Source organism: Nocardia higoensis NBRC 100133 (assembly GCF_000308595.1).
In the GTDB taxonomy this organism is placed as follows: domain Bacteria; phylum Actinomycetota; class Actinomycetes; order Mycobacteriales; family Mycobacteriaceae; genus Nocardia; species Nocardia higoensis.
The window spans coordinates 1-115,343 of the sequence record NZ_BAGA01000102.1; the positions used below are offsets into that span (position 1 = coordinate 1).

The window sequence follows — 115,343 nt, forward strand, 5'->3', positions numbered from 1 at the left end:
TTTGGCGATCGTGATCGACTGGTTGGGCACGTACTCCGACAGCACGAACGGCCCGGAGCCGATCACGCCGTCGCTGCATCGCTGCTGGGGCGTCTTCGCGGTGTCGGCCCGTGAGACGAGGCCGAGCGCCGCCGTCGAAGTCGCCTGCAGGAACTGGGCGTTCGGCTGATCGAAGGTGACCTTCGCGGTCAGGTCGTCGAGCACCTCGGTGCCGACGTAGCCGTTGACGTACCCCTTGGCGAGGATGGCCAGCGTACCGAGCTTCGGGATGGCGTCGAAGTTGTCCTTGACCACCTGGGCGTCGACCGGGCTGCCGTCGCTGAAGGTCGCGCCGGGCCGCAGCCGGAAGGTGAACGATTTCGCGTCGGGGCCGACCTCCCAGCTCTGCGCCAGCCACGGCACGATCTCGCCGGTCTCGGGATTCTGATCGGTCAGCGAATCGACGGTCTCGCGCAGCGAGTAGAGGGTGTCACTGCTGCCGACCTGCTGCGGATCGATGCATCCGGCATCGGAGCCGACCGCGAAGGTCAGCGTGCCACCGGATTTCGGCGGGCCCGCGTCGCCGGAGCCACCCGGGCCGCCGCCCGCCCCGCAGGCAGTGGTGAACAGGGTGACCACCCCCGCCAGTGCCAGCGCACAGCGAGCCGAGGTCGAACGAGCTGCAGTGTTCACGTGGGATTCCCTCTGTCTTCTGCCATGAATCGCGCGGGCTTGCGCCCAGTGAGTCGCCGAGTACTGTGCGGCATTCGTATCGGCCGACGGCACAAAGGAAAGGTTTCACAGCTGGAAATTGCCGGTCAACAATTCGAATCAGCGTGCTCGCAAACGATCCGCATCCGCGCCGCGGCATTCCGATCGACATCGCCGAACAGTCGGCAGATACTGTGTCGGAGGCTCCATTCATGCGCCACCGAACAATGTGCCGTGCGACGGGGTCGTCGCCGGCGGAGAAAGGATCGACGTGACGGAATCACCCGCGGATCTGCTGGCGACCCTCGAAGCCGAGCGAGCGATCTTCCGAACCTTCCACAACTTCTTCCGTATCGCCGACACCCAGGAGAACGAGCGCTTCCCCGAGTGCTTCACGCCCGACGCGCTCATCGAGTACCGGATCATGCCCGGCCCGGTGGTCCGCTTCCACGGGCGCGACGAGTTCACCGCGTACATGACCCGCGCGCCCAGGTCCCAGCGCGGCCGGGTGGCGCATGTCATCGGGCAGGCGAGCATCGACTGGTCGGGCGAACGTCCGCTGCTCACGGCCTATGCCACGGTCTGGCACTGGTACACCAGCATCACCGCACCCGACGACAACCGCCCCGCCGACTGGACCACCGTGGGCCTGGTCAACGACGAGTTCGAGAAGTACGACGGCGAGTGGCTGATCGCGCGCCGCGACGTGCGCCCGGTGGCGGGCCGGGTCGCGGCCGGGCGCGGCCCGCTCTGAGCGAGAAGCGCCTTCGCGCACGGGCCGGGCGCACCGCGGCGGGCGGCCCGCCTCGTGCGCCCGGCGCGGCTTTCCCGAGCGCGGAGTCGATTCTTCCATCATATTCTCCGAAAATGTTCGAGTACCTCGGTGACACATTGTTCCGGCAACACCGGTGACACTTTCCGTAGTACGACGAGACGGCCGCCGATAAAAATGTTCACCCGGCAGCCCACTTTTTTCCCGACGACTCGGCACACGCCGATCGCATTCGCGCAGAAATGTCACCGAGGTGCCCGCAACAGCGGGACGACTTTTTCTCCCGGCCCGCCCGAGGGCGACGACCACGCAAAACCTACGGGTCCACCGTAGGTTTCTCCGGCGGACCTTGTGACCCCCGAACTCACCGTGCGATGGTGATCGAGCCCGGCGCATCAGGATGCGGCCGTGGTTGTCCGGAGCTCCCCGATCGGTCCCATCGCACCGCGGGGAAGTCTGCTCCAGCGTCGTGAACGCAAACGAAAGGTATCGCGGCATGTCGGAAGTCCTGGAGCTGGTCGAGCAGGTCAAGCAGCTCACCGAACGTATCGAGACCCTGGAGACGATCCGCGAACTGAACACGTTGCGCCACAACCTGCCTCGCTACATCAACGAGGGCAGATGGGATCGCGTCGGCGAGTTGTTCAGCGAGACGGCCCTGCTCGACTACGGCCACCTCGGGCGTGCGGAGGGCCGCCGCGCCATCCAGCAGTACTTCGCCGGCCTGCCCCAGCTGATCGAGGACAGCAGCCCGGCCGGGCAGGTCCTGGTCAAGCAGTTCCTGCACGGGCACGAGGTGGAGATCCTCGGCGAACGCGCGAGCGGGGTGTCGTTCTTCGAGGAGAAGGTCGTCTTCGACACCGAGAGTTCCATCGTGGCAGGCAAATTCACCGACAGCTACGTCCGCCAGGACGGACGCTGGCTGTTCTCGCGCATCGAGCTGGACCTGTACTGGGTCATCCCGTACACGCGCGGCTGGCAGCAATGAGACCCCGTCACCCCACCGATTCACCCACAGGAGAGACCGGCCATGCTCCAGAAGAACACGACCAAGCGCATCGGCTACTGGTTGCTGCAACTACACCTCGGCTTCGACGCCGCCACCGGTGAACTGCTGCGCGACCAGAACCTGACCCGCCGCGACTGGCAGATCCTGCACGCCCTGCACATCGGACTGGACAGCGTCGCCGCACTCGACGAGGCGTTCGAGCCGTTCCTCCGCGTCGACCGCGCCGAGTCCTACCGGCCGATCATCGACGATTTCGCCGGGCGCGGCTGGGTCGAGATCTCCGGCGAGACCGTGCGGCTCACCGATGCGGGCGCCGCCGCCCACGAACGCGCCGAGGCACTGGTGAACGCCCATGCGGCCGAATCGCTGCGCGGCATCAGCGAGGACGAATTCCTCGGCGCGAACGCCGTGCTGGCGAAGATCGCCGACAACATCGGCGCCGAGTGAAGCTACCGGGGAGTGCATCATGAGTTCCGTCGACGACCGGCCCTTCCGCTTCGGCGTCTGCGTCTTCAGCCCGTCCAGCCGAGCCGAATGGGTGGACAAGGTACGCAGGGCCGAGGAACTCGGCTACGACGTCGTCTCGGTGTCGGACCACCTCGGCATGCCCGCGCCCGTACCGACACTGCTGCTGGCCGCCGAGGCGACCGAGCGCATCCGGATCGGCACGTTGGTGTTCAACACGACCTTCTACAACCCGACCGTGCTGGCGCGCGACATCGCCACGGTCGACCGGTATTCGGGCGGCCGGGTCGAACTCGGCCTCGGCGCGGGCTACGACAAGGCCCAGTTCGACGCGGCCGGGCTGCCGTGGCTCGACGCGGGCGCACGGGTATCGCATCTGGAGCGCACTGTCGCCGAATTCCGCAAGCCCGCAGCCGAACTCGAGGGTTATGCCCGGTTCGAGCAGCCCTCCGGTCCGCCGATCCTGATCGCCGGTCGCGGTGAACGCGTACTGCGCCTGGCCGCGCGCCATGCCGACATCATCGCCTTCACCGGCACCACCAAGGTGCGCGACGGCGACGGCCTGGTCCTCGCGGGCCTGTCCGAATTCCTCGATCGGCTGGAGTTGGCGCGCCGGCTGCTCGGCGACCGGATCGACGAAGTGGAGCTGAACATCCCCATCCATCGTGTGCTGCCCGCCGGCGCCGTCGACGGCATCACCGACGTCTGGCAGAACCCGCTCGGCTACGACCCCGAGGAACTCGCCGAGCTGCCCTCGTTGCTCTTCGGCACCCCCGAGGAGTGCGCGAAAACGCTCCGCCATCGGCGCAAGACCTACGGCCTCACCTACTACACCGTGCTCGAACCCGAGATGGAAGCGTTCGCCCCGATCATCGCCGCGCTGCGCTGACGTCCGCCATTCCCACCACGGAGGAGATCGACATGTCCGAACCGTCCGCTGTCGACACCGGGACCGGATACGGCCGCACGGCGCCGACCTACGATGCCCGGCTGACCGAGGTGGGGCCGGGAACGCCGATGGGCGAGGCGCTGCGGCGCTACTGGCATCCGATCGCCACCTCGGCGACGCTGACCTCCGAACAGCCGCACCGTACCCGCGTTCTCGGCGAGGATCTGATCGTCTTCCGCGACGGCACCGGACGCGCCGGGGTGGTGTTCGAACGCTGTGCGCACCGGGGCGCCAGCCTGTTCTTCGGACGCGTCGAGGACGACGGTCTGCGATGCGGGTACCACGGCTGGAAGTTCGACGTGCGTGGCCGCTGCGTGGAGCAGGCCTGCGAACCCGATCGGGGCCGCCGCCGCGACGCCGCGCGCCAGCCCTGGTATCCGGTGGAGGAACGCTACGGACTGGTGTTCGTCTACATGGGCCCGCCCGAGCGTAAGCCCGTCCTCCCCCGCTACGACTGCCTGGAAAACCTCGCCGACGGCGAGCGGTACTACGCCGAGTGGCCGTTCCCCGGCGTGAACGTGACCGGCGCCGAACAGGATTTCCACTGGCTGCTGATCTACGAGAACACCATCGACCCCGCGCACATCAACTGGCTGCACTCGCAGCACAGCGGCCACCAGTTCGCCGGCACCGGGACCACCGGATTTCCCGAGGACTTCTTCGACCCCTACACCCTGCCCGGCCGGATCTCCTACGAACGCACCGAATACGGCGCCAAGTACGGCGTCCGCTTCCTCGACAAGGAAGAGGACGGCATCAGGCCCGAACGGGTGTGGGGCGCGGAGCTGCACCTGCCCAACGCCACCGTACTGCCGGACTGGGTGCGACTGGACCCCGACTCCCCCGCCGATATGGTGATCTGGGCGGTCCCGATCGACGACCACCGCCACCGTGCCTTCTTCTCCATCCGCTCCGCCGATCCCGAGCGGGTACGCCGGTTCCTGTTCGGCATCACCCAGAACGGCAAGGACGCCTGGGAACTGACCGAGGAGGAACGCAGGCGTTTCCCCGGCGACGGCGAGATCATGACCTCCCAGGGCCCGGTCGCATTGCACTCCGAGGAAACCCTGGCGACCACCGACCGCGGAGTCGTGCTGCTGCGCAGGCTGTTGCGCGCCATGATCGACGATGTGGAGGCGGGCCGCGATCCGCAGGGGGTGAGCCTGGTGGAGGTGGCGCCCCGACGCACCCAGGCCGGGCTGTTCACCACGGTGACAGCGGAGGCGGCGCCCGCGGCGGTGCCCACGGCCGGTGGCTGAGGGATTCACGGTGCCGTGGAGGGAGGCGACGGTCGTCGCCCGCTCGCTAGCGACCCCGGACATCGCCGTGATCGATCTCGTTCCGGCCGCGGGCGAGCAGTTGCCCGCCTACCCGGCCGGTGCGCACATCGATGTGCTGCTCGGCTCCGGACTGGTCCGCCAGTACTCGCTGTGCGGACCACCCGTGCCGGACCGCTACCGCCTGGCCGTGCTGCGCACCCCCGCCTCGCGTGGCGGGTCCCGCGCGATGCACACACTGGACGTGGGCGACACCGTGCGGATCTCCGTCCCCCGCAACCACTTTCCCCTCGCCGAGGCGCGGCGGCACCTGTTGTTCGCCGGCGGCATCGGAATCACCCCGCTGCTCGCGATGGCGCGGCACCTCGAGCGCGCGGGCGGTGACTTCACCCTGCACTACTGCACCCGTTCGCGCTCGCACACCGCATTCCTCGACGAGCTCACCGGAAACCCGAGGGTCCGCTTCCATTTCGACGACGGCGACCCCGGCCAGCTGCTGGACGCCGCGGTCGAGCTGGGGCAGCCGGACTCCGCCACCGCGATCTACGTCTGCGGCCCGGACGGTTTCATGGACTACGTCCAGGGAAAGGCCGCAGCGCTCGGCTGGCCCGCGGAGGCCGTGCACACCGAGCGATTCGGCACCGGAGCGGGCGGCGGACAACTCGGCGAAAGGCCGCCGGCCGCCCGGGACGGCTTCACGGTCCGGCTGGCCTCCACCGGCGCCGAATTCCACGTCCCCGAGACCGGCAGTGTGCTCGATGTGCTGCTGGACAACGGCATCGACGCGCCCTACTCGTGCCGGCAGGGCATCTGCGGGGAATGCGTCGTGCGGGTGCTGGCCGGCGAACCCGACCACCGCGACGACGTCCTCACCGACGCCGAGCGCTCGGACGGCCTGTTCACCACATGCTCCTCGCGATCCCACTCGGCGGAACTCGAACTCGATCTGTGAGCGCTCCGCGAACGCCCTGCCGAGGGGCGGTCCCGTGCGGGATACCCTCCGTGCCGGGCGGTCGGGGGCGAGGACGACACGACGAAGCCGTCGACGGTCGCGGTGGCCGGTCCGCTCTCGCGGTGGTGGTCACCGCCGGCCGGATAACCGGTCGGCGGTGACTACGGTGCGGAGACCGCCGAGCACGCGACGCCCGGGGCGATGCGCCGGGAGAATCCGGTGAGGACCTTGCCCGGCCCGAGCTCGACCAGCTCGTCGTAGCCGTCCTCGACCGCGCGGCGGATGGTGTCCACCCAGCGCACCGGGGCGAGGAGCTGGCCGCGCATGACCTCGCCGATCTCGGCGGGGTCGGTGAGGTAGGTCGCCGTCACCGCACTCAACACCGGGATCTGCGGCGGATGCAACGGGTATCGGTCGAATTCGGCGGCGAACTCGGCGGCGATGTCGGACATGAGCGGAGAGTGGAAGGCCCCGCCGACCGCGAGTCGGACCGTCTTCGTCGCGCCCGCCGCGCGGGCCGCTTCCTCGACGGCGGCGACAGCGTCGGCATCGCCCGACACCACGGTCTGGGTGGGCTGGTTGTAATTGGCCGCCACGACCGCGCCGGTCCGGATCTCGGCACACAGGGCATCGACCCGATCGGCGTCGAGGCCGATGACGGCGGCCATCGCGCCACCGTTGCGCCGCGACACCCCTGCCATGAGTTCACCGCGCCTGCGCACCAGCAGCAGTGCGGAGTCCTCGTCCAGCACACCCGCGACCGCCAGGGCGGTGAACTCGCCGAGACTGTGGCCGGCGACCGCGGCGGGCAGTCGGCCACGCTCCCGCAGCACCGCGGCCAACGCCAGGCTCGTGGCGACCACGGCGGGTTGGGTGACATCGGTGGCGCGCAGGTCCTCGGCGGTGCCCTCGACGCACAGCTCGGTCAGCGGCAGATCGAGCAGTTCGTCGGCGCGGCGGAAGACCTCCTTCGCGACCGGGTACTGCTCGATCCAGGCCGCCATGCCGGGACGCTGGGAGCCCTGACCGGGGAACAGGCCCAGCGTCCGTGGCGCGGTCGCGGGGCCGTCGAGAACGGAGATGTCGTCGGACATGGCTAGGACCTCCTGGGTGTGGTGATCTCGTCGAGACGGGACGGGTTCTGCGCTCCCCCGGCCGACGGTGGTGCCGACGAGCGGAATTCGAAGCCCGCCGCGAGCACCGCCACAAACCCCGCCGCCGCGAGGACGAACGCGCCCGCCCGTGCGGTGCCGGACCAGGCGAGCACGCCGACTGCGAGAGGTAGCGACAGTGCGGCCCCGGCCTGGACGCCGGTTTGGTACAGCGGCACGGCGACGGCGCGCAGCCGGTCCGGCACCGTGGCGGTCGACTGCATGTTCAGCGCCGCGAACGACAGGACGAATCCGGCTTCGATCAGCAGTAGCACCGGGAGCACATCGGTCGCGTAGTTCCCGGCTCCGGGTCGGCCGAGGAACAACAACTGCCCCGCCAGTGTCGCGACCGCGCCGGCGAGGACGAGTCGGGCGGTGCCGAACCGTTCGATGGCGCGCGCGGCGAACGGCACCGACAGCGCCAGCGGCAGACTCGCCGGTAGCAGGCCGAGCGCGGTCTGCCACGGCGACCAGCCGAGCGTGTCGTGCAATCGTGCCGCGAACAGCACGAGCAGGGCGATGTAGCCGCCGTTCATCGCGGCGGCGCCGAGCGCCGAGCGAAGCAGAGAACCATTGCGCAACAATGGCTTCGACAGTCGAGGCCGGACGGGGGTAGCCGTGTCGGGGACGACCCGCCATGCCGCGATCAGCAGCGCCAGCGCGACAGGAGCGGGGAACAGGAACAGCAGGTGCCGGTCCAGCGCCGCGAGCACGCCCGACAGCAGCAGGCCGACGGTGAAGCCGGCCGCGCCGAATCCCGCGTAGATCGAGATCGCCCGGCGCTGCTGCGCGCCCGCGGGGAACACCGCCGCGATCACCGCCAGTCCGGCGGGCGCGGTCAGTGCCGCGGCGGCGCCCTTGACCACCCTGGTCGCGACAAGGACGGTCATGCTGTCGGTGAGTCCGCCGATCACCGAGGCGAGCGCGAACAGCGCCATCGCCGCGAGGTAGACGGTGCGCAGTCCGAACCGGGCGGCCAGCACAGGACCGGCCAGAAGCAGTGCGGCGAAACCGGCGGCGAACCCACTGAGCAGCCACTGCGCCTGCCACAGCGAGCGATCCAGCTCACCGGCCAGCGAGGCGAGGGCGGGCACCAGGATGGATCCCTCGACGGCATCGAGGATCATATTGCCCGACAGCACGATCAGCAGCAGCCATCGCGCCCGATCCCAGGCCTGCGCCGACTCCACCGGCTGCGCCGCCGCGCCGGGTTCAGCCACGGTCCGCGCCCGTGTCGTCGAGCCGGAACCGCTTGTCCAGCAACGGCGGAAGCTGCTCGCTCACCAGCTCGATGTGCCGCAGCACCAGGTCGTCGGGCATCCCGGCGATGCTGGCCCAGAAGATCAGGTGCCGCAGCGGCAGCCCGGCGGCGCGTTCGTGGATGCGCTCGGCGGCCTGATCGGGAGTGAGGATCTCGAGCAGGCCCCACGATCCGTCGTCGGGACGCCGACGCAGGTCGCCGAGTTCGAGGGCAGGCGGCACCGGCGCGTCGGTGCCTTCGACCGACAGCCTGCGATAGGAGTTCATCTGGTGGGCGAGGTGCGGGGCCACCCGTTCCCAGGCGGCCTCCGGGTCGTCGGCCAGCAGGATGGGCAGCAGGTCCGACACCCGCGCGGTCTCCGGATCGTGCCCGCCCTCGACGAGTCCCTCCCGGTAGATCGGGAACAAGGTGGGCGAGATGTGCAGGAAGCCGATGCCGAGCCTGCCCGCCAGCCGCGCGCCGCGCGGCCCGTAGAAGCCGCCCCACAGGGGAACCGGGTCCTGGATCGGCCCCGGGGTGACGCCGCCGGTCGCCCACAGCCGCTGGAGTTCGGCGATGACCTCGCCGGTGCGGGCGAAGCGGCGCGTGAATTCGGCGTCGAAGAGCCGGTATTCGGGCACCCGGTACCCCGCGCCGAGCCCGAGTTCGAGCCTGCCGCCGCTGATCAGGTCGACCAGCGCCGCCTCCTCGGCGAGTTGGGCGGGCTTGCGCAGTGCGGGCAGCACCACCGCGGTACCGATGCGCACGTGCTCGGTCCTGGCAGCGGCCGCGGCGGCGAAGGTCAGCGGCTGCGGGAGATAGCCGTCTTCGAACAGGTGGTGTTCGGTGAACCAGATGCCGCCCGCGCCGCGCCGGTCGGCCTCCTCACAGAATTCGAGGGTACGGGCGTAGTGGTCGGCCCACGGCCGGTGCCATTGCTCCGGGTTGCGCAGGTCGAAGAGCAGTCCGACGTCCATGAGGGCTCCGTTCGTCAGGGTGGCGTCAGCGGGTGGTGGTGGTCCACGCGCGGGGATCGGCGAAGGCGGGGCGACGCCCCGGGCGCCGCCGGGCGACCACCCGGTCGGGGGTGGGCGGTGCCAGGGCGGCGAGATGTCGCGCGTAGAGCAGGACGGTGAGCGCGCCGAGTTCCTCGGCGTCGGCGCTGCCCTTCTCCACGCGCAGGAAGAAGGTGCTCATTGCGGCGGGTTCCCGTGCTTGCGGTGCGGCAGATCGGTGTCCTTGCCCGCCAGCATCGCGAACGCGCGGATCAGCACGTTGCGGGTGTCGCGCGGGTCGATGACGTCGTCGACGAGTCCCCGCTCGGCGGCGTAGTAGGGGTGCACCAGTTCGCTGCGGTATTCGGCGATCTTGCGGTCCCTGGTGGCCGTGCTGTCCTCGGCGGCGGCGATCTCGCGGCGGAACACCACATCGGCGGCGGCCTCCGCGCCCATCACCGCGATCTCGTTGGTCGGCCAGGCCAGCGCCAGGTCGGTGCCGATGGACAGCGAGTCCATGACGATGTAGGCCCCGCCGTAGGACTTGCGCAGCACCAGCGAGATCCGCGGCACCGTGGCGTTGCAGTAGGCGTAGAGGAGTTTGGCGCCGCGCCGGATGATGCCCGCGTGCTCCTGGCCCACGCCGGGCAGGAACCCTGGCACGTCCACCAGGGTCAGCAGGGGGATGTTGAAGGCATCGCAGAACTGGACGAAGCGCGCGCCCTTCTCGCTGGCGTCGATGTCGAGGACCCCGGCCAGGCTCATCGGCTGGCTGGCCACCACGCCAACCACGTGACCGTCGAGCCGCGCCAGCGCGCACACCAGATTCGTCGCCCAGGTGGCCTGAACTTCGAAATAGTCTCCGTCGTCGACGATTTCGGCGAGCACATCACGAATGTCGTAGGGCCGGTTGCCGTCCAGGGGCACCAGGTCGGTGAGGCCGTCGGTGCGGCGGTCGGCGGGATCGGCGGTGAACGCGACCGGCGGCAGCTCCCGGTTGTTGGCCGGCAGCATCGACAGCAGTGCGCGGACATCGGACAGGCAGGACTCCTCGTCGTCGTAGACGAAGTGCGCCACCCCCGACACCGAGGCGTGCACATCGGCGCCGCCGAGCTCGTCATGGGTGACCTGCTCCCCGGTCACCGTGCGCACCACATCGGGTCCGGTGATGAACATCTGCGCGATGTCACGCACCACGAAGACGAAGTCGGTGAGCGCGGGCGAGTACGCCGCGCCGCCAGCGCACGGCCCGAGCATCACGCTGATCTGCGGAATGACGCCGGAAGCCCTGGTGTTGCGGCGGAAGATCCCGCCGTACCCGGCCAGCGCCGACACGCCCTCCTGGATGCGCGCGCCCGCGCCGTCGTTGAGCGATACCAGTGGCGCTCCTGCCGCCACCGCCATGTCCATGATCTTGTGGATCTTCTGCGCGTGCGCCTCGCCCAGCGCGCCGCCGAAGATCCGGAAGTCACTGGCGTAGACGAACACCGTGCGCGAGTCGACGGTGCCCCAGCCGGTCACCACACCGTCGGTATAGGGACGGCGGGCCTCCAGGCCGAAGCCGGTCGCGCGGTGCCTGCGCAACGGTTCGACCTCGACGAAGGAGCCGGGGTCGAGCAGCAGGTCGATGCGCTCGCGGGCGGTGAGTTTGCCTTTGGCGTGCTGGCGTTCGGTGGCGGCGGGGTCGGGGCCGAGCCGGGCCGCGCGTTTGATCGCGTCCAGCTCGTCGAGCCGTTCGAGATAGCCGGCGGGTTCGCGCACTGTGGTCATCGGATCTCCTGGGGTCGTCGGCCGTGTCAGCCGAGTAGCGTGCCGCCGGTCGCGTCGATGAACGCGCCGGTGATCCAGCGGGCCTCATCGGTGGCGAGGAAGGTGACGACATCGGCGACGTCGACCGCCTTGCCGACGCGTTTGAACGCCGAGAGCTGCGCCATCTGCTCGACCGCCTCCGGGATGTCGAAGACCGGACCGCCGTTGTCGGTGATGCCGGGCGCGACGCTGTTGACGGTGATGCCGCGCGGCGCGAGGTAGCGGGCGAAGTGCAGGGTGATCTGCTCGACCGCGCCCTTGGTCATCGAGTACGCCACCTGCTCCGGATTGGCGAACCGGGTCAGGCCGGAGGAGATGTTGACGATGCGGCCGCCGTCGGAGAGGTTGCCCAGCGCGCGCTGCACGATGAAGAACGGCGCCTTGGCGTTGACCGCGAACAGGTGGTCGAAGTCCTCGGGCGTCACGTCCTCGGGGCTGACGCCCGCCGGGGTGGTCGCGCCCGCGTTGTTGACGAGAATGTCGAGGGTCGTGGTGCCGGTCCGTTCCTTCAAGCCCTGTTCCAGGCCGAGGAACAGCTCGTGGACACCGCCGTTCGCGCTCAGCTCGGCGCGCACGGGAAAGGCTCGGCCGCCGTCGTTCTCGATGAGTTCGACGGTCTCGCGGGCGGCGGCCTCGTTGCCCGCGTAGTGCACGGCGACCAGCGCGCCCTTGGCCGCGAGTTGCCTGGCGGTCGCGCGGCCGATGCCGCGGCTGGAGCCGGTGACGAGGGCGGTCTTGCCGGTGAGGCTCATGGGTTGCTCCTTCGTGGTGTCTGTCGCGTGATCAGCGCCCGGTCCCGGCAGGCCGCTGATCATGCGGGCCAGGTGGGCGCGGACGTCGTGGCAGCCGAGCAGTTCGGCGAACAGCTGCCTGGCCGGTTCGACCTCGGGTCCGCCGAGCAGCAGCAGGGTCTGTGCCCGGATGTTGGTCAGGGTGCGGGCGCCGACGGGGTGCCTGGCACGGTGGTAGTCGTCGAGGTGGGTGTCCCGGTGATCTCGGGTGAGGTGTGCGATCAGCCGCGCCGACAGGTCGGCGGCGTCCTGGAGGCCGAGGTTGAGCGCCTGTCCGCCGACCGGCATCTGGCGGTGCGCCGCGTCGCCCGCGAGCAGCACCCGGCCGCGCCGGTACCGGGTCACCTGCTCGCTGGTGTCGTCGAACGCATTGCGCCACAAGGGCGTTCCGTGGGCGATCGACTCACCCGTCACCCGCTGCCAGGCGGCGGCGATCTCGGCGAAGCGCGGCGGGTCCGCCGATCGGCGGGGCGCGGCGCCGTAGACGTGCACCATCACCCTGGTGCTGCCGTCCGGCCAGCGGGACGACACAGCGAGCCCGTGCGGGAACCGCTCGAACCGGCGGGCCGGGATCTCGATCCCGGCCACATCGGCCCGCAGCATCTCCCGGCCCGCGGCCCGGCCCGCGGACTCGAATCCGGCGAGATCGCGGACGGTGCTGCGCTCGCCGTCCGCGCCGACGAGGTAGGCGGCGGTGAAATCCCGCCGCTCGCCCTCCCCGGTGACCGTGGTGACCAGTACCCGTTCCCGGCCCGCGGTCAGCGCGGTGACCCGGTGCCCGCGCCGCAGCACAGCTCCGGCCTCGAGCGCCCGTTGCGCGAGCACCGCCTCCAACCGGATCTGCGGACATTTCCACTGCCCCGCGAACCGGTGGCCGGGATCGGCGGCCGTCAGATCCAGGCGCAGGCCGCCGAAGTGCCCCGGTCCCCCGTCGGGCAGCGGCCCGAGCCGGTCCAGCACGTCGCGCTCGGCCAGCACCTCCATGGTGCGGGCGTGCAGTGTCGACGCCCGTGACTCGGTGGTGGGTTCGGTGAGCTGTTCCACCACCGTGACGCGGACTCCGGCCAGGGCCAAGTCGCCCGCCAGCAGCAGCCCGACCGGGCCCGCGCCGACGATCAGGACGTCGGCGTCGTCTCCTCCGTCACGCGGAGCGGCGGCGCGCTTCGGCATGGTTCTTGGCGTGGTTCAGCGTGGCCCGGCTGTTGCCGCCGAGCGCCTCGCGCAGGAACGCGCGCGCCTCGGGTACCCCGGCGTCGGGACCGAGGATCTCGGTGATCCGTTCCGCCTTGATGATCACCGTGTGTTGCGAAGACGCCGTCGTGACGCCCTCGGCGTTCTCCTCGAATTCCCAATAGCCGGTGTGCAGATCGAGCAGGGCGGGCAGCGTCGTCTGCTTGTAGGCGATGCGGCGTCGCGGGAAGCAGACCCGCACCGACTCGGTGGTGTGGGTGGACCCGTCCTTGGTCCGGGTCTCCAGCCGCAGGGTCTGCACGCCCGGCGTGGTCTCGGTCAGCTCGACCGCGGCCACGTGCGGCAGCCGCTCACTCCAGCGGTCCGCCTGGTCGACGAAGTCGTAGACATCATCGGCCGCGCCGTCGATCTCGACCGAATCGACGAACGACAGCGTGAGCTCGGTGGTGCGCACCGCGGATTCCACCGCGGCCTCGAGGCCGGGCAGTTCGGCCTTGCTGTTGTCGTCGACCGCCTTCTCGATCCAGGCCAGCCCCTCGGGGTCGTCGTCGATCGCACTGTAGGAGTGCAGCAATCGCAGATGGGTGCCCTCGCCGTGGGGTTCGATGATCCAGGTGCCGCTCATGTGCGCCACCGGCGGCGCGGACACCTCCTGCCAGAAGGTGATCCGCAGCGCTTCCGGATCCAGAACGCGCCGGGAGATCCAGGTCTTCACCTCACCGTTGGCCGTCGCCCAGATCTGGATGCGTTCCTCGTTCCCCTCGAACTCCAGCCGAGTCACGTACACCGACGGCGGGAACAGGCGCGGCCAGTTCTCCACCTCGGCCAGCAGGCGGTACACCTCGCTCGGCGGCGCGGCCACGGTGATGGCGTGCTCGACCTCGCGCGTGGTCTGTGTGGTCATGTCGTCTCCTGATGCTGGTCGATGCGGATTCAGAAATTGCCGAGTCCGCCGCAGACGTTGAGTGCCTGCGCGGTGATGGAGGCGGCGAGGTCGGAGGCCAGGTAGCCGACAAGTCCGGCCACCTCCTCCGGAGTCGAGTACCGGCCGAGCGGGATCTTGGCCTGGAACTTGGTGAGGATCGCGTCCTCGGTGGTGTCGTAGGCCTCGGCGTAGCCCGAGCGAACCCGTTGGGCCATGGGGGTTTCCACGTAGCCGGGGCACACCGCGTTGACCGTGATCCCGGTGGGGGCCAGCTCGTTTCCGAGCGCCTTGGTGAAGCCGACGACGCCGTGCTTGGACGCCGAGTACGGCGCGCCGAGCACCACGCCCTGCTTGCCGGCGGTGGAGGCGATGTTGATGATGCGACCGCGCTGCTTGTCCCGCATGCCTCCGGTGGTGAGCACCTCACGGGTCACCAGGAACACGCTGTCGAGATTGGTCGCGATCACGTCGGACCACAGTTCGTCGGTGAGCTCGGCGGTGACGCCGCCGCCGGAGCGGCCCGCGTTGTTGACCAGCACGTCGACCGTGCCGTACCGGTCGACCGCGGCCCTGACGAACGCCGAGATGTCCTCGACGGAACGGACATCGGCGGCGGTGCCGTCCACGTCGTGGCCCTCCCCACGCAGTTGCGCGACGGTGTCGGCCACGGCGTCCTTGCTGCGCGCGCACAGGAACACACGGTGCCCCTGACTCGCCAGCTGTCGCGCCGAGGCGAGACCGATTCCGCTGGTGGCTCCGGTGACCAGGGCCACCCGGTGGTCGTTGCTCATGCTGTTCTCCTCGTCCGGAATGCGATGCGGCTCAGCTGGACCGGGCCGCGTCGAGCAGGTGTTCGTTGACCAGGTCGACCAGCGCGCTCGGCGTGGTCACCGAGACCACGGTGTCGTCGTCGAGGACGACTCCGAATTCGCGGGCGATCCGGCTCGTGGTCTCCAGCAGCGCCAGGGACTCGTATCCGAGATCCTCGAAAGCGATCTCGGCGAAGTCGCCGTCGAGACCGGGGCTGTCGCCACTGCCTTCGCGCAGGATGCGGCGAAGATCGTCGAGGGTGAACTGTTTCGACACGGGAATTTCCTTTCCTCAGGCCTGGAATCGATCGGGACCGCGCACGACCATGGCGGAGTTGAAGCCGCCCGCGCCGCGCGCGACGACGAGCGCGGTGCGCACCGCCGCCTGCCTGGTCTCGGTGACCAGGTCGATGCGGTATTCCGCCGAGAGACTGGTGCCGACGGTCGGCGGCACGACACCGTCGCGAATGGACAGGAAAGCGGCGGCGAGATCGAGCGGTGCGGCGCCCGAATACAGTCGTCCGGTCATGGTTTTCGGCGCGGTCACCGGGACACCGTGTGGGCCGAACACGGCGATCAGCGCGTCCGCCTCCACCCGGTCGAGTTCGGCGATGCCCGCCGCGTCGGCGAAGACCACGTCGATCTCCTCCGGCGTGACCCGCGCGTCGCGCAGGGCGAGCTCGATCGCCCTGCGCAGGCCGGATTCGCCGCCGGCACCTGGCCTCGGGTCCACCGTGGCCGCGTGCCCGGCGATCTCGCCGTAGATCCGTGGCGCGCCCCGCTCGACGGCGTGATCGGCATCCTCGAGCACCAGCAGTGCGCCGCCCTCGCCGGGCACGTAGCCGCTCGCGGCGCCGTCGAACGGCAGATAGGCCCGTTCCGGATCGTCGACCGTGCTCAGCCCGCCGCCCGCCAGTTGCGCCACCCAGCCCCACGGGCAGATCGAGGCGTCGAGCGCGCCGGTCACCACCAGCGCTGTCCCGCGCCTGACCTGTCGGCGTGCCTGGGCGACCGCGTCCAGGCCGCCTGCCTGGTCGCTGACCAGTACGCTGCTCGGTCCGCGAAGCCCGTTGCGGATGGAGATCTGCCCGCTGTTGACCGCGTAGAACCAGGCGAAGGACTGGTAGGCGCTGACGTACTCGCCGCCCTTGCTCCACAGCGCGCGCAACTCGTTCTGGCCGAACTCGAATCCGCCCGAGCTGCTGGCGGTGATGACGCCGGCGGCGTAGTCGGGCAGCTCGTCCGGCCGCACCCCGGCATCGGCGAAAGCCCAGTCCGCGCTGACCAGCGCGAGGCGGGTCATCCGGTCGGTCTGCGGCAGCAGCCTGCTCGGCAGATGTTCCTCGGCGGTGAACCCGGTGATCTCCCCCGCCAGCCGGGACGGATACCCAGTGGGGTCGAAGCGGGTGACGCGGCCGATGCCGACGTCGCCCCGCAGCGTCGCGCTCCAGTACTTCTCGATGCCCAGTCCGGTCGGCGCGGCCACGCCGAGCCCGGTCACCACGGTCGTCGTCATCGCCCGCTCCGGAAGGGATCGGCGAGCACGACCGCGCTCTGGAATCCGCCGAAACCGCTGCCGACCGAGAGCACCACGTCGATCTCGTGGTCGCGGGCGGTCAGCGGTACGTAGTCCAGATCGCATTCGGGATCGGGGTTGTGCAGGTTCGCCGTCGGCGGCACCACATTGTTGGTGAGCGCGAGCACCGAGGCGGCGATCTCGATCGAGCCGATCGCGCCGAGCGAATGCCCGACCATCGACTTGATGGAGCTCACCGGGGTGCGGTAGGCGTGCTCACCGAGACTGCGCTTGAAGGCGGCGGTCTCGTGCCGGTCGTTCTGCTTGGTGCCGGAGCCGTGCGCGTTGATGTAGTCGATCTCGTCGCCGTCGATGCGGGCCTGATCCAGCGCCACGCGGATGGCCTCGGCCATCTCCTTGCCGTCCGGCCGCAACCCGGTCATGTGGAAGGCGTTGGAGCGGGTGGCGTGCCCGGCCAGTTCGGCGTAGATCGTCGCGCCGCGACGGCGCGCGCTCTCCAGTTCCTCGAGCACGAACATCGCGGCGCCCTCACCGAGGACGAACCCGTTGCGGCTGGCGTCGAACGGCCGGGAGGCGTGCTCGGGATCGTCGTTGCGCGGCGTCGTCGCCTTGATCGCGTCGAAGCAGGCCACGGTGATCGGGCTGATCGGCGCGTCGGTGGCGCCGGCCACCATCACGTCCGCCCCGCCTTCGCGCAACACCTCCGCCGCGTAGCCGACGGCGTCGAGACCGGAGGTGCATCCCGTCGACACGACGGTCGACGGTCCTTGCGCGCCCACCGCCCAGGCCACCTCGGTCGCGAACGAGCTCGGGACGAAGTAGTTGTACAGGTGCGGCACGGCGTAGGTGTGATCGACCAGTTCCAGCCGGCCGCCGTCGCTGACCGTGCGATATTCCTGGTCCAGCCCCATCGTCGCGCCGACCGCGCTGCCGATGGTGACGCCGGTCCGGAACGGGTCGATGTCGTCGAACTCGAGGCCGCTGTCGGCGACCGCCTCGCGGGCGGTCACCACCGCCAACTGCGCGGCGCGATCCATCCGCCGGATCTCCTGCGGCGTCAGCCCGTGCAACTCGGGATCGAAGTCGATCTCCGCGGCCACCTGCGACCGGAACGGCGTCGCGTCGAACAGGGTGATCCGTCCGGTCGCGGTGCGCCCGTTGGAGATCAGATCCCAGAAGTTCTTGGCGCCCACGCCGCCGGGCGCGCTCACCCCCACGCCGGTGATGACGACCCGGCGTTCCCCGGCGCTCATCGGGCGTCCCAGTCGTAGAAGCGCTCGGCCATGGCATCGGCGGGCGAACGCCAGGTCTTCGGGTCGTAGGCCTCGATGAACGGCTTCAGATCCTCGCTGATCCGGACGAACCGGGAATCGGTCTTGGCCTCCTCGATGCGTTCGCCGCCGTTGTCGGCGTCGAAGTCCTGGAGATGGAAGTACAGGCCGCGGTAGTGGAAGAGCTGGCGGCGGCGCGTGCCCATCCGGTGTGGCATCTCGGTGGTGTCGAATTCCCGGAAAAGCCCGGCGACTTCGCCCGCGGACGCGAGGTCCATGCGGGCCACGATCAGTGTGCTGAACAATGTCTTCCCCTTCTCTCGGGTGTTCATCTGGCGGGCCCGAACCAGCGGTCCAGGGCGGTCGGCAGGTCGTGATGGGTGCCCGGGGCGGCCCAGGCGACGTGACCGTCGGGGCGCACCAGCAGTGCGGTGGTGCGCGCGGCCGGATCGATCGGTTCGGCCGGTGTCGCGGTCACCACGTCGACGCGGTCGATCCACGGGCGCGCCCGCTGTCGCAGCACGGCGTTGTCGGCCAGATCGAGCAGCACGCCACGGCCGGATCGCAGCAGCGCGGCGGTGTCGGTGGCGCGCCCGTCCCGGCTCAGCGCGCGGCGCGGTAGCCGGGCGCCGAGCAGCGGATGGCTGCCACCGCCGACGTCGTAGCGGATGTCGAGTCCGGTGACCCTGGCGGCGAGATGCCGTTCCACCTCCGGGTAGGCGACGAGTTCGCTCAGTACCTCGCGCAGCGGTGCGACCTCCTCGCCGCCGAGGATGAACAGGCTCTGCGCCTTGGTGTTGGTCAGCAGCCGCTGCCCCACCTCGTACCGCTCGCTGTGATAGGTGTCGAGCAGCGACACCGGTGCGGTGCCGCGCACCACCGCCGCCAGCTTCCAGCCGAGGTTCACCGCGTCCTGGATGCCGGTGTTCATGCCCTGTCCGCCCGCGGGTAGATGGACGTGCGCGGCATCGCCCGCGAGCAGCACCCGGCCGCGCCGGTACTCGGTGACCAGGCGTGCCGCGTCGCCGAAAGCGCTCACCCAGATCGGTTCCGCGTGCGAGATGTCCACATCGGTCAACCGCTTCCACACGTCGGCCACTTCCGCGAAAGACGGTGGCCCGTCGCGTCGCTGGGGTGGTGCGCCGCGCTCGCCGACGATGATCCGGTACGCGCCGCCCGGCAGCGGGGCGCTCATCACCATGCCGCCCGCGACCTGCTGGCCGATCATCCGCGGCGCGATCTGCACGCCCCGCAGATCCGCGAGCAGCAGTTCGGTCGTCGCGGGGGTGCCGGGGAAATCGAAGCCGGCGGCCTTGCGGACGACGCTGCGCCCGCCGTCGCACCCGACCAGGTAACGCGCCCGCAGCGACTCCCGCCCCGCGAGGTGCACGGTGACACCCTCGTCGTCGCTGTCCAGACCGACCACCTCGTGCCCGCGCCTGATGTCGGCGCCCAGTTCCCGCGCCCAGCCGGCCAGCACCGCCTCGGTCGTCGACTGCGGCACGGTGCGGGCGGCCGCCAGCGGCGCGCCCAGCACCGAGAGGTCGAGCGGGATGCCGCCGAAGTGCCCTGCCGTGCCGGTCTCCACCGGGCCGAACCGCGGTAGCAGTCCGCGCTGGTCGAGCACCTCGGTGGTGCGCAAGGTCAGCCCGATGCCGCGTGACTCGCCGGTCGGGGCGGTCAGGCGGTCGAGGACGATCACGTCCACACCGGCCAGCCGCAGTTCCCCGGCGAGCGTCAGGCCGGTCGGACCGGCGCCCGCCACGATCACCGTAGTATCCATCTCTGCCTCCTGAATCCCGTTCACGCAGCGCGGCTTTCCGAGTCGTCGAGCCGGCACAGGGTGGCGCCCGAGCTCACGGACGCACCGACGGCCACGGTCAGTTCGCGCACGACGCCTGCCCGGTGCGCGGTGAGGGGCTGCTCCATCTTCATGGCCTCGACGACCACGACGAGATCGCCCTCGTCCACCCATTGCCCTTCCGCGACAGCGACTTTCACCACGGTGCCCTGCATCGGCGCGACCACCGCGTCGGCGGCGGCCGCCCGCCTCGTGCCGCCACCCCGCGCCACCCGGCCGGACCGGCGGGGCGTGGTCTGCCCCGGGGCGGACCGTGGCGTGGCGGGCAGCGACACCTCCAGGCGGCGGCCGCCGATCTCCACCACCACCGTCTCGCGCTCCGGGTGCGGCTCGGCGAGCGCGTCCGCGATGTCCTGCGCGGGGATCCGGTTGTCGAACCCGGTCTCGATCCAGCGTGTGTGCACCGCGAAAGGTTCAGCGGTGAAGGCCGGTTCCTCGACCACCGCGCGATGGAACGGCAGTGTCGTCGGCACGCCGGTCACGGTGAATTCCGCCAGCGCGCGACGCGCTCTGGCCAGCGCCTGATCACGGGTCGCCCCGGTGACGATCAGCTTGGCCAGCAGCGAATCCCACGCGGGGCCGATCACCGAGCCCGGCCCGACGCCGGTGTCGACGCGCACGCCGGGACCACTCGGCAGGACCGATGCCGTCACCGTGCCCGGCGCGGGCAGGAATCCCCGTCCCGGATCCTCGGCGTTGATCCGGAACTCCAGCGAATGCCCGCGCGCGGGCGGATCGTCGTAGCCGAGCGCTTCACCGCGCGCGATCCGGAACATCTCCCGCACCAGGTCGATGCCCGTCACCTCCTCGCTCACGGGGTGCTCGACCTGGAGTCGGGTGTTCACCTCGAGGAAGGTCAGGGTGCCGTCGCGGCCGATGAGGAATTCGCAGGTGCCCGCGCCTACGTAGCCGGCCCGCGACAGGATCGCCTTCGAGGCCCGGTACAGCTCCGCGCGCTGTGCGGCGCTCAGAAACGGCGCGGGCGCTTCCTCGACCAGCTTCTGATGCCTGCGCTGCACCGAGCAGTCCCTGGTCGAGATCACCACCACGGTCCCGAAAACATCTGCCAGGCACTGGGTTTCCACGTGCCGAGGCTCGTCGAGATAGCGTTCGACGAAGCATTCGCCCCGGCCGAAAGCGATGACCGCCTCGCGCACCGCGGCGTCGAACAGCTCCGGGATCTCCTCGCGTTGTCTGGCGACCCGCAGGCCCCGTCCGCCACCGCCGTAGGCCGCCTTGATCGCTATGGGCAGCCCGTGCAGGTCGGCGAACGCGACCGCATCGGCCGCGCCCCGGAGGGGTTCCGCCGTCCCCGCGACCAGAGGAGCGCCGACCTCGCGGGCGATCCCACGGGCCGACATCTTGTCGCCCAGCGCGCGGATCGCCGCGGGTGGTGGACCGATCCAGATCAGGCCCGCGTCGATCACCGCCTGCGCGAAATCGGCGTCCTCGGAGAGGAATCCGTATCCCGGATGGACGGCATCGGCTCCCGACGCGGCGGCGGCATCGAGGATCGCGCCCGCGTCGAGATAACTGCTCGCGGGGGTGGCACCACCGAGCGCGTACGCCTCGTCGGCCAGCCGCACGTGCAGGGCGTCCCGGTCGGGTTCGGCGTAGACCGCAACGCTGGTCAGGCCCTCGTCGCGGCAAGCCCGCACGACCCTGACGGCGATCTCGCCACGGTTGGCTATCAGTACTCGTCGCATATCCGGTTCCCCCTCGCCCGTCACAGGTAGGCCGAGTTGGGCGGCAGTCCGACCAGCGACCGGCCGTACAGTTCGATGTTCACCGCGGGCGTGATCATGGCGTGCAGCGATGCGGCGTGGACATCGCGCTGCAGCCGGCCGATGGCCACGTCCCGGTGGATCGACGAGCCACCCGAGGCCTGGGCGAGAATCTCCACCGCCTGCTTGGCCTGCCGGGCGACCCAGCCGATCTGGACCCTCGACCACACCCGTTCCTGCTCGGTCCACGGCTCGTTCGCCGCGGCCTTGTCATCGATCACCTGGGCGAACCGGCGCGCCCGCGCCTCCGCGTCCTCGATGAGCAGCGCCGCCTCACCGACCTGGAGGTGGGTGAGCGGGGCCGAACGCGCGTCGGGGTAGTCGGTGTAGGTGAGCGGACGTCCCGGCAGCCGCTCCAGGAAGCCCGCCAGAGCCGCGCGCGCCGCGCCGACCAGCTGACCGGTCTGGATCGCCGTCACCGGAACCAGCACCGGCGCTCCGTACCGCGGCTTGGCCGCGTTCACGACCGACTTCGACCTGTTCTGGTAGAAGTCCTCGGCCGTGATGACACGATGCTCGGGGACGAAGACGTTCTCCGCGATCGTCGAGACGCTGCCGGAACCCTCCAGACCGGAGGTGTGCCAGTCGTCGACGATCTGCAGGTCCGACACCGGTGTGAGCGCGAAGATCGGCACGGGCTCGGCGCCGGGTTCCGAGGCGAGCGCCACGGTGATCTTCCACTGTGCGTGCAGCACTCCGCTGTTGAATCCCCACCTGCCGTTGAACACCCAGCCGCCCTCGACCCTGGTGGCGGTGCCGGTGGCCGCGGTCGTGCCGGAGATCCGCACGTTCGGCGTCGCGAAGACCTCGTCGAGCGCGGCATCGGGCCACAGGGCCGACATCCAGGTGAGCGAACCGTAGATCGACAGGCAGAAGGCCACCGAGGTGTTGCCGCGAGCGATCTCGCCGAGCACCTCCACGAAATCGCCGACATTCGATTCGAAGCCGCCGTACTGGGCCGGAACCTGCATTTTCAGTAATTCCGATTCTTCGATCGCGGCGATGACGTCGTCGGGCAGCCGGCGGTTCTCATCGATCCATCTGGCGCGTGATCGCAGCAACGGCGCCAATTTCGTCGCGCGTTCGACGAGTTCCTCACGGGTGGGGGCGCTGACGGGCATGGTCGATTTCCTCTCGCCGAATGTCGCGAATGCAGGCCGAGGCCGGGGGAAAGTTCGAAAGTGACTCGGCAGCAACGCCGTTCATCGATCACATGCAATCTCGCACGGCCTTCACCTGCGGCTCAAGAGGAGTGGACGGACTCTACGGTCGCCCCGTAGGTTTTCCGCCCGGAATCACGGGGAGACCCGTGGGTGCGGACCCGTGGATCCACAGGTAGACGGCCTGAAGAATGGTGCGATCCCATTTCGTTCACCGCGAGCGCAGATCTCCCCGATCGCCGGCGAACATGCTCGTTCCGAGCGATCAGAACAATGATTTCACAGACAGTTCACCCGAACTCGGCACACGGCGAAATCGCCTGTTTCCGTGAGGTATCGGAGACAGGCTCGGGAAGCGGCGGCTCGAGCGTATTGCACCCGGAATGGATTGCGACCGGCGACAAAAGCCGGAAAGGCCCCCGCAGACACGCGGAACCGCGCGCCGTACGGCGGCCACGAACCGCCGAAGGCGCGCGGACTCCCGCACGCGCGAATTATCCGGTCACGCGGTTCTGCGCGCACCCATCACCCGGGGAAGCTGACGCCTTCCCGCTATTCCGAGCTTGCGGTACACATTCGACAGGTGGAATTCGACGGTGCGCACCGTCAGGAACATGGTCTCGGCGATGGATTTGTTGCTGTACCCCCGCGAGGCCAGATCGGCGATCTTGAGTTCCTGTTTGGTCAACTGCGCGGCGCGATTGCGATCGTCCAATGTCCCGAGCACCGAATTCGCCTGTTGGAGCACAGGCCCGCTGCCTGCCGCCACCGCGAGCTCGGTGGCGGTTTCGACGACGCTGCGCGAACGGCCGGCATCCCCCCAGACGGCGTACAACTGTCCCAGGTCGCACAGCGCCCCCATCAGCTCGTAGCGCAGGCCCGCCAGGTCGAGCAATTCGACAGCACGCTCCAGCGTGGCGATGGAACGGCTGTCCTGGCGCGCCATGCCGAGCGCGTGCAACGCGCGTCCCACCGCACCGGGCGAGCCCCACCGCCGCGCCGCGGCGAGCTCGTCCTCGGCCAGGGCGGCCGCGAGATCGCAGCGGCCGAGCCCTGCCGCCGCGTGCGCCGCCTTGGACCGCCACGGCACGATCGCGGGGTTGGCGACGTTCAGCGCGGTCAGGACCTTGCCCGAGGCCATATGGTCGGCGAGGCTCTGTTCGAGGTCACCCTCGACCCGGTACAACTCCCCGCGCGCGGCGAGCGCATGCGCCCGGTCGGGCAGCGCCTCGACCGACTGCATGCGCTCACAGGCCAGGCGTCGCGCGTTCCGCATATCGCCGACCTGGACGAGCGCCTCGAGCAGCCAGGCGAGCACCAAGCCGCGCAGTGCGGGCGACGCCCCGGTCAGCAGCGGCGACAACGCCTCGACAGCCGCCGCGGGACGACCGCCCAGGATGTCGATCCTGGCCTTGACCAAGATCAGGACCTCCACGGTCCGGCGCGGGAGATCGCGGCGCGCGGCCGCGAGGAGATGCTCGCAGTACGCCGCGGCCTGCGACCCCCGATCCGCGTAGACCAGCACGAGCAATGCCAGCCACAGGCAGCCCGCGTCGGGTTCACAGGACTCGAAATCCAGGATGCGTTCCGAGCGCCGGACGAGCGACTCTCGGTTCATCACCCCGCAGTGGGCGAACAGCATGCTCTGCACGCCGTCGCACAGCCTGTCCCCGTCGCCGAACCGGTCCCGCGCCTCGGCCGTGCCGATGCCGGTGAGGTAGTCGATGGTGACGGTCAGTCGTGGATCCCTGCGCTCACACCCCGATCGCGCCGTTCGCTCCGACTCGGCACACTCTCCGCAACCCGACGCGAATGTCGCCGTGAGGGGCGCGACGGACGCGGACCCCTGATGTTCCACCATGCCGTTCATGCGGACACCACGCGACGGTAGTTCGGTCTGCGCGGCCGGCACGAATGCGTGCCGTGATCGGAGGAAATTTCCAGGTACCGACTATCGATCATGTAATCACCCCTGGTGATGCAAACTCCGGGCGCCCACGACGTTGTCGGCCGCCCGTGCCGTCCCACCCCGTAAGTGAAACTACCAGTACCACAAGCGAATTGCAGTGATCGGCACCATACGCTTTACATGATCGTATCCCTTGCCGGTACCGGCGGGACTTTTCGGGTGACATTCAGGGCCCGTGGCCGATATCAGCACATACTCTCGGCCACAAGGTTTTCTGTCGGTGAACCTTCCGTTTTCGACAGTGGACAATCTTTCGGCGCATGTCGCGAAGAGCGGTCTCCTGATATCGAAATCACCGACCGAGGTGACATGGGAACTACTGTCCCGGCGCCGAGACGAGAGGGGGGAGTCGCACGAACCGACGGTCGCGCGACTCCCCCGAGAGGCCACAGCTTCGGGTCAGACCTCGACCGGCTCCTGTGCGGCGGACTCCTGCCGACCGGGAATGGCGAGGCTGATCGCGGCGGCGAGGACGAGCGCCGCGACGATGACCAGGCCCCCTGCCGTCAGGGCGGCCGAGTAGCCGTCGGAGTCGGCGACACCGAAGAAGACGGCGCTCAGCGATGCGACACCCACCGCCCCCGCGAACTGCTGATCGGTGGTCCAGATGCCCGAGGCCGAGCCCGCGTACCTGGGCGGCACGGTGGACAGGAACAGTGTCGTCAACGGGGGCTGGACCAGGTTGATGGCGACGCCGACCAAGAACAGGCCGGGGACGAGAAGCCATGCGGCGACGGCATTTTCGTCGATCGAGGCCACGCCGATCACCGCCAGCGTACCCACGGCACCGGTCAGCGCGCCCGCGGCCACGACGAGGCGGCCGTACCGCACCGTCAGCCGCCCGACGAATGGGGCGACGAGCAGACCGCCGACGGAGAACGCGATGGTCAGCGCGCCTGCCCCGAGCGCCGAGTACCCCTGGCCTTCCTGCAGCCACAGGACGAACACCAGCAGGAACCCGCTGAAGGCCGCGAAGCCCACCAACTGGACCACCAGCGCCACCGCGCTGGTGCGACCACGCAGCAGTTCCACCGGCAGCAGCGCGCCGGTGCGGCGTCCGGGGTCGCGATGCTCGCCGAAGGCGACCAGAGCCACCACGGCGATACCCGCCACCAGCAGCAGGAAGGTCCACGGCGCCCAGTCGTAGGTGCGCCCCTCGAGGAGTGGGTACACGATCGCCACCAATCCGGCGGTCAGGCCGATCGCGGGCACCCAGCGCGGCCGCAGCGCGTCCTCGGCCCGGTTCTCCGGAATCAGCCACGTGCCCAGCGCGAGCAGGATCAAGGCGGCGGGGACGCTGATCCAGAAGATCGCACGCCAGCCGAGACCGGCGACATCGGCGGTGACGAGAATGCCGCCGAGCAGCAGTCCGCCCGCCTGGGCGAGACCGGCGGCGACGCCGAAAACGCCGAGCACCGTGGCCCGTTCGGGTCCGCGGAACAGGACGAACAGACTGCTGAGCACCTGCGGTGCGAGCACCGCCGCGCCCACGCCCTGCGCGGCGCGCGCGAGGATCAGCTCGCCGGGGCCCTGGGCCAGCGCGGACCAGACGCCGGCGAGGGCGAACACGGCGAGTCCGATGAGGAACATCCGCTTGCGGCCGAACAGGTCACCGAGGCGGGCAGCGGTGATCAGCGTGGCCGCGAAGGCCAGCAGGTAGGCGGTCGCGATCCAGCCCACCTGGGACGGACTTCCGCCTAGATCGGCCTGGATCGCCGGCAGGCCCACGTTGACGATCGTGACATTGAGCAGGTCCAGCGTGAAGCCCAGCACGAGCACGATCATCGCGGCCCAACGACGGGGATACAGCGATTCGTTCGTCTCGTCCGGAACTGTGGTCGAAACCGTCATCTCGGTTCCCCTAAGCCTCGGATGGTCGGTGAGTGTCCGGTAGTACCGTTACGGAAGAAAGTCGGTCCGACAAGTTAGTCGGGAAAACGAGTATCTCGTTGATACGAGATAATAGGTGAGGTGGTCGCCGATGACAAGCACATCCACCGCGCGCTCGGAATCGGTGCGCGCGATCGAGTCCGCGATGCGTCGCTACGCCGCCGCATCGGCACGTATCGACCAGATCACCGCGGGCGCAGTGGGTTTGACGTTGAGCACTTGCGAGGCGAACTTCGTCAACCTGCTCCGGCTGCACGGTCCGCTCACGCCGGGACAGCTGGGCAAGCTCGCGAACTTCACCTCCTCCGGCACCACCACCGGAGTGATCGACCGCCTGGAGAGCGCGGGTTATGTGGTACGCGAACGCAGCACCACCGACCGCAGGAAAGTGATCGTCACCCTGAAGGAAGACCGGCTCGCCGCCGACGACGAGGCCCGCGCGCGGCGGCTGTCGCATGTGCTGGCCGAGTACACCGACGACCAGATCGGCACGATCGCCGATTTCCTCACCCGCCTCACCGGCGCCGAGGTATCCGCGGCATCGCCTCCGGAGGAAGCCGACGAGCCGCGTCGCTGAACGACCGGGCGATCAGCCGCGGGCGGCGCCGGTGGCGATCGGACGCGCGGGGTCGGTGATCCACTGCGACCAGGAGCCCGGGTAGAGCGCGGCGGCCACGCCGAGCGTGCTCAGCGCGAGCACGTCCAGGGTCGCGGCGACACCGCCACCGCAGTACGCGCCGATCGGCGCGCCGTCGAGATAGGGCGCGTAGCGCGAGCGTAGTGCGGCCTTGTCGGCGAAATGGCCTGCTCGCGGGTCCTCGTCGCCGGGCAGGCTGTGCGCGCCGGGGATGTGGCCGCCGATCGCGTCCGGTACCGAGCCGGCGTACCAGTCGGCACCCCGGGAATCGAGCAGGTGCCCGTTACGGGCGAGCGCGGCCGCGGTGCCGGCGTCCAGCGTCGGTAACGCCCCGAGCCGAAGCTCGGCGGCGCCACCGCCGGCGGGCGGACGCGACTGCGTCAACTCTCCACCGGCCGCGAGCCAGGCGTGCGCACCGCCGTCGAGGTAGCGCACATCGGCCAGTCCGGCCCAGCGCAGCACCCACCATGCGCGGGTCGCGCTCGACGCGAGATCATGGCTGTACACCACGATCAGGCTGTCGTCGCGAATTCCCGTGCGCTCCACGAGATCGCGCACCTGCGACAGCTCGGGCAACGGAGCGTCGCCCGAGGTTCCGGTGCGCGGACCGAGGAATTCGGCGAAGTCCACGACATGCGCGCCGGGGAGGTGTCCGGCGGGACGTTCGCCCAGACCGACGGCGAGCGGAGCGGGGATCGTGGCGCGATCACGCAGGATCTCCAGGACGACGACATGGGTTCCCGCGGTCGGCGCGGCCGCGAGTTCGGCGGCCGAGATGACGGAGGTGGGCGAGCTCATCGCGATCCCCTTACCGAGAAACGGTGCGTGACGCAGCCGAAACTAGTGCCACGTCCACGGGGAGAGAACGATTGGACTCACACAGATCATCAGGGTGGCCGGCTCGTCCGGCCACTAGAATCGCCAGGTGTCGCTGCTTCCTCTGATCTTCACCGCGGGCTGGGCGAGTGGGATCAATGCCTATGCGGTCGTGCTGCTGTTCGGATTGTTCGGCCTGACCGGCCTTTCCGACGATGTGCCCGAGGGCCTGCAACGCGCCGATGTGCTGATCGCGGCCGGAGTCCTGTTCGCGATCGAGCTGATCGCCGACAAGATTCCCTACCTCGACTCGTTCTGGGACTCGATCCACACGGTGATCCGGCCCGCTTCCGGCGCGGTGGTGGCCGCCCTCATCGCCGGTTCCGACGAATCCCTGACCACGCTGCTGGCCGCGGCGGTGGGTGGGACGACCGCGCTGGTCAGCCATCTGGTGAAGGCCGGGCTTCGAGCGGCGATCAACACCTCACCGGAACCGGCGAGCAATATCGCCGTCAGCGCCGCGGAGGATCTCAGCGTCGCGGGCGTCGTCACGCTGGCGATCTTCCACCCGGTCGCCGCGGCGATCATCGCCGCGCTGCTGTTGGTGATCGGCGTATCGCTGGTCTACCTGCTGGCCAGCCGCATCCGGCGGTATCGGCGACGCAGGCGCGAACGCAAGGCCGCCGGAAGCCGGGCGATACAGCCGGGTGAGCCCACGTACTGATCCGGCTCCGGGACCGCGGACGACATCGACGATCGCCCCCGAGCACACGAGCTATCGCGCGTGATCCGAGTGCGCCCGTTCCGGAATCAGGTCCCGGCTCTTGGCTCCCGGGCCGTACACCAGCCGTAGGTCGCGCCCCTGCACGCGCTCCCCACAGGCCGAGCACATCGGTTCGATGGTCGCGATGTGCCCGCATTCGGCGTGCACCGTCTCGATGGGCGGGCCGTCGGGCGCGGCCCAGCGATCGCCCCACTGCCGCATCGCGGCGACCACCGTCCACAGCGACCTGCCCTTGTCGGTGAGCAGGTAGTCGTAGCGCACCGGATTCTGCTGGTAGGGCTCTTTCACCAGGACGCCCTGCTCGACGAGGTGGTCCAGGCGCTGGTTCAGGACATTGCGCGCGATGCCGAGCCGGGAGCGGAACTCCTCGAAGCGGGTCACTCCGAACAGCGCGTCGCGCACGATCAGCAGCGTCCACCACTCGCCCACCACTTCCAGGCACTGGGCCAGCGAGCAGTTCATGTCTTCGAAGCTCGTCCTGCGCATGAACCCATCGTAGTCAGTTGCTTCACGAAACTCACCCATCTACTGTCAGTCTCATGATGCAACTCACTCGGTCGATCGCTGCGGCGTTCGACCTTTCCGAGCTCGGCCGACACCACTGGCAGGCACACATCGACGGCACCTGGCGAGGGTGGTCGGGACCACACGGCGGGGTGATCGCGGCGTTGACGGTCGAGGCGGCGCGCCGGACTGTCGGCGAGGAGTTCCCGGTGCGCGCCTGCGACCTGCACTTCCTCGGCAGGCCGGGTATCGGCGCACTCACCCTGCACGCCGAGCATCACCCGGTCGGGCGGTCCAGTCACGTCGTGGATGTCCGTGTGCACCAGGACGATCGGACCATCGCCGCGGCCACCATCACCCTCGGCCGCAACGGCGACACCACCGTCGCCGCACGCGCAGGCCGCCCCGTGCCCGCCGTGCCGCGCCCGGAGGCATGCGCCCGATTCCACCTGCCCGCCGAGATCGTTCCCGCCGGGGGCCATTTCGACATCCGGCCCGCCGCCGGACCGCTGCCGTTGACCGGCTCGGAGGAAGCCTGGATGACCGCCTGGATCGCGGTGACCCCGGTCGCCGACACCGCCCTGCCGATCGACGCTGCCACGCTGGCAGTCCTCGCCGACGCGCTGCCACCGGGGATCTTTCCCACACTCACCGTCCCGGTCCCGGTGCCGACGGTGACGCTGTCCATGCACCTGCACACCGACGAGTTCGACGCGGGTACGCGATTCGCGCTCGTGCGCGCTGCCAATGCAGGCACCGGCGGAGGCTGGTCGATCGACGAGACCGACATCTGGGACGAGCACGGACGGCTGCTCGCCACCGCCCGTCAGAGCCGCCGAGTCCTCGGCTGACAGGGAGAACGATCGTGAAAACCGCTGTCACCGAACGCGCCGAGCGCACCACCGACCACCGGGTCGTGCTCGGCATCGTCTCCATCGGGGTCCTGCTCACCAGCCTGGACCTGTTCATCGTCAATGTCGCACTGCCGCAGATGGCACGCGACTTCGCGGTCGCGGATCTGTCGACGCTGTCGTGGGTGCTCAACGCCTATGCCGTCGTCTTCGCGGCGCTGCTGGTGCCCGCCGGGCGGCTCGGCGATCGCAACGGCAATCGCACCGCGTTCCTGCTCGGGCTGATCGTGTTCGTCGTCGGATCCGCATTGTGCGGGGCCGCGTGGAATGTCGCCTCGCTGGTCGGATTCCGGCTGTTGCAGGCCGTCGGAGCAGCCGTGCTGACGCCGACCTCGCTGGCATTGATCCTGGCCGCGACCCCGGCCGACCGGCGCGCCGGGGCGGTGCGCTTGTGGGTCGCCTTCGCCGGCATCGGCGCGGCACTCGGGCCGGTGCTCGGCGGCCTGCTCGTCGCGGTCGACTGGCGGTGGATCTTCCTGGTCAATGTGCCGATCGGGCTCGTGGCGATCGCGGCCGGGGCGCGACTGCTGCCCGATCCGCGCGGTGCGGGCGGCCCGCTGCCGGATCTGGTCGGTGCCGCGCTGTTCACAGCGGCCGTCGCGGTGCTGATCCTCGCTCTCGTGAAGGGACCGGATTGGGGCTGGACGTCGGCGAATGTACTGATCTGCTTCGCCGTCGCGGCAGTCCTCGCGGTCGCCTTCGGATTGTCCTCGGCCCGCCACCACAGTCCGGTGCTCGATCCCGCGTTGTTGCGCGCCCCGAATTTCGCCCTCATGGCGGTGAACGCGGTGTTCTTCCAGGTCGCGTTCGCGGGCATGCTGCTGACGGTCGTGCTCCTGGCCCAGGACGTCTGGGGCTGGTCCGCGCTGCGCACCGGGCTCGCGATTGCACCGGGACCGCTGGTCGTGCCGGTCGTCGCGGTACTGGCCGGGCGGCTCATCGCGCGAATCGGGGCGGGTGCGGTGATCGCGGCGGGCGGCACGGCCTTCGCGGCAGGACTGCTGTGGTGGGCCGCGGCGGTGACGACGCAGCCCGACTATGTGGGCGGACTGCTCGGCGGCATGCTGATCACCGGACTCGGGGTCGGCCTGACCCTGCCCACCTCGTTCGCCGCGGGCACCGGCGCGCTCGCGCCGCAGCAGTTCGCCACGGGTTCGGCGGTGCTGAGCATGAGCAGGCAGATCGGCCTGGCGATCGGGGTCGCGGTGGTGGTCGCGGCGCTGGGCGCGCCGAGCGGTGCGGACGAGACACTGACGGGATTCCAGCGCAGCTGGTACGTCACCGCGGCGATCGCGGTGGTGGCCGGGCTGATCGGTCTCGGCGCGCGGACAACGGGCCGGGCGGAGGCGCCGACCGCGCCCGCCCGATAGGACGGCGCGAGTGCCCGGCGTTCGGCGGCTGCGGTGACAGCCGCCGGATGCCGGGAATCGGTCGTATCCGGCGATGCGAGCCGGCGGGGCAGCGAGAACGGCGCCGGATCCAGCGCCCCGGGACCGACACGGGCGTGCCGCGCCGTCCTGTGACGCGGCACGCCGGGCCGAGCGCCACGTTGCGCCCGCCGTCCCTGCGTCGGCGACGTGGCGGGGGCACTCGGACCCTGATCTGCGGCTATTGCCCGGGCAGGCGCCTGCGGCCACCGGCCACATCGGTGACCAGATCAGTGTATCCGTCGACCAGTTCGGCGAGGCGATACCAATATTTGTGGGTGAGGCCGCTGCGGGGGCCATCGCTGTCGATGGCCTGGTTGGCGTCGGCCCAGCTCCGGGCCATCCGATCCACGACCGCGCCGAGGGTCTCGGTGTGCAGGGCGGCGTCCGGACGGTGCGCGGGCACCTCGTGTGCGATCCACTCGTCGATGTCATCGACGAGTTCGGTTCTCCTGCAGTCGATTTCGGCCACAAGTCGGACGTCGGCCAGTTCGGCGCGGCGGGCGTGCAGTTCGGCGAGCGCGTGCGCGGACCGCAGCAGTTCGCGATCCTCGTAGCGGCGCCCCTGGAAGGCGCACAGCAGCTGCGGAGCTGTCGGCAAGGCCCCTACCGTCGGCGCGCTCATCCGATTCCCCCGGTAGCGGCTGTGAACGTTGCAAAAACCACCATGATCGGTTCTCGATTCGTTTGTTCCGTGCGCTCTGCGCCGAGGGGGTCCACCTCCCCGACAGCTGGATCATGCGCGTGCAAATGCAAGGACGCAACGCTGAACGCAATAGTGCGTTCTATCTAGTGCGCCTGCTGACGCGGCGCCAATTCCGAATAACCGGGCCACCCTGCGAAGACGTGTCACAGATCACGATTCGATACGGGAAGCCATGCGTAAGAGGGCTTTCCACATACTCGACGAAATCGGTCATCCGCGCTGCGCGGTGTGCCACCGCGCAGCGGCCACCGCGCGCCTGCCGTCTCCCCGGGCGAGCAGATCCAGGGCGTGCTCGTGGATCTCGATGTCGCCGGGCGCGCGCTCGCCGTACCGCAGGGCATGCTCGGGGTCCGGGCTCGACAGCACCGCCGTACGGACTCCCACGGCGAGGTGCTCCCGCCATTCGCCCACCCCGGGCGCCTGGGAACCGGGCAGCAGCGGCCCCTGGTACAGCCGTACGGCCGTATCGACATCACCGGACCGCAACGCCGCGAGCAACTCGACAGCATCGCAGGACAGCGGCGCGGCCAGCTGGTAGACGCGGCTGGTGATCGCCTCGCCGGTCACCCGGCGCAGATGCGAGACGTCGGCTTTCACCGTGGTCAGCGACGCCGGCCGGTCACCGTAGATGGCCCACTGCAGGCGTTCGGGGCTGAATCCGTCCGGTTCGAGCGCGAGCAGGGCGAGGATTTCCAGCTGCCGGGGCCGCAGGCGCACCGGGTGCCCCGCACGCACCAGCCGCCCGGTACCCAGGCAGGTCAGCCGCACCGCCGCCGGCGGGCTCGGGGCGGGCAGCCGGGCCTCCACGGCACTGACCAGCGTGCGCACCGTCGACGGGACGAGCGGATGTGCGCGGTCCCAGGTGGAGGACAGGTCGAGCACACCGAGCGTCCTGCCGTCCTGGCGACGGATCGGGGCGCTGTAACAGACCCAGCCGTGCAGGGCCGCCACCAGGTGCTCGGCGGAGAACACGGTGCTCGGGCGGCCGGTACGCAGCGACAACGACAACGCGTTGGTGCCCATGTGCCGCTCGTCCCAGCGGCCGCCGGGCGCGAAATTGACCCGCTCGGCGCGCCTGCGCATCACCGGGCCACCGCAGGACCAGAGGATGGTGCCGTCCTCGTCGGTGACCGCGGCGACGAAGCCCGCGTCGTGGGCGATGTCGTGCAATTGATCGGCGAGGCCGGTCAGCGGTCCGCGCAGCGGGGAGTCGCGCCAGCGGGCGGCGATGTCGGCGCCGCCATCGGGCGCGCTGTCCCGCGCGGGGTCGACGGTGGCCAGCGAGCGCCGCCAGGATTCGGCGACCTCGGCACGGACGGCTGGCGGCTCGGTGGCGGCGGGCACCCCGGGAACCCGGCGGGCCCACTCCTGTTCCAGCGCCGCCCTGCGCTGGGCGAGAGTGTCCGCCGGTGACGCCTCGCGCGCTGTCGTCTGCCCGGACCGTCTCACGTCCCCAGTCTTCCTCGTCACCCCCGGTGCGAATCCTCATCATGCCTCACCGTCGTGGCCCGCGGTTCGGTTCCGGCACCGGTCCTCCACCGGTTCCACTCCCGCAGCGGTGCCGACGGCAAACATCCCGCATCCCCGGCGCGACGCGGGGTTCTGCTCCGCCCGGCCCGAAGTCGCTGCCGGACAGGTAATCTGCCCCGGACACGCACCACCCGTGTATCGCCCGGCGGAGGCGACGGCCCGCGGCAGGGGGAACCACCGGGCGGTGCCGGTGAACGCAGGGGCGAAAGGAAATCCGTTTCATGGCTGGCAAGCGCACCGTGCTCACGGCAGGCCTGCGGCGGCTCGCGGCACTGTTGTTCGAGATGCGTGAGAACGTCGGGCTGAGCAAGGAAGAGGTGAGCAGCCGCACCGGCATCAACGTCACCACGCTCTACCGGATCGAAGCGGCCCAGGCTCGCCCGCAACGGCGCACCCTGATGGCACTGCTGGAGCTCTACGCGGTGGACGACGAGCGCCGCAGATACGCCCTCGACCTGCTCATCGACGCCCAGAAGCCGGGCATGTCCCGCCCGTGGGAGGCCAACCTCACCGAGGTCTACGCCGCCTACATCAACTTCGAGTCCGAGGCGCTCTCGGCCAGGCACTACCAGACCTCGTTCATCCCCGGCCTGCTGCAGACGCCGCAGTACGCGATGGCGGTGATCGACACCTCCATGCCGAAGGTAGAGGCGGCGGTGATGGAGTCGCGCGCCCAGGCCAGGATGAACCGGGCCGCGGTGCTGACCAAGCACGAACCGCTCGAACTGTGGGTGGTGATGGACGAGGCCGCGATCCGGCGGGTGGTCGGCGGGCCGGAGACCATGGGCGGTCAGCTGGAGAAGCTGCTCGAGATGAGCAAGCTCAAGAATGTGATCCTGCAGATCCTGCCGTTCGACGCGGGCGCGCATCCCGGCATGGCGGGCTCGTTCACGCTGCTGGATTTCCGGGATCCCAACGATCCGGAACTCGTGTACGTGGAGGGCATCGCGGGCGACGAGCTCGTGGAGGGGCATGCGGAGGTGCGTCGCTTCGGCATCATCTTCGATCAGTTGCGGGCGATGGCACTGAGTCCCCGCGATTCGATCGCCTTGATCGAAGCGGCTGCCGAGAGCATGCGCGTACGCCGGTGACCGGGCGGCGCGGATCCGTGGTCGGGCGCATCGGCCCGCACCCGGTCGCGTCGCGATAGCCACTGGTGAGGCGGTCGCCGCCGCCTGCGCGGGCGCGAAAACCCGCGTGGGCGAGCACATCACGACGGCCGCGGGACGGGCGGGGACGTGACGGCGTGCGGGCGCATCGGTAGAGTGGGCGCCGATGACCAGCATGGAAGCACGTCTCGGCGACGCGACCCGGACGGTGCCGTTGCCCGGTCCGTGGGATGTCAACGAGTACCTGGCCAGAGTGGCGGCACATCGTGGACGCTCGATCTCGCTCCGCCCGGTGCCCGCGGACATGCTCGTCGAGAACGGTTGCCGGGGCGCCGGTGTATGGGTCGCCCGCCGGTACGACGACATGATCGTCTTCGATTCCGAGGCCACCGGCCGCAATGCCGACCACATCATCCTGCACGAGGTCGGCCACATGCTGCTCGGGCACGGTCCCTCCGATGCCGAGATCGCGGACGGCCTGCTGCCCAGCCCGCTGCCGCCCGGCCTGGCCGCGCTGCTGCCCTCGGTGGCGGGTCAGCATGTGCTGGGGCGCACCGAGTTCGGTCCGGAACGGGAACAGGAGGCCCAGGTGTTCGCGGACATGATGATGGTCTACGCGACGCTGCCGCGCCGCAGGAGGCGTGGCATCAGACGCTTCGGCCGCGGTCGTTAGAACGACGCGGCAGCCGCCCCCGCGGAGGCGCTCATCCGGTGGGCGGCCTGCGGGTGCCTGTGCGCAGCTCGTCGAGCAGGGCTTGATAGCAATCGGCGATTACCACCATGCGCGGCGAGGACGGGTGGGCGGGATCGTCGGGCAGGTAGGCCAGCACCGTCTGATGCGCGAGCCGGTCCACCAGCTGCCCGATCGTCTCCTCGTCCGGGCGCGCCTGCTCCCCCGGCACCGGCGTGGCCAGGGTGACCCAGCGGTCGATCGCCCGCACCAGCTGGGTCCGGCGCCGATCCAGCGGACCGGTCCGGCCCGAGGGCGTGCGTTCACGGGTCGCGTGCAGGCGGGTGAGTTCACCGGCGGCGGCGAGCATCGGATGCCCGGCAGACGGACGCCCCCGGCATGCCGCCAGCAGCGACCCCTTGCCGGGCAGCATCCAGTCGTCGATCGTGTCGGTCATCCGCATCACCAGCCCTTCGCGCCCGATCATCTTCCATGCCGGCGGCAGGCAGGGGAAGTAGGCGGACGCGGACATCGGGACCGCCGCCTCCGCCGCCCGGCTCGCGCGCGTATCCTTTCCGCCGTGGTCGAACCTTCGCCGCCCGCCGACATCCATCCCGATATCGCCGCGCTCGCACCGCTGCTGGGCACCTGGCGCGGGCCCGGGCACGGCGAATATCCGACGATCGACTCGTTCGACTACCTCGAGGAGGTCCGGTTCGAGCACGTGGGCCGGCCGTTCCTCACCTACCGGCAGCGCACCCGCGCCGCCGACGGCAGCAGGCCGATGCACGCCGAAACCGGCTATCTGCGCTGCCCGCGGCCCGATCACGTCGAGCTGGTCCTGGCCCACCCGACCGGGATCACCGAGATCTGCGAGGGCGCGCTGAGTGTCGCCGACGGCGAACTGCGCATGGAACTCACCGCCACCGCCATCGGCCGGACGAGCACCGCGAAGCTGGTCACCGCCCTCGGCCGCTCGTTCCACCTGCACGGCGACACCATCGACTACACCCTGCGCATGGCCGCGGTCGGCGAACCGCTGACCCACCATCTGGCCGCGAGCCTGCACCGCGTCGCCGAGCCGCATTCCGCCTGAGCAGTCCCCGGAGGTCGAGCGCGCTCAGTACTCCGGCGGCAGCACCGCGAACATGTCGCGAGTGACGGCGACGGCGTTGTCGGAGCTACCCCCCTTGACGAGCAGCGTGGCGAAAGCGATGTCTCCGCGATAGCCGACGAACCAGGAATGCGAACCGCCCTCGACCTCCGCCTCACCGGTCTTGCCGTAGACCTCGCCCTGATCGACGATGCGGGTGGCCGTGCCGCCGGTGATCACCTTGCGCATCATCACCCGCAGGCCGTCGATCACCTCGGGGGCGATGGCCGGACGCTCACCCTCCACCGCGGTCTCGCGCCCCGCGATCAGCCACGGCACCGGCGGGCTGCCGTTGGCCACGGTGGCCGCCATCAACGCCATGCCGAACGGGCTGACGACCACCCGGCCCTGGCCGATGCCGTCCTCGGCGCGCTGCACCAGATCGTCGGCAGGCGGGACCGAGCCCGAAACGGTCGGGATCCCGGCCACGGTGTAATCCGGGCCGACCCCCAGACTCGCGGCGGACACGTGCAGGGCGTCGGCGGGCAACTCGCCGGCCAGCTTCGCGAACGAGGTGTTGCAGGAGCGCTCGTAGGCCGTGGCCATCGGCACGCTGCCCACGCTGAACATGTTGTAGTTGGGAATGGTGCGCTCCCCGACCACGATCTGGCTCGGACACGGCACGATGGTGTCGGGGGTGGCCACTCCCGCCCCCATGGCCGCCGCAGCCGTCACCGTCTTGAAGATCGAGCCGGGCGGATACTGGCCGATGGTGGCCATCGGACCGTCGCGATCGGTCGCCTCGTTCTGCGCCACCGCGAGGATGGCGCCCGTCGACGGGCGGATCACCACCATCATGGTCTGCTCTTTCGGCACGTTCACCGCCTGCTGCGCGGCGTTCTGCACGTAGCGGTCGATGCTGAGCGAGAACGACGGCGCGGGCTGGGCGGGCACTTCGGTGAGCACCCCGGTGTCGGCGCCGTTGGCGTTCATGGTGACCACGCTCCAGCCCGCCTTGCCGTCGACCTCGGCGATGACGGTCTGGCGGATCTGGGTCATCAGGTCGGGCGCGAAGGCGCGGTCGGCGGCCACCATGTCCCACTCCTGGTTGAACCCGAGCCCGGGCAGGCCGATCAACATGGCACCCACCTGCTCGTATTCGAGTTCGCTGAGCAGGATCACGGTGTACGGTCCTCCTGCGCCACGAGCCGCCTTCAGGATCGCCTCCGGGGTGAGGCGCTTGTCGAGACCGATCAATGCCGCCGACAGCGACCGGGCCACCCCGGCCGGATCGGAGGCGGCGGAGACGTCGAAGGTCACCCGGGTCACCTTGCCCGGAACGAGCACGTCGCTGCCGGACTGTTCGTTGACGCGGGCGCGCGGGGCGGGCGTGGCGCGCAGTGCCAGCGTCTGGGTGTCACCGAGCCGGGGATGGATGTTCGAGGAGGTCCAGCGCACCATCCAACGGCCGTCGGTGCGCCCCATCTGCAGTTGCCCGGTGTAGGACCAGACCCGTTCCTTCGGCAGCCGCCACTCGTAGCTGTAGTCGACGGTCGCGGTGTCGCCGGTGACCCTGGCCGCGCCCGCCTGCGCGGACAGTTCCTCGGCCTGCAGGTTCTCCCAGACGGAAGCCATTGCGGCGCTTGCCTTGTCAGGACGGCTGGTCAGCTCGGCGGCCCGGTCGAGTTCGCCGGCCGCGAAGGCCGCGAGGAAGGTCTCCGCCAACCCCACCGGTCCTTTGGGCTCCGACGAGCAGCCCGCTACGGCCGCCGCGACCAGGAGCGCGACGACCACCGGAATCAGCAGGCGTCTCATGGCTGCCGATGGTACTGGCCATCATTCGGCAAGCGCCGACGGCGCACCGGAAAATGCCCTCGGACAACCGATTCCGCCGGTACTCCGAGGCGACCGGGCGGCGGAACTCAGTCCAGCAGGACCGTGGCGAACGTGGCGACCTGCCGGAATCCGACGCGGCTGTAGGCGCGCCGGGCGGCGGCGTTGTAGTCGTTGACGTAGAGACTGGCGACGCGGCCGGTGGCCACCACCGCATCGGCGACCGCCGCCGTGCCAGCCGTTCCCAAGCCGCGGCCGCGCTGGTCGGGATGCACCCAGACGCCCTGGATCTGACCGGTGTGCTTGGACAGTGAACCGATCTCGGCCTTGTACACCACCCGGCCGTCCTCGAAACGCGCCCAGGCGCGGCCTGATTCGATGAGGCTGCTGATGCGCCGCCGGTAGGCGCGGCCACCGTCGCCCGCGCGCGGATCGACTCCGACTTCCTCGATGAACATGGCGATGGCCGCCTCGAGGTAGCGGTCGAGTTCGGCGGGCACGGCGCGACGCACCTCGGGGTCGGCCGCGACCGCGGACGCCTGGCTCAGCGCGAGCAGCGGCTGGCTGGCGCGCAACTCCCGCGGCGCGCCCCAGCGATCGCTGAGCATCTCCCACAGCGGCAGCGCGAGCTCTTGCCTGCCGACGATCGAGGAGCAGATCCGGGGCCAGCGCCCGGCCCGGTCGGCGAAGGCTCGCAGAGCATCCGGGCCGCCGAGCAGCGGTACGAGATTGGCGCCGGAAAAGCACAGCGACTCGGAAGGGCTCTCGTGAGTCCACATCTCGCCGAGGCCGTCGCGCGCGTCGAGGCCGAACTCCTGCACACGCGCGGCCACCATGCACGAGGCGATGGGATCGGCATCGAGTACCCGAAGCACCTGAGCCAGTTCCCGGTTCGCCAGCGGACGCGCGGCAACTACCTTCGCCCGACGCGTCGGCTCCCGCAGACTCCGCACATCCAACAGCCTGCCACGAACGGGGCCCATCCGGTACAAATCCCCGCGAAAGGCCAGGTCAGCCGACGGTGACCACCGGTTCGCCCGCAGCGGTGGCCTCCCCGCTCGCACCGATCTCCTCGGCGATGCGCATCGCCTCCTCGATCAGCGTCTCCACGATCAGATGTTCCGGGACGGTCTTGATGACTTCGCCCTTGACGAAGATCTGCCCCTTGCCGTTGCCGGAGGCCACACCGAGGTCGGCTTCCCTGGCCTCGCCCGGACCGTTCACCACACAGCCCATCACGGCGACCCGCAACGGCACCTCCATGCCCTCGAGGCCCGCGCTGACCTCGTTGGCGAGGGTGTACACATCGACCTGGGCACGACCGCAGGACGGGCAGGACACGATCTCGAGCTTGCGCGGCCGCAGGTTCAGCGACTGCAGGATCTGACCGCCGACCTTGACCTCCTCGGCGGGCGGCGCGGACAGCGACACGCGGATGGTGTCGCCGATGCCCTCGCTGAGCAACGCGCCGAAGGCCACCGCGGACTTGATGGTCCCCTGGAAGGCCGGACCGGCCTCGGTGACGCCCAAGTGCAGCGGGTAGTCGCATTGCGCGGCGAGCTGCCGGTAGGCCTCCACCATGATCACCGGGTCGTTGTGCTTGACCGAGATCTTGATATCGCCGAAGCCGTGCTCCTCGAACAGGCTCGCCTCCCACAGCGCCGATTCGACCAGCGCCTCCGGGGTGGCCTTGCCGTACTTCTCGAGCATCCGCTTGTCCAGCGAACCTGCGTTGACACCGATGCGGATCGGGATGCCCGCGGCGCCCGCCGCCTTGGCGACCTCCTTGACGCGGCCGTCGAACTCCTTGATGTTGCCCGGGTTCACGCGCACGGCCGCGCAGCCCGCGTCGATGGCGGCGAAGATGTAGCGCGGCTGGAAGTGGATGTCGGCGATGACCGGGATCTGACTCTTCCTGGCGATCGTCGCCAGCGCGTCGGCGTCCTCCTGGCGGGGGCACGCCACGCGCACGATGTCACAGCCCGAGGCGGTGAGCTCGGCGATCTGCTGCAGGGTCGCGTTGACGTCGTGGGTCTTGGTCGTGGTCATCGACTGCACGGAGATCGGGGAATCACTGCCCACGCCGACATTGCCCACCTTCAACTGGCGGGTCTTGCGGCGCGGAGCGAGCACAGCTGCCGGAGCCGCCGGCATCCCCAATCCGATGGTGCTGGTCACTGTCGCCTGCCTACTTTCGCTGCGTTCTGCGGGCCGTATCGTTTCCGAGCTTAGTCACCGCCGACGGCAGGGCTGCCTGCGTGAGGTCGATGACACACCGCACGGTACCCGGACCGGGCGCCCGAGGCGGAACAGGAGTGGCCGGTGGGCCCCATGTGGCGGAACGGCCCTTGCCGGGCTCAGGGGAACAGACGAATGGGGTTGATGATGTCGGCGGCCAGAGTCAGCACCATGTACGAGCCGCCGATCACCACCGCCACATAGGTCAGCGGCAGCAGCTTGAGGAAGTCCACGGGGCCGCCGGGGCTCAGACCGCGCCAGCCGCGCACCGTGTTGCGCACCTTCTCGTAGAGCACGACCGCGATGTGACCGCCGTCCAGCGGCAGCAGCGGCAGGACATTGAACGCGCCGAGGAAGAAGTTCAAGCTGGCCAGCATCAGCACGAAGACCTCCCACAGGCCGGCCTCCGCGCTCTCACCACCGATCCGGCTGGCTCCGTAGATGCTGACCGGGGTCTCGGGATCGCGTTCGCCCCCGGTGACCGCCTCCCACAGCGCGGCCACCTTGGCGGGCATGTCGGCCAGCGCCTCGAAGGTGCGCACAAAGAGGTCGCCGGTGAAGGACGCGGCGGCGGGAACGGCCTCGACCGGGGTGTACTCGGTGACCGCGGGGGGTGCGTCGAGGGTGATGCCGACGGCGCTCACCTGCTTGGTCGACCCGTCGGCGGCGTAACGCAGCACCTGCTGCGGCACGACCGTGACCTGCACGGACGCGCCGGCCCGGTCGACGGTGTAGGTGATCGGGCCGGTCGTCTCACGAGTCTTCTCGGTGAACTCCGCCCAGGTGGCGACCGCGGCGCCGTCGACCGCGGTGACCCGATCGCCCGGCAGCAGCCCGCCCTGCTCGGCGGGGCCGACGCCCGTGCACGGCTTCAGCGAGCCGTCCGGGTTGGCATCGGAGACACATGCCAGCGTGCCGACGACCGGAGCGGGCTCGTCGAGGTTGGGCAGGCCCCAGCCGATCGCGAGCACCACGATCAGCACGAAGCCGAGCAGGAAGTTCATCAGGATGCCGCCGACCATCACGACCAGTCGTTTCCAGGTCGCCTGCCGGTACATGGCCCGTTCGACTTCCTCGGGCGCCACGTCGTCGAGCGCGGTCATGCCGACGATGTCGCAGAACCCGCCCAACGGGACGGCCTTGAGGCCGTACTCGGTCTCCCCCCGCTGGAACGACCACAGCGTGGGCCCGAAACCGATGAAGTAGCGGCGAACCTTCATGCCGGTGGCCTGCGCGGCCCACATGTGCCCGCATTCGTGCAATGCGACCGAGATCAGGATGCCGAGCGCGAACAGCGCGAACCCGACGGCGAACACCATTAGCTCTCCAGCCCTCCTGCATTTGCGCAGTTCATCGTCATTCCGCGCACGCGCGCCCTGCCGGCGCGAGCACCCGACCACACTAACGGTCCGCTCGCCGGTCCTTCGTTCAGTCTGCCAGGGCCCGCCACCGCTCGCGTGGCGATCCGGGCGCGGTGGTTCAGGCGCCGACCAGTTCGGCGGCGTAGGCGCGCGCCCACCGGTCGGCCGCGAGCACATCCTCGACGGTCTCCGGTTCCGCGGTCCACCGGTCGGCGGCCTCGACCGCGCGGGCCACGGTGCGCACGATCTCCGGGAACCGGATGCGCCCGGCCAGGAAGCCGTCCACGGCGACTTCGTTGGCGGCGTTGTAGACCGCGGTCACGCTGCCGCCCGCCTGCCCGGCCTGCCGGGCCAGCTCGACAGCCGGGAAGACCTCGTTGTCCACCGGCTCGAAGGTCCAGGTCGAGGCGGTGCCGAAATCGCAGGACGCGGCCGCGCCGGGCACTCGGTCCGGCCACCCCAGCGCCAGTGCGATGGGCAGTTTCATGTCCGGCGGGGAGGCCTGGGCCAGGGTGGAGCCGTCCACGAAGGTGACCATCGAGTGCACGATCGACTGCGGGTGCACGGTCACATCGATGCGGTCGTAGCCGATGCCGAACAGTAGATGCGTCTCGATCAGCTCCAGGCCCTTGTTCACCAGGGAGGCCGAATTGAGGGTGTTCATCAAGCCCATGGACCAGGTGGGATGAGCCTTGGCCTGGGCGGGGTCGACCGACTCGAGCTGCTCGGCGGTCCAGCCGCGGAACGGGCCGCCCGAGGCGGTCAGGACGAGCCGGTCCACTTCCTCGGCCCGCCCGCCGCGCAGGCACTGCGCCAGCGCGGAGTGCTCGGAATCCACCGGGACGATCTGACCGGGCTTGGCGGCGCGGGTCACCAACGAGCCGCCCGCGACCAGGGACTCCTTGTTCGCCAGCGCCAGCCGCGTACCCGAGGCCAGAGTGGCCAGCGTCGGCTCCAGCCCCAGGGCACCGACGAGCGCGTTGAGCACCACATCGGCCTCGGTGCGGCGCACCAGTTCGGTGACCGCGTCCGGCCCGGCCAAGGCGATGTCCAGCGCCGCGCCCGCGGCGGGATCGGCGACGGCGACATTGCGGGTGCCGGTGGCGGCCATTTGTTCGGCCAGCAGCGCCGGATTGCCGCCACGCGCGGCCAGGCCGACGACCTCGAATTTGTCGGGGTTGGCGGCGATGACCTCGAGCGCCTGCGTACCAATGGATCCGGTGCTGCCGAGCAGCAGGACTCTCACAATGTCGGACACCCCGCCATTGTGGCGCATGGCCCGGCTTTCAACGACGCGGCGTCGTATGTCACGATATCGGTCAGCAAGCCGACTGCGTACCGTCCCTTCGGTACCCCACACAGCTGAGGAGCGATCGTGGCCGCCACGGAGATCGAACCCGCCAAGACCGAGCGCGCCGTCGTCACTCACGTCGACACCGCAGAGGTTCCCTCGGCCGCATGGGGCTGGAGCGGGGAATCGCCGCGCGCCTTCAGGACCGCCGCCGTCATCGTGGCCCTGATCCTGCTCGCCATGATCATCGGCAACCACCACGGCAACGTCGAGAACCTCTTCCTGATCGGTTTCGCGGCCGCGCTGTTCGGGCTCGTCGGCTACGACGTGTGGTACCGCCGCAAGCCGCGCTGACAGCGCGCCTGCGACGTCGACACTTCCCCGGCGCGCGCGTGGCTACCTCCCCCGGCGTTTGACGTTCTTTCCGCCGGAACGGCTGCCCGCGCGCGCCGAGGCATTCTTCGCCTGGCCACCCGGCGTTCCGGCTGCGCCGCCCCGCTTCGCCGATTTCGGTTGCGACGATTTCCGCTGCGCTGTTCTCCCGTGGGCCCCTTTCCCCTGAGCCGACTTCCCCTGGGCCGTTTTCCCTTGGGCCCCATCGGTATTCGGAGTGCCCTTGGCCGCCGAAGGCGATCGCGTGCTGCGTGCGGTCCGTCCGCGCACCACACCGATGAATTCCTCGACCAGTTCGCCCGCCGCGGCCAGCGGCCAGGCCAACGCGATCTCGGTGTCCGGGTGGTCGGTGACCGTCCGGTAGACCAGATCGCGCCGGGCGTGCAGGCGTGCGATCGAATGCGGTACCACCGCCGGTCCGACACCGGCGGCCACCATCTCGAACACGACGGCGGCCTGATCGAGGTCACTGGCGTCCTGCAGCCGTTCCTCGGTCAGATCAGTCGCGCTCACCTGGTCGAACAGCGAGATCTCGTGTTCCTTGGGCACCACCACCACCGGCAGTTCCCGGTAGAGCGGGATCACCCCGAGCCCTTCCCGGTCGATCGGCAGACGCACGAAGCACATGTCGACCCGGCCCTCGGCGAGCGCGGCCTGCTGATCGGCCGCGGCGAGCGCGATCGTCTCCAACGGCGTCTCCGGGAAGCGCTCGCGCCAGATCCGCTCCCACTTCGACACCGTGACCCCCGGTACGAAACCCACCCGGAGCCCGGCGGCTTCCTGCGCGCACGGCTCCGATTCCACCGGGCGGGCGAGGATTTCGTGTGCCGCGTGCAGCAGTCTCGTACCCGTGTCGGTGAGCTGGGTCGATTCGGCGCCCGGCACGAACAGCTTCTCCCCCAGTTCGGCTTCGAGGTCGATGACGGTGGCGCTGAGTCGCTGCCGGGAGATACCCAGCGACCGGGCAGCACGGGTGAAGTGCAGTTGCTCGGCCACCTCGGCGAACCAGCGCAGCCTGGTGGGGTCGATCGACTCGAACTGGCTCATTCCAGCAAGCGTATTGCACCGCCGACGACGATCGGGCCGAGCCCGCCCGCTAGGCTGTCGCGGTGAGTCCGGACAAGAAATCGCAGATGATGAAGCCACTGACGGCTGCCAACAAGCTCGGCATCTACCTGCCGGCCGCGCCCGCGCAGTTCCGCGACTCCCCGGTCTCCTTCGCCGACCTCGAGCGGTTGCGCGCCGATCCGCCGGAATGGCTCACCGAACTGCGCCGCACCGGACCGTTCCCACGTGACATCACCGCCCGCAAACTGGGCGTCTCCAACAGCGGCCTGGCCCGCGCCGAGGTCTCCGACGCGCTCACCGCCGACGAGATCGCCGCACTGCTGGCCGACCCGCCGGAGTGGCTCGTCCGCGAGCGCGAGAACTATGCCGAGGTACAGCGCGAGAACGAGCGCATCAAGACCAAGCGCGCCGAGCACCGGGCGGCGACCAATCGTCCGGCCAAGAACCGTTTCGGGACCGGCCGCGAGAGCTGACGCCCATGGGACGGCGCACGCGGACTTGACCTGAACCTTCCTCGAGGTTTCACGATGGGTGTGTCACACCACCCGACCCGAGGAGAATCATCGTGAAAGCCGTTCAGGCAACAGCATTCGGTGGACCGCAGGTGCTCGCCGTACGTGAGCTACCCGATCCGGAGCCCGCCGCCGGAGAGGTACTCGTCGATGTCGAGGCGGCCGACGTCATGTTCCTCGACACCCGCCTCCGCTCGGGATGGGGCCGCGAGTTCTTCACCGTCGATCCGCCATATGTGCCCGGCGGCGGCATCAGTGGCACGGTGCGCGCCGTCGGCGCCGAGGTGGACCCGGCCTGGATCGGCACGCGGGTGGTCGGCGCGACCGCCGCCAGCGGCATCTTCGGAGGCGTCCCCACCGGCGGGTACGCCGAGCGCGCGCTCGCCCGCGCCGACAGCCTGCACGTGCTCCCGGACCGGCTGAGCGCGGAGCAGGCCTGCGCGCTGATCCACGACGGACGCACCTCGGTCGCGTTGTTCGACCGTGCCGACGTGCGCCCGGGCGACCACGTACTGATCACCGCCGCCGCGGGCGGTCTCGGCACCCTGTTGATCCAGCTGGCCCGCCTGGCCGGGGCCACCGTGGTCGCCGCGGCACGCGGACAGCAGAAGCTCGCCCTCGCCCGTCGTCTCGGCGCCGAGACGGCGATCGACTACTCCGAACCGGGCTGGACGGACCGGGCGCGCGCCGCCACCGGGGGCGCCGGGTTCCGGGTGGTGCTCGACGGCGCGGGTGGCGCGCTCGGAGACGCCGCGCTGACCACCACCGCCGACGGCGGTCGGTTCCTCGGATACGGCTCGGCTGCGGGAAGTTTCGGCGGATCGGACTCCGCGGCCGCGGCCGCGCGCGGTGTCGAGGTCATCGGGCTGCTCGATCTCCGCTCGGCACAACAGGATTGGCGCGCATCCGCCGAGCGCGCGCTGGCACTGGCCGCCGACGGACAGTGGCAGGTGGTGATCGGGCAGACCTATCCGCTCGCCGAGGCCGAACACGCGCACGTCGCCATCGAGGCCCGGACAGCGCTCGGCCGCACGTTGCTGACCGTCTGATCCGCTGCGAGTGCCCGCTGCTCGGAAGTTCACCTTCCCCCGCGCCACAGCGTCTCGACAGCGCTACAGCGGAGCAGCGTGCGCCGCGGCGACCAGCGCGTCCAACTCGTTCTCCCCGCCGGTGCGCTCGAAAACCAGGACCCACCGCTCCCGACCCGGATCGTCGAAGGTCGAGACCACGATCGCGGAATCGGAGCCGGTTCCGTCCTCGGCGCCCGGTCATAGTCCAGCGCGGTGGCCGTCGTGTCGTTTCAGTTCTCCGCCGCCAGCTGACCACAGGCAGCGGCGATCTCCTGACCCCTGGTGTCACGGACGGTACACGGCACGCCCTGGGCATTCACCCGGCGGACGAACTCCTGCTCGACGGGCTTCGGACTGGCATCCCACTGGCTGCCCGGCGTCGGGTTCAGCGGGATGACGTTCACGTGCACCCGCGAGCCGAGCGCCTTGTGCAGTTTGGCGCCGAGCATGTCCGCTCGCCACGGCTGATCGTTGATGTCACGGATCAGGGCGTACTCCACCGAGACCCGGCGACCGGTCTTGTCGGCGTAGTAGCGCGCCGCGTCCAGCACCTCGGCGACCGGCCAGCGATTGTTCACCGGCACCAAGGTGTCGCGCAGCTCGTCGTCGGGGGTGTGCAGGGAGACCGCCAGCGTCACCGAGAGACCCTCGTCGGCGAGCTTGCGGATGGCCGGGGCCAGACCGACGGTGGAGACGACCACATTGCGCTGGGAGATGCCGAGCCCGTCCGGCGCGGGCGAGGTGATCCGGCGGACCGCCGCGACCACACGCTTGTAATTGGCCAGTGGCTCACCCATGCCCATGAACACGATGTTGGACAGCCGCCCGGCGCCGCCCGCCACCTCGCCGTCACGCAGCGCGGCGGCGGCCGCGCGCACCTGGTCGACGATCTCGGCGGTGGACAGGTTGCGGTTCAACCCGCCCTGGCCGGTCGCGCAGAACGGGCAGGCCATGCCGCAGCCCGCCTGACTGGAGATGCACAGCGTGTTGCGGTCGGTGTAGCGCATGAGGACGCTCTCCAGCAGGGTGCCGTCGCCGGCGCGCCAGAGCGTCTTGCGGGTGCTGCCGTCGTCGCAGGCGACGTGCTTGACCACGCTCAGCAGCGGCGGGAACAGCGCCTCCCCGACCTTCTCCCGCACCGGGGCGGGCAGATCGGTCATCTGCGCCGGATCGGCCTGCAGCCTGCCGTAGTACTGCCGGGCGATCTGGTCGGCCCGGAACTTCGGCAGCCCGAGTTCCTCGATCGCCGCTCGCCTGCCGTCCGCGTCGAGGTCGGCGAGATGGCGTGGCGGCATGCCGCGGCGCGGGGCATCGAAAACGAGGGGAAGGGAGACGGCCATAGTGGTTCCAGTGTCCCATCCGCTCGCGAACACCGCCGACCCAGGTCAGATGTCACTCGGCCGGACATCGCTCAGCGCTTGGCCACCCGCCGCAGCTGCAGGATGCGCACACCGCCCACCAGCGCCATCACCAGTGCGCCGCCGATGACCGACAGCAGCACCGCGACTCCGAGCGGCAGGTTGAACTCCCAGAAGAACAGGCGCACGCCCACGGAGGTCAGATTCTGCAGGATGAACACCAGCAGCAGGATCAGGATGAGCGCACCGGCGATCAGGCTCATCCAGGCGTAGCCGGCCTTGGACCTCAGACTCTTCGGCTCGCCCGTCACCTGGGGATCGATGAGGGTCGGGTCGAAATCGTCGTTCGCGGACATGCCTCGATCATGGCCGATGGTGACCGGACACGACGGGAAATTCGGTCCACGGCGCGCCGACCGGGCCGTCGGCGGGTCCGGCCACGCGTACCTCGGCGGTGCTCAGATCAGCGTGCTCAGCACCAGCCAGGAGACGAACGCCGAGGGCAGCATGGAGTCGAGCCGGTCCATGATGCCACCGTGTCCGGGCAGCAGCGTGCCCATGTCCTTGATGCCGAGCTCGCGCTTGATCTGCGATTCGATCAGGTCGCCGACGGTGGCCACGAGGACGAGGCCGACGCCGAGCACGACGCCGATCATCGAATTGGCGTCCAGCAGCAGGGTCACGGTGAGCAGGCCGCCGATCACGCTGAACACCAGCGAGCCGCAGAAGCCCTCCCAGGACTTCTTCGGGCTGATCGACGGCACCATCGGATGCTTGCCGAACAGCACGCCCGCCACATAGCCACCGACATCCGAGCAGACCACCAGAATCATGAAGGTCAGCACCCGCAGGTTGCCGTCGTCCTCGAGCAACAGCAGGGTGGCGAACGCGCCGAGCAGCGGCACCCAGGCCAGCGTGAACACGGTGATGGCGGTGTCGCGCAGGAAGTTGCGCGGGGCGGTCCGCATGCCGTGGTCGAACAGTCGCCACACCATGCAGGTCAGCGCGGTGAACGCGAACGCGGCCAGCACGCCCTCGGACCCGAACGGCCAGCCGAGCCAGAACACCGCCTGCCCGCCCACGATCAGCGGAATGCGCGGCACCAGCACATCGGCCTCGCGCAGCCGCTTGGCCACCTCCCAGGTCGCCACGCCGATACCGGCCCCCGCGAACGGGATGAACACCAGCGGCGCGAACAACAGGATCGCGATGAGGGAAAGCCCGAGGCCGAAGCCGACGGCGAGCGCTGCGGGCAGATTCCGGCCTGCCTTGGAGGTGGCAGGGGCCGCTGCCGTCGCCGCCGCGTGGATCGTTTCAGGTGTGCCGTTGGCCGGCATCGGCTCGTCGGCCGCACCTTCGGCGGCGGCTTTCTCGGCCACGATTGTCCCGTCGCTCACTCGTGTGTTCCGTTTCGTCCCCCGCTCGGGCGGGCCCTCGGGTCTTCCTCAGACCTCGAGAAGTTCGGCTTCCTTGTGCTTGACCAGTTCGTCGATCTGACCGACATATCGCGCGGTGGTCTTGTCGAGCTCTTTCTCCGCGCGGCCGACCTCGTCCTCGCCGGCTTCGCCATCCTTCTGGATCCGCCCGAGCTCTTCCATCGCTTTGCGGCGGACATTGCGGATGGCGACCTTCGCGTCCTCACCCTTGCCCTTGGCCTGCTTGACCATCTCGCGACGTCGCTCCTCGGTGAGCTGCGGAATGCTGATCCGCAGGATGTCACCGTTGTTGGTCGGGTTCACGCCCAGATCCGAGTTACGGATCGCGGTTTCGATGGGGCCGAGTTGGCTGGCTTCGTAGGGTTTGATCACCACCATGCGCGGCTCGGGCACGGTGATACTGGACATCTGGGTGATCGGCGTGGGCGATCCGTAGTAGTCGACGACCACCCGGGCGAACATGCCCGGATTCGCGCGACCGGTACGGATGGTGCCGAGATCGTCCTTCGCCACCGAGACGGCCTTCTCCATCTTCTCCTCGGCGTCGAAGAGCGCTTCTTCTATCACGGCCATTTCCTCCACAGCGTCGTCATCGTCATGATCCGCGGGCCGCGGACTCAGGACCGAACCAATGTGCCGATCTTCTCACCGGCGACCGCACGGGCGATATTGCCCTTCATCAACAGATTGAACACCAGGATGGGCATCTGGTTGTCCATACAGAGACTGAACGCCGTCGCATCGGCCACCTTCAAGCCACGCTCGATCACTTCCTTGTGCGTGATCTCGGTGAACATGCTGGCGGTCTCGACGACCCGGGGGTCGGCGTCGAACACACCGTCGACCGCCTTGGCCATCAGCACCACGTCGGCGCCGATCTCCAGAGCGCGCTGGGCCGCGGTGGTGTCGGTGGAGAAGTAGGGCATGCCCATACCGGCGCCGAAGATGACGACGCGTCCCTTCTCCAGGTGCCGCTTGGCGCGCAACGGCAGGTACGGCTCGGCGACCTGCCCCATCGTGATGGCGGTCTGCACGCGTGTGTCGACGCCCTGTTTCTGCAGGAAGTCCTGCAGCGCAAGGCTGTTCATCACGGTGCCGAGCATGCCCATGTAATCCGAGCGGGCCCGTTCCATGCCACGTTCTTCGAGTTCGGCGCCGCGGAAGAAGTTGCCGCCGCCGATCACCACAGCCACCTGCACGCCACCGGCGACGACCTCGGCGATCTGCTCGGCGACGGTCTCCACGACGTCCGGATCGAGTCCGACCTTTCCACCGCCGAACATCTCACCACCCAGTTTGAGCAGTACCCGGCGATATCCAGGACGCGCGGTACCCGGGTCGGTCATCGATGTATCTCTCCTTCGGCGATCGGGTCTGCTCACCCTGGGTGAGCCATCGGTCGGCGGGGTTCCGGCAGGGGGGATGGAACCGCCCGGCAAAGCTCTCTCATCCTGCCTTACCGGGGCCGCGGCGAGTTCTCAGCCCCCGGCAAACGGGATGCGACAGCGAACGGCCCCCCACGCGAGTGTGTTCCTCGCGCGAGGGGCCGTGTCGTGATGAGGTCAGGCCTGACCGACCTCGAAGCGGGCGAAGCGGGTGACGGTGGCACCGGCCTCTTCCAGCTGCTGCTTCACGGTCTTCTTGCTGTCGGTGACCGAAGCCTGCTCCAGCAGAACGACGTCCTTGAAGAAGCCGTTGACGCGGCCCTCGGTGATCTTCGGCAGCGCGGCCTCGGGCTTGCCCTCTTCGCGAGCGGTCTGCTCGGCGATGCGGCGCTCGTTCTCCACGACATCGGCCGGGACCTCGTCGCGGCTGACGTACTTGGCCTTGAGCGCGGCGACCTGCATGGCGGCGGCACGAGCGGCCTCGGCCGCGTTCTCGCCCTCGCCCTGGTACTCGACCAGCACGCCCACGGCGGGCGGCAGATCCGAGGCACGCTTGTGCAGGTAGGTGGCGACCGGGCCGTCCAGCGAGATCACACGGCGCAGCTCGAGCTTCTCGCCGATCTTGGCGGCCAGCTCCTGCAGGGCGGCGTCGGCGGTACGGCCGTCGCCCAGGTCCAGCGCCTTGAGGGCGTCCAGATCGGCAGGCTTGGCAGCGGCGGCCGCGCCGACGATCGCGTCGGCGATCGCCTGGAACTCGGCGTTCTTGGCGACGAAGTCGGTCTCGGAGTTGATCTCGACCATGACGCCGTCCTTGGCGACGACCAGGCCCTCGGCCGTGGTGCGCTCGGCGCGCTTGCCCACGTCCTTGGCGCCCTTGATACGCAGCAGCTCGACGGCCTTGTCGAAGTCGCCCTCGGTTTCGACCAGCGCGTTCTTACAATCCATCATTCCGGAGCCGGTGAGCTCGCGGAGCCGCTTCACATCGGCAGCGGTGTAGTTCGCCATGGGTGGCGAGCCTCCTCGTTATTTGTCGAGAGTGGGTCTGGTGGGAAAACCACCTTGCCGACCGCTCCTGAACGCAGAAGGGTCGGCAAGGTGAACTATCGGCGCCGAACGGCTCAGAAGTCGGCCGGGCTCTGCGCGGCCGGGGCCTCTTCGGCCGGAGCGGCCTCGGCCGGAGCGGCTTCGGCAGCGGTCTCGGTGGCCGGGCTCGCCTGGGCCAGCAGCTCCTGCTCCCACTCGGCCAGCGGCTCGCCCGCGCCCGCTTCGGGCTTGGCGTCGCCGGCGGCCAGACCCGCACGGGCCTGCACGCCCTCGGCCACCGCGGAGGCGACGACCTTGGTCAGCAGAGCGGCGGAACGGATGGCGTCGTCGTTACCCGGGATCGGGTAGTCGACCAGGTCGGGATCGCAGTTGGTGTCCAGGATCGCGATGACCGGGATGTTCAGCTTGCGCGCCTCGCCGACGGCGATGTGCTCCTTGTTGGTGTCGACGACCCAGATGGCCGAGGGCACCTTGGCCATATCGCGGATACCGCCGAGGGTGCGCTCGAGCTTGTTCATCTCACGCGTGAGCATGAGGATTTCCTTCTTGGTGCGACCCTCGAAGCCACCGGTCTGCTCCATCGCCTCGAGCTCCTTGAGGCGCTGCAGACGCTTGTGCACGGTGGAGAAGTTGGTGAGCATGCCGCCCAGCCAGCGCTGGTTCACGTAGGGCATGCCGACGCGGGTGGCCTCGGCCGCGATCGACTCCTGAGCCTGCTTCTTGGTGCCGACGAACAGGACGGTGCCGCCGTGGGCGACGGTCTCCTTGACGAACTCGTAGGCCTTGTCGATGTAGGTCAGCGTCTGCTGCAGGTCGATGATGTAGATGCCGTTGCGGTCGGTGAAGATGAACCGCTTCATCTTCGGGTTCCAGCGCCGGGTCTGGTGTCCGAAGTGCGCGCCGCTGTCGAGCAGCTGCTTCATTGTTACGACAGCCATGGCTCTCGTATCTCTCTTTCGTTGCCGGTTGTCGCAGGCGATCGGTGACCGTCTGCCCTGGCGCCGCCGAATCACCGTCCACCCGTTCGGACATCCGAGCGGGACCAGCCGGCGATACCCTGCTCGCGGGCGTCACGCGAAACGAGGACACAGTGTGTTGGCTCGGATTCACGAACGACGCCGGTGACGAACAAGCACGGGTGGCGCGCGAAGTCGGTTCATGCCGAGCACGAACCGCTCGATCAGTCTACGATCCTGATGGCCTCGGCAACGAATCGGGTCTGTCCACAGGCTCGGAATTGTCCACAATCGGCCGCTCGAGCACACTGCGCGGGCACTCTCGGCGGCAGGCTCGAAGCCATGTCACGACCCTCCGTCACGGTCACCCTGCTGGTGCCGCTGATCTTCGTCTCGTCGCTGGTGGCCGACTGTTTCGCCCTCCCGGTGAGCGCCTCCCCGCCCGGTGATCCCATCCGGGCCGCACCTGCCGTGGTCATCGAATTTCCCGATCTGCTCGAACGCTCCGTTCGCGGGTTGCTACGCCGGGCGCCGCTGCCCACGACCGGATCGGCGATCGCGCATTCCCGGGGCGCCGACGCGGCGGTCCCGTGGTGACCGATGGGCCGGTCCCCGGTCGGCGCAGGCCGATCCGCACGCCGTGCCCCGGATCGCGCCTCGGCGCCCGGCGCCGTCGTTCGCCTGCACAGGTCGGCACACTCGTCGTGGTCTTCGCGGCCGTCGCGTCGGTACTCGCCGCGCCGGGAAACGCCTCCGCCGCTCCGGCCGGAGACTTCGACTGGCCGCTGCGCCCGCGACCCACCGTCGAACGGCGTTTCGACAAGCCCGAGCAGGATTGGCTGCCCGGGCACCGTGGTGTCGATCTCGCGGGCGCGGCGGGCCGGACGGTCCTGGCGGCAGGCGACGGCATCGTCGTATTCGCGGGAACAGTGGCGGGAAGACCGGTGGTCTCCGTCGATCACGAGGGCGGGCTGCGCACCACCTATGAACCGGTGCACGCGACGGTATCGGCCGGGGACCGGGTCGCCCGCGGCGCCGTGCTGGGCACCCTCGAGGGCGGTCACGCGGGCTGCCCGGCAACGGCCTGCCTGCATTGGGGCCTGCGCAGGGACTCCGGCCGCCGTGGCCGCCCGGAGTATCTCGATCCACTCGGCCTGCTCCGCCTGGCACCGCTGCGCCTGCTGCCGCTCGAGTATCGGTGAGCCGCAACAGGTCATCGGCGGGCAGGTGAGTGCCCGGCATTCGCCCGTCGACTCGCTTCGCCCGTGGGTGCGACGATCAGGCCACAGGCTCCATCCCCGACAGGTGCCACCACGCCGTCCACTGCCGACCCGATGCCACCGACCGAATCCCCCTGCCACCCAGATCCCCGCCTCAGCCGACCAGCTCAGGAGAACGACATGGGAGCGTCAGCACCGCTGCTGGAAGTACTCGTGCGATCCGTCGACACCCTCACCGGCGATTTCGATGTCGTCGAACTCGCACAGCAACTGGTCGACTCCTGCGTCGCGCTCACCGGCGGGGCGGACGCGGGCCTGTTCGTCGGGAACCATCTCGGTGAGCTGCGCATGCTCGCCGCCACCGACGAGCGGGCCCGCTCGCTGGTCGAGGCCGTCGACGGCCCCGCCCGGCACACCTATGCCACCGGCGCACCTGCGTTGGTCGACGACATCGCCGCCGCGGCGGTCGTCTGGCCGGACTTCGCCATCCATGCGGCCAACCGGGGGTACCGCTCCGTATACGCACTGCCCCTGCGCTTGCGCAGCGATACCCTGGGCGCCCTCACGGTCCTCGGTGACGGCCCGAAAGCATTGCATCGGGCACCGCTACGCGCAGCGCAGACCCTCGCCGATCTCGCCGCGATCGGCGTCGCCCAGCACGTTCTGCGCCCCCGCGTCGAGCCGATCCGGGACCGCTTGCCGGTGGCACTCAACGATCGCGCCACCGTCGAACACGCCAAAGCCGTCCTCGCCGAACGCGGCGGCCTCGACCATGCCGAGGCCTTCGCCTGTCTGCGTGCACACGCGCTGCGCACCGGCCGCAGGCTCGCCGAGCTCGCAGGCGGGATCGTCTCCGGCACGATCGACGCGGGCACGGTTCTGTCGGTCCCGTCCCGTCACTGATCGGTTCGAGGCCGGGGAGATCCGTCGATCACGGAGTGACGATCGCGAAGTTCGGATCGGGGGTGTCGAGTACGGCGACCAGAGAGGCGAGCTTCGTGGGGTCACCGTCGATTGCGATTTCGCCCGCGCCGACGACAACTCCGAAATCCTCACCCGTCAGCAGGACCCGCACGAGCGCCGTGCGGGAGAGGGTGAAGGTGGCGTCCGCGTCGGGCATCGGCCGGCCGGCCGGATGCTCGTAGTGGGTGAGGACACCGTTGCGCAGTTCGACGCGATACACGCGATCGGTGTCGGTGATCTGCCAGTCGGTGACCATGTGCTGGTCCCAGGCCTTCGGGCCGTCGACCCGGAGCGCGACGGCGTCGAGGATCTGCTCGACGGTCATGGTGTGTGGCGCGAGCGGTAAGCCGTCGGGGGCCGGTGTGCCGAAGATGCCGTAGCGAAGTTCGTAGGCGCCGCTGAGATAGATGTTGCGGTGGGTGGCTTCCGCCGAGCCGTAGGCGAGTTGCTCGAAGGCGCTGGCCTGCAGGTGTCTGGCCTGTTCGTCGGCCGGGTCGGCGAAGACCACATATCCGACGACCTGGGCCACCCACCGATAGTCGCCGGCCGCATAGGACTCGCGTGCCTTGCGCAGCACTTCCTCGGCGCCGCCCATGAACTCGACATGCCTGCGCGCCGATTCCACCGGCGGGTGTTCCCACAGGCGCGCCGGATTGCCGTCGAACCAGCCGAGATAGTGCTGGTGGATCGCCTTGACGTGATGACCCAGCGCCCCGGTGCCGCCCCGCGCGGGTCCGAGTTGTTCGAGAGCGGGCGGCAGTTCGAGCCGTTCGGCGATCTCGGCGCCGGCATAGCCGAGATTAAGCAGACGCACGGTCTGATCGTGCAGGTACGCATACAGATCGCGGTGCATGGCCAGCGTTCCCGCAATGCGGCGGGCGTCCCAGGTCGGCCCGTGGTGTGCGGCGAGAAGCACGTCCGAGTCGGAGGCGAACCGGTTGATCGTCTCCGTGAGTCGGCGCGCCCGCTCCCGCGGGGCGTCGCTGTGCGCCCCGGACGGCGGCATATCCGTCAGGGGATGTTCGAGGCTCTCGGCCAGATAGAGCGCCCGGTGTCCGGGCAGGTGAATGTTCATCGCGGCGGGCCCGCTCGCACCCGAGACGACCTGGAAGACCAAGGCGACGCCGTCGATCACCGCCCGGTGGCCGGTGGTCGTGATCTCGGTGGTCGGCGGTACCAGGCCGACGGTGCCGAGCGAGGTGGTCTGGCCCAGTCCGGCGCCGACAGTGCCGAGAGGTCCGCGGGGCAGCACCGCGCCGTAGCCGTAAGCGGCGCGCCGGGCCGCGGCCGTGCCCGCGTCTGCGCTGACCGCGACCGCATGGGTGCGGAATCCCGCGGGCGCCAGCACCGGGCAGCGGCCAGCGATCACCTCGTCGTCGGTGACGACGCCCGGCGAGCCGCCGAAGTGGTCGATGCGTGAGTGCGTGTAGATCAGGCCGGTGACCGGACGGTCGCCTCGATATTCGCGGTAGAGCGCGAGCGCGGCGGCCGCGGTCTCCGCAGACATCAGTGCATCGATCACGACCACACCGTCGCGCCCTTCGACCAGCGTCATGTTCGACAGGTCGAGCCCCCGCACCTGGTAGATGCCGTCGGCGACCCGGAACAGTCCCTGTCGACTGCTGATGCCGGACTGCCGCCACAGCAACGGATGCACCGACGGCGGACACGGTTCCCGGAGGAACGCGAAGGAGTCGCTGTCCCACACGACGGTCCCGTCGGCCATCGTGACAACGCCGGGCTCACGGGCCGCGACGAACCCGCGGTCGGCATCGGCCCGGTCCCGGGGCTCGGGATCGACTCCGAGGTGGTCACCGAATTCGCCCGTGGCGGCGAATGCCGCGCGCCGGTTGGCCGCGACGACCGCCCGGCTGGGTTCGGCCGCTGTGCTCATGTCCATCGGTGACCTCCTGGCAACCATGACGGCACGCGGTGCCGACTCCGGATTTCGACGCCGGTCACAGCCACACACGAGCGTCGAGCGACAATGCCTGACCGATCGATGAATCTCTGAAAGCAAATCTTCCGCAACGCCAGGTTAGCGGCGGACGGGAGAGCCGTCCACGAGCCGCGCTGGCTCGGTCACGACTCCCGGCCGGGCCCGAACTGCCGGGCCACCCCGGGCCGGAGCGCAACGCCACACGATCGCCCGACCAGCCCGCGATCCCTCGATCGGGCTGCGGGACAGCACCTTTCGAGGCGGCTGTCCGACGCACAGCGTCAGACGACGACGGCATCCCCGAATGTCATCCCAGATTCTCCACCGACGAGGCGGAGATCGCCCGGCGTGGCAGCCCGAGCGAGGCCAGTTCGCCTGCCCACGGGTGGTCACCGAGAACCAGCTCGGCGCCGCCGAGCCGTGCCCGCATCCCGGCCGGAGCCATTTCCCAGCGCGTGCACCGGGTCACGCCCCCGATATGGGAGTAGGCATCGAACGACGCGCCGGCGCTGCGCCGCATCGGCGTCGGCAGACCCGGTCGCACGGTGAGATCGACGATCAGCGACCCGTTTCGACGCAGGCTGCCGCGCCGGATTCCCCGGTGGGTCACGTCGAAGTCCGCCAGCTCCTTCGGGAAGCCCCAGATTCCGCGTCCGGCGGCAAGGGTGAACTCTCCGTCGACCGGCAGGCGGTGGATGAACACGCCGGCGGTTCCGCCGAGCAGCGAACGCAGGTCGGCGAGGCCCGACCCCGTAGGCGCCGTGTGATGTCCGACCATGAACGAGACCCCGAATTCGTGATACGGGCCGAGATCACCGTCCACGTACTGCACGAAGACCAGCGTGCACACCGCCCGTCCGCCGGGCAGGCGCAGCGCCCGCAGTCCGGAATAGTCGATCAACCGCTGCGCCACCTCCGCGGGCACGAGGTAGGTCGCCATGAACGCGTGCGCGGTACGGATGCGCACCGGCATCGTGATCCGCGTGCCGAGCACCTCGTGCGTGCTCGCCGGCCCGGCTGCATCCGCCACCATGCGCCACCCTCCAGAACTGGAACCTGTTCCAACAATAGCCTCGACTCAGGCGCGCGGGTGGGCCTGATCGTGCACCTTCTTCAAACGCTCGATCGATACGTGTGTGTACAACTGCGTGGTCGCCAGGCTGCTGTGCCCGAGTAGCTCCTGCACGACCCTCAGGTCGGCGCCGCCTTCCAGCAGGTGGGTGGCCGCGCTGTGTCGCAAGCCGTGCGGCCCGAGATCGGGTGCGCCGGGGATGGCCGAGACCACCTCGTGCACGACGGCCCGCGCCTGCCGCGGGTCGAGCCGGCGCCCACGGCGCCCGATCAGCAGCGCGCGCCCCGACTCCGCTGTCACGAATGCCGGTCGCCCGCGCCGCAGCCACTGCTCCACCGCGAGGTCGGCGGGGGCGCCGAACGGGGCCGAGCGCTCTTTGCCGCCTTTGCCCAGTACCCGGACCACCCGTCGCTCCCGGTCCACGTCGTCGATGTCCAGACCGCACAATTCGCTCACCCGGATGCCGGTGGCGTAGAGCATCTCGACGATCAGCCGGTCGCGCAGCGCCATCGGGTCCTCCTGTCGCGCACCGGATTCCGCGGCCGCCATGGCAGCCACTGCCTGCTGCCTGCCCAGCACGGCGGGCAGTGTCCGATGTGCCTTCGGCGAGGCCAGCCGCAGCCCCGGATCGGCGGCCAGCCGCCCGGTCCTGGTGAGCCAGGCGGTGAACGTCCGCGCCGAGGACGCCCGCCGTGCCAGCGTGGTGCGCGCCGCTCCACCGGCCGACAATTCGCCCAGCCACGACCGCAGCAAGGCCAGATCCAGCTCGCCGAGCGCCGAATCCGCCGACCGCGTGTACAGATGCCCCAGCAGCGCCCGCGCATCCCCCACATACGCCCGGACGGTGTGCTCGGAACGATTGCGCCCGAGCCGCAGATGCCGCCCGTACTCCTCCAGCAACGCGGACAGATCCTCCGGCAAAGCCTCCATCCACCCACCGTCACCCGCCCTGCCCGCCGCCGCAAGTTCCCGCGCCGCGGACTCGTTCGCCGTTCGGGTCTGTGTCGAAGCCTCCTTTCGATCGATGTGCTGGTCGGACAGACGCCGGCGGGCTCCCCGGCCTCCCCTCCGGGCCGGGAACCCTGTGACGGCGGGCGACACCCGAGGGTCGGCGTCGCGAGCGACATCGCGGCCGGCGCCTGCCGGAGCTTCACCGCCGGCCGCGCCTGCGCCAGCCGGTGTCGTCGGCGGTGGCCAGACCCGACAACTCGAGAGCGACGAGCGAGGCCCGGACCGCTGAGATGGCCAGCCCGGTGCGGACCGTCAGTTCGGACGGCAGACAACTGCCCGATGTGGGCAGCACCGCGTACACCGCCGCCTCGTCCCCGACGAGCCGGTCCGCCGGGGCCGTTGATGCGCCCGGCGCACCCAGCGGCGCAGCGGCGGCGCCGGGGACCGACAACCGCAGAGGGCCCGCTTCCGCGAGCACCTCCTCGACGCCGGTGACGAGCAGTGCTTCCCCTTCCCGAATCATCTGGTGGCAGCCGGCCGACGCCGCCGAGGACACCGGTCCAGGAACGGCGAGAGCGGGGCGGCCGATCCGGCGGGCCCATTTGACGGTATTGCGTGCCCCGCTGCGCATCCCCGCTTCGATGACGAGCACCCCATCGGCCAGGGCAGCGACCAACCGGTTGCGAGCGAGGAAGCAGTGCTTGCGCGCGACCGCGCCCGGCGGGTACTCGCTGACCACCAGGCCGGTCTCGGCGATCTCCGCGAGCAAGCGGTCGTGTTGCGCCGGGTAGGGGCGATCCACCCCGCAGGCGAGTACCGCGATCGTGGGCCCGCCCACGGCCAGGGCCACGCGATGGGCCATCGCGTCGATCCCGAAGGCGGCGCCGGAGACGACGGTCCAGCCGCGCGCGGCGAGGCCGCCGACGATGTCGCCGGTCACGTGATCGCCGTAGCCGGTACTGCACCGCGCGCCGACCACGGCGAGCGCGCGCTCACTGGCGTCCAGCAGCGAGCGCGGGCCCCGGACCCACAACACCAGCGGCGCCGCGCCGTCCGGATCACGCCCCGCTTCCAGCCGGCTCAGCCCCAGCATCCGCCACGCGGGCCACTCCGCGTCGTCGGGCGTAACCACCCGGCCACCGAGCCGCCGGATGGTCTCCAGATCGGCTGCGGCACAGTCGATATCGCGTCGCTCACGGACGGCGCCCCGCAATGCGCGGGGCAGTTCGCGCTCGCGCACCGCCCGCGCCGCCTCCAGCACACCGACCGACTCGATCAGCGCCGACAACGGCGCACAAGGACCCTGGACAACGCGCGAGAGGTACACCCAGGCCAACCGCCGCCGCTCGTCGTCGGACACCGCCCCTGAATCGTGAATATCGCTGTCCGGCAGTAATATTCGATCAGATTCGCCTACCACGGCAAGGGAATCGGCTCGCGCATCGCGGTCGTTCGGCACGTCGGCGACGCTGTCCACCGAATCGCCAGTGCTCGAAACCGCTGCCGCCGGACGCCGGGCCGCGGGTACATCCGGGGCGCGGCCGGGATCGGGGTGGCCGGGCTCGACGTCTCCCTGCGCCGCCGAGCCGCGGCCGTATCCCGCTCCCGCATCGGAGACCGCGTTCAGGTCCACCGGCGCGGGAAAATCGGAAACCTCTTGTCCCACATTCGAATCACCGGCGGCGATCGGATCATCGACCGTGCTCGATCCGCGAATCACGCTCGGGCCTCGGACGACTCCAGCGCTCTCGGATCCGGTCTCGACGCCTCCCGCGACCTCGACGTCGCTGGGGTCGTGAACTCCGCGACCGTTGTGCGCCGCTCTCGTTCGACGTGCCGGTGATTTTCCGGGCAGAGGGGAGATTACCTCGGACACAATGGCTATCCCTTCGAAATCACCGACATTCACCGGGATTCCCGGCGTGTCATCTCCCGGCCGTGTCATTGCGCACTCCTGCGGCGGAAGTTCAACGCCAGCATCACGTCCCGCGCGGACGGCAGCGTGCCGCCGCGCAGATCACTGATCGTCCAGGCGACCCGGATCGCACGGTCGGCACCGCGCGCGGAGAGCCTGCCCAGCCGCACCGCGGCCTCCAGCGGGGCGACGGCGTCCGGGGGCAGCGGAAACCGGCGGCGCAGGATGTGGCCGGGCACCTCCGCGTTGACCCGCCAGCCGTCGGCTCGCCAGCGCTCGGCGGCCGTCACCCTGGCGAGGGCTACCCGCTCCCGCACCGCGGCACTGCTCTCGGCCGCTTCGGTCGTCAGCACCGGGCCGGTGTGGCCGTGCATCCGCACCCACAGGTCGATGCGATCCATCAGCGGTCCGGACAGCTTGCCGAGATACCGGCGGCGCACCATCGGCGGGCAGACGCAGTCGATATCGCGCGCGGGTGCGCACGGGCACGGATTGGCCGCCATCACCAGTTGGAACCGGGCCGGGTAGCGCGCCACCCCGTCGCGGCGGGCGATGCGCACCTCCCCTTCCTCCAACGGGGTGCGCATGGCTTCGAGCACCTTGGTGCCGATCTCGGCGCATTCGTCGAGGAACAACACACCGCGGTGGGCGCGACTGACCGCACCGGGCCGGGCCGTACCCGACCCGCCGCCGATCATGGCGGTGACCGAAGTGGAGTGATGGGGCGCGACGAACGGCGGCGCCGTCACCAGCGGGTGCTCGCCGGACAGTACGCCCGCCATCGAGTGGATGGCCGTCACCTCCAGCGACTCGGTGGGCGTGAGCGCGGGCAGCAGCCCTGGAAGGCGTTGGGCCAGCATGGTTTTGCCGATGCCCGGCGGGCCGGTGAGCAACAGGTGGTGACCGCCGGCGGCCGCGACCTCCAGCGCCCAGCGGGCCTCCTCCTGCCCGACCACTTCGCTCAGGTCGCCCGGTGGGACGGTCATATCCGGCATCAGCCCGTCCGGCTCGGACAGCTTGCCTTCCCCGCGTAGCCAGCTCACGAATTCGCGCAGACTGTCCGCGCCGAGCACCTCGATGCCCTGCACCAGCCCGGCCTCGGACAGCGCCTCGCGCGGCACCACCACCCTCGGGTACCCCGCGCTGCGCGCCGTCAGCACCGCCGGGAGGATGCCGCGCACCCGACGCACCCGGCCGTCGAGGGCGAGCTCACCCAGCAGCACGGTTTTGGCGAGTTCGGTGGCGGGCACGGCGTCGGCGGCGTCGAGCACCGACGCGGCCAGGGCGAGATCGTAAACGCTGCCCACTTTCGGCAGCGTGGCCGGGCTCAGCGCGAGGATGACCCGACCGTCGGGCCACTTCTCCCCCGAGTTCGCGACCGCCGAGCGCACCCGGTCCCTGGACTCGGACAGGGCCGTGTCGGGCAAACCGACGAGATGCACCGAGGGCAATCCTTGACCGATGTCGGCCTCTATCTCGACCAGCCGGCCGTCCACCCCGGCGACCGCGACCGAATGAGCACGCCCGAGCGCCATCAGAAGACCGCCTCGAGGTGTTCTATCCGCGGCCGCTGCCCAGGGGTCATCAACACCGACACCACATCGAAGCGGATGTGCTGCCACGGTCCGTCCTGCTCGGCGAGCCACAGCAACGCCAGCCGGCGAATGCGCTGCTGCTTGCCGAACGTGACGGCTTCGGCGGGCGTGCCGTAAGCCAGGCTCCTGCGGGTCTTCACCTCGACGAAGACGGTGGTCGCCGCGGCGCGCGCGATCAGGTCCAGCTCGCCGTAGCGGCATCGCCAGTTCCGCGCGACGATCTCCATGCCCGCGTCCCGCAGGAACCGGGCCGCCAGTTCTTCTCCTCGTGCGCCGAGCGCCTGTTTGTCTCCCACACGGCCTATCGTGGCCGTGCCCGGCCCCGGCACAGGGGGCGCGACCTGGGCTTTTCAGCCACCCTGTGGACAACGGGGTGGCTGTGGACAACTACCGCGGTTACTCGGGAAGCCGCAGGTCGGGCTTCTCCAGCTCCTCGATATTGACGTCCTTGAAGGTGATGACCCGGACGTGCTTGACGAAGCGGGCGGGCCGGTACATGTCCCAGACCCAGGCGTCGCTCATCCGCACTTCGAAGTACACCTCGCCGTCGGCGTTCTGCGGACGCAGCTCGACAGAATTGGCCAGGTAGAAGCGACGCTCGGTCTCCACCACGTACGAGAACTGGCCGACGATGTCCTTGTACTCGCGATACAGCGAGAGCTCCATCTCGGTTTCGTACTTCTCGAGGTCCTCGGCACTCATCGGGTGGGACGTCCTCCTTCTCGGCGCACTGCGTCGTATTCCGATATCATCCCGCATGCGCCGATTCGGCAGCCACCCGGCTGTCCTCGACGCCGTCGGCGAGCACCTCGACCGCCTGGTCGACGGCGTCGCCGGGCCGCCGCGATCCCAGTCCCGCACGCACATTTCGCCAGGATCGGCGGTGCTCGGGACAGGGACCGAGCCGCTTCAACGCCGCGATGTGCTCGGATGTGTTGTAGCCCTTGTGGGCCGCGAAACCATACCCCGGATGGCGGCGGTCCATGTCGACCATGATCCGGTCCCGGGTGACCTTGGCGAGAATGCTGGCGGCCGCGATGCAGGCCGCGGTGGCGTCGCCGCCGATCACCGGCAGCGAGGGCACCGCGAGGCCCGGCACCCGGAAACCGTCGGTGAGCACATACCCCGGTCGCTGCCGAAGGCCGGCGACCGCTCGGCGCATGCCCTCGATATTGGCCACGTGGATGCCGATCGCGTCGACCTCCCAGGCCGGGATCACCACCACCTCGTAAGCCAGCGCCAGCCTGGTGATCACCGGGAACAGCTGCTCACGCGTCGCCTCGGTGAGTTTCTTGGAGTCGTCGAGATCGGCCAGCCGGTCGTAGGCCTTGGGCGCGAGCAGGCAGGCCGCGACCACCAGCGGGCCGGCGCACGGGCCGCGGCCCGCCTCGTCCACTCCGGCCACCGGGCCGAGCCCACCGCGGATCAGCGCCGCTTCCAGCGTGCGCAGACCTCCCGCCTTGCGCATCACCATGCGCGGCGGCCACCCCGTTCGTACGGTCACTGTTGCGATTCTCCCCCGCGATCAGTTGGACTGCGGGTCCTCGGATCGAATCGGGCCGATCCGGCCGGGCGGCCAGATCTTGAACACCGCCTTGCCACGGACATTGTCGATCGGCACGGTGCCCTGCCACTCGTCTCCGACGTGGGCCCGCGAATCCGCGGACTGGTTGCGGTTGTCGCCCATCACCCACAGGTTCCCCTCGGGCACCACGACCGGGCCGAACACCCGGCCGGACGGGTAGGAAGCGTTCTGCTGCCCGGGAAGCCAGCGGAAATCGTTCTCGACGTACGGCTCGTCCAGCGCCTTGCCGTCGACCATCACCCGGCCCTCGGCGTCGCAGCACTGGACGGTCTGACCGCCGACCGCGATGACGCGCTTGACCAGATCGTTCTCATCGGGCGGCACCAGACCGAAGAAGGACAGGAAGTTCTGCAATCCGCGCACCACCGGGTTGTCCGAGCGGATGGACTGGTAGCGGGTGTTCCAGGATTCCGGGCCGACGAAGACCACCACATCACCGGGCTCGGGGTCGGTGCTGTAGTAGCTGAGCTTCTGCACGTAGATGCGGTCGCCGATCTGCAGCGTCTCCTCCATCGACTGGGAGGGGATCACATACGGCCGGCCGACGAAGGTGACCATCAACGCGGCGATGACCGCGGCGATCACGACGAGAATCGGTAGTTCCTGCCAGAACGGCCGCTGGCTCTTGGCTTTTCGCGTCGCCTTGCGTCGGCTGCGGCGCCTGCCGCCCGCGCCTTCGTCGTCCGAATCGGACACTCGCACCGACCCACTTTCGTCTGCCACGCCGAACAGACTAGCCCGGCACCGGAACGTACGTCCGATGCCGGGCCAGTCGAAGATCAGTTGTGCCCGTCGAAGGGCGAGCGCTCAGCGCTTCTCCTTGATCTTGGCAGCCTTGCCGCGCAGGTCGCGCAGGTAGTACAGCTTCGCGCGGCGGACATCACCGCGGGTCACGACGTCGATGTGGTCGATGTTGGGGCTGTGCACCGGGAAGGTGCGCTCGACGCCGACACCGAAGGACACCTTGCGCACGGTGAAGGTTTCGCGGATGCCACCACCCTGGCGACGGATCACGACGCCCTTGAAGACCTGGATGCGCTCCTTCGAGCCTTCGATGACCTTCACGTGCACGTTCAGGGTGTCGCCGGGACGGAAGTCCGGGACATCACTGCGCAGCGACTTTTCGTCGACGAAGTCAAGGGTGTTCATTTTCATCCTTCTGGAGTTCGCGCGAACAGAGGACCCTGGCGGCACACACGTGCGCGACCGGTTCATGCTCCGAATTAGGGGATGCTCCCGGGGTCGGAAAAGCGCCCAGGGCAACCCGAGCATTGTGCCAGATCAGCGGGGCAGGGCGAAAATCGCCCCATCTCCGGAGGCCCACGCCGGATTCGGCGCCCACGCACCCGCGTCCTTCCCGTGCTCACGGTGGCGCCGATCCGGCCCGATCCCCGGCCCGCACGCCGTCGCGCACGCCGTCACCGTCGCCCGCCTCGCCGTGCGGCCCGGCCTCATCGTTCGGCCCCACCCCGGGCCGGTCCGCGGTCCACGGGAAGTGGTGCCGGTGCGGCGAGGGCGGGGCGGGCACCACGGTGCGGCTGAGTTCGGCTTCGGCGGCCGTGCGCACGTGCTCGACGTCGGGCTTGCCCGCCACCAGATCCTGCACGAAGATCTTCGCCCGTATCACCGGCCTGCGGTAGCGGCGCTCCCGCACGATGGCGCGCGCCATCAGCCTGCGCCGATCGCCGTAGCGCCAGCGCGCCCACGGCGCGCCCGGCCTGCTCAGTCGCAGCGCCCCGACGAACAACAGCGGCGGGAAGAACATCCCGAACAAGCCGGTCCAGATCTTGCCCTTGGCGATGACGATCGCGGCCATCGCCAGGTTCGCGAATGCGAAGCAGACCGCGACCACATGCCCCCACGTGCCGAGCGACTCACGGAAATCATTGATCTCGAGCAGCGAGAGCGGATGGAAGCCGAGCAACAACAAGCCCGTCACGGCCAGCGCGACGAAGACGGCGTCCACCGAGGTGCGGCCCTGTTCCTCCCAGTAGACATCGCGCAGGTAGTAGATCAGCGCGAACTCGTCGAGCACGAGCGCCGCGCCCACCCCGAACCCGATGGACAGCGCCGCGGCCACCGGAGTGGTCGCGTCGGCGAGAACGGCGACCATGCCGAGACCGGAACCGAGCACCAGGACGACGCCGAACACCATGTGGTGGATGTGCACGTCACCGGCGCGCAGGTTGCCCGGCCACCAGCGCACCTTCGCCCGGATCATCCGCACGCTGAGCCGGATGAACAGGAAGCCGAGGATGAAGCCGAGCAGGAAGCACAGCAGGGGCAACCGGCCGGTCGCGATCACGTCCTCTTCGAGCCACCGTCGCATGACCGCCGATCCCTCCCCTCCGTAGCCGGGTTCCCGGCTACGGAGGTCAGCTTCCGAAGCCGGCGCGGCGCAGCGCGTCTGCCATCGAACCACTCGGCGCGGGCGCGGGACGCTTGCCCTGGCTGCCCTTCTGCTGCCGCCCCTGACCATTCTGCCGTTGTCCGGCGCCCGTGGGTTGCGAACCGCCGCGACGCGCGCCGTCGCGATTGCCGCCGCGCTCGTTCTTGGCCGCGCCCGGCTCGTCGTCCAGGCGCAGCGACAGCCCGATGCGCTGGCGCGCGACGTCGACCTCGAGCACCTTGACCTTGACGACATCGCCGGATTTGACGACCTCGCGCGGATCCTTGACGAACGAGTGCGACATCGCCGAGACATGTACCAGGCCGTCCTGGTGCACGCCGACATCGACGAAGGCGCCGAAGGCGGCCACATTGGTGACCACGCCCTCGAGCACCATGCCCGGCTTCAGGTCGGCGACCTTCTCCACGCCTGCGGCGAACTCGGCGGTCTTGAATTCCGGGCGCGGGTCGCGGCCGGGCTTCTCCAGCTCGCTGATGATGTCGGTGACCGTCGGCACGCCGAATTTCTCGTCGGTGTAATCCGCGGGGCGCAGGGCACGCAGGGCGGCGGTGTCGCCGATCAGCTCGGTGATGCCGCGGCCGGTCGATTCGAGGATGCGCCGCACCACCGGGTAGGCCTCGGGGTGCACCGCGGAGGTGTCGAGCGGGTCGTCGCCGCCGCGGATGCGCAGGAAGCCCGCGCACTGTTCGAAGGCCTTGGGGCCGAGGCGCGGCACCTTCAGCAGCGCGGTGCGCGAACGGAACGGCCCGTTGTCGTCGCGGTGCGCGACGATGCTCTCGGCCACCGAGGTCGCGATGCCCGAGACCCGCGACAGCAGCGGCACCGAGGCGGTGTTGACGTCGACGCCGACCGCGTTCACCGCGTCCTCGACGACCGCGCCGAGCGAGCGCGCGAGCAGCGTCTCGGACACATCGTGCTGATACTGGCCGACACCGATGGACTTCGGGTCGATCTTGACCAGTTCGGCCAGCGGGTCCTGCAGGCGGCGCGCGATGGAGACCGCGCCGCGCAGCGAGACGTCGAGGTCGGGCAGTTCCTGGGAGGCATAGGCCGAGGCCGAGTAGACCGACGCACCGGCCTCGGAGACCACGATCTTGGTCGGCTTCTTCGCGCCCTCGGTCGCGCCGATGCGCGCGATGAGTTCGGCGGCCAGGGCGTCGGTCTCGCGCGAAGCGGTCCCGTTGCCGATGGCGATCAGCTCGACGCCGAAGCGCGCCACCAGCGCACCGAGCACCGCCAGCGACTTCTCGGTCTGCCCCTGGGGCTTGTGCGGATAGATCACCTCGGTGGCGACGACCTTGCCGGTCGCGTCCACGACCGCGACCTTCACGCCGGTGCGGTAGCCGGGGTCCAGGCCCATCGTGGTCCTCGTCCCCGCGGGTGCGGCGAGCAACAGATCGCGCAGGTTCGCGGCGAAGACGTCGACGGCATCCTTCTCCGCGGCCTGGCGCAGCCGCATCCTCGTGTCGATGCCCAGGCTCACCTGGAGTTTGGTGCGCCAGGCCCAGCGCACGGTGTCCAGCAGCCAGGCGTCGGCCGGGCGGCCGCGGTCGGCGATGCCGAACTTCACCGCGATCCTGCCCTCGTAGATGCTGCGCTGCCCCGGCTCGAGTTCCTCGCTGTCGGGCTCGAGCTGCAGGCTCAGCACCTCCTCCTTCTCACCGCGGAACAGGGCGAGCACGCGATGGGAGGGCAGCGAGCTGAACGCCTCACTGAACTCGAAGTAGTCGGCGAACTTGGCGCCCGCCTCTTCCTTGCCCGGCCGCACCGACGAGGTGAGCTGACCGCGGTTCCACATCAGCTCGCGCAGTTCGCCGACCAGGTCGGCGTCCTCGGCGAACTTCTCGACCAGGATGGCGCGGGCGCCGTCGAGCTGCTCGGCGGTGTACTGCGCCGGATCCGTGCCGGGATCGCCCAGCAGCGCGTCGGCGACCGGTTCGTGGCCGGCTTCGCGCGCGATCTGGGCCTTGGTGCGACGCTTGGGCTTGTAGGGCAGGTAGATGTCCTCGAGCCGGGCCTTGGTCTCGGCCAGCAGCAGGCTGCGGTGCAGCTCGTCGTCGAGTTTGCCCTGCGCGCGAATGGATTCGATGACGGCGGCGCGGCGCTCGTCGAGTTCGCGCAGGTAGTGCAGGCGTTCATCGAGCTGACGCAGCTGGGCGTCGTCGAGACCGTCGGTCGCCTCTTTGCGGTAGCGGGCGATGAACGGCACGGTCGACCCCGCGTCGAGCAACTCGACCGCGGCACGGACCTGGCTCTCGCGGACGCCGAGTTCCTCGGCGATGCGTCTGCCGACGCTTGCCGGGGCCACGAGGGTTGCCGTCGGTGCGGCGGCGGTCGTATCGGTGCTGTTCGTCTCTGAACCGGCGATCTCGGGCGCTGTCGTCACGAGCCGCAACACTAGCGGCTCCCCCGCCGGGGAGATCGCTCCGCCTCGTGCGGGGCGTTTCCCGCCTGTTCGAGGCCGCGACCGACAGCGCGGCCGGACAGGCCTGCCGCGCCGAGGCGATCGATCCTCGGGCTCAACGGCTTTCGCGCTCGCGCAGGATGAAACGTTGCACCTTGCCGCTGGGCGTCTTGGGCAGGCTTTCCACGAAGTGCACGCGGCGCGGATAGGCGTGCGCGGCGAACTTCGTCTTCACCAGCCGCTGCAGTTCCTCGGCGAGTTCGGCGCTGCCCGCGGCTCCGCTGCGCAGCACGACGAACGCCTCGAGCACCTCGCCGCGCAGTTCGTCCGGCAGTCCGACCACCGCGGCCTCGACGACCTGCTCGTGCATCACCAGCACGCTCTCCACCTCGAACGGGCCGATGCGGTAGCCGGCCATGATGATGACGTCGTCGTCGCGAGAGGAGAAGTGGTAGAAGCCGTCGGCGTCGCGCGAACCCGCGTCACCGGTCAGATACCAGCGGCCGTCGGCGGTGAATCGTTGCGCGGTGCGTTCGGGCGCGTCGAGATAGCCGGCGAACCACATCAAGCGACTGTTTTCGGCGTCGATCGCCAGCCGTCCGACCACACCCGGCCCGACCTCGACATCGGAGTCGTCGGCGAGCACCGAGCAGACCCAGCCGGGCAGCGGCTTGCCCATCGAACCGATCGGCGCGACCGAGTTCAGCTGGTCGTGCCAGGCATTGCAGATCACCATGCCGTGCTCGGTCTGGCCGTAGTGGTCGCGTACCGGCACACCGAGGGCGCGCGCCGACCAGGCGACCACATCGGGGGTGAGCGGCTCGCCCGCCGAGGATGCGCGGCGCAGGGTGATCTCCGCGGGGGTCGCGCTGTCGCCGGAGCGCAGCGCGCGGTAGACGGTCGGCGCGGCGGCGAAGTTGGTGACGCCGAAACGCTCGAGCACCTGCATGGTCAGGGCGGGCGAGAAGGGGGCGTGCAGCAACAGGCTGCGGGTGCCCGAGGCCAGCGGCGCGAGGATCGCGTAGTACAGGCCGTAGGCCCAGCCCGGGTCGGCGGCGTTCCAGAACACGTCGTCGGGCCGGACGTCGAGGGCGAACTCCTGGTAGGCGTGGAAGGATGCCAGCGCCCGGACCGGGATCGGCACGCCCTTCGGCGTGCCGGTGGTGCCACTGGTGAACAGCTGGACGAGCAGCCCGTCGCCGCCGACGGCGACCGCCTTCCCACACGGGTCGTCGGCGGTGTAGGCGTCGAGCAGTTCCGCGAACGCCAGTGGCTCGCGGACCGCCAGGCTCGGCGCCGGCTGCCCGGCCACGATCAGCCGCCACGGCACCTGCGCCGGGATGTCCTCGCCGGGCAACAGTTTGACTGCCTGGTCGGCGTCGGAGACGACCACCGCGGCGCGCGAGGACTCCAGCCGCATCGCAATGGCCGGCGGCGCGAAGGCGGTGAACAGCGGCACGTGCACCGCGCCGCGACGCCAGAGGCCCAGCAGCGCGACCACCAGATCCGCGGACTTGCCCATGAGCGTGGCGACCCGGTCGCCCGGGCCGACGCCCAGGTTCGCCAGCGCCGCGGCGAATCGCGCGGAGCGCTCGCGCAGCATGCCGTAGGTGAGATCGGTCGACGACAGATCGGATTCGATCACCGTGAAGGCGACGGCGTGGGCGGGATGCCGGTCGCACAGCAACTCGGCCGCGCAGGCCCCGGGCCCGTCGTAGACCCGCAGGAACTCGCTCACACGCGCATCCATGTCCACCAGCGTGTTCACGTCGACGACCATCTCGGTCTCCTTCTCGGTAATGCCTCGGTAATGCGGAATCTGTGTCGAATAGGATGTGGGTCTGATCACGTCGGCAACTACCCCCGAAAAGGGGTGACAACTCTTGACAGCCATCCCCCTGCTCCGCCCACGCGACGGCGATGCTCTCCGCGCGGAGATCCGCTGGGTCGCCCGGGAGACGGCCGCACCGATCGTGTTCGGCGGCGAGGTACACGACGACACGCTGCTGCTCTCGGAGTTCGTCGGCACCAAGACCAACGGGCTGCGCGGGCTGCCGGTGCTGCGCAGTTCCGGATTGGGCGGCCGGGTGATGGACCTGCGACGCCCGGTTTCGCTGGCCGACTACCGCAACGCTCCCTCGATCACCCATCACTACGACGAACCCGTCACCGGCGAAGGCATCCGGTCGATGTTCGCGGTTCCGGTCATGGTCGGCGCGCATTCGCGCGCGGTGCTCTACGCGGCCACCCGGGGAGGGCCGCTGGGTGATCGCACCGCCGAGCTCATCGTGCGAGCGGGCAGGCGGCTGGCCACCGAGATCGCCGTGCGCGACGAGGTGGACCGCAGGCTGCGGATGCTGGACATCGTGTCCCCGGTGCACGCCACGCGCCCGGAGATGCTCGAGGAGTTGCGGGGCATCCACGCGGAGCTACGCGGACTGGCGGCGGCGGTCGGTGACGACCGGATCCGGGAACGCCTGCACGGGATGTCCGCGCGGCTGATCCGGGTGATCACCGGCGAGCGCGCGGCCGACTCGTCGAACCTGCCGCAGCTGTCGCGGCGTGAGCTGGACGTGCTCTCCGAGGTGGCCTTGGGGTGCACGAATATCGAAGTCGCGCAACGTCTTTCGTTGAAGCCCGAAACCGTCAAGAGCTATCTGCGCAATGCCATGACCAAGCTCGACGCCCATTCCCGGCACGAGGCCGTCGTCACTGCCCGCCGCTTGGGACTGCTGCTCTAGACGCCGCGCAGACGCGCCTGCGCGGCGTAGTCGTGCACAGGGCCCGAGTAGTCCACAGGCGCCGACCGGGGAGTTCGGCGACCCCGCCGACCGTGCGATGATCGGTCGCATCCGATTCCGGGAGGGGGAGTTTCGATCATGGGTGGGAACACGATTCGCAGCGCCGTCCGTGCTGTCGCCGCCGCGGCACTGGCCGCCACGCTGGCCGCCTGCGGGCTCGGGGCGGCGCACACGGAGGGCGGCCCGAGCGGCCCTCCGGACGCACCGATCCTCGATCTGGCGGCGATCGAGAAGATCGATGTCGGCGACCACCGCGACATCGGCGTCACCGAGAGCGGGATCTACACCGTCACCCAAGACGCGGTGGTCGGCTTCGACCCGGCCGGCGACCGGCAGTGGACGTTGCGCAAGGACGGCGACCGGCCCGATCCGGAACGCGTCGAACCGGTGCTCTTCGAGCCGGTATTGCTGGTCGGCTGGGAGAACACGCCGGGGCTGGTCGCCTACTCGACCGAGACCGGCGAAGAACTGTGGAGCACGCAGGCGCAGCAGTGGCTGCAGGGCGAGATCGTGGACGGACGGGTGAGCTTCGCCGACGCGTACAGCGGGAAGCAGCGCTGGTCGGTCGAACTGGCCTCGTTCGGATGCCCGCACTCCGACGATCCACTCACCCCGGTATGGATCCGCGACGCCGTGCTCGTCCGGTGCTTCACGAGCACCGGTGCGGATGGCAGAGGCGCCGACCAGTGGGCGGCGGCGCTGAACTCGATCGACGGCACGACGCTGTGGCAGCGCCAACTCTCCGGCGGCGAGCACGTCGCGGTGGAATCGAGGAACACGCTGGCGATCGCGCACGAGGGCGGGGACACCGAGGTCGTCGACATCACCACGGGCGCGTCGATCGCGCACCGGCCCGCGGCGCCCGGCTCCCGATACCGGCTACCGAGGCCGGACGGGGTCTCGCTGGTCATGGACAGCACATTCCTCGACGAGAACACCGAAATGCGGTTGGAGGAGGCCGACGGCCGGGTGCGCTGGACAGCACCCCTGGATGAGAGGGAAGAGGTTCTGCCACTCACCCCCGCGGTCACCGGCAATGTCCTCCTGGCGAAGATGCAACGCAAATCCGGCGACAAGTCCGTTTCGCTGCTGGCCTACGACATGACCACCGGCACCCGCACCCTCGTGGCGGGGCCCGGGCCGAGCGTGCGCGACGAACAGCCGATTCTGACGATGTCGGTGCGACGGCAGAAGGTGTGGCCACAAACCGCGCCCTGGGGCCTGCTGATACCCGGCGAGGACGGCAGCGTGGCGGTCGTGCCCGCTCGGTGACCGATCAGTCCGGCGGCAACAGATCCGGCCTGCGCTGCCTGGTCCGTTCCAGCGCCTGCTCGTGCCGCCAGGTCGCCACCTTGGCGTGATCGCCGGAGAGCAGGATCGGCGGCACCTCGAGGCCGCGCCAGCTGACCGGCCGGGTGTAGCTGGGGCCTTCCAGCAGACCGTCGGAGAACGAATCCTGTTCGTGGGACTGCTGATTGCCGAGCACACCGGGCAGCAGGCGCACCACGGCCTCGACCATGACCAGCACGGCGGCTTCACCCCCGATGAGCACGTAGTCGCCGATGCTGACCTCTTCGACGCGAACCCGGCGGGCCGCGTCGTCGAAGACGCGCTGGTCGATGCCCTCGTAGCGACCGCAGGCGAAGACCAGATGCTGTTCGCTCGCCCAGCGATGGGCGGTGGCCTGAGTGAACGGGACGCCGGCGGGAGTGGGCACGACCAGCAGGGCGTCGTCGGGACAGACCTCGTCGAGCGCGTCACCCCAGACGGTCGGCTTCATGACCATGCCGGGGCCGCCGCCGTAGGGCGAGTCGTCGACGGACTTGTGGACGTCGTGCGTCCATCGGCGCAGATCGTGCACATCGACCGAGATCAGGCCCTTGTCGATGGCCTTGCCGAGCAGCGCCGTACGCAGCGGCTCCAGGTACTCGGGGAAAATGGTGACTACGTCGAGTTTCATGCCCGACCCCGTTTCATGGCAGGGGTGCTCATTCGGGATCGAGCAGCCCCTCGGGCGGATCGATCACGACGAGTTGCTCGGCGATCGAGACCGTCGGCACGATGGCGGTGACAAACGGGACGAGGATCTGCCTGCCGTCGTCCTTGGCACGCACCGCGAGCAGTTCACCCGCGGCCGAGTGCAGGACCTCGGTGACCGTGCCGATCTCCGTGCCCGCGGTATCGCGCACCGTCAGGCCCTCGAGTTCGTGATCGTAGAACTCGTCGGGGTCGTCCGAGGGCGGCAGATCCGCGCTGTCCACCACGAAGAGCATGCCGCGCAGCGCGTCGGCGGCGGAGCGATCGCTCACGCCGTCCAGTGAGACCAGGAGTCGGCCCGAGTGCTCTCGGGCCGACTCCACGGTGAACTCACGGGTCTCGGTCGAGCGGGGCATCCGCCCGCGCAGCGACGTGCCCTCGGCGAAACGCGCGTCGGGATCGTCGGTGCGGACATCGACGACGAGTTCGCCGCGCACTCCGTGCGACTTGGCGACACGTCCCACGACGAGTTCCATCGGTGGGCGTCTCCCGACTACTGGTCGGTGTCGACGACGTCGACGCGGATTCCCCGGCCACCGATACCGGCGACGAGGGTGCGCAGCGCGGTCGCGGTGCGACCACCGCGACCGATCACCTTGCCGAGGTCGTCGGGGTGCACATGCACCTCGACGGTGCGCCCGCGCCTGCCGGTGATCAGCTCGACACGGACGTCATCGGGATTGGCGACGATGCCGCGTACCAGGTGTTCGACGGCATCGGCGACGACGGCGCTCATTACTCCGCAGCCTCGGCCTCGGTCGCCTCGGTGGCGGCCTCGTCCTTCTTGGCCTTCTTCTTCGGGGTGACGGCGTCGGCGACCGGCTCGTTGTCGGCGGCGGCCAGCGCGGCGTTGAACAGGTCCAGCTTCGACGGCTTGGCGGCCTTGACCTTCAGGGTGCCCTCGGTGCCCGGCAGGCCCTTGAACTTCTGCCAGTCACCGGTGATCTCCAGCAGGCGCTGCACCGGCTCGGTCGGCTGGGCGCCGACGCTCAGCCAGTACTGGACGCGCTCGGAGTCGATCTCGATCAGCGAAGGCTCTTCCTTCGGGTGGTACTTGCCGATGGACTCGATGGCACGGCCGTCACGACGGGTGCGGGCATCGGCCACGACGACGCGGTACTGGGGGTTGCGGATCTTGCCCAGACGGGTGAGCTTGATGCGAACAGCCATGCTGATCTGCCTCTTTCGGATAAGCGGCCGTCGTCTGCGAGAGATGACGGCCAGGATGGTCACCACGCGATTCAGCGACCCGCACGGTCTGCGAGCCCGGTTTCGCGCATGGAGTGTGTGACCGCCGCGCGGCACGTGACCGGAGACGGGCTGACACTGTCCTGAGTAGGACGGTGGTTCATTCTGCCAGACGGCTCGCCGGGCCCGGAAATCGGCTGCTGCTCGCCCGCCGTGGCGCCGCCGCGAGCCGGGCCGGGCCGATGCGATCGGGTGCCGCCTGCCTCGGGTGCCACGTATCGCGGGCCCGGAGGTCAGCGGTGCCCGGTGACAGGATCGGCCGCCGCGACCACCCGGCCGCGCAGCACCACCCAGGCCGGCTCGGCCAGCACAGCCGGGTGGATCCTGGGGTCCTCGCGGTAGACGACGAAATCGGCGGGCGCCCCGTGGGCGATACCGGGCCGGCCCAGCCATGCGCGAGCCGACCAGGAGGCCGCTCCGAGCGCGTCGTGAGCCGACAGACCGGCAGCGCCCAGTGCGGCGATCTCGTCGGCGATGCGCCCGTGCCTGATCGAACCGCCCGCATCGGTGCCCGCGTAGATGGGCACGCCCGCATCGTGGGCCTTGCCGACGGTGTCGCGGACGCGACGGTGCAGATCGCGCATGTGGGCGGCGTAGACGGGGAACTTCCCGGCACTGTCGGCGATATCGGGGAAGGTGTCGATATTGATCAGCGTCGGCACGAGCGCGGTGCCGTGTTCCACCATCATCGCGATGGTGTCGTCGGTGAGACCGGTGCCGTGTTCGATGCAGTCGATTCCGGCCGAGAGCAACCCGGGCAGGGCGTCCTCGCCGAAGACGTGCGCGGTGACCCTGGCGCCATTGGCGTGTGCGGCCGCGATGGCCTCGGCAACCACGGCGTCGCTCCACAGTGGCCGCAGATCGCCCACGGAGCGGTCGATCCAGTCGCCGACGATCTTGACCCAGCCGTCGCCGCGCCGCGCCTGCTCGGCGACGATCTCCGGCAGGTCGCGCTCATCGTCGAGCTCGATGCCGAGTTCGCGGATGTAGCGCTTGGGGCGGGCGATGTGGCGGCCCGCCCGGATGATGCGCGGCAGGTCCTCGTGGTCGTCGATGAAATGCGTGTCGATCGGCGAACCGGCGTCGCGCAGCAACAGCGCGCCCGCGTCACGCTCGACCTCGGCCTGCGCGATGGCACCGTCGTGATCCTCGTGACCGCCGCCGTAGCGGATGCCGACATGACAGTGCGCGTCGACCAGGCCGGGCACGATCCAGCCGGTGTCGCACAGCGTATCGGCGCCGGGCACCGGCTCGAAGGAGACCGTACCCTCGTGCACCCACAGGTCGCGGATGTCGTCGTCGGGCAACAGGATTCCACGAAGGTGCACGCGAACCTCCTCGGCGCGGGTCGGGTGAACTTCAACCTACCGCGCCGAGTCGCCGCGTGGTCCGGCGAGCGGAACTACTGCTTGGGGAACTTCAGCTTCGACAGATCGAAGCCCTCGAGGCCGGGCGGCAGCTGGTCGAGGCCAGGCGGCATATCGGAGAGATCGGGCATCCCCGCGGGGAGTCCCGGCATCCCGGCAGGCATGCCGGGGAAGCCACCGCGCATCTTCGGTGGGGTCGGACCACGTCCACCCTTCTTGCCCTTCTTGCCCTTCTTGTTGCCGCCGCGCCGCGAGCCGGGCATGCCCATCTGGCGGCCCATCATCGCCATCATCTTCTTGGCTTCGAAGAACCGGTCGACGAGCTGGTTCACCTCGGAGACCTGGACGCCGGAGCCGTTGGCGATACGCAGCCTCCGGGAGGCGTTGATGATCTTGGGGTTGGCCCGCTCGGCGGGGGTCATGCCGCGGATGATCGCCTGCACCCGATCGAGTTGCTTGTCGTCGACCGCGGCCAGCGCGTCCTTCATCTGACCCGCACCGGGCAGCATGCCCAGCAGGTTGCCGATGGGACCCATCTTGCGGATGGCCAGCATCTGCTCGAGGAAGTCCTCGAGGGTGAGCTCGCCGCTGCCGATCTTGCGGGCGGCCTCCTCGGCCTGCTGCGCGTCGTAGACCTGCTCGGCCTGCTCGATGAGGGTGAGCACGTCGCCCATGCCGAGGATGCGGCTGGCCATCCGGTCGGGATGGAAGACGTCGAAGTCCTCGAGCTTCTCACCGGTAGAGGCGAACATGATCGGCGCGCCGGTGACATTGCGCACCGACAGCGCCGCACCACCGCGGGCGTCGCCGTCGAGCTTGGTGAGCACCACGCCGGTGAAGCCGACGCCGTCGCGGAAGGCCTCGGCGGTGGCGACCGCGTCCTGACCGATCATCGCGTCGAGCACGAACAGGGTCTCGTCGGGCTGGACGGCATCGCGGATGCCCGCGGCCTGGCGCATCAGCACCTCGTCGATGCCGAGGCGACCCGCCGTGTCGACGATGACCACGTCGTACTGCTTGGCCCGCGCCTCGGCGACACCGCCGCGCGCGACCTCCACCGGATCGGCCGCGGAAATGCCCAGCGGATTCTCGCCACCGCCGATCGAGGTGCCGGCGTGCGGTGCGTACACAGGCACGCCCGCACGTTCGCCGACCACTTGGAGCTGGGTCACCGCGCCGGGGCGTTGCAGGTCACAGGCCACCAGCAGCGGCTGATGCCCTTGACCCTTGAGCCATTTCGCGAGCTTGCCCGCCAGGGTGGTCTTACCCGCGCCCTGCAGGCCGGCGAGCATGATGACCGTCGGCGGGTTCTTGGCCAGGCTCAATCGCCGGGTCTCGCCGCCGAGGATCTGGATCAATTCCTCGTTGACGATCTTGACGACCTGCTGGGCAGGGTTCAGCGCGGCGGACACCTCGGCGCCCTTGGCGCGCTCTTTGATCTTGGCGATGAAACCGCGCACCACAGGCAGCGCGACGTCCGCCTCGAGCAGGGCCAGCCGGATCTCCCGGCAGGTGGCGTCGATGTCGGCCGGTGACAGACGCCCCTTACCGCGAAGATCCTTCAGGGCACCGGTTAGCCGGTCGGACAGGGATTCGAACACCGATCGCGCTCCTGATCTCGAGTGACGTCAATTGACTACCCAGGGTAATGGGGTCACTCGGGCTTTCGCGCACGCGGTGGCCGATATCGCTACCCGGATGCGGCCGCTACTCGACCTTCACGGCATCCGCATCCCCGGCGCAGAGCAGATCGTGGTTCTCCAGCCGCACCAGATGCACCGACTGCCTGCCGGTGAGCCCGATACGGAGGGCCAGCGGATCCAGCGTCGACCACTGCGCGGGCGTATCCATCTGCTCGGTGGCGACCGCCGCCGCGATGGTCATCGCCGCCTCGGCCTGCTGCCCGGTCAACGTGCGACCGGGTAGCCAGGAGACGACCCAGAGATCACCGCCGACGCACCGTGCCATGTGTGAGGTGTCGTCACTGGTGATCATCGACGCCTCGACAACCCGAATTGCCATCGACCAGCTCCCATCGTCATCTGCGCGGGACGGACCGTTCTAGATCGTATGTGCCGCGCCGTGACCGACGAGCGCGTCTCAGCTAATTTTCTGCAACATTACGGTCGCGGTTCGCGGCACTCCTCAGACGGAGCTTGCGGTGTTCTCCTCCGGCGGTTTGGGCGCCGGCCGCGGAACCACCTGCAGGACCGCCTTCTCCACCGCCTCCCGGCGCTGCGGATCGTCCGTCGGCCCCATATCAAGGCAGAACGAGTCGACCACTGCCGAACCCATGGTGACCACCTTGGCCCAGCGCACATTCACCCCGCACCCGGCCAAGGCGGCGGCCAGCCTGCTCAGCAGGCCGATGCGGTCCTCGGCGCGCAGTTCGAGAATGACCTGACCGTCGGTAGTGGTCGGCGACCACAGCAAACGCGGCTCGGCCTGCGCGTACGGTCCGCGATCGGCCACGGTCGTCTCGCGCTCGCGTTTGGCGAGCACGCCGGGCAGATCCAAATCGCCCGCGATGGCGCGGATCAGTTCCTGACGCAGCAGCCCCGCGTCCGGCGGGTCGCCGAACTTGGGGGTCACCACAAACGTGTCGATCGCCGACTCGCCGTGCATGCCCACCGAGGCCGAGAGCACCCGCAGCGAATGCAGGGCGAGGACGCCGGCCGCGTCCGAGAGCAGCCCCGGGGTGTCGGGCGCGATCACGGTGACCAGATGGGTGAATTTGCCCTCACCCTGGGTCAATTCGACATGCACGCCACCGCCCGCAGCCTTGGCCAGCAGTTCGGGCGCGATCTCCTCCGGGGACGGCAGCGCGTCGCCCGCCATCATGGCTCGGCAGCGACGCACCAGATCACCGATCAGCGAGGCCTTCCACTCTCCCCATACGCCCGGCCCGGTGGCCAGCGAGTCGGCCTCGGCCAGGGTGTGCAGCAGTTCCAGCAGTTGCGGGTCGCCGTCGAGCGCGTCGGTGACCGCGCGAACGGTGTCCGGGTCGTCGAGATCGCGTCGGGTCGCGGTGTCGGGCAGCAGCAGGTGGTGGCGCACCATGGCGCTGAGCGTGCGCACGTCCGAGGGCCACAGACCGAGACGGTTGCCGATCTGAGTGGCCAGGTCGGCACCGACGACGCTGTGATCGCCCTGCCTGCCCTTGCCGATGTCGTGCAGCAGCGCGCCGAGGGCGAGCAGATCCGGGCGGGCGACGCGGGTGCTCAGCGCACTCGCGTAGGCCACCGTCTCCATCAGGTGACGATCGACGGTCCAGGTGTGCACGGCGTCGCGCGGCGGCAGGTCACGCACCGCACCCCATTCCGGCAGCAACCTGCCCCACAGACCGGTCCGGTCCAACGCCTCGATCGCGCTGATCACGCCCCGGCCGGACCCCAGCAGCACGAGCAGGTCGTTGAGCGCGTCCTTCGGCCAGGGCTCGCGCAACTCGGGGGCCTGCTCGGCCAGCCGGGCAAGCGTGGTCGCCGACATCGGCAATCCGGTCTGGGCCGAGGCCGCCGCCACCCGCAGTGTCAGCCCGGGATCGCGCTGCGGACGCGCGTCACGGGCCAGCACCACCTCGCCCGCGTGCTCGACCACCCCCTCATCGAGTGGTCGACGCACCGGCATCCGCCGCAACTTCGCCAGGCCTCGGCGGGGCAGGGCGTTGGCGGCGGTCCGCAACCCGACCTCGACGGAATAGCTCACCGTCCTGGCCGAATCACTCAGTGTGCGAGCGAGATCGAACCGATCGCCGATACGCAGCGCCGCGCCGATCTCGTCCGCGTCCTGAGCCCGCAACTGGTCGCGACCGCGTCCGGCAACGCGGTGCAGTTCGGTGCGGACGTCGAGCAACCGACGGTGCGCCTGCTTCAATCCGCCGCCGGGCACATCAGGACCGAGCCCCGGCATGGCGTCGGTCAGTTGTGCGATGGCGAGCGCATCGAGCAGCTGGATGTCACGCAGGCCGCCGCGACCGTTCTTCAGGTCGGGTTCGGCGCGATGGGCGATCGCGCCGCTGCGCTGCCACCTGGCCTCCGCCTGAGCGACGAGTTCGTCGAAGCGGCGGCGGATTCCGTTGCGCCACTCCCTGCGCACCCCGCTGATCAGCAGGTTGCTCAGCTCTTCGTCGCCGACGATATGGCGGGCTTCGAGCATGCCGAGCGCGGCGATCATGTCGTTGTCGGCGACCTGCAGCGCCTGGGCGACGGTGCGAACGCTGTGGTCGAGCTTGATGTGGGCGTCCCACAACGGATACCAGAGCTGATCGGCCACCTCGGCTACCCGCGTGGAAGCGGTGTCGTCGTGCAGCAGAACGAGATCCAGATCCGAATAGGGCAGCATCTCCCGGCGGCCCAGACCGCCGACCGCGACCACGGCCAGGCCGCTGTCGGGGGTGATGCCCAGCTCGGCACCTTTGTTCGTGAGCCAGAGTTCGTAGAGATCGACCAGCGCCAGACGCACCGACTCGGCATCCAGTCGCGGATTGCGCGGCATGCCGCCTTCGAGCAATTGCTTGCGCGCCTGCACGAGGCCGGCCGCACCACCGTTGGTCGCCTTCGCGCCGCCGGCTTCCCTACTTCCACTACCCATGACCCACCACCCGTTTCATGAGTGCGGCCCCGCCCCGACCGGGCTGTCCGATCGAAGCGGGGCCACCGCTCGGCTCGTTGTTCCGGCTACAGCGCGTCGGTGCCGCGCTCGCCGGTGCGCACCCTGATGATCGACTCGACCGGAGTGACCCACACCTTGCCGTCACCGATCTTGCCGGTCCGCGAGGCCTCGACGATGATGTCGACGACCTTGTCCACCGAGGCGTCGTCCACGACAACCTCGACCCGGACCTTCGGCACGAAGTCGACCGAGTACTCGGCGCCGCGGTAGACCTCGGTGTGCCCCTTCTGGCGGCCGTAGCCCTGTACTTCACTGACCGTCATACCGAACACGCCGGCCTGTTCCAGACCCGTCTTGACGTCTTCGAGCGTGAACGGTTTGACGATTGCGGTGATCAACTTCATGTCGTCATGCCTCCTTGGACAGCGAGCGGGCGGTGGAACCCACAGCAGCGAAATCGTATGCGCTTTCCGCGTGCTCGGACTCGTCCAGGCCCGCTGCCTCGCCCTCGTCGTCGGCGCGCAGTCCGATGGTGTACTTGATGGCCAGCGCGATGATCGCGGTGACGACCAGCGAGTAGACGAGGACGGTGAAGGCGCCCGCGGCCTGCTTGATCAGCAGGTCGAGACCACCACCGTAGAACAGACCCTCGACCGCCGCGGGCGCTTCCGGCGCGGCGACCAGACCGACGAGCAGGGTGCCGACGAGACCGCCGACCAGGTGCACGCCGACCACGTCGAGCGAGTCGTCGTAACCGAACTTGAACTTCAGGCCGACAGCCAGGGCGCAGAGCGCACCCGCGGCGATGCCGATGACGAGCGCGCCGAGCGCGTTCACCGAGGAGCAGGACGGGGTGATGGCGACCAGGCCCGCGACGATGCCGGAGGCGGCGCCGAGCGAGGTGGGATGACCGTCGCGCAGCTTCTCGACCAGGAGCCAGGCCATCATGGCCGAACCGGTGGCGATGGTGGTCGTCAGGAACGTGGCGCCCGCGGTGCCGTTGGCGCCCACGGCCGAACCGGCGTTGAAGCCGTACCAGCCGAACCACAGCAGACCGGCGCCGAGCATGACGAACGGCAGGTTGTGCGGGCGGAACGGGGTCTGCGGCCAGCCCTTGCGCTTGCCGAGGATCAGGACGAGCACCAGGGCAGCGGCGCCTGCGTTGATGTGGACGGCGGTGCCACCGGCGAAGTCGATGGCTTGGAGCTTGTTGGCGATCCAGCCACCCGCCTCGGCGGTGCCTCCGTCGAAGGCGAACACCCAGTGCGCGACAGGGAAGTAGACGACGGTGACCCAGATGCCGGCGAAGAGCAGCCAGGATCCGAACTTCAGGCGGTCGGCGACCGCGCCGGAGATGAGCGCGACGGTGATGATCGCGAACATCAGCTGGAAGGCGGCGAACAAGGTCAGCGGGATGGTCCCCATGAGCGGGAGCTCACCGGCTTCGGTGACTCCGAACATCTTCGACAGGCCGAAGTACTGGGTGGGGTCGCCGAACAGGTTGCCCTTGTCCTCACCGAAGGTGAGCGAGAAGCCGTACAGCGACCAGAGGATGGTGACCAACCCCATCGCGCTGACGCTCATCATGATCATGTTGAGCACGTTCTTCGCGCGGACCATGCCGCCGTAGAAGAACGCGAGTCCTGGTGTCATCAGCAGAACGAGTGCGGCACTCGCCAGCATCCATGCGGTATCGCCGGTGTCCGGCGTACCGATTACGGGAAAAGCCACCTTAATGTCCTCCTCATCTGAAGCCCAGCCGCCCTTGGCAAATGGACCTGCAGAGAAGAGTGTTCTTCCGGTGTTTCAGCTGGACCGCGATGGTGTTTCACCTGAGTGAACGGATGCACGGGTTGTGTTTCCGCCACGTTTCGTCAGGTGCCCCGCGTGTTTCGTCGCAGGTGTGAGAGCTTTTCCGGCCAATTCGGATAAACCGCCCATGATCGCGGGCGGCCATACCCCTCGACGGCCTCGGCGGCCGGCGGTTCGCTCGCCGACCGCCGAGGTGCGGGTAAGAGACAGGGCGCTCAGGTCAGCCCAGCAGCGCGTCCACGAACGCGCCCGGCTCGAACGGCGCGAGGTCGTCCGCGCCCTCGCCGAGGCCGACCAGCTTCACCGGCACGCCGAGTTCGTGCTGCACCTGGAACACGATGCCGCCCTTCGCGGTGCCGTCCAGCTTGGTCAGCACCACGCCGGTGATATCGACCACCTCGGCGAACACCCTGGCCTGCATGAGGCCGTTCTGACCGACGGTGGCGTCGAGCACCAGCAGCACCTCGTCGACGGCGGCCTTCTTCTCCACCACGCGCTTGACCTTGCCCAGCTCGTCCATCAGGCCGGTCTTGGTGTGCAGGCGCCCGGCCGTGTCGACCAGCACCGCGTCCACCCCGCGCTCGATGCCCGCGGCGACGGCGTCGAACGCGACCGCGGCCGGGTCGGCGCCTTCCTTGCCACGCACGGTATCGGCGCCGACCCGTTCACCCCAGGTCTGCAACTGATCGGCCGCGGCGGCGCGGAAGGTGTCGGCCGCGCCGAGCAGCACCCGCCTGCCGTCCGCGACCAGAACCCGCGCCAGCTTGCCGGTGGTGGTGGTCTTGCCGGTGCCGTTGACGCCGACGACCAAGAGGATCGCCGGGTGATCGGGGTGCGGCAGAGCGTGGATGGAACGGTCCAATTCCGGGCGCAACGCCTCCACGAGCACATCGCGCAGCACCTGGCGGGCCTGTTCGGGGGTCCGCACGCTGCGGGCGCTGATCTCCTCGCGCAGCCGTGCCACGACCGCGGCGGTGCTCGCGGTGCCGAGGTCGGCCAGCACCAGGGTGTCCTCGACCTCTTCCCAGGAATCCTCGTCGAGGTCGCCACCGCCGAGCAGGCCGAGCAGGCTCTTGCCGACCGCGTTCTGGGAACGCGACAGCCTGCCGCGCAGGCGGGTGAGCCTGCCTGAGGTCGGCTCGATCTCCTCGAGCGCGGGCGGGGCTTCGGCGCCCTCGGCGGTGGCCGGGATCTCCGGGGCTGTCACTCCGGGCTCGACGACCTCGGGCTCGACGACCTCCGGTTCGATGACCGGGGTGGTGCTGTCGGTGACCGGATTGTCCGCGAGGGGTTCGGTCTCCGCCACGCCGGACGCGGTTCCGGTGCCGGCAGGCGTATCGGTTCCGGTGCCCGCGGCATCGGTATCGGCGGCCGGAGCTTCCGTCGCCGCGCTGCTGTCGGCGGTGGTCGCGTCGGCGGCCCCCGGTTCGGCCACCGCGGCGCCGGAGCCCGACGGGGCCTCGGCGACATCGGCGTCGGGCAACGCCACATTCGTGATGCCGCGCTTCGGCGCGTCCCGGGGGATCGCGGCGTCGTCACCGATGTGCGGCTGCCCCTCGGTGTCGGTGCGCTCCACGGGTTTCGGGCCGCGTTGGACGGGTTCCGGGCGCGTCGCCGTCGCGGAGCCCTGACTGAACGTGAACCCGCCCGCGGCGGTATAGCCGCCGGACCGGTCGGTCAGCTCCTTGTCGGGGGCGGGCTCCGTGATGGATACGCGGCGGCGCTTGTAGAGGACGAATCCGGCGACGAACGCCACCAGCAGCAGGGCGGCGACCGCGGCTATCACAATCCAGGCTTGGGCACTCACGACGTCCATCCTTGCAGAACGACGAGTCCGCGCTGTTCATCGCGCCTGTTCATCGCCGTGGCGGCCGAGCCGTCCCCGTGGCGCGGAGCAGACACAGCCGCCGACATTTCCTGTCCTGCGGAAGTTATCGCGAAGGAAACATAGGATCGGCGACGTGACCGATCGAAACGTGCTTGGGGGGCCGCTGGAAGAGTGCGGCGCCGATCCACTCACCGGCTTCTACCGGGACGGCTGTTGCAGCACCGGTCCGGAGGACTTGGGCAGCCATACCGTCTGCACTGTCGTGACCGCGGAATTCCTGGAGCATCAGGCCTCCATCGGCAACGATCTGAGCACGCCGAGACCCGAGAACAACTTTCCCGGCCTGCAGCCCGGCGACCGCTGGTGCGTGGTCGCGGTGCGCTGGCTGCACGCCCACGAGGACGGCGTCGCCGCGCCGGTGGTCCTGGCCGCCACCCACGAGAACGCGCTCGAAGTCATCTCGATGGAGATTCTGCGCAAGTACGCCGTCGACGTACCCGACGACGTGAGCGATCTGCTCTGAACTACAACCCGATCGGGTCCGCCGTCCGGGCCGCGGCCCGGGCCGCGACTCGCCTGCGATGAGCCTTCTGCCGGCAGGCCGGTGAGCAATAGCGGGCACGTCGGCCCGCGGGTTTGCGCGTCACCTGCTTCCGGCACATCGGACAACGCTCGGCCTGCTCTCCCGCTGTTTCATCACGTTCGGTCATTTCGTCACGCGTAGCGGCGACGGTTCGAGCTTTCGTCACGGCCTGCTCCGACGGTCGCTCACGCAGCGAATCCAGAACGAGCGCGGCGGTTCGGTCGACCGTTCCTTCGGCCCCGCGCATCCGCTGGATCGCGACGCACGCGGTGAAAATCCCCAGCACATCCTCCGAATCGATGTCGGCGCGCACCGCACCCTGCCGTTGCGCGGCGGCCAGGAGTTCGCCCAGTGCCCGGTGGAAGCGCGCCGCCGCTCCCTGCATCGACGCACGCGGCCAACCGTCGTCGGATCCGAGGAACTCACACAGCGCTTCGTTCCGCGGCGTGACCGCGACTACCCGCGCGCAGAAGTCGAAGAACGCGGCGCCCGCATCCGGTTGGGCGAGGCACCGGACCGCGAGTTCGGCGAGACGGTCGATGCGTTCGCGCATGACGGCCTCGAGCAGGTCCGCCTTGGCGGGAAAGTGCCGATAGACGGTGCCCGCGCCCACTCCCGCGCGGCGCGCCACCTCGGCCAGCGAGACCGCGGTCCCCTGCTCGGCGAAGGCGCGCTGGGCGGCGGCGAGCACAAGCGCGCGATTGCGTCTCGCGTCGGCGCGGGTGGCCGGGTGCGTCGCGAGCGGTGCGGTCATTTCGTTACGCCCTTCGTTGGCTCGACCTGGTGGACCAGGGCGGAGTGGCCATACCGTCGGTATCCGGGTCGACCGACCCGATTCTACGAGAACAGTCAGGCGGATGATGTCCACTCACCATCTCCCGGAATCCGCCGGGAGCCTCTCCAACTCGCCCAACCCGATCCTCGTCACCGGTGCGACCGGCAAGCAGGGCGGCGCGACGGCCCGCAGGCTACTCGCCCAGGGAACTCCGGTCCGCGTGCTGGTGCGCGACCCGCACTCCGCCGCCGCGGCGGAACTCGCGGCCGCGGGCGCCCAGGTCGTCGCCGGCGACTTCGACGCGCCGGACACCCTCGCACCGGCGCTCGCCGGGGTTTCCGGCGTCTTCCTCATCCCGCCCGCGGCCTACGACGGTCCGGCCGGCTGGGACATCGAACGCGAAGCCACTCGCGGCGAGACCTTCGTCGCCGCGGCGCGACGGGCGAATGTCGACCACATCGTCTTCTCCGGTGTCGCCGCTCTGGGACCGGACGGCACGTGGGGCTCGGCAGGCAAACAGCGCATCGAAGATGCGATCGCCGCCTCCGGGCTGACCTACACCCTCCTGCGTCCGGTTCGCTTCATGGAGAACTATCTGCTGCGCGATGCCCCGGTGGACGGCATCCACCACGGCGTCCACCGCCACCTGTTCCCCGCGGATCAGCCGATGAAGATGATCGCGCTCGCCGACATCGCCGACATCGCCGCGCTGGCGTTCGCCGACCCGGCACGCTTCCATACCCGGGTGCTGCCGTTGGCCGGCGACGCCGTACCGCCGACGCAGGCGGCGGCCGCGATCAGCCGGGCGATCGGGCACCGGGTCGAATACGAGGAGATCGGCGCCGACGAGGCCGCCGCCTTCGGACCTATGCTGGCCGACACCTGGCAGCGCATCCGCGATCACGGCGGCTGGGTGGCCGAGGTCGAGGACACCAGGGCCGTCCACCCGGGTCTGCGTTCCTTCGACACCTGGCTGGCCGAATCCGGAGCGCGACGGATCAAAGCTGTCGTGGAGGACGAACTCGCCGGACGCCGCTGAACTCGTCCGGTCCAGATCGGGTCGCCCGTCTCTGCCCCTGCGGCGCCGGACTCCGGCGCTGTTCGGGCTCGGTCGCCGGTTCACGACCGCCGTTGTCGCGGTCGACGCGAATCAGCTCGCTGCCACCGGGGCGGGGGCTTCCGTACGCAGGCGCTGGGAGATCACCTGGGTGATGCCGTCGCCACGCATGCTGACGCCGTACAGCGCGTCGGCGATCTCCATGGTCGGCTTCTGGTGCGTGATGACGATCAGCTGACTCTTCTCCCGCAACTGCTCGAACAGGCTGATCAGCCTGCGCAGGTTGGTGTCGTCGAGCGCGGCCTCCACCTCGTCCATCACGTAGAAGGGCGAGGGCCGCGCACGGAAGATGGCGACGAGCAGAGCCACCGCGGTCAGTGATTTCTCGCCGCCGGACAGCAGCGACAACCGCTTGACCTTCTTGCCCGGCGGGCGGGCCTCCACCTCGATGCCGGTGGTCAGCATGTCGGACGGGTCGGTGAGCAGCAGTCGACCCTCGCCACCGGGGAACAACGCCGAGAACACCTGGACGAACTCGCGCTCCACGTCGGCGTAGGCCTCGGTGAACACCTGCAGGATGCGCGCGTCGACCTCGGCGACCACCTCGAGCAGATCCTTACGCGCGCTCTTGACGTCTTCGAGCTGGGTGGCCAGGAAGTTGTAGCGCTCCTCGAGCGCGGCGAACTCCTCGAGCGCGAGCGGGTTGACCTTGCCGAGGGTGGCCAGATCCTTCTCCGCGCGCTTGGCCCGGCGCTCCTGGGAGGCGCGATCGTAGGGCATCGGCTGCGGCGCGGTGACCTGCTCGCCGCGTTCCCTGGCCTGCTCGTACTCGGCCATCTCCAGTTCCGAGGGTGGCAGCGGCACGTCGGGACCGTATTCGGCGATCAGATCGTCCAGCGCGATACCGAACTGCTCGGCGATGGTGGTCTCGAGCTGCTCGATGCGCAGCGCCGCTTGCGCCTTCGCGACCTCGTCACGGTGCACAGCATCGGTGAGCTGGGCCAGCTGCGTGTTGAGGGCGCGCGCTCGTTCCTTGGTCTGCTCGACCTGCGCGGCGCATTCGGTGCGGCGGCGGACCAGTTCGTCACGGCGGGTGCTCGCCTCCATGACCACCTTCTCCAGCTCACCGGCGATCCTGGCGCCGGATTCGGCGACAGCGGCGGCGACGGCGGCCGCCCGTTTGCGGGCGGCTTGGGCGCGTTCGGCGCGGGCACGCGCTTCCCGTTCGGCGCGCGCGGCGCGGCGCAGGCCGTCGGCCTTGCCGCGCACCGATTCGGCCCGCTCTTCGGCGGTGCGCACGGCCAGCCTGGCCTCGACTTCCATCGCCCTGGCCTCGGCGAGCGCGGCAGCGGCTTCCTCGCGCGCTCGGCCGGCGGCTTCGGTGCCCGCCGAGCCGAGCCCGTCGTCGGCGGCGGCCTGTTCCAGTTCGGCGTTACGCAGCCGTTCCTCGAGTTCGGCCAGACCGGCAAGGGTCTCTTCCCTGGTCGCCTCGGCGTCGGCCCGCTGGGTGATCAGTCGTTCGGCCTCGGTCTGCGCGGAGCGCGCCGCCTGCCCGAGCCTGCCCAGCCGCTCGTACACCGCGATCATCGCCTGATCGGATTCGTGCAGGGCCAGCAGAGCGTGATCGACGGCATCCTTGCGGTCGGCCTGCTCCTCGAGCGCCCCCGCCAGCGCGGCTTCCAGTTGCTCGGCGCGGCGCTGGGCGGCGACGAGTTCGGCCTGCGCGGCGTCGATGTCGGCCTGGATCTCGAGCTGGCTGGGCGCGCGATCGGAGCCACCGAGCACCCACCCGGTCCCGGTGAGGTCGCCTTCGCGGGTGACCACCCTGACCTCGGGATGCTCGGTGAGCACCGCCGCCGCCGTGGCCAGATCGTCCACCACGAGCACGCCGGTGGTCAGCGCCAGCACACCGGCCCGTAGCTCGGGCGGACATTCCACGACATCGGCCAGCCGTTGCGCCCCCTCCGGCACCGGAGCATCCGACAGCTGCGCGGCCTCGGCGCCGACACCGAACACCAATGCGGCCCGACCGCCATCGGCCTCTTTCAGCGCGCGGATCGCCGCGTGCGCGGACTCGCCGGTCTCGGCGGCGACCGCGTCGGCGACCGGACCGAGCACAGCGGCCACCGCGGCCTCGAATCCGGCACGGACCCGCAGCACTCCCGACAGCGGACCGAGCAGGCCTTCGGGGTGGTGTTCCACCAGCCACGCCGAGCCGTCGCGACGAGCCAGCCCCATGCCGAGCGCCTCGATGCGCGCGCTCAGCGACGCGACCAGTTTGCCCGCGTCCCGATCCTGCGCCCGCAGTTCGTTCACCCGCTGGTCGACGAGCTCGAGCGCCTGGACCGCGTGTTCGTGCTGCGCGTCGAGCCCTTCCTCGCCCGCGTCGAGCTCGCCCAATTCCTCCTGCACCGCGTCGAACTCGGCCTGCGCGGTCTCGCCCCGCCTGCGTGCCTCGGCGATGGCCACCGAGACCCGCGCGATCTCGGCGTCGGCAGACTGTGCCCTGGTACGCATGTTCTCGACCTGGCCGGACAGCCGGGCGAGGCCTTCCCTGCGGTCGGCGATGGCGCGCACCGCGGCGAGGTGGGCCTGCTCGGCGGCCTTGGCCGCGTGCTCACGCTCGGCCAGCTGATCACGCGCGGCTTCCAGGGTCTCCGCAGCCATCTCGACCGCTTCACGCAGCTCGGCTTCCTCGGCCTCGATGCGATCGGCCTCGGCTTCGAGCTGCTCGGGATCGCGGCCGGTGCCGACCGGGGCCTGGGTGTCGAGGTGGCGGGCGCGATCGCCCGCGATGCGGATGGTGGCGTTGACCCGCTCGGCGAGCGCAGACAGCTGGAACCAGGTCTGCGCGGCCGCCTCGGCGCCCGGGGTCAGCCGGGACAACTGGAATTCCTGCTGGGCGAGCGCGGCATTGGAGGCATCGAGCTCGCTCTGCACGGTGATCTGCTGTTCCCTGGCGTAGGCCTCTTTGCTCTGCTGCCCGGCCAATTCGGCCCGCCGGGTGACCAGATCGTCGGCGGCCAGGCGCAAGCGGGCATCGCGCAGGTCGGCCTGCACGGTCTGCGCGCGCCGTGCCACCTCGGCCTGCCGGCCCAGCGGCTTGAGCTGGCGGCGCAGTTCGGTGGTGAGGTCGGTCAGGCGCGCGAGGTTGGCCTGCATCGCGTCGAGTTTGCGCACCGCCTTCTCTTTGCGTTTGCGGTGCTTGAGCACGCCCGCGGCTTCCTCGACGAACGCCCGGCGGTCCTCCGGCCGCGACTCCAGGATGGCCGAGAGCTGCCCCTGTCCGACGATGACGTGCATCTCGCGGCCGATGCCGGAGTCACTGAGCAGTTCCTGCACATCCATCAGCCGGCAGGAGTTGCCGTTGATCTCGTATTCGCCCGCGCCGTCGCGGAACATTCGCCGGGTGATGGACACCTCGGCGTAGTCGATGGGCAGCGCGCCGTCGGAATTGTCGATGGTCAGGGTCACCTCGGCGCGCCCGAGCGGCGCACGGCCCGCGGTACCGGCGAAGATGACGTCCTGCATCTTGCCGCCGCGCAACGCCTTGGCGCCCTGCTCGCCCATCACCCAGGTGAGCGCGTCGACGACATTGGACTTGCCCGAGCCGTTGGGCCCGACCACACAGGTGATGCCCGGTTCGAAGCGCAGCGTCGTCGCGGACGCGAAGGATTTGAATCCCTTCAACGTCAGGCTCTTCAGGTGCAAATTCGACGACCTTTCCTGGGCCGGTGGCGGACGAGGAGGCCATGTTATCGGCCGGTCACGACATGTCGTGGCACGCCCGACCCCCCGTGGCGCGAGTGCTGCGGACCAGACTAGCGAGCCCGGCGCCCGCGCCCCACCCGGCACGATGCTGGACAGTTGCCCAGAAGCGCTTTTCGTGCCCGCCGGCGTTCCGGCACGAAGAGCACGAAGCGGCGGTCCTCGATCACCGCTGCCGAGCACTGCCGTTTCGGCCGCGGTACGCATACGATCCAGTCGGGTTCAGGCGGTAATTCATTGTTCGGGGAGCGTTGGGCGAATGCGGGCACCATCGATCGGCACGGCCCTGCGGCTGAGCCGGATCGCCGCGCTGGTCGCCGCCTGTCTGCTGTTCCTGCACGCCTGCGACCGGACCCGGCGGCTGCTGCCCACCGACGTATGGCTGGAACTGGCCGCCGCCGCACTGCTGGCCGCGGGCGCGATGGTCGCCGCGTGGTTCGAGATCGTCCGGGCCGAACGGATCGAGGAAGCCGAAGAGCTCGAGGCCAACGACCCGCCCGCTCCGCGCGCCGACGATCTCCTCTACGACACCAGCACCCATGCGATCCGCGCCAGGATCGCCAGGTCCGGCAATCTCGTCATCCACGGCCGCGAACACGGCGGCCCCTATCCCGGCCACGAATGGTCCTGGACTTTCCGCGCCGAAACCCTCCCCGCCGTCCGTAACGCCCTCGGTGGCGACGGCGACGTTCTGGAACTGCTGGCGGAGGTGGTCCCGCGGCTCGATGCGGACAGCCGTGCGGACCCCGGCGCCTGGCTGCGCGCCCACGGCATCGCGGGCGCATACCGGGAGAAGGGCGACCACCCGAGTCGCACCACCCACAAACTCCCCATCCTGCGTCCCGGCCTGCGCCGCGCCGAATCGGGGCGCGCCCGCCCCGCGCGCGAGGAATCCGCCGGGCGCGGGGAGCCTTCGGAACCGGCTCGCCGCAGCTCGCGGCGGCCCACATCATCGACGGGCACCCCGCCCGAGCGCCTGGAAACGCCCGGATCCCGCGACGCCCGTTCCGGATCGAATCGCCGGGCAGATGTCGACCGCGCCCCGTCGTCGCGCGGACGCGCGGACGCGCCCGGCCTCGAATCCGGACCGCTTCGCACGGGCAAGAACGCACCGAAGCGGCGCCCGGGCACACACTCCGGCCCATTCCCGGCCGCCGGACCCGCCGATTCCGGTCCGCTACCGGCAGGCGCGCAGCGTCCGCACGCCGCCCGCGAGAGCGCGGACGAGCACTCGGGGCCGATCGAGAGGGCCGCGAAACGCCGACCCGCACCCCGTGACGCGGTGTCCGTGCCGAGATCTGTTCCGCTCCCCACCGAAGCGGGACCGGCAACCCGCCGCGGGCAACGCCGCGACCCCGACATCGCCGATTACGCAGCGCGCCCCGATCTGCCCCGCCGGGCCCGGCAGCGACAGCCCGCCGAGGACCCACCCGAGACGTCCATCCACGGCAACCGACGATCCCCCGGCGACCCGCCGATGCCGGGACTGTTCCGCGCCCGCACCGGGATCGATCCCACCGATACGCCGCCGCCGGCCTCCCGCAACCGTTCACGACCCGCCCGCACCACCTGGGACGCGGCAGAATCGCCGACAGGGCTGCGCGTATCACCCGGCGAGGCGGGGTATTCGGAAAACCCCACATACCGCAGCTACGACAGGCCGCGAGCCGACGGTGAACCCCGTTACCGGCAACCGGGATACGGCGCCCCCGGCTACGCCACCCCGGAGCACAACGGCTCGGATTTCGACAGCGAATCCGCCGGCTACGACAGCTCGGACCACGACGCCCCCGACTCGACGCCCGGGCTACCGCGCCGACGCGGTCATCGTTACCGCTGAAAGCATCCCGGATCGACGCACAGGCCACCACGCCGTACCGACGTTCAGCAGGCGAACGACCGTTTCCCTGTCGAGCTGATCCCCATCACCCGCGCGATGAGCGCCTGGCGAGTCGCCACACCGGAGGTAGTCGGGCCTCGGATTCCGCACGCTCGCGCCGCTCGGTCACCGAGGCCGCCACACGGCCATCAGGTCGTCCGGTGGCCCGGCGCGCAGGTGCTGATCGGTGGCCTGGCCGATGCCCGGTCTTCGCCCATCATCTCGCCGACGCCCGCGACGCCGTACGCGAGGCCACCCGTCCGCAACCGCGCCCGGACTCGAATCCGGTGGCGATCCGGAACGCCAGCACCGCGCCCCACGGACCGACGACCCAGACCGGCCACGGATAGGTGAACTCACCCACGCCGAGGGAGATCGCCGCCCAGATCCCGAGCACGAGCAGGCTGACACCGGCCCAGGTGCGCAGCTCGATGCGCTGCCACAACGGCAGACGCGGACGGCGCGCCGGCTTCGACCAGCCCGGCTCCACGGCCACCCGCGGCAGGTCGGAGAGCACCAGCCGCAGGTCGTCGCGGGTGGTCGTGGCGTAGACGCGCGCGACACGCGCGTCGTATTCGGCGAGGTCGAGCCTGCCGTCGGCCAGGTGCCGGGCCAGTTGTTGCACGACCTGATCGCGTTCGGCATCGGAGGCGCGGATAGCGGGCGAGATTTCCATGTCCGGTTCCTCTGATCGGCTGATCGACACTCCATTGTGGAATGTCTGACACCGAGAATGCACCCTCCATAGTGGAATGTCAAGCGGCTCGCGGGATCAGACAGGTGTCCAGTTCTGCTGGTAAACGCGGCCCGCGCGGGGCAATATGGGCACCGTGCCGACGACGGCACACCGAACCACGAGGAGGCATGCGTGTCCGAAACCGTGCGCGGGGTTATCGCCCGAGCCAAGGGAGAACCGGTCGAACTGGTCGACGTGGTGATTCCCGACCCGGGCCCGCACGACGTGGTGGTCCGCATCCAGGCCTGCGGTGTCTGCCACACCGACCTGCACTATCGCGAGGGCGGCATCAACGACGAGTTCCCCTTCCTGCTCGGACACGAGGCCGCCGGCGTGGTGGAGACCGTCGGCGCGGCCGTGACCCATGTCGAGCCCGGTGATTTCGTCGTGCTGAACTGGCGCGCGGTCTGCGGCGAGTGCCGCGCCTGTCAGCGCGGTCGGCCCTGGTACTGCTTCGCCAGCCACAATGCCGGCAAGAAGATGACCCTCACCGACGGCACCGAACTGAGCCCGGCGCTGGGCATCGGCGCGTTCGCCGACAAGACCCTCGTCCACGAAGGTCAGTGCACCAAGGTCGATTCCGCAGCCGACCCGGCCGTCGCCGGACTGCTCGGCTGCGGTGTGATGGCCGGTCTCGGCTCCGCGCTGAACACCGGCGGCGTGACCCGCGGGGACACCGTCGCGGTGATCGGCTGCGGTGGCGTCGGTGACGCCGCCATCGCGGGCGCGAACCTGGTCGGCGCGCGCACCATCATCGCCGTCGATCGCGACGCGCGGAAACTGGAGTGGGCCGCGGGCTTCGGTGCCACCCATACCGTCGACGCGAGCAGCGAGGACGCCGTCGAACGGATCAAGGAACTCACCGGCGGCTTCGGCGCCGACGTGGTGATCGACGCGGTCGGCCGTCCCGAGACCTGGAAGCAGGCCTTCTACGCGCGGGATCTCGCGGGCACCGTGGTGCTCGTCGGCGTGCCCACCCAGGACATGACCCTCGACATGCCGCTGATCGACCTGTTCTCGCACGGCGGCGCGCTGAAGTCCTCCTGGTACGGCGACTGCCTGCCCGAACGCGACTTCCCGCTCTACATCGACCTGTACCGCCAGGGCAGGCTGCCGCTGGACAAGTTCGTCTCCGAGCGCATCGGCATCGACGACGTCGAGCAGGCCTTCGCCAAGATGCACCACGGCGACGTCCTGCGCTCGGTGGTGGTCTGGTGAGCGCGCGCATCGATCGCGTCGTCACCTCGGGCACCTTCTCGCTCGACGGAGGCACCTGGGACGTCGACAACAATGTCTGGCTGATCGGTGACGACACCGAGGTACTCGTGGTCGACGCCGCACACGACGCCGACGCCATCGCCGACGCGGTGGGCAACCGCCGGGTGGTCGCGGTGCTGTGCACGCACGGTCACAACGACCACGTCACCGTCGCACCGGATTTGGCGAACCGCCTCGACGCGCCGATCCTGCTGCATCCCGGCGACGAACCGCTGTGGCGGATGACCCACCCGGACGTCGATTACCGCTCGCTGGAGGGCACCGACCGGCTGACGGTCGCGGGCGTGGACATCGACATCCTGCACACGCCGGGCCACTCCCCCGGCTCGGTGTCGCTGTCGGTGCCCGACCTGAACGCGCTGTTCACCGGGGACACCCTGTTCGCCGGCGGTCCCGGGGCGACCGGCCGGTCGTTCTCCGATTTCGACACCATCATCGATTCGATCAGGGACCGGCTGCTGACTCTGCCCGAGGAGACCGCGGTGTACACCGGCCACGGTGACGGCACCACGATCGGCGCCGAGAAGCCGTCGCTGGCGGATTGGATCGCCCGCGGACACTGACGCGTCGGCAACCACACAGCTACACGGCCCGGCCGGGCGGATCCGGCCGGGCCGTGCGCTTGCCGATCAGAGGATCGCGACGGCAACCACGAGGCCGAGCGCGAAGTGCGCGGCGGCCACCACCAGCACCTCGGTGGTGCGCACATCGGAATGCAGCGCCGCGCCGATGTCGATCCCGAAGACCCGCTCGAGCACCCGCACCGAGACGACCTGCGCGACGATGCCGACCAGCCCGAAGACGAGCGCGGCGATCAGCCCTTCGGCGAGCTTGCCCGCCGAGGCGTAGATCGCCAGCACCACGATGAACGCCATGCTCACCAGACCCGCGGCCGAGACGATGATCGCGTTGGGCTTGCCCGCGACGACGAGCTCGCGCAGACGGCCGGGGGTGGTCAGATCGATGGCGTAGAAGCCGACGAGCATCAGCACCAATCCGACGACGGCATAGAGGAGGATCGCGCCCACGCCCTCGCCGAGCGCGCTCCAGTACCCCGATTCGAGGGCGACTGCGGTCATCGTGAACCTTTCCGGAAGATGTGGCGAACGAAGTGGATCAGAGCAGGACGGCGCGCCGGGCTAGCCGGTGGGGATGCGGTGCGGCACGAAAGCGGCGCCGTCATCGGTGATCAGGCCCGCCGTCTCCCGGATACCGAGCCCCGCCGACTCGTCACCGACCATCCACGCGCCGAGCACCGGTCGCATGCCGTCGAATTCGGGCAGCGGATCGAGCAGCTGATAGACGTAACCCTCGGCACCGTAGACACCGCCGGTGGCGGTTTCCATGCCCGCCCCGACGATGGTCATGTTCGCGCCCTCGCGCCCCAGCTTGGGTTTGCGGATGTACTCGGTGAGTTCGTGCGGCTCGTCGAGGTAGGTGGGCAACAGGTTCGGGTGCCCGGGATACATCTCCCACAGCACCGCGAGAATCGCCTTGTTGCTCAGCAGCGACTTCCACAGCGGTTCGATCCAGCCGGTGGCGGGCAGGCTCGCGACCACCCGCTTGCCGAATTCGTCGTCGAGCACCCATTCCCACGGGTAGAGCTTGAAGATCGATTCGATCGGCGCTTCGGCCAGATCGACGAAACGCTTCAGCTCGATGTCCCAGCCGATCTCCTCGATGGGCAGCGCGATGGTGTCGAAACCGGCTTCGGCCGCGGTTTCCTGCATGTAGGCGGTGGTGACGTTGTCCTCACCGGAGGCGTCGGCGCTCGACCAGGCGAAGTGCAGTTGCGAGTCGGTGGCCTGCTTGCGCAGCTCGCCCCAGCGCCCGACCAGTTTCTCGTGCAGGGAATTCCACTGGTCGTCGCCGGGATGGGTGTCGGTGAGCCAATGCCACTGGACGATCGCGGCTTCCAGCAGTGAGGTGGGGGTGTCGGCGTTGTACTCCAGTAGCTTCGCGGGCCGGCGAGCGTCGTAGCGCAGGTCGAAGCGACCGTAGACATAGGGATCGCCACGTCGCCAGGATTCGGCGATCGGCCCCCAACTCCACTCGGGCAGGCCGAAATCGGCGAACCGTTCGGTGAGCACGACGTGCTCGACGGCGTTGAGGCACATCGAATGCAGCAGCTCGACATCGGCTTCCAGCGCCAGGATCTCGTCCATGTCGAACTCGTAGTGGACCGATTCGTCCCAGTAGGGCCGCGGCGCGCCGTCGGCATAGCGGCCGGGCACGCCGTAGACCAGGCCCTGCTCCTCGATGATGCGCTGCCAGCCGGAACGGGGCGTGCCCCGCAACCGTCGCATCAGGAACCACCGCCGCCGGTGCTCTTGCTGCCCAGGCCGCCACGCTGAATCGTGGTGCCGGACTTGGTGGTGATGTTCGCGCTCTTGGGCTTGATGGTGGTGCCGCCGACGGGCGGCTTGCCGACGGTGTTGTTGCCGCCGTAGTAATAGCGGTACTGCGGGCCGCCACCCAGGATGATCAACGAGCCGGTGCCGGAGCCGTTACCGTCGACGAATCCGCTCTGCCCCGGAGTGCAGTACCGGTCTTCGACGACCACCTCTTCGCCGTTCTCCGTCTTCACGCAGTACGCCGTCACATCGGGCGCAGTGAGGGCCCGATACGCGAGATATCCGCCGCCGACCAGGCCCGCCACCCCGACGATCGCCACACCACCGATCAGCACCCGGTTACGGGTGCGACGCTTGGCCGCGGCGGCCGCGGCCTCGGCGCGCGCTTTGTCCGCGGCCTGCCTGCGAGCCTTGTCCCTCGCGCGAGCCTCGGCCACGGTCGGCGGCCGCGGCTGGGTGACCCCGGGCTCCTGCCGCTGCACGCTGCCGGCGAACGGCGGCTGCCGGTCGCCGGGCACATCGGGTTGCGGCGGTTGCCAACCCGGCTGCGGCGTGTGCTCCGGACCGGAGTCCTGCGGAGTCCCGTCCCCCTGCCCCGGCGTATTCACCGCCGGCTCCCCGTCGGCATCGCACCCTCCACTAGCGCTCCTCGAATCCGGCGACATCTCCCCGCGCGGTCTCCCAGCTTTCCACAACCAGATCGACCCGGCCAGGTGTCGTGCCGGAACGCAGGAGTGCGAGCAACCGGTCGCAATCCGCCCGCGATCCCTCGGCAACCACATGGACCCGGCCATCGGCGGAATTGCGGGCGAAGCCGGCCAATCCGAGTTCGAGAGCACGGGCCCGGGTCCACCACCGGAACCCGACTCCCTGTACCCGCCCGTGCACCCAGGCGCTGAGGCGTGCCCTGGTGCCCGCGTCCTCGCGTTCGCTCATGCCCGACAGCATGCCGGGCACCGGATACGTACAGGGCAGCGGGTCGCCCACCCGCCGATCGTCACGCGTGGTGAGCGGGATTCACAAGGTGTCGACGTCGAACGACAGCGTCACCTTCGTGCCCGCTTTCAAGGTGCGTCCGACGGTGCACACCTTGTCGATGGCCCGCTGCACGGTCACCAGCAGTCGCTCGCGCTCCTGCTCGCCGAGCTCGCTCAGATCCAGTTCGAAGATCTCCTCCAACTGCGGGTAGACCTCGTTCTCCCGGTCGGCGTCGCCGGAGACCCGGATGGTGGCGTCGAAGCTGTCACCGAGCTTGCGGGAGAGCGGGAAGTCGGCGCTCAGACCGGAGCAGGCGGCCAGCGCGATCTTGAGCAGCTCACCCGGGGTGAAGGCACCGGGCACGCCCTGCGAGGCGATCTTCACCTCCGCGCCGCGGGAACTGCGGCCGGTATAGGCCCTGGTGCCGGTGCGTTCGACCCACAGCGTGGTCGGCGCATCGGTAGCGGTTGTATCAGCCATAGCGTGAATCCTGCCATTCGTGTCCGGAGCGACCCCGTCGAGATCGGCTCACACCCGGCAACACCGGAGACACCGGCGGACATTCCGCACGCGGCGCACGCCACACGGCCGCGGACGAGAGTGCGGTGCCGCGACCGAACGGGCAGCACCGCACCGCGGACTAGCGGCGGCGCTGGGAGCCGGCGACACGACCGCGGCCGTGCGCGCGCGGGTCGATCTGCTCGGCGGGCGCGGCCGACACGGCGTCGGGGCTGCTGAAGACCGGGCGGGGCACGGCGGCGACGGGCGCGGTCTCGTTCTTCTCCGGAGTCGCCAGGTGGCTGAACGACGGACGGTCATCATGCGTCATGGGGACGCTCCTGTCCCGGCAAGACAGCGGCCGGATCGCAATTCGGAGGCGGCACGGCCACGTCGGCGATGCGCTCGGAAATCCCCCGAATACCTCCACCCTACGTGGTCGTCGCCCGTTGCGCCTTCATCCCCGTGGAACCACTCGTTGCGTCGTCGGCCACACAGGGCCCTCGGTGGTCGATCGACCGATACTCCAGCACCCTTTCAGCTATCGCTTGGGCAACGAAAACGTAACGACACGCCTGGCGTGACGGTTGAATCCCGCGAGGCGCGGTAACACGGCGTCGGCCCCCTCTGATCGTGACATGCGTCACGACAAGCCTCCAGTGAACGGAGACGGCCACATTTCGGCGCCCGGCACTCGGAAGTTGCCGGGTGAAGCGAGTGCCAACGGTTGTGTCCCTGGAAGGAGGGTCATGAGCGCAGTGTTCTCGGAGCCGGTTGCGGTGCCACGTGCCGCCACGGACCTTGTGTCGATCGATCATCCCGGTAGCAAATTGCACATTGCGATGGTTGTTCCGCCCTATTTCGACGTTCCCCCCAAGGCTTACGGCGGGGTCGAGGCGGTCGTCGCCGATCTCGTCGATTCCCTGGTCGACCGCGGCCATCGGGTCACCCTGATCGGCGCGGGCGAGCCGGGCACCAAGGGCGATCTGATCACGGTGTGGGACCGGATCCTGCCCGAACGGCTGGGCGAGCCGTTCCCCGAAGTCGTGCACGCGCTGAAGGTGCGCCGCGCGATCGAGCGCCTGATCGCCACCGACGGCGTGGATCTGGTGCACGACCACACCTTCGCCGGCCCGCTCAACGCGCCGGTGTATCGAGCGCTCGGGCTGCCGACCGTCATCACGGTGCACGGCCCCGTCGAGGACGATTCCTACTGCTACTACAACGAACTCGGCAGCGACGTGGCGCTGGTCGCGATCAGCGATCGCCAGCGCGCGCTCGCACCGGAACTGCCGTGGGTCGGCCGGGTACACAACGCGCTGCGGGTCAGCGAATGGCCGTACCGGACCGACAAAGAGGACTACGCACTGTTCCTCGGCCGCTTCAACGCGGACAAGGCGCCCCATCTGGCGCTGGAAGCCGCGCACGCGGCGGGGATCCCGCTCATCCTGGCGGGCAAGTGCAGCGAACCGCCGGAGCAGGCCTACTTCGAGGAGTACGTGCGCCCGCTGCTCACCGAACGCGATCACGTGTTCGGCCTCGCCGACGCGGCGGCCAAGCGTAAACTTCTCTCCGGCGCACGGTGCCTGCTGTTCCCGATCCGCTGGGAGGAGCCCTTCGGGATGGTCATGATCGAATCGATGGTGTGCGGAACCCCGGTGGTAGCGCTGCGCGGCGGCGCCGTCTCCGAAGTCCTGGTCGACGGAGTCACCGGGCGCATCTGTGACGACCCCGCCGAACTGCCCGGCGCGATCGAGGAAGTGCGCTCGATCGATCCGGCCGCCTGCCGTGCCCATGTGCTCGAGAACTTCGACGCCGCCGACACCCTCGGTCGCGGCTACGAGCAGGTCTACCGCAGGCTGTTGCTGTCCGAAGCCCTTGCCGGCGCCGGTGATTCGGTGGCCCGCGGGTTCGGCGCCGCACAATTGACAGCGCCGAAGCGGGTGCGAGCGGTCACCGCGGGCGGGCCCGCGTGAGCATGGCCGAATCCACCGGCGGCCCCTCGCCGCTGAACTCGGGCGAGGCGGCCGGTTTCGGCGGCTCCGGTTCGGTGACGCTGGTGGAAGGCTCGACCTTCTGCCTGTCGAACCGGATGGGTGACGTCGAACCCGGCCGCCCGCACGGGTTGTTCTTCCGGGACGCGCGCGTGGTGTCCCGCTGGGAACTGCTCGTCGACGGCAAACCGGCCGAACCGCTGTCGGTGTTCAGTCCCGAGGCTTTCACGGCCCGCTTCGTCCTGCGCAGACCACCGCAGGCCGGCCTGGCCGACAGCACGTTGCTCGTGGTGCGTGAACGCATCGTCGCCGAGGGCATGCACGAGACGCTGATTCTGGAGAACATGGGCCGCGAGCCCACAGCGGTCACGTTGGAACTCCACGTCGACGCCGATTTCGTCGATCTGTTCGCGGTGAAAGAGGGTCGCGCGGGCCATCATCGGGCCGATGTGACCGTCGGCGACGGCGAACTGCTGCTGCACGATCGGGTCGACCGGATGCGCGGGCTGTCGGTCTCGGCGAGCGTCGAGCCGACCGTGCAGCCCGGCACGCTGACCTGGCGCGCGGTCGTCCCGGTCGGCGGCAGCTGGCAGACCGAGATCATCGCCCAGCCGACGCTGGGCAATCAGCGTGTGCAGGCGGCCGTTGCGCCGGGTGAGCACTACGGCGTGAGCGCGCCCGGCCGCAAGATCGAGGCGTGGCGCGACACCGCCACCGATATTGTCGCCGCCGACCCCACCCTCACCCAGGTGCTGCGCCGCACCGAAAGCGATCTGGGCGCTCTGCAGATCCACGACGATTCCGGTGAGAGCAGGCCGTTCGTGGCCGCGGGCGCCCCCTGGTTCATGACGCTGTTCGGCCGCGACAGCCTGCTCACCGCATGGATGGCGCTGCCGCTCGCCGTCGATCTCGCCCTGGGCACGCTGCAGCAGCTGGCCGAATTACAGGGCCGCGCCGTCGATCCGCTCACCGAAGAGGAACCGGGGCGGATCATGCACGAGATGCGCCGCGGCCCGGCAGGCGGCCAGGTGCTCGGCGGGCAGATCTACTACGGAACGGTGGACGCCACCCCGCTTTTCGTCATGCTGCTGGCCGAGTGTCACCGCTGGGGCGCCGACGAGGACGCGATCCGGCAATTGCTGCCCGCCGCCGATGCCGCGCTGGACTGGATCACCGACTACGGCGACCGCGACGGCGACGGATTCGTCGAATACCGGCGCGCCACCGACCGCGGCCTGATCAATCAGGGTTGGAAGGACAGTTACGACGGCATCAACGACGCCGAAGGGCATCTGGCCGAGGCGCCGATCGCGTTGTGCGAGGTACAGGGCTATGTGCACGCCGCGCTGCTGGCGCGCGCCGAACTGGCCGAGGCGTTCGGCGAGATACCGCTGGGCAGCCGGCTCCGCGAGCGGGCCGCCGAGCTGCGGGTGAAGTTCGCCGAGCAGTTCTGGCTACCCGAACGCGGCTGGTACGCCATCGCATTGGACGGGTCGAAGCGCCGCGTCGACGCGCTGACCAGCAACGCCGCGCACTGTCTGTGGGCGGGGATCGCCGAGGACGAGCACGTCGCCGAACTCGTGCGCCAGTTGTCCGGCCCGGAGATGGACAGCGGTTTCGGCCTGCGCACCCTGGCCTCGTCGATGGGCGCGTTCAATCCCATGAGCTACCACTGTGGTTCGGTGTGGCCGCACGACACCGCCATCGGAGTGGCCGGGCTGCTGCGCTATCGGCATGTCCCCGGAGCGGTGGAACTGGCCACCCGGCTCGCGACCGGCCTGCTCGATGCCGCCGCGGCGTTCGACGGCAGGCTGCCGGAATTGTTCTGCGGTTTCTCACGATCCCGGTTCGCCGTGCCGGTCCCCTACCCCACCTCCTGCTCGCCGCAGGCCTGGGCCAGCGCCGCACCGCTGTTGCTGGTGCGCGCGTTCCTCGGTCTCGACCCGGACGTACCCGCCCGCACCCTCACCCTCCGCCCGCGCCTGCCCGCGGAATGGGGCCGGGTCTCGCTGACCGAGCTACGTCTGGGCGAGATCACCGTCGACCTGGAAGCCGAAGGGACCGAGGTGATCTCCGCCCGAGTGCCGCAGGACTGGCAGCTGATCACCGACTAACGCACGCTCGCGTCCGAATTCGCCCACACAACTGCCCGGGTGCGCCCGGCGGTCTCACCGACCTGGAGTCATGATGCAGACGTCACTGGACCGACTCGACCTCTGGGGATCCGGGCACCGTGACTGCGCGGTCGAACCCACCGATCTCGACCCCGATCTCGCGCGGTTCCTCCGTGCCGTACACGCCGGACACGGCCCGGCCTGCAGGCAGTACCTGGCGGCCGCCGCCTATCTCGACGCCGCGGGCCGAACCGGATCGACACCGCCCGCCTGAGCGTTGCCCCCGGGCTCTCAACCCGCCGACGCGCCCGCCCAGGCGAGCAACTCCTCGACCGGCCAGGTGTTGATCACCCGCTGCGGCGGCACGCCGGTGGCGACAGCGCGTTCACAGCCGTAGCCCTGCCAGTCCAGCTGACCGGGCGCGTGGGCATCGGTGTCGACGGAGAACAGGCAGCCCATCTCCACGGCCAGGGTCAACAGCCGAGTGGGCGGGTCGAGACGCTCGGGACGGCAGTTGATCTCGACGGCGGTGCCGTACTCCCGGCATGCCTCGAAGACGACCTCGGCGTCGAACTGCGACTCCGGCCGGGTGCCGCGACCACCGGTGACCAGCCGTCCTGTGCAGTGCCCGAGCACGTCCACGTTCGGGTTCGCCACCGCATACACCATGCGCTGGGTCATGGCCCCGGAATCGGCGCGCAGGTTCGAGTGCACGCTGGCCACCACGATGTCGAGTTCGGCGAGCAGATCGGCGCGCTGATCCAGTGTGCCGTCGTCGAGGATGTCGACTTCGATACCGGTCAGGATGCGGAACGGGGCGAGTTCTTCGTTCAACCGGGCGACCACGTCCAGTTGCCTGCGCAATCGATCGGCGGACAACCCGTTGGCCACGGTGAGACGCGGGGAATGGTCGGTGAGGGCGCAGTACTCGTGGCCGAGGGCGGCCGCGACGCGCATCATCTCCTCGATCGGGCTACCGCCGTCGGACCAGTCCGAATGGGTGTGCAGGTCACCACGCAGCTGTGCGCGCAACGGCTTGCCGGACGCGCCGATGGGCTGGGCGGCGCGGCGTAGCTCGGCGAGCTGGTCGGGCACGTGCCCCGCGGCTGCCTGCGCGATCACAGCGGCGGTCTTGGGTCCGATGCCGGGCAGATCCCGCCAGGTGTTCGCGGCCCGGTGCGCCCCGAACTCGGCCTCGTCCAGCCCGGCCACCACATCGGCGGCGCGCCGATAGGCCTTCACCCGATAGGTTTCGGCCCGCTGGCGTTCCAGCCAGAACCCGATCTCGCGCAGTGCCCGCACCGGCCCCGTCGCGGGGGCCGGGGGCGTCGGGCCCGCCGGATCGGGTGCGGCCATCTAGCGGATCCTGCTGTATTTCAGGAAGGCGACGCCGTCCTCGAAGACACGGCTGGTGATCACCCGGAACTGCGCGGGCTGGGGCAGACGCGGCCCCGAACCGAACAGCGACCGCCCCCGGCCGAGCACGATCGGATACAGCTTGAGGAAGATCTGATCGATCTCGGGCAGCAGCGCCTGCGCCAGCTCACCGCCGCCGCACAGCCAGATGCCCAGGCCCTTCTCCTGTTTGAGCTCGCGGACCCGGGCGAGCGGGTCGGCGGCGATCAATTCGACGCCGTCGCCGGGGCTCTCCGGCAAGGTGGTGGACACGACGAACTGCCGCAGATGCTCGTAGGGACTGGACGTACCGGTGCGCACCCCGAAATCGTGCGTCTTGCGGCCCATCAGAACGGTGTCGAAGGACGCGTTGCGCTTGGCGATGCCCAACGACTCCCTGACCTTGGTAGGCAGCGTCTCCGGGTACTGCGCCGTGATCGCCTGGCTGTGGTCGCCACCGACCGGGAAGAAGTCGACCGACCCTTCCTCGGTGGCGATGAAGCCATCGATCGTAGCGGCCACGTAGTAGGTGAGCTTGCGCATCATGTCCTTCCTCCGGCGGCACATATCGTCGGGCCGTCCCGAGGCAACGGTATCGCGCAGAACGCGGCTCCCGCAGGCCTTGGCCGACAAGCGGAGCGCAACGATTCGACACGCTCGCCGATTCGGAGAAGGGCCGGGACACGGCCGGGGGACTCAGCGGCGGCGTGGCCGTGGCTGGCAGCGCGGGCAGGAGTACGACGATCGATTCATGAACTTCTCCCGACCGATCGGCGCGCCGCAGCGCCGGCACGGCTGGTCCTGCCTGCCGTAGACGGCCAGGGCGCGCTCGAAGTAGCCGGACTGGCCGTTGACGTTGACGTAGAGCGCGTCGAAGGAAGTTCCGCCCGCCGCGAGGGCCTCGTCCATCACCGCACGTACCTCGGTGAGCAAACCGCGCAGCGCGGGGCGGGTCAGGCCGGAGGCCGTGCGGTTGCCGTTGATGCGGGCCCGCCACAGCGATTCGTCGGCGTAGATGTTGCCGATTCCGGAGATCACCGTCTGGTCCAGCAGGACGCGTTTGATCTCGGAGTTCTTCGCGCGGATCGCGGCGACGGTGGCTTCGGCGTCGAAGAGCGGATCCAGCGGGTCGCGAGCGATGTGCGCGACCGGTTCCGGGACGAGCGAGCCGTCGATCTCGAGCAGCGGAGCCAACGCCCAGCCGCCGAAGGTGCGCTGATCGACGAACCGCAGTTCGCTGCCGTCGTCGAGAGCGGCACGGATGTGCGCGTGCTTCTCGACGGGTGCGTCCGCGGGCTGCACGAGCATCTGGCCACTCATGCCCAGGTGCACGACCAGAGCGGCGTCGAGGGCAGGTTCGGAGGCGGCGGAGTCCGATTCGTCGAAGGTGAGCCACAAGTACTTACCGCGACGGCAGGCGGCGCGTACCCGGCGACCGGTGATGCGCGCGGTCAGGTCGGCCGCACCTGGAATATGCCTGCGCACCGAACGCGGATGGGTGACTATGACCGACTCGACGATGCGACCGGCCACATGCTCGGCCAGACCACGCCGGACAACCTCGACCTCGGGAAGTTCGGGCACGTCAGGATTCGGCGGTCAGTGCCTGATAGGCGGCGCCCGCGGCCTTCTGCTCGGCTTCCTTCTTGGAACGCCCGACACCGGTGCCGTAGGACTGGCCGCCGATCACCGTCGTCGCGGTGAATTCCTTGTCGTGGTCGGGGCCCGTGGAGGTGATCTCGTAGGCGGGCACGCCGAGACCGCGCTCGGCGGTCAGTTCCTGCAGGCTGGTCTTCCAGTCGAGGCCGGCGCCCATCCGGGGACCGCGCTCGAGCAATTCGGCGAACAGCCGCAGCACCACGCCACGCGCCACCTCGATGCCGTGCTCCAGGTGCACGGCGCCGAGCAGCGATTCCATGCCGTCGGCGAGAATGCTCGGCTTGTCGCGGCCGCCGGTGAGCTCTTCGCCCTTACCCAGCAGCAGATGCACGCCGAGGCCGCCCTCGCCGAGCCCACGCGCTACTTCCGCGAGCGCGTGCATATTGACCACGCTCGCGCGCAGCTTCGCCAACTCGCCCTCGGACTTGTCCGGGTGCTCATGATAGAGCCGCTCGGTGATGCTGAGCCCCAGCACCGAGTCGCCCAGGAATTCCAAGCGCTCGTTGGTGGGAAGGCCGCCGTTCTCGTAGGCGTACGACCGGTGTGTCAGCGCCAGGCGCAACAGATCCGGTCGCACGTCCACGCCGAGCGCCTCGAGCAGACTCGCGTGATCACCGGACGAGCCGGCTTCGTCCTTGCTGGCCGTCACGTTCGATACGGGTGATCGAGCCGTCAGACGGCGGAAGTGACCTGGCGGCCCTTGTAGGTGCCGCAGGACGGGCACGCGATGTGCGGCAGGGTCTTCTCACCGCAGGCCCGGTTCGGGCAGGTGATCAGAGTAGGCGCGGCAGCCTTCCACTGGCTGCGCCGCGACCTGGTGTTGGAACGGGACATCCGGCGCTTGGGAACGGCCACGACTACTTCTCCTCTTGTCCTGTACTTACTCTGCCGGTGAACGGCTGACTTGGGGTCTTGCTGCGTTATCGGTCTTGATCGGCGTCCGCGTCGGGACCACCGCTACCAGGCGATTCGGAGGCGAATTTCGCCAGCCCGGCCCAGCGAGGGTCAAGTATCTCATGCCGGTGATCAGATCCCGCAATCGCCATCGCCACCCCGCATTCCGGGCACAGCCCGGGGCAGTCCGGCGAGCACAGCGGCTGCAACGGCAACTCGAGCCCGATGGTGTCGACGATCAGCGGTTCCAGATCGATCAGATCGTCCTGCATCCGATAGACCTCGTCGTCCTCGGTGGTCTGCTCGGTGGTGCTGTTCGGATACGCGAACAGCTCGGTGACCGGGAGGCTCACCTCGTCGGTGAACGACTCCAGGCACCGCGAGCACTGCCCTTCGGTCGGCGCGGTCACCGTGCCGGTGACGAGCACACCTTCGGACACCGCCTGCAGCTGCAGATCCAACTCGACCTCGGCGCCCACCGGGATGGCCACCAGGTCGAGCCCGATACGCCCCTCCGTGGTGACCGTGCGCCGCAGCTCCCGCATGGTGCCGGGGCGACGGCCCAGGCTGCGGACGTCCAGCACGAAACCCGCGTCGACCCGGTGCGAAGGCACCCGATGACGCGAGGTGGAACCGGAACCGGCGGACATCACGAACTCACTCACATTTCGAAGGGGAATGGGCAACCACACCACAGTACGCCGAAGGCTCCCGCCCGCCAAAACCGCGCTGGGCGCATCACACCGGCGTCAGCGGCGGTACTCGGCGGCATAGTCCGGCGCCCCCGCACCGCTGCGCAACTGGTGCCTGCCGCGACCGACGGTACGCAGAGTGCTGTTCAAGGTCTCCTCGAAGCCGGCCAGCGTCGAGTCGACGTAGTGATCGCATTCGTCGCGCATCCGGTCGGCCTCGGCCTGGGCGGTGTCGATCAGGCGGGCGGCTTCGGCGTGCGCGGCGCGCACGACCTCGGTCTGCGCGACCAGCCTGGCCTGCTCGGCCTGACCGTCGGCCACCGAGCGCTCATAGGAGGCCTTGCCGGATTCGATCATCCGCTCCGACTCCACCCGCGCCCGCCCGGTGACCGCCTCGTACTCGGCCTTCGCCTCGGCGACCGTGCGGTCGGCCTCGGCCTGGGCGGTGGCCACGAGATGGTCGGCGTGCGCGCTCGCCTCGGCGACCATCCGGTCGGCGTGCGCCTTGGCGTCGGCGAGGATCCGGTCGGCCTCGGCACGGGCGCTGCCGACGGTCTCGCGCGCCTGGTCGTCGGCCGTGGTGACCGCGGTCTCGGCGGCCGCGCGGGCGTCGTTGACGATCTTGTCCCGGTGGTCGAGCACGTCCTGGGCATCGTCGAGTTCACCGGGCAGCGCGTCGCGTACGTCGTCGAGCAGGTCGAGCACATCGCCGCGCGGGACGATGCAGTTGCGGGTCGGCGGAATGCCGCGCGCCTCCTCGACGATGGCCACCAGTTCGTCGAGCGCCTCGAAAACCCGATACATGCTCACCAACCTCGTTCTCGTACCTACTTCGGACAGCTCGCCCACAGGCCAGTGTGCCCGCCGTCACGGGTTCTGCCGAGTCGTCTGCCGGTGTGTCGGCCCCGATGTCTCGCAGAACACAGGCAATACCCGGAATCAAGTGGAGCTTGAACCTCCACTTCGTGTACATTCCATGGCAGAGGACCGCCGAAGTCAGCCGGTCCCGCGAGCCACGTTCGATCGGAAATGACCATGACCGCCCTGGAACCTCAGCGCTCGGCAGTACTGCCTGCGGGCATGTACACGCCGTGGGCTGTGCCGTATCCGGTGGTCGTACCGGCTCCCGCGCCCCGGGTGAGTTCGGAGCCGAGCCGGTGGACGCGGCTGGCCCAGTACCTGCGCGGCGATCGCGCACTGCCGCAGCTGGGACGCTTCGCCCTCGTCGGCGGCGCCAGCAATATCACCTATGTGCTGCTGTTCGCGGCCATGTACGGCATGGGCTCGATCACCGCCAATATCGCCGGATCCGCGGTGAGCACGGTGATCGCCAACGAGTTGCACCGCAGGCTCACCTTCAAGGCGGCCGACCGGGTGCACTGGTTCACCGCGCAGTGGGAAGCAGGCGGCCTGGCGCTGCTCGGCCTGGTGATCACCACCTGCGCGCTGGCCGCGCTCGAGGTCTTCACCCCCACTCTCGGCGGCAGCGCGCAGGCGGCGGCAGTCCTGGCGATCACCGCCGCGGTCGGCGGCATGCGCTTCCTGGCGCTGCGCGGCTTCGTCTTCTGAGTCTTCGTATTCCGGCCCCGCCCGAACCCTGACGGGCGCGGCGTCGATCCCGCACGTCACCGGCGCGTGCTCGGGGCGCCGAGGCGGAACTCGGCCGGGCACCGACACCCGGACACCGTGGTCGTCATCGATTCGGTGTCCGGTCCGGATTTCCGGCCCGGGACATGACCCCACGTCCCGGGTCCGCCGTGTTTTGCCCAGCCGGATGTGGCGGTGGGTTCAGCCCCGGCGTTCGACGATGCGGTCGAGCAGGCGCTTGTGCACGATGGGCGGCAGCATGTCGGAGACATCGCCGCCGTAGGTGGCGACCTCCTTGACCAGGGAGCTGGACAGGTAGCTGAAGACCGGATTGGTGGCGATGAAGAAGGTGTCCACGCCGGACAGCTTCTTGTTCATCTGCGCCATCTGCAGTTCGTAACCGAAGTCGGTGGCATCGCGCAGGCCCTTGACGATGGCGGTGATGCCCTGTTCACGGGCGAAGTCGACCAGCAGACCGCGCCAGGAGGCGACCCGGACGTTGGGCAGGTGCGCGGTCACCTCGCGCAGCAGCTCCATCCGCTCCTCGACCTCGAACATGCCCTTCTTGTTCGGGTTGATCATGACGGTGACGACGACCTCGTCGAATTGCTCGGCCGCGCGGGCGAATACGTCGAGATGTCCGTTGGTCACCGGATCGAACGATCCGGGGCACAGTGCTCCAGCCATACGCCCGACGCTATCACCGCGGGCACCGGCGTCCGCGCCGGTCCCGCGCCCGGTCATTCCGTATCCGGCTCGAATTCGGCCGACTCCAGCCGCGTCTCGCCGTACCGTCGCCGACCGGCGGGGACGAAGCCCGCCGGCCAGGCGATTTCGGGACTGCGCGCGGAGCGCTCGATCACCACGAGCGCCCCGTCCGCCAGCCAGCCGCGAGCGGCCAGCTCGGCCACTTCGGCGGCGAGGACATCGGTGCCGAGTTCGTAGGGCGGGTCCGCGAACACCAGATCGAAGGCGCCCGCACCGCCCTGGGCGAGCACGGCCCCGACCGAGCCGACCCGCAGTTCCGCACCGGCGAGCCCCAGCTCGGCGATATTGGCGCGTATCACCTGCGCCGCCTTGCGGTCGGATTCGACCAGCAGCGCGTAGGCGGCGCCGCGCGAGAGCGCTTCCAGGGCCAGCGCGCCCGATCCCGCGTAGAGATCGAGCACCCGCGCGCCCGCGAAGTCCAGCCGCGCGGCCAGCGAACTGAACAGCGCCTCGCGCACCCGGTCCGAGGTGGGCCTGGTGCCCGCGGGCGGCACCCGCAACCGGCGACCGCCCGCCGTGCCGGCGACGATCCGCGGCATCAGGCCGGGGACTCGCGCAGCTGGAGTTCCACCAGCAGGTCACCGCCTTCGACCTGCTGCACCGTCGTCGTGGCGATGCGGCGCACCACGCCCGCGCGCGGCGCGGTGATAGCGGCCTCCATCTTCATCGCCTCGATGGTGGCGATGGTGTCGCCGACCGCGACGGTGTCGCCCTCGGCCACCGACAGCGTCACCACGCCCGCGAACGGCGCGGCGACATGCGCCGGGTTGGTCTTGTCGGCCTTCTCGGCGACGGGCACCTCGCTGGCCACCGACCGATCGCGCACCGCGATCGGCCGCAACTGACCGTTGAGAATGCACATGACCGTGCGCATCCCCTTCTCGTCGGGTTCGGAGATCGCCTCCAGCCCGATCAGCAGCGTCACACCTTTCTCCAGCTGCACCCGGTGTTCCTCGCCGCGACGCAGACCGTAGAAGAACTGATTCGCCGACAGGCCCATGGTGTCGCCGTACCTGTCCCGGTGGGCCAGGAACTCGGCGGTCGGGCCGGGGAACAGCAGCCGGTTCAACGTGGCCCGCCGCTGCGCCGAGTCACCGGACAGCGCGGCCTCGTCGGCGGCCGACAGCGGGGTCTCCGGCTTGGCGGGGCCGCGCCCTTCCAGCGCCCGCGAACGCAGCGGCTCCGGCCAGCCACCGGCCGGGGTGCCCAGCTCACCGCGCAGGAAGCCGATCACCGAATCCGGGATGTCGTAGCGGCCCGGATCGGCGGCGAAATCGTCGGCGTCCACGCCGGTGCCGACCAGGGCCAGCGCCAGATCGCCGACCACCTTCGAGGAGGGGGTCACCTTCACCAACCGGCCCAGCATCCGGTCGGCGGCCGCGTACTGGGCCTCGACCTCCTCGAACCGGTCACCCAGCCCCAGCGCGATGGCCTGCTGACGCAGGTTCGACAACTGACCGCCCGGGATCTCGTGGGTGTACACGCGACCGGTCGGCGCGGGCAGACCGGATTCGAAGGGCGCGTAGACCTTGCGCAACGCCTCCCAGTACGGCTCCAGATCACACACGTTCTGCAGATCGAGGCCGGTGTCGTATTCGGTGTGCGCGGCCGCGGCGACGATCGCCGACAGCGCGGGCTGACTGGTGGTGCCCGCCATCGCCGCGCTCGCGCCGTCGACCGCGTCCGCGCCGGCCTGCCACGCCGCCAGATACGTCGCCAGCTGACCGCCGGGAGTGTCGTGGGTGTGCACGTGCACCGGCAGATCGAAATTGCTGCGCAACGCGGTCACCAGCTTCGCCGCCGCGGGCGCCCGCAACAGTCCGGCCATGTCCTTGATGGCCAGCACGTGCGCGCCGGCGTCGACGATCTGCTCGGCCAGCTTCAGGTAGTAGTCCAGCGTGTACAGATCCTCGGCCGGATTCAGCAGGTCACCGGTGTAGCTCATGGCGACTTCGGCCACCGTGGTGCCGGTCTCGCGGACCGCGTCGATCGCCGGACGCATCTGATCGACATTGTTGAGCGCGTCGAAGATGCGGAAGATGTCGATACCGGTCGCCGCCGCCTCGGAGACGAACGCCCGCGTCACCTTCTCCGGGTACGGGGTGTAGCCCACGGTGTTGCGACCGCGCAACAGCATCTGCAGGCAGATGTTCGGAATCGCCTCGCGCAGCGCGGCCAGCCGCTCCCACGGATCCTCGTACAGGAAGCGCAGCGCCACATCGTAGGTGGCCCCGCCCCAGCACTCCACCGACAGCAGTTCCGGGGTCAGCCGGGCCACGTGCCCGGCCACGCCGAGCAGCCCGTTGGTGCGCACGCGGGTGGCGAGCAGCGACTGGTGCGCGTCACGGAAGGTCGTATCGGTGACACCGACGGCCTTCTGCTCGCGCAGTGCCCGCGCGAAGCCCTCCGGCCCCAGCTGCAACAGCCGCTGGCGCGAACCGTCCGGCGGCGGCACGGTCAGATCGATCGCGGGCAGCTTGTCGTGCGGGTACACCTGGGTCGGACGCTCGCCGTGCGGCTTGTTGACCGTCACATCGGCGAGGTACTCGAGGATCTTGGTGCCGCGGTCGGCCGACTGGCGCAGGCTCAGCAGGTGCGGGCGTTCCTCGATGAACGAGGTGGTGACCCGGCCGGCCTTGAAATCATCGTCGTCGAGTACGGCGAGCAGGAACGGGATGTTGGTCGTGACGCCACGAATGCGGAATTCCGCCAGCGCGCGCCGGGCGCGCGCGGCGGCGCTGGGCAGATCCCGGCCGCGGCAGGTGAGCTTGACCAGCATGGAGTCGAAGTGGGCGCCGATCTCCGCGCCGAGGTTCGCACCGCCGTCCAGGCGGATGCCCGCACCTCCCGGGGTGCGATACGCGGAGATGCGCCCGGTATCCGGACGGAACCCGTTGGCCGGATCCTCGGTCGTGATCCGGCACTGCAACGCCGCACCCCGAATCGTCACCGTGTCCTGACTCAACCCCAGATCCGCCAGCGACTCCCCCGCCGCGATCCGCAACTGCGACTGCACCAGATCCACATCGGTGATCTCCTCGGTCACCGTGTGCTCCACCTGAATCCGCGGATTCATCTCGATGAACACATGATTACCGCGCTCATCCAGCAGGAACTCCACCGTGCCCGCATTGCAGTAACCGATCTGCCGCGCGAAAGCCACCGCATCCGCACAGATCCGCTCCCGCAACGCCGGATCCAGATTCGGCGCGGGCGCCAGCTCGATCACCTTCTGATGCCGCCGCTGCACCGAACAATCCCGCTCGAACAGATGCATCACATTCCCCTGACCATCGGCCAGGATCTGCACCTCGATATGGCGCGGATTCACCACCGCCTGCTCGAGGAACACCGTCGGATCACCGAAGGCCGACTCCGCCTCGCGCGAGGCCGCCTCGATCGCCTCCCGCAACTGCGCGGGCTCGGCCACCCGCCGCATACCCCGACCGCCACCACCGGCCACAGCCTTGACGAAGATCGGGAACTCCAGCTCCCGCGACGCCTCGAGCAACCACTCCACATCCGCAGACGGATCGCTCGACTTCAGCACCGGCAACCCGGCCGCCTTCGCCGCCTCGATCGCCCGCGCCTTGTTACCGGCCAGTTCCAGCACATCCGAGGACGGGCCGATGAAGGTGATGCCCTCCCGCGCGCAGGCCGCCGCCAATTCGGGGTTCTCCGACAGGAACCCGTAGCCGGGGTAGATCGCGTCGGCGCCCGCCGACTTGGCTGCGTCGATGATCGCTTCGATCGAGAGATAGGCCCGGACCGGATGACCCTTCTCGCCGATCTGGTACGCCTCGGCCGCCTTCAGCCGATGTACCGAGTTGCGATCCTCGTACGGGAAGACCGCGACGGTCCCGATGCCGAGCTCATAGGCCGCGCGGAAGGCGCGGATGGCGATCTCGCCACGATTGGCGACCAAGACTTTCGAGAACATCGGCCTACGGTACCTGGCGTCATAGCGGCCACCGACAAGGAAGTCCCGGTTCGCGGTCTTCTTCACAACTATGGCTGGCAAGGTTGCGAAGACTTGTTCACCGGCCCGTCACACAGCCGTCGCGTCACTCCTCCTCCACAGGCTTGCGGAACTGACGCCAGCGCGGGGACGTGTAGCTTTCGCAGGCTTCACCTGCCCGCAGCACCGGCCGCAACCGATGCCTGGACCGGGCGCCGCTCCCGTGACCGGTCCCCCGACGCCACGTCAGCCTGCATTTCGGATTCTCCACGCGCTATCACTCCTCACAGCTCGACAAGCCGGATCGTGCACCCGCTTGTATTACTTCGACGTACGGGTGCACGGTTCGGTTCCCGAGCAGAAGCGAAAATCTCGGTGGCGCGAGAATCCGGCTGCGCGCCGGCTTTTCAGTCGGTGGCGGCGAAGGCCCGGGTGACCGCGGCCATGTCGAAGTAGTCGCGCCACGCGGTGATCAGGCCGTCGTGCACCTCGAACACCCCCATCACCGGCAGGGCGGTGCGGCGGCCGTCCTTGCCGCGCATGGTGTCGGTGCGCTCGTTCATCACCAGCCCACCGGCGACGACCTGGTGGTGGATCTCGAAGTCGATCGCCTCGAAGGTGGTCAGGAAGCCCGCCACGAAGTCCCTGATCGCGGCGCGGCCGATCACCGGATCCATCGGAATGTTGTGGTAGACGGCGTCCTCGGCGAAGTAGGCGGCGATCTCGTCGGGGTCGGGTGTGGACCAGCTGCGGCACAACGCGCGGACGATCTCGTCGGAATCGGTCATGTCCTCGACTCACTTTCTCGCGGCGGTGGCGCCCGGCGCCCGTCGGCTGCGATTCAAGCAAACAACCCGCCGGCCCGGCCGGTGTTCGCCGCATTCCGGCTTCGATCCGACGCCTTGCCGGGGACCCGCACGCCTGGCCCGAACCCTGCACACCGGGCACTCGGCACGTAGAAAGCGTTGTGGCACAGCCCTTTGCGAGCTCTCGTCGACGACGAGCCGGGCTGCCGCCGAGACCGGGGGACTAGGATTTTTCCCCGTGCGCAAGATGTACGCGGGCGCCCGGCTTCGGCGCCTGCGCGAGGAACGACGGATGACCCAGGCGGCACTGGCCAAATCGCTCGATCTCTCGCCCAGCTACCTCAACCAGCTCGAGCGCGATCAGCGGCCGCTGACCATCCCGGTTCTGCTCAAACTCAATTCCACCTTCGACCTGGACGTCCAGTTCTTCGCCGCCGACTCCGACGCCCGGCTGGTCTCGGACCTGCACGACGTGCTCGTCGATGCGGCGGGCGGCGACAGCGCACCCCTGGCCGAAGTCGAGGAGCTGGCCACCCGCCAGCCCGAGGTCGCCCGCATCCTGGTCGCCATGCACCGGCGGCTGCGCGCCGCCACCGATCAGCTGGACCTGCTCTCCGCGCAGGTCACCACCCCGACCGGCGCGGCGAGCGTCCCGATGCCCGCCGAGGACGTGCGTGACTTCCTCTACGACCACCACAACCACATCCCGCAACTCGACCACCTCGCCGAGCAGTTGTTCGACGACTGCGGACTGAGCATCGGCTCGCTGGACCGCCAGCTCGCCAGGGTCGCCGAGGAGCGCGCGGGGGTGACGGTGCTGGTGCGCGGCGACGGCGCGGACCCCACCATTCCGAAACGCCACTACGACGAAGCCGGCCGCACCCTCACCCTGGCCCGCCGCCTGCGCCCGGGCCAGCGCGCCTTCCAGATCGCCGCCACGCTGGGGTTCCTGCTCTACGGCGACCACTTCGACACGGTCCTGAACGAGACCCCGTCGCTGTCGGGCGATTCCCGCGACCTGGCCAGGATGGCACTGGGCAACTACTTCGCCGCCGCACTGGTCCTGCCCTACGGCCGGTTCCTGCGCTCGGCGGAGGAACTGCGCTACGACATCGATCTGCTCGGTCTGCGCTTCGACGTCGGCTTCGAGACCGTCTGCCACCGCCTGAGCACGCTGCAACGC

The 115,343-nt window shown here is 69.6% G+C and carries 110 protein-coding genes and 1 pseudogene (1 of these 111 running past the window's edge); 31 read left to right on the forward strand and 80 right to left on the reverse strand.

What is annotated here, in order from left to right:
* Positions 1-672 (reverse strand): ABC transporter substrate-binding protein (locus ON26_RS18220; protein WP_040797492.1); only part of this gene is annotated, 672 nt, incomplete at its 3' end.
* 289 nt (positions 673-961) lie between these two features.
* Between ON26_RS18220 and ON26_RS18225 the strand changes: the two genes are divergently transcribed.
* From ON26_RS18225 to ON26_RS18250, 6 genes are all read left to right on the forward strand, one after another.
* On the forward strand, positions 962-1,444 hold the full coding sequence (locus ON26_RS18225; RefSeq protein ID WP_040797493.1) for a nuclear transport factor 2 family protein: 483 nt from the start codon (positions 962-964) through the stop codon (positions 1,442-1,444).
* Positions 1,445-1,958: 514 nt separating this feature from the next.
* Positions 1,959-2,450, forward strand: coding sequence for a nuclear transport factor 2 family protein (locus ON26_RS18230; RefSeq protein ID WP_040797397.1), 492 nt, complete (start codon positions 1,959-1,961; stop codon positions 2,448-2,450).
* Positions 2,451-2,492: 42 nt separating this feature from the next.
* Entirely contained in the window at positions 2,493-2,918 is a 426-nt protein-coding gene (locus ON26_RS18235) for a winged helix DNA-binding protein (RefSeq protein WP_040797398.1), read from the forward strand.
* 19 nt (positions 2,919-2,937) lie between these two features.
* Entirely contained in the window at positions 2,938-3,825 is an 888-nt protein-coding gene (locus tag ON26_RS18240; protein ID WP_040797399.1) for a TIGR03621 family F420-dependent LLM class oxidoreductase, read from the forward strand.
* 32 nt (positions 3,826-3,857) lie between these two features.
* Positions 3,858-5,144, forward strand: a complete 1,287-nt coding sequence (locus ON26_RS18245) for a Rieske 2Fe-2S domain-containing protein (protein ID WP_040797400.1) — start codon at positions 3,858-3,860, stop codon at positions 5,142-5,144.
* A 10-nt stretch (positions 5,145-5,154) separates the two neighbouring features.
* A complete protein-coding gene (locus ON26_RS18250) occupies positions 5,155-6,114 on the forward strand; it encodes a PDR/VanB family oxidoreductase (protein WP_040797494.1) in 960 nt (319 codons plus the stop codon).
* Positions 6,115-6,275: 161 nt separating this feature from the next.
* Here ON26_RS18250 and fabD read toward each other — a convergent pair whose 3' ends face one another.
* The 17 genes from fabD to ON26_RS18335 form a co-directional block, all read right to left on the reverse strand.
* Positions 6,276-7,208 carry an ACP S-malonyltransferase gene (gene fabD / locus ON26_RS18255; protein WP_051027205.1) on the reverse strand — a complete coding sequence of 311 codons (933 nt, stop codon included), beginning with the start codon at positions 7,206-7,208 and terminating at the stop codon, positions 6,276-6,278.
* A gap of 2 nt (positions 7,209-7,210) precedes the next feature.
* Positions 7,211-8,485, reverse strand: coding sequence for an MFS transporter (locus tag ON26_RS18260; protein ID WP_085999043.1), 1,275 nt, complete (start codon positions 8,483-8,485; stop codon positions 7,211-7,213).
* Positions 8,478-9,482: an LLM class flavin-dependent oxidoreductase gene (locus ON26_RS18265; protein WP_040797401.1), complete on the reverse strand. Its 1,005-nt coding sequence runs from the start codon at positions 9,480-9,482 to the stop codon at positions 8,478-8,480. The genes ON26_RS18260 and ON26_RS18265 overlap by 8 nt, the downstream gene beginning before the upstream one ends.
* Positions 9,483-9,507: 25 nt before the next feature.
* Positions 9,508-9,702 carry an acyl-CoA carboxylase subunit epsilon gene (locus tag ON26_RS18270; RefSeq protein ID WP_040797402.1) on the reverse strand — a complete coding sequence of 65 codons (195 nt, stop codon included), beginning with the start codon at positions 9,700-9,702 and terminating at the stop codon, positions 9,508-9,510.
* Complete coding sequence (locus tag ON26_RS18275) at positions 9,699-11,270, reverse strand: acyl-CoA carboxylase subunit beta (RefSeq protein ID WP_040797403.1); 1,572 nt, start codon at positions 11,268-11,270, stop codon at positions 9,699-9,701. The genes ON26_RS18270 and ON26_RS18275 overlap by 4 nt, the downstream gene beginning before the upstream one ends.
* 26 nt (positions 11,271-11,296) lie before the next feature.
* Positions 11,297-13,270 (reverse strand): SDR family oxidoreductase, encoded by a 1,974-nt coding sequence (locus ON26_RS34645; RefSeq protein WP_051027206.1) that lies wholly within the window; start codon positions 13,268-13,270, stop codon positions 11,297-11,299.
* Complete coding sequence (locus ON26_RS18285; protein WP_040797404.1) at positions 13,242-14,195, reverse strand: aromatase/cyclase; 954 nt, start codon at positions 14,193-14,195, stop codon at positions 13,242-13,244. The genes ON26_RS34645 and ON26_RS18285 overlap by 29 nt, the downstream gene beginning before the upstream one ends.
* A gap of 29 nt (positions 14,196-14,224) precedes the next feature.
* Positions 14,225-15,007 (reverse strand): 3-oxoacyl-ACP reductase FabG, encoded by a 783-nt coding sequence (gene fabG, locus ON26_RS18290; RefSeq protein ID WP_040797405.1) that lies wholly within the window; start codon positions 15,005-15,007, stop codon positions 14,225-14,227.
* 31 nt (positions 15,008-15,038) lie between these two features.
* Positions 15,039-15,302, reverse strand: a complete 264-nt coding sequence (locus tag ON26_RS18295) for an acyl carrier protein (RefSeq protein ID WP_040797406.1) — start codon at positions 15,300-15,302, stop codon at positions 15,039-15,041.
* Positions 15,303-15,317: 15 nt separating this feature from the next.
* Entirely contained in the window at positions 15,318-16,541 is a 1,224-nt protein-coding gene (locus ON26_RS18300) for a ketosynthase chain-length factor (RefSeq protein ID WP_040797407.1), read from the reverse strand.
* Complete coding sequence (locus ON26_RS18305; RefSeq protein ID WP_040797408.1) at positions 16,538-17,815, reverse strand: beta-ketoacyl-[acyl-carrier-protein] synthase family protein; 1,278 nt, start codon at positions 17,813-17,815, stop codon at positions 16,538-16,540. Before ON26_RS18305 ends, ON26_RS18300 begins: the two co-directional genes overlap by 4 nt.
* Positions 17,812-18,138 carry a TcmI family type II polyketide cyclase gene (locus ON26_RS18310; RefSeq protein ID WP_040797498.1) on the reverse strand — a complete coding sequence of 109 codons (327 nt, stop codon included), beginning with the start codon at positions 18,136-18,138 and terminating at the stop codon, positions 17,812-17,814. Before ON26_RS18310 ends, ON26_RS18305 begins: the two co-directional genes overlap by 4 nt.
* Positions 18,139-18,161: 23 nt before the next feature.
* A complete protein-coding gene (locus ON26_RS18315) occupies positions 18,162-19,616 on the reverse strand; it encodes an FAD-dependent monooxygenase (RefSeq protein WP_040797499.1) in 1,455 nt (484 codons plus the stop codon).
* A 20-nt stretch (positions 19,617-19,636) separates the two neighbouring features.
* Entirely contained in the window at positions 19,637-21,424 is a 1,788-nt protein-coding gene (locus tag ON26_RS18320; protein WP_373280950.1) for an acetyl/propionyl/methylcrotonyl-CoA carboxylase subunit alpha, read from the reverse strand.
* Entirely contained in the window at positions 21,421-22,599 is a 1,179-nt protein-coding gene (locus ON26_RS18325; RefSeq protein WP_040797410.1) for an acyl-CoA dehydrogenase family protein, read from the reverse strand. Before ON26_RS18325 ends, ON26_RS18320 begins: the two co-directional genes overlap by 4 nt.
* A 541-nt stretch (positions 22,600-23,140) precedes the next feature.
* A complete protein-coding gene (locus ON26_RS18330) occupies positions 23,141-24,508 on the reverse strand; it encodes a helix-turn-helix transcriptional regulator (protein WP_157171934.1) in 1,368 nt (455 codons plus the stop codon).
* A 498-nt stretch (positions 24,509-25,006) separates the two neighbouring features.
* Positions 25,007-26,458, reverse strand: a complete 1,452-nt coding sequence (locus ON26_RS18335) for an MFS transporter (protein WP_040797412.1) — start codon at positions 26,456-26,458, stop codon at positions 25,007-25,009.
* A 130-nt stretch (positions 26,459-26,588) separates the two neighbouring features.
* Between ON26_RS18335 and ON26_RS18340 the strand changes: the two genes are divergently transcribed.
* Positions 26,589-27,074, forward strand: coding sequence for a MarR family winged helix-turn-helix transcriptional regulator (locus ON26_RS18340; protein WP_051027207.1), 486 nt, complete (start codon positions 26,589-26,591; stop codon positions 27,072-27,074).
* 12 nt (positions 27,075-27,086) lie between these two features.
* Here ON26_RS18340 and ON26_RS18345 read toward each other — a convergent pair whose 3' ends face one another.
* The gene (locus ON26_RS18345; protein ID WP_040797413.1) at positions 27,087-27,932 is read right to left on the reverse strand and encodes a sulfurtransferase; all 846 of its coding nucleotides are present in this window, start codon (positions 27,930-27,932) and stop codon (positions 27,087-27,089) included.
* 127 nt (positions 27,933-28,059) lie between these two features.
* Between ON26_RS18345 and ON26_RS18350 the strand changes: the two genes are divergently transcribed.
* Positions 28,060-28,674 carry a DUF4126 domain-containing protein gene (locus tag ON26_RS18350; protein WP_040797414.1) on the forward strand — a complete coding sequence of 205 codons (615 nt, stop codon included), beginning with the start codon at positions 28,060-28,062 and terminating at the stop codon, positions 28,672-28,674.
* Positions 28,675-28,725: 51 nt separating this feature from the next.
* Here ON26_RS18350 and ON26_RS18355 read toward each other — a convergent pair whose 3' ends face one another.
* Positions 28,726-29,220, reverse strand: a complete 495-nt coding sequence (locus tag ON26_RS18355) for a winged helix-turn-helix transcriptional regulator (protein ID WP_040797415.1) — start codon at positions 29,218-29,220, stop codon at positions 28,726-28,728.
* Between the two features lie 53 nt (positions 29,221-29,273).
* Between ON26_RS18355 and ON26_RS18360 the strand changes: the two genes are divergently transcribed.
* Positions 29,274-30,089 carry a thioesterase family protein gene (locus tag ON26_RS18360; RefSeq protein WP_040797416.1) on the forward strand — a complete coding sequence of 272 codons (816 nt, stop codon included), beginning with the start codon at positions 29,274-29,276 and terminating at the stop codon, positions 30,087-30,089.
* Positions 30,090-30,103: 14 nt separating this feature from the next.
* Positions 30,104-31,519 carry an MFS transporter gene (locus ON26_RS18365; protein WP_051027208.1) on the forward strand — a complete coding sequence of 472 codons (1,416 nt, stop codon included), beginning with the start codon at positions 30,104-30,106 and terminating at the stop codon, positions 31,517-31,519.
* Between the two features lie 238 nt (positions 31,520-31,757).
* Here ON26_RS18365 and ON26_RS18370 read toward each other — a convergent pair whose 3' ends face one another.
* A complete protein-coding gene (locus ON26_RS18370; protein WP_245545904.1) occupies positions 31,758-32,177 on the reverse strand; it encodes a DUF4254 domain-containing protein in 420 nt (139 codons plus the stop codon).
* A 315-nt stretch (positions 32,178-32,492) separates the two neighbouring features.
* Positions 32,493-33,731 carry a sigma-54-dependent transcriptional regulator family protein gene (locus ON26_RS18375; protein WP_083884188.1) on the reverse strand — a complete coding sequence of 413 codons (1,239 nt, stop codon included), beginning with the start codon at positions 33,729-33,731 and terminating at the stop codon, positions 32,493-32,495.
* A gap of 302 nt (positions 33,732-34,033) precedes the next feature.
* On the opposite strand from ON26_RS18375, the gene ON26_RS18380 reads away from it, so the two are divergent.
* Together ON26_RS18380 and ON26_RS18385 are read left to right on the forward strand one after the other, a co-directional pair.
* The gene (locus tag ON26_RS18380) at positions 34,034-34,903 is read left to right on the forward strand and encodes a helix-turn-helix domain-containing protein (RefSeq protein ID WP_040797418.1); all 870 of its coding nucleotides are present in this window, start codon (positions 34,034-34,036) and stop codon (positions 34,901-34,903) included.
* Positions 34,904-35,087: 184 nt separating this feature from the next.
* Positions 35,088-35,594 (forward strand): hypothetical protein, encoded by a 507-nt coding sequence (locus ON26_RS18385; protein WP_040797419.1) that lies wholly within the window; start codon positions 35,088-35,090, stop codon positions 35,592-35,594.
* Between the two features lie 31 nt (positions 35,595-35,625).
* Here the strand turns inward: ON26_RS18385 and ON26_RS18390 are convergent, their stop codons facing one another.
* Positions 35,626-36,123 carry a hypothetical protein gene (locus ON26_RS18390; protein WP_245545905.1) on the reverse strand — a complete coding sequence of 166 codons (498 nt, stop codon included), beginning with the start codon at positions 36,121-36,123 and terminating at the stop codon, positions 35,626-35,628.
* 48 nt (positions 36,124-36,171) lie between these two features.
* Between ON26_RS18390 and ON26_RS18395 the strand changes: the two genes are divergently transcribed.
* Positions 36,172-36,687 carry a peroxynitrite isomerase gene (locus tag ON26_RS18395; protein WP_040797420.1) on the forward strand — a complete coding sequence of 172 codons (516 nt, stop codon included), beginning with the start codon at positions 36,172-36,174 and terminating at the stop codon, positions 36,685-36,687.
* 24 nt (positions 36,688-36,711) lie between these two features.
* On the opposite strand, the gene ON26_RS18400 is transcribed toward ON26_RS18395, so the two are convergent.
* The 5 genes from ON26_RS18400 to dxr form a co-directional block, all read right to left on the reverse strand.
* Entirely contained in the window at positions 36,712-38,499 is a 1,788-nt protein-coding gene (locus ON26_RS18400) for a penicillin-binding transpeptidase domain-containing protein (protein WP_040797421.1), read from the reverse strand.
* A gap of 107 nt (positions 38,500-38,606) precedes the next feature.
* Positions 38,607-39,470, reverse strand: coding sequence for a GNAT family N-acetyltransferase (locus tag ON26_RS18405; protein WP_051027218.1), 864 nt, complete (start codon positions 39,468-39,470; stop codon positions 38,607-38,609).
* A gap of 58 nt (positions 39,471-39,528) precedes the next feature.
* Positions 39,529-40,695 (reverse strand): flavodoxin-dependent (E)-4-hydroxy-3-methylbut-2-enyl-diphosphate synthase, encoded by a 1,167-nt coding sequence (gene ispG, locus ON26_RS18410; protein WP_040797422.1) that lies wholly within the window; start codon positions 40,693-40,695, stop codon positions 39,529-39,531.
* Between the two features lie 179 nt (positions 40,696-40,874).
* Complete coding sequence (locus ON26_RS18415; protein ID WP_040797423.1) at positions 40,875-42,074, reverse strand: M50 family metallopeptidase; 1,200 nt, start codon at positions 42,072-42,074, stop codon at positions 40,875-40,877.
* A gap of 160 nt (positions 42,075-42,234) precedes the next feature.
* The gene (dxr, locus tag ON26_RS18420; protein WP_040797424.1) at positions 42,235-43,392 is read right to left on the reverse strand and encodes a 1-deoxy-D-xylulose-5-phosphate reductoisomerase; all 1,158 of its coding nucleotides are present in this window, start codon (positions 43,390-43,392) and stop codon (positions 42,235-42,237) included.
* A gap of 99 nt (positions 43,393-43,491) precedes the next feature.
* Here dxr and ON26_RS18425 point away from each other — a divergent pair, with 99 nt between their 5' ends.
* Positions 43,492-43,761, forward strand: a complete 270-nt coding sequence (locus ON26_RS18425) for a DUF2631 domain-containing protein (RefSeq protein WP_040797425.1) — start codon at positions 43,492-43,494, stop codon at positions 43,759-43,761.
* Between the two features lie 42 nt (positions 43,762-43,803).
* Here ON26_RS18425 and ON26_RS18430 read toward each other — a convergent pair whose 3' ends face one another.
* Positions 43,804-44,847 carry a LysR substrate-binding domain-containing protein gene (locus ON26_RS18430; RefSeq protein ID WP_083884190.1) on the reverse strand — a complete coding sequence of 348 codons (1,044 nt, stop codon included), beginning with the start codon at positions 44,845-44,847 and terminating at the stop codon, positions 43,804-43,806.
* Positions 44,848-44,909: 62 nt separating this feature from the next.
* On the opposite strand from ON26_RS18430, the gene ON26_RS18435 reads away from it, so the two are divergent.
* Both ON26_RS18435 and ON26_RS18440 read left to right on the forward strand, forming a co-directional pair.
* Positions 44,910-45,341, forward strand: a complete 432-nt coding sequence (locus tag ON26_RS18435; protein WP_040797426.1) for a DUF5997 family protein — start codon at positions 44,910-44,912, stop codon at positions 45,339-45,341.
* A 92-nt stretch (positions 45,342-45,433) separates the two neighbouring features.
* On the forward strand, positions 45,434-46,429 hold the full coding sequence (locus tag ON26_RS18440) for a zinc-binding dehydrogenase (RefSeq protein ID WP_040797427.1): 996 nt from the start codon (positions 45,434-45,436) through the stop codon (positions 46,427-46,429).
* A 251-nt stretch (positions 46,430-46,680) separates the two neighbouring features.
* On the opposite strand, the gene rlmN is transcribed toward ON26_RS18440, so the two are convergent.
* The 7 genes from rlmN to rpsB form a co-directional block, all read right to left on the reverse strand.
* A complete protein-coding gene (gene rlmN, locus ON26_RS18445) occupies positions 46,681-47,790 on the reverse strand; it encodes a dual-specificity RNA methyltransferase RlmN (protein ID WP_040797428.1) in 1,110 nt (369 codons plus the stop codon).
* A 71-nt stretch (positions 47,791-47,861) separates the two neighbouring features.
* Complete coding sequence (locus tag ON26_RS18450) at positions 47,862-48,164, reverse strand: LapA family protein (RefSeq protein WP_040797429.1); 303 nt, start codon at positions 48,162-48,164, stop codon at positions 47,862-47,864.
* 102 nt (positions 48,165-48,266) lie between these two features.
* Complete coding sequence (locus ON26_RS18455; protein ID WP_040797506.1) at positions 48,267-49,145, reverse strand: phosphatidate cytidylyltransferase; 879 nt, start codon at positions 49,143-49,145, stop codon at positions 48,267-48,269.
* Between the two features lie 108 nt (positions 49,146-49,253).
* Positions 49,254-49,811: a ribosome recycling factor gene (gene frr, locus ON26_RS18460; RefSeq protein ID WP_040797507.1), complete on the reverse strand. Its 558-nt coding sequence runs from the start codon at positions 49,809-49,811 to the stop codon at positions 49,254-49,256.
* Positions 49,812-49,861: 50 nt separating this feature from the next.
* Positions 49,862-50,590, reverse strand: coding sequence for a UMP kinase (gene pyrH / locus ON26_RS18465; protein WP_040797430.1), 729 nt, complete (start codon positions 50,588-50,590; stop codon positions 49,862-49,864).
* Positions 50,591-50,806: 216 nt separating this feature from the next.
* The gene (tsf, locus tag ON26_RS18470; RefSeq protein WP_040797431.1) at positions 50,807-51,634 is read right to left on the reverse strand and encodes a translation elongation factor Ts; all 828 of its coding nucleotides are present in this window, start codon (positions 51,632-51,634) and stop codon (positions 50,807-50,809) included.
* 113 nt (positions 51,635-51,747) lie between these two features.
* Positions 51,748-52,611, reverse strand: a complete 864-nt coding sequence (gene rpsB, locus ON26_RS18475) for a 30S ribosomal protein S2 (protein ID WP_040797432.1) — start codon at positions 52,609-52,611, stop codon at positions 51,748-51,750.
* 360 nt (positions 52,612-52,971) lie between these two features.
* Here rpsB and ON26_RS18480 point away from each other — a divergent pair, with 360 nt between their 5' ends.
* The 3 genes from ON26_RS18480 (at position 52,972) to ON26_RS18490 (ending at position 54,752) form a co-directional block, all read left to right on the forward strand.
* Complete coding sequence (locus ON26_RS18480; protein ID WP_040797433.1) at positions 52,972-53,226, forward strand: hypothetical protein; 255 nt, start codon at positions 52,972-52,974, stop codon at positions 53,224-53,226.
* A 107-nt stretch (positions 53,227-53,333) separates the two neighbouring features.
* Positions 53,334-53,831: a M23 family metallopeptidase gene (locus ON26_RS18485; protein WP_040797434.1), complete on the forward strand. Its 498-nt coding sequence runs from the start codon at positions 53,334-53,336 to the stop codon at positions 53,829-53,831.
* Between the two features lie 198 nt (positions 53,832-54,029).
* Entirely contained in the window at positions 54,030-54,752 is a 723-nt protein-coding gene (locus tag ON26_RS18490; protein ID WP_040797435.1) for a GAF and ANTAR domain-containing protein, read from the forward strand.
* 28 nt (positions 54,753-54,780) lie between these two features.
* Here ON26_RS18490 and ON26_RS18495 read toward each other — a convergent pair whose 3' ends face one another.
* From ON26_RS18495 to ON26_RS18555, 13 genes and pseudogenes are all read right to left on the reverse strand, one after another.
* Positions 54,781-56,706, reverse strand: coding sequence for an alkyl/aryl-sulfatase (locus tag ON26_RS18495; RefSeq protein ID WP_040797436.1), 1,926 nt, complete (start codon positions 56,704-56,706; stop codon positions 54,781-54,783).
* Positions 56,707-57,032: 326 nt separating this feature from the next.
* A pseudogene (locus ON26_RS18500) lies at positions 57,033-57,784 on the reverse strand (acetoacetate decarboxylase family protein).
* A 45-nt stretch (positions 57,785-57,829) separates the two neighbouring features.
* Positions 57,830-58,753: a tyrosine recombinase XerC gene (locus ON26_RS18505; protein WP_040797437.1), complete on the reverse strand. Its 924-nt coding sequence runs from the start codon at positions 58,751-58,753 to the stop codon at positions 57,830-57,832.
* 220 nt (positions 58,754-58,973) lie between these two features.
* A complete protein-coding gene (gene dprA, locus ON26_RS18510) occupies positions 58,974-60,134 on the reverse strand; it encodes a DNA-processing protein DprA (protein ID WP_040797508.1) in 1,161 nt (386 codons plus the stop codon).
* Positions 60,135-60,715: 581 nt separating this feature from the next.
* Entirely contained in the window at positions 60,716-62,224 is a 1,509-nt protein-coding gene (locus ON26_RS18515; protein ID WP_040797438.1) for a YifB family Mg chelatase-like AAA ATPase, read from the reverse strand.
* The gene (locus ON26_RS18520) at positions 62,224-62,580 is read right to left on the reverse strand and encodes a YraN family protein (RefSeq protein ID WP_040797439.1); all 357 of its coding nucleotides are present in this window, start codon (positions 62,578-62,580) and stop codon (positions 62,224-62,226) included. Before ON26_RS18520 ends, ON26_RS18515 begins: the two co-directional genes overlap by 1 nt.
* Positions 62,581-62,680: 100 nt before the next feature.
* Positions 62,681-62,986, reverse strand: a complete 306-nt coding sequence (locus ON26_RS18525; RefSeq protein ID WP_011210678.1) for a DUF2469 domain-containing protein — start codon at positions 62,984-62,986, stop codon at positions 62,681-62,683.
* Positions 62,987-63,032: 46 nt separating this feature from the next.
* A complete protein-coding gene (locus ON26_RS18530; protein ID WP_083884193.1) occupies positions 63,033-63,788 on the reverse strand; it encodes a ribonuclease HII in 756 nt (251 codons plus the stop codon).
* Between the two features lie 21 nt (positions 63,789-63,809).
* Positions 63,810-64,592, reverse strand: a complete 783-nt coding sequence (gene lepB, locus ON26_RS18535; protein WP_040797441.1) for a signal peptidase I — start codon at positions 64,590-64,592, stop codon at positions 63,810-63,812.
* 84 nt (positions 64,593-64,676) lie between these two features.
* Positions 64,677-65,018 (reverse strand): 50S ribosomal protein L19, encoded by a 342-nt coding sequence (gene rplS, locus ON26_RS18540; RefSeq protein ID WP_011210681.1) that lies wholly within the window; start codon positions 65,016-65,018, stop codon positions 64,677-64,679.
* 214 nt (positions 65,019-65,232) lie between these two features.
* The gene (locus ON26_RS18545) at positions 65,233-66,198 is read right to left on the reverse strand and encodes a hypothetical protein (RefSeq protein ID WP_245545906.1); all 966 of its coding nucleotides are present in this window, start codon (positions 66,196-66,198) and stop codon (positions 65,233-65,235) included.
* Between the two features lie 46 nt (positions 66,199-66,244).
* Positions 66,245-68,587 (reverse strand): Tex family protein, encoded by a 2,343-nt coding sequence (locus tag ON26_RS18550; RefSeq protein WP_040797510.1) that lies wholly within the window; start codon positions 68,585-68,587, stop codon positions 66,245-66,247.
* 211 nt (positions 68,588-68,798) lie between these two features.
* Positions 68,799-70,463 carry an AMP-binding protein gene (locus ON26_RS18555; RefSeq protein ID WP_040797442.1) on the reverse strand — a complete coding sequence of 555 codons (1,665 nt, stop codon included), beginning with the start codon at positions 70,461-70,463 and terminating at the stop codon, positions 68,799-68,801.
* 103 nt (positions 70,464-70,566) lie between these two features.
* On the opposite strand from ON26_RS18555, the gene ON26_RS18560 reads away from it, so the two are divergent.
* On the forward strand, positions 70,567-71,424 hold the full coding sequence (locus ON26_RS18560) for a helix-turn-helix transcriptional regulator (protein ID WP_040797443.1): 858 nt from the start codon (positions 70,567-70,569) through the stop codon (positions 71,422-71,424).
* A gap of 138 nt (positions 71,425-71,562) precedes the next feature.
* A complete protein-coding gene (locus ON26_RS18565; protein WP_040797444.1) occupies positions 71,563-72,756 on the forward strand; it encodes an outer membrane protein assembly factor BamB family protein in 1,194 nt (397 codons plus the stop codon).
* Between the two features lie 4 nt (positions 72,757-72,760).
* Here the strand turns inward: ON26_RS18565 and trmD are convergent, their stop codons facing one another.
* The 11 genes from trmD to ftsY all read right to left on the reverse strand — a co-directional run bounded on the left by trmD (position 72,761) and on the right by ftsY (position 84,366).
* A complete protein-coding gene (gene trmD, locus ON26_RS18570; RefSeq protein WP_040797445.1) occupies positions 72,761-73,444 on the reverse strand; it encodes a tRNA (guanosine(37)-N1)-methyltransferase TrmD in 684 nt (227 codons plus the stop codon).
* 28 nt (positions 73,445-73,472) lie between these two features.
* The gene (gene rimM, locus ON26_RS18575) at positions 73,473-73,997 is read right to left on the reverse strand and encodes a ribosome maturation factor RimM (RefSeq protein WP_040797446.1); all 525 of its coding nucleotides are present in this window, start codon (positions 73,995-73,997) and stop codon (positions 73,473-73,475) included.
* A gap of 17 nt (positions 73,998-74,014) precedes the next feature.
* Positions 74,015-74,257 carry an RNA-binding protein gene (locus ON26_RS18580; RefSeq protein ID WP_011210690.1) on the reverse strand — a complete coding sequence of 81 codons (243 nt, stop codon included), beginning with the start codon at positions 74,255-74,257 and terminating at the stop codon, positions 74,015-74,017.
* Positions 74,257-74,691, reverse strand: a complete 435-nt coding sequence (gene rpsP, locus ON26_RS18585) for a 30S ribosomal protein S16 (RefSeq protein ID WP_040797447.1) — start codon at positions 74,689-74,691, stop codon at positions 74,257-74,259. The genes ON26_RS18580 and rpsP overlap by 1 nt, the downstream gene beginning before the upstream one ends.
* Positions 74,692-75,002: 311 nt before the next feature.
* The gene (locus tag ON26_RS18590; protein WP_040797448.1) at positions 75,003-76,097 is read right to left on the reverse strand and encodes an amidohydrolase family protein; all 1,095 of its coding nucleotides are present in this window, start codon (positions 76,095-76,097) and stop codon (positions 75,003-75,005) included.
* Positions 76,098-76,171: 74 nt separating this feature from the next.
* Complete coding sequence (ffh, locus tag ON26_RS18595) at positions 76,172-77,737, reverse strand: signal recognition particle protein (protein WP_040797449.1); 1,566 nt, start codon at positions 77,735-77,737, stop codon at positions 76,172-76,174.
* Positions 77,738-77,843: 106 nt separating this feature from the next.
* Entirely contained in the window at positions 77,844-78,158 is a 315-nt protein-coding gene (locus ON26_RS18600; protein WP_051027209.1) for a hypothetical protein, read from the reverse strand.
* 123 nt (positions 78,159-78,281) lie between these two features.
* Positions 78,282-80,726, reverse strand: a complete 2,445-nt coding sequence (locus ON26_RS18605; RefSeq protein WP_040797450.1) for a [protein-PII] uridylyltransferase — start codon at positions 80,724-80,726, stop codon at positions 78,282-78,284.
* A gap of 86 nt (positions 80,727-80,812) precedes the next feature.
* The gene (locus ON26_RS18610; RefSeq protein ID WP_040797451.1) at positions 80,813-81,151 is read right to left on the reverse strand and encodes a P-II family nitrogen regulator; all 339 of its coding nucleotides are present in this window, start codon (positions 81,149-81,151) and stop codon (positions 80,813-80,815) included.
* Positions 81,152-81,155: 4 nt separating this feature from the next.
* Complete coding sequence (locus tag ON26_RS18615; protein WP_040797452.1) at positions 81,156-82,478, reverse strand: ammonium transporter; 1,323 nt, start codon at positions 82,476-82,478, stop codon at positions 81,156-81,158.
* Positions 82,479-82,779: 301 nt separating this feature from the next.
* On the reverse strand, positions 82,780-84,366 hold the full coding sequence (gene ftsY / locus ON26_RS18620) for a signal recognition particle-docking protein FtsY (RefSeq protein ID WP_040797512.1): 1,587 nt from the start codon (positions 84,364-84,366) through the stop codon (positions 82,780-82,782).
* 154 nt (positions 84,367-84,520) lie between these two features.
* Here ftsY and ON26_RS18625 point away from each other — a divergent pair, with 154 nt between their 5' ends.
* Positions 84,521-84,910, forward strand: a complete 390-nt coding sequence (locus ON26_RS18625) for a DUF2237 family protein (RefSeq protein WP_040797453.1) — start codon at positions 84,521-84,523, stop codon at positions 84,908-84,910.
* Between the two features lies 1 nt (position 84,911).
* Here ON26_RS18625 and ON26_RS18630 read toward each other — a convergent pair whose 3' ends face one another.
* Complete coding sequence (locus ON26_RS18630; RefSeq protein ID WP_040797454.1) at positions 84,912-85,724, reverse strand: TetR/AcrR family transcriptional regulator; 813 nt, start codon at positions 85,722-85,724, stop codon at positions 84,912-84,914.
* 103 nt (positions 85,725-85,827) lie between these two features.
* Between ON26_RS18630 and ON26_RS18635 the strand changes: the two genes are divergently transcribed.
* A complete protein-coding gene (locus tag ON26_RS18635) occupies positions 85,828-86,784 on the forward strand; it encodes an NmrA family NAD(P)-binding protein (RefSeq protein ID WP_245545907.1) in 957 nt (318 codons plus the stop codon).
* 111 nt (positions 86,785-86,895) lie between these two features.
* On the opposite strand, the gene smc is transcribed toward ON26_RS18635, so the two are convergent.
* Positions 86,896-90,513, reverse strand: coding sequence for a chromosome segregation protein SMC (gene smc, locus ON26_RS18640; RefSeq protein ID WP_040797455.1), 3,618 nt, complete (start codon positions 90,511-90,513; stop codon positions 86,896-86,898).
* Positions 90,514-90,829: 316 nt separating this feature from the next.
* Between smc and ON26_RS18645 the strand changes: the two genes are divergently transcribed.
* Positions 90,830-92,410, forward strand: a complete 1,581-nt coding sequence (locus ON26_RS18645; RefSeq protein WP_040797456.1) for a hypothetical protein — start codon at positions 90,830-90,832, stop codon at positions 92,408-92,410.
* 256 nt (positions 92,411-92,666) lie between these two features.
* On the opposite strand, the gene ON26_RS18650 is transcribed toward ON26_RS18645, so the two are convergent.
* Positions 92,667-93,125 (reverse strand): DUF1707 SHOCT-like domain-containing protein, encoded by a 459-nt coding sequence (locus ON26_RS18650; protein WP_040797457.1) that lies wholly within the window; start codon positions 93,123-93,125, stop codon positions 92,667-92,669.
* A 192-nt stretch (positions 93,126-93,317) separates the two neighbouring features.
* On the opposite strand from ON26_RS18650, the gene ON26_RS18655 reads away from it, so the two are divergent.
* Together ON26_RS18655 and ON26_RS18660 are read left to right on the forward strand one after the other, a co-directional pair.
* Positions 93,318-94,403 (forward strand): S-(hydroxymethyl)mycothiol dehydrogenase, encoded by a 1,086-nt coding sequence (locus ON26_RS18655; protein WP_040797458.1) that lies wholly within the window; start codon positions 93,318-93,320, stop codon positions 94,401-94,403.
* On the forward strand, positions 94,400-95,026 hold the full coding sequence (locus ON26_RS18660; RefSeq protein ID WP_040797459.1) for an MBL fold metallo-hydrolase: 627 nt from the start codon (positions 94,400-94,402) through the stop codon (positions 95,024-95,026). The genes ON26_RS18655 and ON26_RS18660 overlap by 4 nt, the downstream gene beginning before the upstream one ends.
* Before the next feature lie 66 nt (positions 95,027-95,092).
* Here the strand turns inward: ON26_RS18660 and ON26_RS18665 are convergent, their stop codons facing one another.
* From ON26_RS18665 to ON26_RS18690, 6 genes are all read right to left on the reverse strand, one after another.
* Positions 95,093-95,542: a DUF350 domain-containing protein gene (locus ON26_RS18665; RefSeq protein ID WP_040797460.1), complete on the reverse strand. Its 450-nt coding sequence runs from the start codon at positions 95,540-95,542 to the stop codon at positions 95,093-95,095.
* A 60-nt stretch (positions 95,543-95,602) separates the two neighbouring features.
* Positions 95,603-96,769, reverse strand: coding sequence for a glutathionylspermidine synthase family protein (locus ON26_RS18670; RefSeq protein ID WP_040797461.1), 1,167 nt, complete (start codon positions 96,767-96,769; stop codon positions 95,603-95,605).
* Positions 96,769-97,425: a hypothetical protein gene (locus ON26_RS18675; RefSeq protein ID WP_051027210.1), complete on the reverse strand. Its 657-nt coding sequence runs from the start codon at positions 97,423-97,425 to the stop codon at positions 96,769-96,771. Before ON26_RS18675 ends, ON26_RS18670 begins: the two co-directional genes overlap by 1 nt.
* Positions 97,426-97,456: 31 nt before the next feature.
* On the reverse strand, positions 97,457-97,753 hold the full coding sequence (locus ON26_RS18680; RefSeq protein WP_040797514.1) for an acylphosphatase: 297 nt from the start codon (positions 97,751-97,753) through the stop codon (positions 97,457-97,459).
* Positions 97,754-97,834: 81 nt separating this feature from the next.
* Complete coding sequence (locus tag ON26_RS18685; RefSeq protein ID WP_040797463.1) at positions 97,835-98,275, reverse strand: OsmC family protein; 441 nt, start codon at positions 98,273-98,275, stop codon at positions 97,835-97,837.
* Positions 98,276-98,435: 160 nt separating this feature from the next.
* Complete coding sequence (locus ON26_RS18690) at positions 98,436-98,624, reverse strand: hypothetical protein (protein ID WP_040797464.1); 189 nt, start codon at positions 98,622-98,624, stop codon at positions 98,436-98,438.
* A gap of 511 nt (positions 98,625-99,135) precedes the next feature.
* Here ON26_RS18690 and ON26_RS18695 point away from each other — a divergent pair.
* The 3 genes from ON26_RS18695 (at position 99,136) to ON26_RS18705 (ending at position 102,675) form a co-directional block, all read left to right on the forward strand.
* Complete coding sequence (locus tag ON26_RS18695) at positions 99,136-100,269, forward strand: glycosyltransferase family 4 protein (protein WP_051027211.1); 1,134 nt, start codon at positions 99,136-99,138, stop codon at positions 100,267-100,269.
* A complete protein-coding gene (locus ON26_RS18700) occupies positions 100,266-102,401 on the forward strand; it encodes an amylo-alpha-1,6-glucosidase (RefSeq protein WP_085999044.1) in 2,136 nt (711 codons plus the stop codon). The genes ON26_RS18695 and ON26_RS18700 overlap by 4 nt, the downstream gene beginning before the upstream one ends.
* A 73-nt stretch (positions 102,402-102,474) precedes the next feature.
* Entirely contained in the window at positions 102,475-102,675 is a 201-nt protein-coding gene (locus tag ON26_RS18705; protein WP_051027223.1) for a hypothetical protein, read from the forward strand.
* A gap of 17 nt (positions 102,676-102,692) precedes the next feature.
* Here the strand turns inward: ON26_RS18705 and ON26_RS18710 are convergent, their stop codons facing one another.
* From ON26_RS18710 to ON26_RS18735, 7 genes are all read right to left on the reverse strand, one after another.
* Positions 102,693-103,757, reverse strand: coding sequence for a PHP domain-containing protein (locus ON26_RS18710; protein ID WP_051027212.1), 1,065 nt, complete (start codon positions 103,755-103,757; stop codon positions 102,693-102,695).
* A complete protein-coding gene (locus ON26_RS18715) occupies positions 103,758-104,339 on the reverse strand; it encodes a dihydrofolate reductase family protein (RefSeq protein WP_040797518.1) in 582 nt (193 codons plus the stop codon).
* A 153-nt stretch (positions 104,340-104,492) separates the two neighbouring features.
* On the reverse strand, positions 104,493-105,380 hold the full coding sequence (gene mutM, locus ON26_RS18720; RefSeq protein ID WP_040797466.1) for a bifunctional DNA-formamidopyrimidine glycosylase/DNA-(apurinic or apyrimidinic site) lyase: 888 nt from the start codon (positions 105,378-105,380) through the stop codon (positions 104,493-104,495).
* Position 105,381: 1 nt separating this feature from the next.
* Entirely contained in the window at positions 105,382-106,104 is a 723-nt protein-coding gene (gene rnc, locus ON26_RS18725) for a ribonuclease III (protein WP_040797467.1), read from the reverse strand.
* Positions 106,105-106,127: 23 nt separating this feature from the next.
* Positions 106,128-106,310, reverse strand: a complete 183-nt coding sequence (rpmF, locus tag ON26_RS32390; RefSeq protein ID WP_083884195.1) for a 50S ribosomal protein L32 — start codon at positions 106,308-106,310, stop codon at positions 106,128-106,130.
* A 65-nt stretch (positions 106,311-106,375) separates the two neighbouring features.
* The gene (locus ON26_RS18730) at positions 106,376-106,999 is read right to left on the reverse strand and encodes a YceD family protein (RefSeq protein WP_040797519.1); all 624 of its coding nucleotides are present in this window, start codon (positions 106,997-106,999) and stop codon (positions 106,376-106,378) included.
* Positions 107,000-107,098: 99 nt separating this feature from the next.
* Positions 107,099-107,845, reverse strand: a complete 747-nt coding sequence (locus tag ON26_RS18735) for a DivIVA domain-containing protein (protein WP_040797468.1) — start codon at positions 107,843-107,845, stop codon at positions 107,099-107,101.
* Positions 107,846-108,076: 231 nt separating this feature from the next.
* Here ON26_RS18735 and ON26_RS18740 point away from each other — a divergent pair, with 231 nt between their 5' ends.
* Entirely contained in the window at positions 108,077-108,610 is a 534-nt protein-coding gene (locus ON26_RS18740; RefSeq protein WP_040797520.1) for a GtrA family protein, read from the forward strand.
* Positions 108,611-108,829: 219 nt separating this feature from the next.
* Here ON26_RS18740 and coaD read toward each other — a convergent pair whose 3' ends face one another.
* The 4 genes from coaD to ON26_RS18760 all read right to left on the reverse strand — a co-directional run bounded on the left by coaD (position 108,830) and on the right by ON26_RS18760 (position 114,142).
* On the reverse strand, positions 108,830-109,315 hold the full coding sequence (coaD, locus tag ON26_RS18745; protein ID WP_040797521.1) for a pantetheine-phosphate adenylyltransferase: 486 nt from the start codon (positions 109,313-109,315) through the stop codon (positions 108,830-108,832).
* Between the two features lie 53 nt (positions 109,316-109,368).
* The gene (rsmD, locus tag ON26_RS18750) at positions 109,369-109,935 is read right to left on the reverse strand and encodes a 16S rRNA (guanine(966)-N(2))-methyltransferase RsmD (RefSeq protein WP_040797469.1); all 567 of its coding nucleotides are present in this window, start codon (positions 109,933-109,935) and stop codon (positions 109,369-109,371) included.
* Positions 109,935-113,336, reverse strand: coding sequence for a pyruvate carboxylase (locus ON26_RS18755; protein WP_040797470.1), 3,402 nt, complete (start codon positions 113,334-113,336; stop codon positions 109,935-109,937). The genes rsmD and ON26_RS18755 overlap by 1 nt, the downstream gene beginning before the upstream one ends.
* A 425-nt stretch (positions 113,337-113,761) precedes the next feature.
* Complete coding sequence (locus ON26_RS18760) at positions 113,762-114,142, reverse strand: nuclear transport factor 2 family protein (RefSeq protein ID WP_040797471.1); 381 nt, start codon at positions 114,140-114,142, stop codon at positions 113,762-113,764.
* 256 nt (positions 114,143-114,398) lie between these two features.
* Between ON26_RS18760 and ON26_RS18765 the strand changes: the two genes are divergently transcribed.
* Positions 114,399-115,343 carry the 5' portion of a short-chain fatty acyl-CoA regulator family protein gene (locus ON26_RS18765; RefSeq protein WP_040797472.1) on the forward strand. 477 nt of this gene lie beyond the right edge of the window, so 945 of the gene's 1,422 nt are visible here — the first part of the coding sequence; the start codon lies at positions 114,399-114,401; its stop codon lies off the right edge, out of view.

Coding starts and splice junctions, on each gene's coding strand:
- ON26_RS18230 (WP_040797397.1), top strand. CDS start 1,959: ATGTCGGAAGTCCTGGAGCTGGTCGAGCAGGTCAAGCAGCTCACCGAA.
- ON26_RS18235 (WP_040797398.1), top strand. CDS start 2,493: ATGCTCCAGAAGAACACGACCAAGCGCATCGGCTACTGGTTGCTGCAA.
- ON26_RS18240 (WP_040797399.1), top strand. CDS start 2,938: ATGAGTTCCGTCGACGACCGGCCCTTCCGCTTCGGCGTCTGCGTCTTC.
- ON26_RS18245 (WP_040797400.1), top strand. CDS start 3,858: ATGTCCGAACCGTCCGCTGTCGACACCGGGACCGGATACGGCCGCACG.
- fabD (WP_051027205.1), bottom strand. CDS start 7,208: ATGTCCGACGACATCTCCGTTCTCGACGGCCCCGCGACCGCGCCACGG.
- ON26_RS18265 (WP_040797401.1), bottom strand. CDS start 9,482: ATGGACGTCGGACTGCTCTTCGACCTGCGCAACCCGGAGCAATGGCAC.
- ON26_RS18270 (WP_040797402.1), bottom strand. CDS start 9,702: ATGAGCACCTTCTTCCTGCGCGTGGAGAAGGGCAGCGCCGACGCCGAG.
- ON26_RS18275 (WP_040797403.1), bottom strand. CDS start 11,270: ATGACCACAGTGCGCGAACCCGCCGGCTATCTCGAACGGCTCGACGAG.
- ON26_RS34645 (WP_051027206.1), bottom strand. CDS start 13,270: ATGCCGAAGCGCGCCGCCGCTCCGCGTGACGGAGGAGACGACGCCGAC.
- ON26_RS18285 (WP_040797404.1), bottom strand. CDS start 14,195: ATGACCACACAGACCACGCGCGAGGTCGAGCACGCCATCACCGTGGCC.
- fabG (WP_040797405.1), bottom strand. CDS start 15,007: ATGAGCAACGACCACCGGGTGGCCCTGGTCACCGGAGCCACCAGCGGA.
- ON26_RS18300 (WP_040797407.1), bottom strand. CDS start 16,541: ATGACGACGACCGTGGTGACCGGGCTCGGCGTGGCCGCGCCGACCGGA.
- ON26_RS18305 (WP_040797408.1), bottom strand. CDS start 17,815: ATGAGCGCCGGGGAACGCCGGGTCGTCATCACCGGCGTGGGGGTGAGC.
- ON26_RS18315 (WP_040797499.1), bottom strand. CDS start 19,616: ATGGATACTACGGTGATCGTGGCGGGCGCCGGTCCGACCGGCCTGACG.
- ON26_RS18325 (WP_040797410.1), bottom strand. CDS start 22,599: ATGCCCGTCAGCGCCCCCACCCGTGAGGAACTCGTCGAACGCGCGACG.
- ON26_RS18330 (WP_157171934.1), bottom strand. CDS start 24,508: ATGAACGGCATGGTGGAACATCAGGGGTCCGCGTCCGTCGCGCCCCTC.
- ON26_RS18335 (WP_040797412.1), bottom strand. CDS start 26,458: ATGACGGTTTCGACCACAGTTCCGGACGAGACGAACGAATCGCTGTAT.
- ON26_RS18340 (WP_051027207.1), top strand. CDS start 26,589: ATGACAAGCACATCCACCGCGCGCTCGGAATCGGTGCGCGCGATCGAG.
- ON26_RS18345 (WP_040797413.1), bottom strand. CDS start 27,932: ATGAGCTCGCCCACCTCCGTCATCTCGGCCGCCGAACTCGCGGCCGCG.
- ON26_RS18355 (WP_040797415.1), bottom strand. CDS start 29,220: ATGCGCAGGACGAGCTTCGAAGACATGAACTGCTCGCTGGCCCAGTGC.
- ON26_RS18360 (WP_040797416.1), top strand. CDS start 29,274: ATGATGCAACTCACTCGGTCGATCGCTGCGGCGTTCGACCTTTCCGAG.
- ON26_RS18380 (WP_040797418.1), top strand. CDS start 34,034: ATGGCTGGCAAGCGCACCGTGCTCACGGCAGGCCTGCGGCGGCTCGCG.
- ON26_RS18385 (WP_040797419.1), top strand. CDS start 35,088: ATGACCAGCATGGAAGCACGTCTCGGCGACGCGACCCGGACGGTGCCG.
- ON26_RS18390 (WP_245545905.1), bottom strand. CDS start 36,123: ATGTCCGCGTCCGCCTACTTCCCCTGCCTGCCGCCGGCATGGAAGATG.
- ON26_RS18400 (WP_040797421.1), bottom strand. CDS start 38,499: ATGAGACGCCTGCTGATTCCGGTGGTCGTCGCGCTCCTGGTCGCGGCG.
- ON26_RS18415 (WP_040797423.1), bottom strand. CDS start 42,074: ATGGTGTTCGCCGTCGGGTTCGCGCTGTTCGCGCTCGGCATCCTGATC.
- dxr (WP_040797424.1), bottom strand. CDS start 43,392: ATGCGCCACAATGGCGGGGTGTCCGACATTGTGAGAGTCCTGCTGCTC.
- ON26_RS18430 (WP_083884190.1), bottom strand. CDS start 44,847: ATGAGCCAGTTCGAGTCGATCGACCCCACCAGGCTGCGCTGGTTCGCC.
- rlmN (WP_040797428.1), bottom strand. CDS start 47,790: ATGGCCGTCTCCCTTCCCCTCGTTTTCGATGCCCCGCGCCGCGGCATG.
- ON26_RS18450 (WP_040797429.1), bottom strand. CDS start 48,164: ATGTCCGCGAACGACGATTTCGACCCGACCCTCATCGATCCCCAGGTG.
- ON26_RS18455 (WP_040797506.1), bottom strand. CDS start 49,145: ATGCCGGCCAACGGCACACCTGAAACGATCCACGCGGCGGCGACGGCA.
- pyrH (WP_040797430.1), bottom strand. CDS start 50,590: ATGACCGACCCGGGTACCGCGCGTCCTGGATATCGCCGGGTACTGCTC.
- tsf (WP_040797431.1), bottom strand. CDS start 51,634: ATGGCGAACTACACCGCTGCCGATGTGAAGCGGCTCCGCGAGCTCACC.
- rpsB (WP_040797432.1), bottom strand. CDS start 52,611: ATGGCTGTCGTAACAATGAAGCAGCTGCTCGACAGCGGCGCGCACTTC.
- ON26_RS18480 (WP_040797433.1), top strand. CDS start 52,972: ATGTCACGACCCTCCGTCACGGTCACCCTGCTGGTGCCGCTGATCTTC.
- ON26_RS18490 (WP_040797435.1), top strand. CDS start 54,030: ATGGGAGCGTCAGCACCGCTGCTGGAAGTACTCGTGCGATCCGTCGAC.
- ON26_RS18495 (WP_040797436.1), bottom strand. CDS start 56,706: ATGAGCACAGCGGCCGAACCCAGCCGGGCGGTCGTCGCGGCCAACCGG.
- ON26_RS18505 (WP_040797437.1), bottom strand. CDS start 58,753: ATGGAGGCTTTGCCGGAGGATCTGTCCGCGTTGCTGGAGGAGTACGGG.
- ON26_RS18515 (WP_040797438.1), bottom strand. CDS start 62,224: ATGGCGCTCGGGCGTGCTCATTCGGTCGCGGTCGCCGGGGTGGACGGC.
- ON26_RS18525 (WP_011210678.1), bottom strand. CDS start 62,986: ATGAGTGCCGAGGACCTCGAGAAGTACGAAACCGAGATGGAGCTCTCG.
- rplS (WP_011210681.1), bottom strand. CDS start 65,018: ATGAACACCCTTGACTTCGTCGACGAAAAGTCGCTGCGCAGTGATGTC.
- ON26_RS18545 (WP_245545906.1), bottom strand. CDS start 66,198: ATGCGACGGTGGCTCGAAGAGGACGTGATCGCGACCGGCCGGTTGCCC.
- ON26_RS18555 (WP_040797442.1), bottom strand. CDS start 70,463: ATGGTCGTCGACGTGAACACGCTGGTGGACATGGATGCGCGTGTGAGC.
- ON26_RS18565 (WP_040797444.1), top strand. CDS start 71,563: ATGGGTGGGAACACGATTCGCAGCGCCGTCCGTGCTGTCGCCGCCGCG.
- trmD (WP_040797445.1), bottom strand. CDS start 73,444: ATGAAACTCGACGTAGTCACCATTTTCCCCGAGTACCTGGAGCCGCTG.
- rimM (WP_040797446.1), bottom strand. CDS start 73,997: ATGGAACTCGTCGTGGGACGTGTCGCCAAGTCGCACGGAGTGCGCGGC.
- ON26_RS18580 (WP_011210690.1), bottom strand. CDS start 74,257: ATGAGCGCCGTCGTCGCCGATGCCGTCGAACACCTGGTACGCGGCATC.
- rpsP (WP_040797447.1), bottom strand. CDS start 74,691: ATGGCTGTTCGCATCAAGCTCACCCGTCTGGGCAAGATCCGCAACCCC.
- ON26_RS18600 (WP_051027209.1), bottom strand. CDS start 78,158: ATGGCAATTCGGGTTGTCGAGGCGTCGATGATCACCAGTGACGACACC.
- ON26_RS18605 (WP_040797450.1), bottom strand. CDS start 80,726: ATGGGTAGTGGAAGTAGGGAAGCCGGCGGCGCGAAGGCGACCAACGGT.
- ON26_RS18610 (WP_040797451.1), bottom strand. CDS start 81,151: ATGAAGTTGATCACCGCAATCGTCAAACCGTTCACGCTCGAAGACGTC.
- ON26_RS18630 (WP_040797454.1), bottom strand. CDS start 85,724: ATGACCGCACCGCTCGCGACGCACCCGGCCACCCGCGCCGACGCGAGA.
- ON26_RS18635 (WP_245545907.1), top strand. CDS start 85,828: ATGATGTCCACTCACCATCTCCCGGAATCCGCCGGGAGCCTCTCCAAC.
- ON26_RS18645 (WP_040797456.1), top strand. CDS start 90,830: ATGCGGGCACCATCGATCGGCACGGCCCTGCGGCTGAGCCGGATCGCC.
- ON26_RS18650 (WP_040797457.1), bottom strand. CDS start 93,125: ATGGAAATCTCGCCCGCTATCCGCGCCTCCGATGCCGAACGCGATCAG.
- ON26_RS18665 (WP_040797460.1), bottom strand. CDS start 95,542: ATGACCGCAGTCGCCCTCGAATCGGGGTACTGGAGCGCGCTCGGCGAG.
- ON26_RS18670 (WP_040797461.1), bottom strand. CDS start 96,769: ATGCGACGGTTGCGGGGCACGCCCCGTTCCGGCTGGCAGCGCATCATC.
- ON26_RS18680 (WP_040797514.1), bottom strand. CDS start 97,753: ATGAGCGAACGCGAGGACGCGGGCACCAGGGCACGCCTCAGCGCCTGG.
- ON26_RS18685 (WP_040797463.1), bottom strand. CDS start 98,275: ATGGCTGATACAACCGCTACCGATGCGCCGACCACGCTGTGGGTCGAA.
- ON26_RS18690 (WP_040797464.1), bottom strand. CDS start 98,624: ATGACGCATGATGACCGTCCGTCGTTCAGCCACCTGGCGACTCCGGAG.
- ON26_RS18695 (WP_051027211.1), top strand. CDS start 99,136: ATGGTTGTTCCGCCCTATTTCGACGTTCCCCCCAAGGCTTACGGCGGG.
- ON26_RS18705 (WP_051027223.1), top strand. CDS start 102,475: ATGCAGACGTCACTGGACCGACTCGACCTCTGGGGATCCGGGCACCGT.
- ON26_RS18710 (WP_051027212.1), bottom strand. CDS start 103,757: ATGGCCGCACCCGATCCGGCGGGCCCGACGCCCCCGGCCCCCGCGACG.
- ON26_RS18715 (WP_040797518.1), bottom strand. CDS start 104,339: ATGCGCAAGCTCACCTACTACGTGGCCGCTACGATCGATGGCTTCATC.
- ON26_RS18730 (WP_040797519.1), bottom strand. CDS start 106,999: ATGTCCGCCGGTTCCGGTTCCACCTCGCGTCATCGGGTGCCTTCGCAC.
- ON26_RS18735 (WP_040797468.1), bottom strand. CDS start 107,845: ATGTATCGGGTTTTCGAGGCGCTCGACGAACTGGTGGCCATCGTCGAG.
- ON26_RS18740 (WP_040797520.1), top strand. CDS start 108,077: ATGACCGCCCTGGAACCTCAGCGCTCGGCAGTACTGCCTGCGGGCATG.
- coaD (WP_040797521.1), bottom strand. CDS start 109,315: ATGGCTGGAGCACTGTGCCCCGGATCGTTCGATCCGGTGACCAACGGA.
- rsmD (WP_040797469.1), bottom strand. CDS start 109,935: ATGCCGCGGATCGTCGCCGGCACGGCGGGCGGTCGCCGGTTGCGGGTG.
- ON26_RS18755 (WP_040797470.1), bottom strand. CDS start 113,336: ATGTTCTCGAAAGTCTTGGTCGCCAATCGTGGCGAGATCGCCATCCGC.
- ON26_RS18760 (WP_040797471.1), bottom strand. CDS start 114,142: ATGACCGATTCCGACGAGATCGTCCGCGCGTTGTGCCGCAGCTGGTCC.